Source organism: [Actinomadura] parvosata subsp. kistnae, from assembly GCF_900323885.1.
Taxonomy (GTDB): domain Bacteria; phylum Actinomycetota; class Actinomycetes; order Streptosporangiales; family Streptosporangiaceae; genus Nonomuraea; species Nonomuraea composti.
Window position 1 is genome coordinate 110,655 of record NZ_OOHJ01000013.1, and the last position, 115,343, is coordinate 225,997.

Here is a 115,343-nt window from a genome sequence, read left to right on the forward strand (position 1 = left end):
CGACATCACCCGCCACCCCAACCCGCACGTCGGCTACGGCGGCCCCGGCCCGCACTTCTGCCTCGGCGCCCACCTGGCCCGGCGGGAGATCACGGTGATGTTCCGCGAGCTGCTGCGGCGCGTGCCGGGCATCGAGGCGGGCAAGCCCGACCGGCTGCACTCCAGCTTCATCAACGGGATCAAGCACATGGAGTGCACCTTCTAGGGCGCTACTGGCCGGCCAGGCGGATCTGGTTCATCACCGTACGGATGTCGGGCAGCAGCTGCTTGCTCTCCGCCGGGATCGAGATGTAGACGATGGCCGGCAGCTCGCCGCCGGTGTTGATGGCCATCGTCGCGATCGTGGCCTTCTCGGTGCCCGACGTCAGCGAGTACGCGATCAGCCGCCCCGTCTGGTCGCCCACCTTGATCGGCTGCTGGGCGATCTTCTTGACCTTGTTGTCGTCGGGGAAGAAGCTGCGCCGCGCGCTCAGCACGACCTGCCTGATCACCGGCTCCAGGTCGTCCGGCTTGTAGTACGAGGCCAGCCGCTGCGACAGCGGGCCCGACATGATCGTGGCGTACCGGTCGGGGGCCACCTGCACGTACTGGCGGGTGTTGAACCCGTACGTGCCCTTGACCGTGGCCCGCTGGTCGAGCTGCCAGGTGCCGCCCAGGCGCGGCACGCTGATCCCGGCCCCGGCGTCCGGGACCCGGCCGACGACCGGCGACGCCTTGCCGGTGTAGCGGGGCAGCGGGCCGATCGAGGTGGCGGACTTCGTGGGGGTCGACTTGGGCGGCGCCGTCGCGGACTGCTCGGCGGCCAGGCTCGCGTTCGACGGCGGGTCCTCACCTGCCAGCGGCCCCCACAGGAACGCCCACAGCACCGCGGCGACCAGCGCGATGCCGACCGAGCCGCCCAGCGCGTAGATCCAGATGGGCCTGCCCGAGTCCTCGTCCCCCAGGGCGTCCTGGTCGCCCATCGACTGGTAGTTGTCGCCGAAGACGGTGTTCCACAGCTCCTGCTGGCGCTCCGGCGGCGGGGTGCGGGAGCCGCTGATCTGGCCGGCCGTGACGAAGCGGTTCTCCGGGTCGGAGGGGTCGCGGCTCAGGTTGGAGCCGGGCCGGCCGGGCTGGTCCTCGCCGGGAGGCATGCCAGGAGGGGCGCTGGGGGGCGTCTCGATGTTCGGCTGAGCAGAATCCATGGGGCTGGAGGGGACCGCGCGATCGTTCAGGAGGTTCTCGGTGTGCTGGGCGTAGGTGACCGTGCGCTCGTCGGCCGGGTGCGGCGCGGGCGGCGGCGGGACGGGCGGGCTGCTGTAGATCGCGGTACGCTCGGCCGCCGCGTCGGCGGGAGGCGGTGTCGGCGCCTGTGGTGGCGCCTGTGGTGGCGTCTGTGGCGGTGACGCCGCCCGGTCGGCCGGCGGCCACGGGGCGGGGCTGGACAGGTTGGACCACGCGCCGGGCGACGGCGTGGGCGGCTGCGCCCAGGCGGGCACCGGGTCGGCGGGCTGCGGCGCGGGGGGCGGCGTGCCCTTCGAGGACACCTCGGGCCACGCCCCCGGCCCGGCCGTGCTCTGCGGCGGCGGGGGCGCGTCCTGCCAGGAGGCGCGCACGTCGGGCGAGGAAGCGTTGTCGGGCCAGGACGTGCGCACGTCGGGCGAGGAGGCGTTGTCGGGCCAGGAGGTCCGCAGGTCCGGCGACGAGGCGTTCTCGGGCCAGGAGGTCCGTACGTTCGGCGAGGACGCGTTCTCCGGCCACGGGTTCCGCACGTCGGGCGAGGAGGCGTTCTCGGGCCAGGACGTGCGCACGTCAGGGGAGGAGGCGCCGTCCGGCCACGAGGAGTCCTTGCGGGGCGGCTCGGGCCAGGACGGGTCCTTGCGCGGGGGCTCCGGCCACGACGGGTCGGGCCGGCCCGGCCGCGGGCCTCGGGCCAGGAGGTGGGGACGTCGGCGGGGGAGTCGGCCCACGCGGGCGAGCTGTCGCGGCGGGGCGGCTCCGGCCAGGAGGAGGGCAGATGAGGTCCGGAATTCTCCGTTGCCATTGCTGCCGGCCCTCCCGAGGTTGTGTCCGGATGTCCCGTTATATCCGGATTCGACGTCTCACGCATGATCTCATGGGATTTTCCAGGAGATGCAGGTGGTTCCGCAGCGAAACGAGCGAAGCCATGAGGATCGGTGGGCGGATCCTGCATCGGCAGGTCACCCCCCGGTCGGTCAGGCTCAGCTGGGTATACCACGGCGACAAGGCTATTCTTGTGGGACGAATGAGGTCACAACGGATACATCACCATCAGGTCTCGCCAGACCCGAAGGGTCCATTGTGCCTGCGGACCTCGATCCATAGCCTGCATTCAGCCGAAGAGGTGCGCTAGGCTTGACACATGCGTTCCGCGACCCTGCTTCTTAGCGGGCCGCGACGGCCCTAGAAGATCTTCGCCGTCGCGGCTCCACCCCTCGTTGTGTGCACGAGGGGTTTTCTTATGGGTCCGAATCAAGCCAGAAGGACAGTAGCCGTGAGTGAGTACGATCCGCAGGCGCTGCAGGCCAAGTGGCAGCAGCGATGGGAGGAGCAAGAGACCTACCGGGCGAGCGAGGACCCGGCAGACCCGCGCGAGCGCCGCTACATGCTCGACATGTTCCCCTACCCTTCCGGCGACCTGCACATGGGCCACGGCGAGGTGTTCGCTCTGGGCGACGTCGTCGCGCGCTACTGGATGCAGAAGGGTTACAACGTCCTGCATCCGATCGGCTGGGACTCCTTCGGCCTGCCCGCGGAGAACGCGGCGATCAAGCGCAACGCGCACCCGGCCGAGTGGACCTACGCCAACATCGAGACGCAGGCCAACTCGTTCCGGCGCTACGGCATCTCCTTCGACTGGTCGCGCCGCCTGCACACCAGCGACCCCGACTACTTCCGCTGGAACCAGTGGCTGTTCATCCGCTTCTTCGAGCGCGGGCTGGCCTACCGCAAGGGCGGCCTGGTCAACTGGTGCCCCAACGACCAGACGGTGCTGGCCAACGAGCAGGTCGTGGCCGGCAAGTGCGAGCGCTGCGGCGCCGACGTCATCCGGCGCGAGCTGACGCAGTGGTACTTCAAGATCACTGACTACGCGCAGCGCCTGCTGGACGACATGGAGCAGCTGACCGGCTGGCCCGAGCGGCTGCTGACCATGCAGCGCAACTGGATCGGCCGCTCCGAGGGCGCCGACGTGCTGTTCGAGATCGAGGGCCGCGACGAGCCGGTCCACGTCTACACCACGCGCCCCGACACCCTGTACGGCGCCACGTTCTTCGTCGTCGCCGCCGACGCCGCGCTGGCCGACGAGATCGTCACCGACGAGCAGCGCCCGGCGTTCGAGGCGTACCGCGCCGAGGTCGCGAAGCTGAGCGACATCGAGCGGCTGGCCACCGACAAGGAGAAGACCGGCGTCTTCCTGGGCCGCTACGCGATCAACCCGGTCAACGGCGAGCGCATCCCGGTCTGGGCGGCCGACTACGTGCTGTCCGACTACGGCCACGGCGCCATCATGGCGGTGCCCGCGCACGACCAGCGCGACCTCGACTTCGCCCGCAAGTTCGACCTGCCGGTGAAGGTCGTCGTGCACACCGGCCTGGCCGACCCGGGCGAGACCGGCGAGGCCACGCCCGGCGAGGGCACGCTGGTCAACTCCGGCCCGCTCGACGGCCTGACCAAGACCGAGGCCATCACCAAGATCATCGAGATCCTGGAGACGCAGGGCCGGGGCACCGGCGCGGTCAACTTCCGGCTGCGCGACTGGCTGCTGTCCCGCCAGCGTTACTGGGGCACGCCGATCCCGATCATCCACTGCCCCGACTGCGGCGAGGTGCCCGTCCCCGACGAGCAACTGCCCGTCACGCTGCCCGACCTGCGCGGCGAGGCTCTGGCCCCCAAGGGCGTGTCGCCGCTGGCCAGCGCCACCGAGTGGGTCAACGTCGAGTGCCCCAAGTGCGCCGGCCCGGCCCAGCGCGACACCGACACGATGGACACCTTCGTCGACTCGTCGTGGTACTTCCTGCGCTACTGCTCGCCGGGCTACAACGACGGCCCGTTCGACCCCGAGCAGGTGCGCAAGTGGGGCCCGATCGACCAGTACGTCGGCGGCATCGAGCACGCGGTGCTGCACCTGCTGTACTCGCGCTTCTTCACCAAGGTCCTGCACGACATGGGCATGGTCGACTTCACCGAGCCGTTCCAGCGCATGCTGAACCAGGGCCAGGTCATCAACGGCGGCAAGGCCATGTCGAAGTCGCTGGGCAACGGCGTCGACCTGGGGCAGCAGATCGACGACTTCGGGGTCGACGCCGTCCGCCTGACCATGGTGTTCGCCGGGCCGCCCGAAGACGACATCGACTGGGCCGACGTCTCGCCGGCCGCCTCGCAGAAGTTCCTGGCCCGCGCGCTGCGCGTGATGTCCGAGGTGACCAGCGAGCCCGGCGTCGCGTTCGACGGCGGCGACACCGAGCTGCGCAAGGTGACGCACCACACGATCGACGAGGCCACCAAGCTGATCGAGTCGCAGCGCTTCAACGTCGCGGTGGCCCGCATGATGGAGCTGACCTCCGCCACGCGCAAGGCCATCGACTCCGGCCCCGGCCCCGCCGACCCGGCGGTGCGCGAGGCCGCCGAGACGCTGGCCGTGCTGCTGTCGCTGGTCGCCCCGTACACCGCCGAGGAGGGCTGGGAGCGGCTGGGCCGCACCGGGTCCGTCGCGTTCGCCGGCTGGCCGGTGGCCGACCCCGCGCTGCTGGTGCAGGAGTCGGTCACGTGCGTGGTGCAGGTGGCGGGCAAGGTGCGCGACCGCCTGGAGGTCTCGCCCGACATCAGCGAGGACGAACTGCGCGCGCTGGCGCTGGCCTCGGAGAAGATCGCCCCCTACGTGCAGGGCATGCCCCGCAAGGTGATCGTCCGGGCGCCGAAGCTGGTCAACATCGTCCCGTAGTCACAGGCCGCGCAGGGCCGGCAGCAGCTCCTTCTCCGCCCAGTCGAAGAAGGGCTGCTGCTGGTCGTGCCCGATCTGGACGAGCGCGACGTGCGTGTATCCGGCGTCGACGTACTTCTTGACGCCCTGCACGACGGCGTCCACGTCGTTACCGCACGGCACGCTCTGCGCGACGTCCTCCGGGCGTACCGTGCCGGCCGCGGCGGCGAAGTTCACCGGGCCCGGCAGCTCGGCCATGACCTTCCAGCCGCCGACGCTCGACCAGCGCCACAGCTCGTGCGCGCGCTGCTTGGCGGCCTCGGCGTCGGTGTCGTAGGAGAGGGCGAGCTGGCCGTAGACCGGCTTGCCCGCGCCGCCCGCGGCGTTGAACTGCTGCACCACCTCCGGCATCGGCTCGTTGATGACCAGCACGTCGCCGTACTCGGCGGCCAGCTCGGCCGACTGGCCGCCGGAGGCGGCGATGCCGATGGGCACCGGCTGCTCCGGCAGGTCGTACAGCTTGGCCGAGTCCACGTCGAAGAACTCGCCCTGATGGGTGACGTACTCGCCGGTGAAGAGCTTCCTGATGATCTGGACGGCCTCGGCGAACATCCGGTGCCTGGTGTCCACCGGGGGCCAGCCCTCGCCGATGACGTGCTCGTTCAGGTTCTCGCCCGCGCCCAGGCCGAGGGTGAACCTGCCCTGGCTGAGCACTCCCATGGTGGCCGCCTTCTGTGCCACGACCGCCGGGTGGTAGCGCATGATGGGGCAGGTCACGTACGTCATGAGCGGCAGCCGCTCGGTGACCTGGGCCGCGGCGCCGAGCACCGACCAGCAGTAGGGGGAGTGCCCCATTTCCTCCACCCACGGGAAGTAGTGGTCGGAGATGACGGCGTAGTCGAAGCCGAGCCGTTCGGCCGCGGCGGCGTAGTCGACCAGCTCGCGGGCCGGGGTCTGTTCGGACATCAAGGTGTAGCCGATTTGTACCATGCGCCCCGGCTACCCGACTTTGTCCACCTTAGCGGTCACAGACCGGAGATCAATGTTGGCGGCCGGGCAGCTGCCGGTCCCGCAGTTCCTCCGCTACGAGGCCCAGGCCGATGCCCAGCAGCCAGACGTCCTTGGCCACGCCGAGCCCCTGCGGCGTCGGCCGCAGGCTGCCCTCCTCCCGCATCCCGGGCGTGCGGAGGTACAGCCCGACCAGCCCCGCCGCGAACCCCGTCAGCGCCGCCCCCGCCACCAGCGACGGCACGAACGGCGCCAGCAGGGCCGCGCCCAGCGCCACCTGGCTGCGCGCCAGCAGCCGCGTGAACAGCGCCGGATCCATGCGGCGCAGGAACGGGTACGCGCCCGCCGCCATGCCGTGCGTGGCCGCGGCCCGCTGCTCGTCGGCGTGGATCAGGTCCAGGCCGGAGTTCAGGATGATGGCCGCGGCGCTCACGCGGGGCGGGAGCTGGTGCGGCCGGGCGAAGATCTTCATGCTTCCTCACAGGGCTACGGGACGGACCCCACCCCCCTGCCCCCACGCGTGCCGGCCGTCCACTGGGAGAGGAATTCTTGGGCTGCTCTTGGTGACGCGGTTTAGTGTTCAGGGGTGGCATATGGCGCATACCTGAGATACCCGCACCTGCACGGTGACCTGGTCACCTTCGTCGCCGACGACGACGTCTGGCTCGCCCCCGTCACCGGCGGCAGAGCCTGGCGGTTCACCGCCGACCGGGTGCCCGTGTCCAACCCGCGGTTCTCGCCCGACGGCGGCCGCATCGCGTGGACCAGCACGAAGGAGGGCGCCCCTGAGGCGTTCACGGCCGAGCTCGACGGCCCCGAAGGCGAGCGGCTGACGCACTGGGGCGACCGGGCCACCTCCGTGCGCGGGTGGCTCGGTGACGGCGAGGTCCTCGCCGTCACCGCCGCCGGGCAGGGCTCCGACAACCGGCGCTGGGCGCACGCCGTCCCCCTCGACGGCGGGCCGCCCACCCGGCTGCCCTACGGCTGGGTCGGCGACGCCGCCGTCAGCGACGGCAGGGTCGCCACCGTGTCGGTCATCTGGACCGAGCCCTCCCACTGGAAGCGGTACCGCGGCGGCACCGCCGCCAAGATCTGGGTGGACGCCGACGGCAGCGGCGAGTTCACCAGGCTGTTCGCCGACGACCCCGCGCAGCACTGGGCGGTGAGCTGGGTGGGCGACCGGCTCGTGTTCACGTCCGACACCGACGGGGTCGGCAACGTCTACTCCGCCCTGCCCGACGGCTCCGACCTGCGCAAGCACAGCTCCCACGACGAGTTCTACGCCCGCCACGCCACCAGCGACGGGCAGCGGGTGATCTACAGCCACGCCGGTGACCTGTGGCTGATGGAGAGCCTGGACGCCGAGCCGTACCGGCTGGACGTGCGGCTGGGCGGGCCGCGACCGGGGCGCGCCAGACGCCCGGCGCCCCTGCGGGCCGGCGGGTTCTCGCCCGACGCCACCGGGCGGGCCAGCGCCGTCGAGATCAGGGGCACCGCGCACTGGGTGACCCACCGCGACGGGCCCGCCGGCGTGCTGCGCGCCGAGCCCGGCGTGCGCGTCCGCCTGCCGCAGGTCCTCGACGCCGACGGCAAGGCCGTATGGGTCTCCGACGCCAGCGGCGAGGACGGGCTGGAGATCGGCACCCCCGGCGGCGAGGTCAGGACCCTCGCCGCCGGGCAGCTCGGCCGGGTGCTGGAGCTGGTCGCCGCGCCCGACGGCAAGCACGTCGCCGTCGCCACGCACGACGGGCGGCTCCTCGTCATCGACCTCGACAGCGAGAACGTGCGCGAGCTGGAGCACACCGACCAGGGCGACGTGAGCGGGCTGGCCTTCTCGCCCGACTCCACCTGGCTGGCCTGGGAGCACCCGCACCACCGGCGGCTGACCCAGATCAAGATGGGCCGCGTCGACGGCACGTCCGTCATCGAGGTCACCCCGCCGCGCTTCGTCGACTACGACCCCGCCTTCACCAAGGACGGCAAGCACCTGGCGTTCCTGTCGGTGCGCACCTTCGACCCCGTGTACGACGCGCACGTCTTCGACCTGTCCTTCCCCCAGGGCTGCAAGCCGTACATCGTGCCGCTGAAGGCCGACACGCCGTCCCCGTTCGACCCCTCGCTGCAGGGGCGCGGCTTCAACGGCGAGGACGACAAGCCGTCCAAGGACGACAAGAAGGACGACATGCCGCCCCGCACGGAGGTGGACCCCGACGGGCTGGCCGCCCGCGTGGTGCCCGTACCGGTGCCCGCCGCCAGCTACGGCAACCTCCGCACCGCCAAGGACGCGCTGCTCTGGCTGCGCCACCCGCTCAGCGGGGTGCTCGGCGACGGCAGCGAGCAGACCTCCGAGACCGTGCTCGAACGCTACGACCTCAAGAAGCGCGCCAAGGCCGAGCTGGGCAAGGAGATCCGCGCGTTCGAGGTCAGCGGCGACGGCTCCCGGCTCGTCACCAACGGCAAGAACGGCCTGCAGACCCGCGCCGCCAGCGAGGGCGACGAGGTCGTCACCGTCGACCTCGACCGGATCACCGTGCACATCGACCCGGTCGCCGAGTGGCGGCAGGGCTTCCGCGAGGCCGGCCGCCTCATGCGCGACCACTTCTGGCGCGAGGACATGAACGGCGTCGACTGGCAGGGCGTGCTCGACCGCTACGAGCCGCTGATCTCCCGCATCGGCGCCCACTCCGAGCTGATCGACCTGCTCTGGGAGACGCAGGGCGAGCTCGGCACCTCCCACGCCTACGCGGTGGCCAACGGCTCCGGCACCGACCCCAGGCGCCGCCAGGGCCTGCTCGGCGCCGACCTGGTGCGCGACGACGAGGGGGTGTGGCGGGTCGGGCGCATCCTGCCCGGCGAGTCTTCCGACCACGCCGCCCGCTCGCCGCTGCTCGCGCCCGGCGTCGCCGTCCGCGAGGGCGACGCCATCCTCGCCGTCGGCGGCCGCCCCGTCGATCCGGTACGCGGGCCGCTGCCGCTGCTGGCCGGCACCGCGAACCAGCCCATCGAGCTGACCGTGCGCCACTCCTCCGGCGGCGACGTGCGCCGCGTCGTCGTCACCCCGGTCGCCGACGAGACGCAGCTGCGCTACCACGCCTGGGTGGACGACCGCCGCGCCTACGTCAGGCAGGCGTCCGGCGGCCGGCTGGGCTACCTGCACGTGCCCGACATGGTGGCCTCCGGATGGGCGCAGTTCCACCGCGACCTGCGTACCGAGATGGACCATGACGGGCTGGTCGTGGACGTGCGCGAGAACGGCGGCGGCCACCTGTCGGAGCTGATCCTCGAGAAGCTGTCGCGCAAGGTGACCGGGTGGGCGCGGGCCCGCTGGTACCAGCCGATGCGCTACCCCGACGACTCGCCGCGCGGGCCGGTCGTGACGGTGGCCGACGAGTTCGCCGGCTCCGACGGCGACATCGTCAGCGCGGGCATCAAGGCGCGGGGCATCGGGCCGCTGGTCGGCACGCGCACGTGGGGCGGGGTGATCGGGATCGACTCCCGGTACTCGCTCGTCGACGGCACCCGCGTCACCCAGCCGCGCTACTCCTTCTGGCTCGACGGGCCCGGCTGGGGCGTGGAGAACCACGGCGTCGACCCCGACGTCGAGGTCGTCATCACGCCGCAGGACCGGGTGGCGGGCCGGGATCCGCAGCTCGACAAGGCCATCGAGCTCGCCCTGGCCGCCTTGGACGAGCGGCCCGCCGCCGCCCCGCCCGACCTACCACCGCTGGCGCAGTAGCCGGTCGAGGATCTCCGCCAGGATGGCCTCGGTGGTGGCGAAGTTGAGCCGCACACAGCTCTCACCACCGGGGCCGAAGGCCGCGCCGTCGTTCAGCCGCACCCTCGCCTCGCGCTCGAACACCTCCGCCATGCCCGGCCTGCCCACGTTCAGCCAGGCCAGGTACGTCGCCTCCGGCACGCGGTAGCCGAACGCGGCCGGCAGGCGGTCGGCGATCGTGCGGCGGTTGCGGTCGAGCAGCGCCACGGTCTCCGCCAGCCACGCGTCACCGTGCCGCCAGGCCGCCACCGTCGCCTCGACGCCGAACACGCTGGGCGAGCCGTACACGAACGGCGGCTGCGCCTCCAGGGCCGTGCGCGCGCCCTCGTGCCCGAAATGGGCGACCGAGCAGCGGATGCCGCCCAGGTTGAACGCCTTCGTCGCCGACGTCAGCGTGACCGTGCGCTCGGGCGCGATCGTGGCGAACGGGATGTGCCGGTGCGGCTCGTACACGAGGTCGGCGTGGATCTCGTCCGCGATGACCAGCAGGTCGTGCCGCTCGGCGTGCTCGGCCAGCTCGGTCAGCTCCCGCTCGGTGAACGCGCGGCCGGTCGGGTTGTGCGGGTTGACCAGCAGGAGCACCCGGCAGCCCGCCAGGTCGGGCACCTCGAAACGCCACGTGTCGCCGTCCGGCTCCATCCGGATGGGGCGCAGCGGGCGCTCCATGACGTCCAGCGTGTCCAGGAACGGGTGATACGCCGGGACGTGCACGGCCACGCCGTCGCCCGGCTTCGTCCAGAGGTGGAGGAGTACCTGGAGCGCCTGGTTGAGGTCGTTGAACGGACGCACCAGCCCCGGGTCGGCCTCCCAGCCGAACCTGCCCGCCATCCGCTCGGCGAACGCCTCGGCCAGCGGGCCGGCGTTGCGGTCGAGCAGCCAGGCGGGGTAACCCAGGTCGCCGTCGGCGCGGCGGCGCAGGACGTCGGCGACGGCGGGGGCGGTGGGCAGGTCCATGTCGGCCACCCAGGCGGGGATCACCCCCGGCTCGACCGCCGCCCACTTGAGCCCATCATGCGTGGATTTAAGGGTTAAAGGGGTATATGCGTCATTCACTCGGCCATTCTAGGATTCTGTAATGTGATGAGGCGGTGGCGCGGAGTATGGCAAGCTGGGCGGCCATGACGCCCCACCCGAAGATCGCCGCGATCGTCGAGACCTACCTCAGCTTGGCCGACGCGGAGGCACCCGGGCTCGTCGAGGGGCTCTACCTGGAAGGCTCCGCCGCGCTCGGCGACTACCGGCCGGGCACCAGCGACGTCGACTTCGTCGCCGTCACCTCCGCCCTCCCGCCCGCGGACGTGCTGGAGCGCATCCACACCAAACTCGGCGCCCACCCCTTCGACGGCGTCTACCTCACCTGGGACGACCTCGGCCACGACCCCACCGGCCTGGGAGAGCGCCCCCAGGCCCACGCCGGCCGCCTCAACCGGCGCGGCACCGTCAACCCCGTCACCTGGCACACCCTCGCCCGCCACGGCCTGACCTGCCGCGGACCCAAACCCGAAGACCTCAAGATCTGGAACGATCCCGAAGCCCTCGCCGCCTGGACCGACCGCAACCTCGACCTCTACTGGCGCCGCCTCGTCATCCGCGCCTCCCGCCCCCTCACGCCCTGGGGGCTGGCCTGCCTCGGCCCGTACGGCACCGTCTGGGTCGTCACCGGCGTCGCCCGCCTCCACTACACGCTGGCCACCGGCGAGATCATTTCCAAGTCCGGCGCCGGCCGGCACGCCAGGGAAACGTTCCCCGAGCGCTGGCACCGCGTCATCGACGAGGCACTGCGGCTGCGCGAGGAGGACACCGCCGTGCCGTCGATGGCCGGCGTCATCGCCGGCCTCGGCGACCACTTCGGCACACCCCGCCGCTCCCTGTACGGCTCGCCGTTCGAACGCAAGAGAGACGTCCTGGGCTTCGCCGACGAGGCGATCACGGCGGCACACGAGCTGTACCGCACCCGCTGACGCGTTCGCATGCGGGGAGATCTGTCCGCGCGGGCGGGGATCTTGCGGGCGGGGTCTTATGCGGGCGGCGATCTTATGCGGGGAGACCGTCCACCCGGACGGCGAACTTATGCGGGGAGATCATCCACCCGGGCGGCGAACTTATGCGGGGAGATCATCCACCCGGGCGGCGACCAGCCCGAACAGGTCACCGATCGTGGTCAGGGCGGCGGCGTGCAGTTGCTCCGCCGAGATCGGCTCCCCACCAGGCGCCGCCAGCGGCCTCGTCGCACACGCCTCCGCCACGACGGTGGGCCGGTAACCCAGGTTGAACGCCCCCTGAGCGGTGAACTGCACGCACATGTGGGTCATGAACCCCGCCAGCACCAGATCAGGCCCGGCATCCAGCTTGCGCAGCGTCTCCAGCAGGTCGGTCTCATGGAAGGAGTTCGGGAACCCCTTCACCACCACCGCCTCACCCTCCCGGGCCGCGACCCGCGGCTCGATCTGCCCGATCTCAGCGCGAATGTCGTACGGGGTGCCCTCGCCGCCGTCATTGATGACGTGCACCACCGGCGTCCCTGCCGCGCGGGCCCGCTCCAGGAGCCGGGCGGCCGCGTCCAGAGCCCGATCGGCGCCGGGGAGGGCCATGACGCCCTCGCAGTAGGTGTTCTGGAAGTCGATCAGGACCAGGGTGGCGGTGGAGAGGCGCGGCAGCTCGCGGTCGAGGCCGATCACGTCACGCAGGGTCGTCGAAACACTCATCTTGTCCTCCTTGGACGTTGAGAACACCGGCCCGTGCGGGCCGGAGCTTGAAACGGAGATCCACCACAGGCGGACCGGAGGCGCCGCCACCTGACCCGCCATCCGGTGGCGGTCCGGAAGCGTCACCGCCTTGCCTGCCACCCGGGTGGCGACGGACCACGCCACCGCCCCTCAAACCGATTCGCATGGCCGTGCCATCGCCCGTCCGCCGTTCGCGCGGCCGTGCCATCGCCCGTCCGCCGTTCGCGCGGCCGTGCCATCGCCCGTCCGCCGTTCGCGCGGCCGTGCCATCGCCCGTCCGCCGTTCGCGCGGCCGTGCCATCGCCCGTCCGCCGTTCGCGCGGCCATGCCATCGCCCGTCCGCCGTTCGCGCGGCCATGCCATCGCCCATCCGGCGTTCGCGCGACCACGCCACCGCGCCGCCACCGCCACCCGACCGCCGTCCCCGCGGAGACGCTTCGCTCCCACCGCACGAACCCCACAGGGTCCCTCCGAGTGGAGGACCGACGATCTCGTCGTGTGCCGCCCACCTGGGCGAGCAGGGCCGAGCGGGCGAGGGAGCGCACCGCTTGGCGGGATGTGGTCCGCCCCGGAGGGGGACGGCAGGTCGGGGCGCCACTTCCAGCCCGCCACCGGAAGTGACGTCAGGCGGCGGCGCGGAAGACGGTGGGTCAGGCGGCGGCGCGGAAGATGGCGGGTCAGGCGATGGCGCGGAAGATGGCGGGTCAGGCGGCAGCGCGGAAGATGGCGGGTCAGGCGATGGCGCGGAAGATGGCGGGTCAGGCGGCAGCGCGGAAGACGGCGGGTCAGGCGGTGGTGGGGCAGGCAGCGGGTCAGGCGGCGGCGGTGCGAAAACGTCGCCGATAGGTGGCAGGGGTGGTGCCGAGCCGTCGCCGAAAGGCACGATGCAGGGTCTCCGCCGACCCCAGCCCGCACGCGGCGGCAACCCGATCAAGCGGCTCATCGGTGCCTTCCAGCAACCGCCGCGCCGCCTCGACCCGGGCCGCTTCGACGTACGCGGCCGGAGTGGCCCCGGTCTCTTTGCGAAAGACCCGGGCGAAGTGCCGCTCGCTCAGGCACACCCGCTCGGCCAGCGCCGCCGCGGACAGGTCGGCGGTGAGGTTCGCGGTGATCCACACCCGCAACTCGTCGATGTCGCGCCGCTCGGTAGGCGCCTGCCACAGCGGCACGCTGAACTGGCTCTGCCCACCCTGCCGTTTGAGGTACATCACCAGTTGCCGCGCGACCGCCAGAGCAAGCCGCTCACCATGATCCTCGGCGACGAGGGCGAGCGCGAGATCCATGCAGGAGCTGATCCCCGCCCCCGTCCACACTTTCCCCGACCGTATGTAAATCGGATCAGGATCCACGGTGACATCGGGATGATCGGCAGCCAACCGCTCAGCGGTGGCCCAGTGCGTGGTGGCCGTCCGCCCCGCCAGGAGCCCAGCGGCAGCCAGCAGATGAGCCCCGACACACACGGAGGCAACCCGCCGCGCATGCTCGGAGGTCTCGGCAATCCACCCCACCAACCGGGAATCGATCACCGGCACCCCGGCGGCATCCACCGCCCCAGGCACCACCAACGTATCGACCCGATCACCGACCTCGTCGAAGGTCAGATCCGTAGCAAGCCGAACCCCGGCACTGGTGCGCACCTGCCCACCATCGGGCCCAGCCAGCAGCACCTCGTACGGCACGCGACCGTCCATCTCCCGATTCGCAACCGCGAACACCTCCGCAGGCCCGGTGACATCAAGAAGATCAACGTCGGGGAACACGGCGACTATGACACGGTGTGAAGCGGGCATGCACCTATTGTCGCCAACATCCACCCATGACCGCCATGACGCGGACCTGTCACATTCGGCCACCCCTCACGAGCCCGCGCGCCTGGCTGGAGGTTGCACCCCAAATCCACCCCAGCCGACTGCCGCCCCGTCGTCACCGGCTGGGTCGCCGGGGTGGCGGAACGGACGAACGAGACGGCACAGACCGATCCAACGACCCCACAGGCTGGAACGATCCAATCCCTCCAGGACCAGCACAGGCTACATCCCTCATGCGACGATCAGGCCTCTCCCATGCCCGCCCGGGGTGCCGAGACTCCGCCTGTCAGCGCCTTGCCCAGCCCAGCCCAGCCCGCGCTAGGGCCTGGCCCACACCCAGCCCTGCGCCGTGCCCTCACGCCCACCACGCCTGCGGGCCGGTCGCGCCTCCATCCAGACCGCACTCCCGTCTAGGCCGTGCATCCTCACTAGACCACGCTCGGGCCTGAACCGACCCCTAACGCTGGCGGCGCCCTCACGTCCGTCGCGTCCCGACCCCAGGCGGCGCCTCCGGCTGGCCGTGTGTCCACACCTGGACCGCGTTTCGCCCAGACCGCACTCTCGCCTCGGCCGTGCGCCCTCACCCAGAACCTTCGTCCCGAACGCTTCCTCGCTCGGAGCGCGCTCGCACCCGCAGCGCGCCTCCCCGCCCCTACGGCGCCTCCTCGCCCGGAGCCCGTCCACGCCTGGGCCATGCCTTCACCCGAGCGGCCGTTCGTCGGCAGTGGGTACTCGCGTTCAGCGTGCTCTCGCCCGGTGGCATGCTGATTCGAGCCGTGACCTGGCTTGGCCTCTCCTACCTTGAGGTGCCTCGCCAGGGTCGCGGCTCCGCCTGAGTGTGAGCGTGAGAGGGCATGGGACCCTGGCCCCGGAGCCCGGCTCGGCTAGAGGCGGCGCAGGACCGCTACGACCTTGCCCAGGACGCTGGCCTCGTCACCAGGGATGGGTTCGTAGTTGGGGTTGTGGGGGACAAGCCAGACGTGGCCGTCCTTGCGCTTGAAGGTCTTGACCGTGGCTTCACCCTCGATCATGGCGGCCACGATGTCGCCACTCTCCGCCACGGGCTGCTGACGTACGACCACCCAGTCGCCGTCGGCGATGGCGGCCTCGATCATCGAGTCACCGGCGACTTGCAGGAGGAACAGCGTGCCCTCACCGACGAGCTGCTTGGGCAGGGCGAAGACGTCTTCGACGCTCTCTTCGGCGAGGATCGGGCCACCGGCGGCGATGCGGCCCACGAGCGGGACGTAGGCGGCCGTCGGGCGGTTGACCGTGGGCTCCTCGTCGGTGGCGTCGGGGTCGACCCAGAGCACGGGCTCGCCGGGCAGGCGGACCTCGAGCGCGCGCGGACGGTGCGGGTCACGGCGCAGGTAGCCCTTGCGCTGTAGGGCCGTCAGCTGGTGCGACACGCTGGACGTGCTGGTCAGCTGCACCGCTTCGCCGATCTCGCGCATGGACGGTGGGTATCCGCGCTGTTGTACCGAGTCGCGGATCACTTCGAGGATCTTGCGCTGCCTGGGGGTCAACCCCAGGGAGTCTCGCCGGCGCACCGCGAGGTCGCTGACCCCGTTTGCGTCATCCCGCTCGGTCATGCTCTTCCTCCTCGCCTGGCGGCCCGCCTCACCGGCGAACCTCCCGGTCCGTGGTCCTGATGTCGCACACAGCGACCGTATCGCTGTTGAAGATCATCTTCAAACAATTGTTCGAGTCTTCCTCGAAATTGTCGCCAGCGTGGTGTACAACATCGTACGGGAGTTCGATCGACACCGTGTTCGATTTGCTGATCTTATTTGGCCTTTTCCTCAGGCCACACGGCAGGAGGTCATCCATGCGAACGCCCACAAATACGGACACGACCAGCGAAGACGTCAATCGGCTCACACTGATCGCCGATGCCACGCAGAGTAAGGATCGACGGGCTGACAATACGCGGGTGGGGGCCACTGTCCCGGGGAATTCCAGCAAGAGGTTGGGGCCCCGTTCGAGTGGTGGGGGAAGATCCCATTTGCGGCTCGTCCCGTCACCGCGCGCAGGCGACGAGCCGGATCCCACCGTCCCGCCGCCTCCAGGAAGGGGCAAGGGGCGGCGGGTGCGGGGTGACGGCGATGACACCGTGAGGGGCCGGAGGTCAGGTGCCAAGGAGCCGGGTGCCGGAGGGCCGGAGGTCAAGGGTGGGGGACGAGGGGAGCGCGGCAAGGGCATAAGGGGGAGAAGGGGAGGAGCCGCCGCCGCTACGGACCGTGGCGGCGACGTGGGCGCGCCGCCGACCGACCTTCGGGCCAGAGACGCGGGCCCGCGCCCGACCAGCCTCTCCGGCAGAGGCGCCGACGCGCGGCCGGCCGGTCTCCCGGCCCGGGACGTCGGCCCGCAGCCGACCAGCCTCCGGGGCAGAGGTACCGGCGCGCAGCCGGTCGGCTTCACGGGAAGAGGCAGTGCTTCGGCTCGGCGGGGCGGGGGTTCCGTCCGGAAGGGTGCTGCCTCTGCTCAGGAGGGCCGTTTCGTGCCGAGAGGTCCTGCCTCCGCCTCGCGGGATGGTGGTGGCGGCCGTACGGGCGTCGTGGATCCCGTTCGGCAGGGCCGCAGGTCTGCTCGTGAGGGGCGTTTCGTGCCCGGAGGTCCTGCCTCCGCCTTGCGGGGTGGTGGTGGCCGTATGGGCGTCATTGATCCTGCTCGGCAGGGCCGCCGTAGCTCGGCTGCTCCTGAGGGTGCTGTCCTGGCTCTCCAGGCCGGCGGCGCAGGCTGGCGGGGCACGGCGTCTCGGTGGCGGCGTTTTCTCGGGCGGCGAGATGGCTTGGGGCAGCGAGGTCGCTTTGAGCGACGGGGCGACTTGGAGCAGCGGGGCGGCCTGGAGCAGCGGGGCGGCTCAGGGCGGCGGGGGGCGTTCGGGCGAGGGGGATTGTTCGGGCGGCGGGCCTTCCGGCCTCCGGATGGCGACCGGCGGCGGGATGCTGCCGGGGGTGTCGGGGGGTCGAGGCGTCGGCGTGGTTCGGGGAGGGAGAGCGCTCCGGTGCGGCTGACCCGGCGGGGGCGGGTCGTGCTGGTGATGGCGGTGGCGTTGCTGTCGCTGGGCGGGTTCTGGCTCGGTACGCGGGCCGCCGGGCACGCCGAAGTGCGCGTCGTGGTGGCCAGTCATGCCGGGCTGCCCTGGGTTGAGGTGCACAAGGGGGACACATTGTGGGAGATCGCCGACGCGCTCTCCGAGGGAGATGATCCGGGGGCTCTGGTGGAGGAGATCAAGCGGCTGAATCGGCTGTCCGACTCGCTCATCCGGCCGGGCGCCCGTATCTACGTCCCTAGGGACACCGCCGCCTTACGCTGACCGCCGGGCCGTCTCTCTGCCGGCGTGCCTCCCCTCTCGGTGGTCTTGGCGGCGTCATGAGCGGGTGATGGGGCGGTGGATGCGGCGCTCGCGTGGTGCTGGGGCGGTGGATGCGGCCGCTCGCGTCGTGAGTGCGGCAGGCTGCCGCCGTGTCACACCCGCAGCAGCAGGGTGCTGGGAACGTGCCTGTACGGATCCGGCCCCGCCGGTGCTGGAACGTGCCATGACGTCACTTTCGTCGTCGAGCACGCATTGTGCGCGGACTGCATCCCGAGGCCGCGCGACGGCCGCGACGGAAGCGTGACACCGCGCGCCGCCGTCCAGGGCGGTGGCACGGCGTCGCATGTGGCGTGCGCGCCCGGCCGGGGTGGGCAGAGAGCCCAGGGCTGAGAGGTGCGCGACGGGACGTAACCGACGGCGGGCTGGGCTCCTGAGCGCCACCCTCCTCGTGCGCGTGCATGCTGGAGGCGGGCCCGTGCCAAGAGGGCCGTCACACAGCCTCTCGCCCAAGGCGCACGGTGAGGTCGAGGCGAGCAGCGAGGGGCGAGACGGGGCGCGGGTTCGAGGCGGGTGGTGGAGAGCGAGGCGAGCAGCGGGGGCAAGCAAGGGTTGGGGGAGAGCGAGGCGAGCAGCGGGGGCGAGGGCGGCGTGTCTCGAAGGGGTGCCGCTACCCGCTCCCTGGCGGCGCGCGGCCGGGCCGGGACGGGTGGTGGGTCGGGAGAGGCGGTGTCAAGAGGGTCGCCGCAACCTTGGCCTCGGGAGGCGGGTTGGGAGGGGTGGGAATGGAAGGTGTGTCCTCGGGTACCTTTGTGAGGCTTGTTCACGACCGAGGTCGAAAGCAACCGATGTGACGCTCCGACCTGCGGGAAGATCGCAAAACGGGGGCCGACACGCCCGGGGCGGATGATGATGGTGTGCTGATCAGCGACTTCAGCCGGAGGGGTGCGCTCAACTTGCGTTCATGGTCGCGCGCTTCTACGGTTGGACCACAACATCTAGTAGTTACACCGATGTAGTTCACCACACCTTGTGTTTCTGTGACCGCTCCATGGCCCGCCATGGAGCGTGCGCGAGCGTCCCGTCATGGCGGGTGAGGGCGCGTGTGGTGGCCGCAGGTTCTTGGAGGCGAAAGCGTGCACTGTCCGTTCTGTCGCCACCCTGACACCAGGGTCATCGACAGTCGCTCCACGGATGACGGCGCGGCCATCAGGCGCCGCCGCACCTGTCCCGAGTGCGGGCGCAGGTTCACCACGCAGGAGACCGTACTGCTGATGGTGAGCAAGCGCAGCGGAGTGACGGAGCCGTTCTCGCGGGACAAGGTCGTCGCGGGCGTGCGGCGGGCGTGCCAGGGCAGGCCGGTCAGCGAGGACTCGCTGGCGCAGCTCGGGCAGCGGGTGGAGGAGGCCATCAGGGCGAAGGGCGCGGCCGAGATCCCCTCCAACGAGGTGGGCCTGGCCATCCTGGGCCCGCTGCGGGAGCTGGACGAGGTGGCGTACCTGCGGTTCGCATCGGTATATCGCGGTTTCGAGAGCCTGGCGGACTTCGAGGCCGAGATCAAACAGTTGAAGGCGGAGAAGGGGGAGTCATGACGGAGACGGCGAGCGGTTCAGTGGCGCGCGGGGGTAAGCGTCCGCGTAAGGGGCTGAAGATGAAGCGGATCTTCACCAAGCCCGGCGTGCACCCGTATGACGAGATCCAGTGGGAGCGCCGCGATGTCGTCATGACCAACTGGCGCGACGGATCCATCAACTTTGAGCAGCGGGGCGTCGAGTTCCCCGACTTCTGGTCGGTGAACGCGGCCAACATCGTGACGACCAAGTACTTCCGCGGCGCCGTGGGCACCCCGCAGCGCGAGTGGAGCCTGAAGCAGTTGATCGACCGGGTCGTGGGCGTCTACACCCGGACGGGGCTCGAGCACGGCTACTTCGCCAGCGAAGAGGACGCCGAGATCTTCGACCACGAGCTGAAGCACGCCCTGGCGCACCAGGTGTTCGCGTTCAACTCGCCGGTGTGGTTCAACGTGGGCACGCAGTCGCCACAGCAGGTGAGCGCGTGTTTCATCCTGTCGGTGGACGACACGATGGAGTCGATCCTCGACTGGTACAAGGAAGAGGGTGTGATCTTCAAGGGTGGCTCCGGATCGGGGGTCAACCTGTCGAGGATCCGTTCGTCCAAGGAACTGCTGTCGAGCGGCGGCACCGCCAGCGGTCCCGTCAGCTTCATGCGGGGCGCCGACGCGAGCGCCGGCACCATCAAGTCGGGCGGCGCGACGCGCCGGGCGGCCAAGATGGTCGTGCTCGACGTCGACCACCCCGACATCGAGGAGTTCATCGAGACGAAGGCGCGCGAGGAGGACAAGGTCCGCGCGCTGCGTGACGCCGGCTTCGACATGGACCTGGGCGGCAAGGACATCGTCTCCGTCCAGTACCAGAACGCCAACAACTCCGTGCGCGTCTCCGACGAGTTCATGCGCGCGGTGGAGAAGGGCGCGGACTTCGGCCTGCGGGCCCGCCTGACCGGCGAGGTCATCGAGAAGGTCGACGCGCGGGACCTGTTCCGCAAGATGGCGAAGGCGGCGTGGGAGTGCGCCGACCCCGGCGTGCAGTACGACGACACGATCAACGACTGGCACACCACGCCCGAGACGGGCCGCATCACGGCCAGCAACCCGTGCAGCGAGTACGTCCACCTCGACAACTCCTCCTGCAACCTGGCCAGCATCAACCTGCTGAAGTTCCTGAAGGACGACAACTCCTTCAACGTCGCCGACTTCGTCAAGCTGACCGAGCTGATCATCACCGCGATGGACATCTCGATCACGTTCGCCGACTTCCCCACGGAGAAGATCGGCGAGACGACGCGCGCGTACCGGCAGCTCGGCATCGGCTACGCCAACCTCGGCGCGCTGCTCATGGCGACGGGCCACGCCTACGACTCCGACGGCGGGCGCGCGGTGGCGGCCGCGATCACGTCCCTGATGACGGGTGTGTCCTACCGGCGCAGCGCCGAGCTGGCCGGGGTCGTCGGCCCGTACGACGGCTATGCCAGGAACGCCGAGCCGCACAAGCGCGTCATGCGCAAGCACGCCGCGGCGAACGACGACCTGCGGACCATCGGCACGATGGACGCGAAGATCCACTCCGAGGCGTCGCGCCAGTGGGCGGAGTGCCTCAAGCTGGGCGAGAAGAACGGCTACCGCAACGCGCAGGCCAGCCTCCTCGCGCCTACCGGCACGATCGGCCTCATGATGGACTGCGACACGACCGGCATCGAGCCGGACCTGGCGCTGGTCAAGTTCAAGAAGCTCGTCGGCGGCGGCTCCATGCAGATCGTCAACCAGACGATCCCGCGGGCGCTCAAGCAGCTCGGCTACCAGCAGGAGCAGATCGAGGCCATCGTCGAGTACATCGGCGAGCACAGCCACGTCGTCGACGCCCCCGGCCTGCGCCCCGAGCACTACGAGGTGTTCGACTGCGCGATGGGCGAGCGGGCGATCGCGCCCATGGGCCACGTCCGGATGATGGCGGCCACGCAGCCGTTCCTGTCCGGCGCCATCTCCAAGACGGTCAACCTGCCCGAGTCGGCCACGATCGACGACATCGAGCAGGTCTACATGGAGGGCTGGAAGCTCGGCCTCAAGGCCCTGGCCGTCTACCGCGACAACTGCAAGGTCGGCCAGCCGCTGTCGGCCGGCGACGGCTCCAAGAAGCAGCAGGAGCAGCCGAAGGAGCCCGAGGTCAAGGTCATCGAGGTCAACCGGCCGACCCGGCGGCGCATGCCGAACCAGCGGCCGAGCACCACCACCCGCTTCACGGTGGGCGGCGCCAAGGGCTACATGACCGCCTCGTCCTACCCCGACGACGGGCTCGGCGAGGTCTTCCTCAAGATGTCCAAGCAGGGCTCGACGCTGGCGGGCGTCATGGACGCCTTCTCGGTGGCGATCTCCATCGGGCTCCAGTACGGCGTGCCGCTGGAGACGTACATGAGCAAGTTCGTCAACATGCGTTTCGAGCCGGCCGGCATGACGGACGACCCCGACATCCGCATGGCCACCTCGGTGATGGACTACATCTTCCGCCGCCTGGCCCTCGACCACCTGCCCTATGAGGAGCGGGCGGCGCTGGGCATCTTCTCGGCGGCCGAGCGCGCGGCGCAGCAGCGCGGCGAGGACCCGGCGGCCCTCCAGGAGACGGTCGACCGGGAGGCGCTGGCCCAGTCGGCGCCGATCGAGGCCGCCGCGGCCCAGCCGAAGGAGGAGTCCGCGCAGCCGGCCCAGGAGCTGACGCTGGAGAGCCACCAGCGCTTCACCGCCGACGCGCCGCTGTGCATGACCTGCGGCACCAAGATGCGTCCTGCCGGTAGCTGCTACGTGTGCGAGGGCTGCGGCTCGACCAGCGGCTGCAGCTGAGACGAGGGAAACCGCAGGTAGGCCCGTAGGGTCTGCTTGAGAAGGGGGTCCGGACATCGTTCCGGGCCCCCTTTCCCGTCTCCGGGCCCCTCGCGGTGTGACTCCTCTCCCTCGCGCGGGGGAGCGGCGTCACGCCGGCGGGGAGTCCCGCCGCTCTTCGGCTACTCGATGCTCGACGCTGTCGTGATCGGTGGAGGTCGGGGGATGCCGTGTGGTGGAGCCGGGTGCGCAGAGGGGCGGGTTACGGGGCGGCGGGCAGCATGGGGCTCTACCTGGTCGTCAAGGTCGGGTGGGTCGTCGCGGGGCTGCTCGGGCATCCGCCCGACGGGTTCGGGACCGCTGGCTGGGTGGTGTTGAACGCCGTTACCGTCGTGATGGCGGCGGCGGGGATCGCGCTCGGGCTGGCGCTCGCCCAGCCTTGGGGGCGGCGGTTGCCGGGCGTGCCGGTGGTCCTGGTCTGCTGGGTGGGGGCGGGGTTTCTGGTGCCGATGCTGCCTTACGTCCTGGTCAGCAGTCTGCTGGAGGGCGAGGGGGTCGTGCGGGCGGAGGAGGCTCTCATCGGGGTCGGGTTCGGCGGGATGGGGGTGGGGCTGGCCGTGGCGGTGCCGATCTATCTGTGGGAGAGGTGGCCGCGGGCCTTCGCAGGGGATGGCCCAGCCCGTTCGTCCACGGTGATCACGATGGGCGCGGTGGTGGCCGGTGGGCTGGGGGTGCTCTGGGTGTACTGGGGGATGGGCGGGACGTTGGGGTTGGATCGGGCTTTCCTGGACGGTCATGAGCGGCTGCTCAACGTCAGCTCTGGTCTGTGGGCGTTGCTCGGCGCCTGGAGCGGCTGGGCGCTCACGCGCCGCCGGCCGCCGTGGCTGCGGCGGTGGGTTCCCGTGGTGATCGGCTTCGCGGCGTCGGGGTCGTTGTTCGCGTGGAGCTGCTGGAAGCTGCCCATGGTGCTGCTGCGGCCGGGTGGGTTCGTCAGCGCCGAGTACGCGGGGGTCGCGGTCGCCGAGCACGTCCTGGGCATCGCCGTGGGGGTGACGCTTCTGGCCGCCGTCCTGCCGTCCCACGAAGAGGGCTAGAACATGCCGTTCGGGATCAAATCTGGCTCGGGTACGGGCTGGACGACGTCCCAGTGCTCGGCGATCTGGCCGTCCACCAGTCGCCAGATGTCCACGACGGCCACGCCGCGCTCGTCGCCCGCCGGGATCATGTGGTAGTGGACCATGACGAGGTCGCCCTCGGCGATGATGCGTTTGAGGTCGAGGCGGGCGCCGGCCACGGGCGAGCCGGCGGTGTACTCGATCCACGCGTCGCGTCCGGACGGGTTGCCGGGGCTGTGCTCGACGAAGTCCTCGCGCAGGAGCGTGCGGAGGATGCCGAGGTTGCCGGCGGTGAACTCCTTGAAGCCGTGCAGCACGATGTCCTTGTTGTCGTTCATGGAGGGAACCGTGGCAGGTGTCGTCCCGTGTCGTCGATTACATGACATGTAATGGCGGCGGGCGTCCGCGATCGGCTACAACCGAGCCCATGCGACAGGACCGTCCGGTCGGGGAGCTGCTGCGCGAGTGGCGGCACCGGCGCAAGCTCAGCCAGCTCGACCTGGCCATACAGGCGGATGTGTCCGCCCGGCACGTCAGCTTCGTCGAGACGGGCCGGACCATCCCCAGCCGGTCGATGGTCATCCACCTGGCCGAGCACCTCGGCGTGCCGCTGCGCGAGCGCAACCGGCTGCTCGTCGCCGCCGGGCACGCCCCCGTCTACCGGGAACGGCCGCTGGCCGATCCGGATCTGGCCGCCGCGCGCGAGGCGGTGGAGCAGGTGCTGCGGGGCCATGAGCCGTTCCCCGCGCTGGCGGTGGACAGCCGGTGGAACCTGCTGCTGGCGAACGCGGCGGCCGAGGTGTTCCTGGACGGGGTGGACGCGGCGCTGCTGGAGCCGCCGGTGAACATGATGCGGCTCGGGTTGCATCCGGGCGGGTTCGCGCCACGGGTGCGGAACCTGGCGCAGGTGCGTGGCTTCCTGGTGCCGCGGCTGGCCCGGCAGGTGGCGCGTACCGGCGATCCGGAGCTGAGCGCGCTGCTGGAGGAGGTACGCCAGTACGGCGAGGAGGCCGGCCCCGTCGCGGACGCGCCCACCGACATCGCCCTGCCCATCCGGATCGAGCACCGGGGGCGGGAGTTGTGCTTCTTCAGCACGATCACGACGTTCGGCGCGGCGTTCGACGTCACGCTGGAGGAGATCGCGGTGGAGGCGTACTTTCCGGCCGACGAGCAGACCGCCCGGCACCTGCGCAAGGGTGTCCAGTAGCGGACAGCGGGATGGATCGGGCGCGGGCCCGTCGGTCATGCTGCCGGGTATGAGGCGGATCGCGGTGCTCGCCGTGGTGTTCGGGGCGTTGCTGTACGGGGTGCACAGGCTGGCCATGGTGGCCGTCGCGCGGCTGATCGGCAACCAGGACATGATCGTCGGGCTGGACTGCTGCATCGACTACCACCGCAATGCCCCCGACCCGTGGGGGAACGTGCTGGTCGCCGTGTCCGGGGTGGTCGCCACGCAGGTGGTGGCGTGGGTGGCGATCGCGCTGCTGGCGGCGCGGCGCGGCGGGCCGCCGCGCGTGCCGGCCACGCTGGCCGTCACCGCCTTCGTGATCAGCCCGTTGCTGCAGCTCATCGTGTACGCCGTGTGGCACTGGGCGGAGCGGGACTACGTCGCGGTGATCGACTACCTGATGGACGCCACCGGGCTGCCGGAGATGGCGTTGATGGCGGCGATGCTGGGGTTGTTCGCCGGGTATGCCGTGATCTTCTGGCTGGGGGTGCGGGCGGCGTGGGACCGGGCCACGGCCGTCCCGGCTCCGGTTGCTCCCTCGTCCTAGCGGACCGGAGCGGGGCGGCCGTCCGGGAGGTCAGGAGCCGAGCAGGTCGCTCAGCACGTCGGGGCGGTTGGTGATGATGCCGTCCACCCTGTAGCCGATCATGCGGCGCATGCTGGACGAGCCGTCCACGGTCCATGTGAGGAGCTTCATGCCGAGGGCGTGCACGCGGCGGACGTACGAGGCCGTGAGCGTCGTGTACGGCGGGTTGATCTGGTCGGCGAACTTCGCCAGCCCCGGCAGGTCCCCCGTCGAGGGCATGCCGAGCAGGCCGATCGGCACCTCGGGCAGCAACCGGTCGAACCTGCGCATCGACTCCCAGTCGAACGACTGCACCACGAGCCTGCCAGGAGCCAGCCACGACGGGTGGCGGCGCAGCTCGGCGGCGATGCGGGACTCGATGCCCGCGTACAGCTCCGGCGACTTGACCTCCAGCAGCAGGCCCATGCCCGAGCCGCTCATCTCGCGCAGCACCTCGCCGAGGGTGGGGACGCGCTCACCCTCGTACTTGTCCGACACCCACGAGCCGGCGTCCAGCTCCCGGATCTGGTCGAGCGTGAGGTCGCCGACATTCCAGGGGGACAGGCCGGGGAAGACCTGCTCGGCGTTCGTGGTGCGGGACAGGGTGGTGTCGTGCATCAGGACCAGCTCGTGGTCCTTGGTCTCCTGGACGTCGAGCTCGAACAGGTCGGCGCCCTGCTCGGCGGCCAGGTCGAAGGCGGCGATCGTGTTCTCGGGGGCGTAGGCGGAGGCGCCCCGGTGTGCGACGTTGATGACGGTCGCGGCGTCGGCGGGGGTGGCGGTGGCCAGGGGGAGGAAGGTGAGGGAGGTCGCGATGAGGACGGCGAGTCGCCTGAACATGGGTCTCCTCGAGTGGGGAGGCACTGCGACTCGACGGTGACAAGATCGCATGACTGGGAGTTGAGAGCAGCGTAACTCGGGGGTGCCGCGCGGATGAGCATTCGACACGCGGGTGGGTGGGAGTTGCGGGCGAAGACGGCCGGGGCGGGGTCGCGTGAGGTTGCGTGAGGAGGTGGCCGGGGCGGGTTGCGTGGGGAAGCGGCCGGGGCGGGGGGTCGCGTGCGGAAGAGGCCCGCCCCGGCGCGTCCGAGGGTCAGCGCAGGCCCACGTCGAGGGCGCTGGTCAGGGTGCCGGAATCGCCGGACATCTCCCAGATCATCGCCCCGAGCAGCCCCTTGCTGCGCAGCCAGGCCGTCTTCTTGCCGATCGACCAGGTGTCGTCGAACGTCCACCACTGCCCGCCGTCCCCGGTGAAGCAGTACGTGGCCACTGCCTGCTCGTCGTGCCGAACCGTGCAGCCGGGCACCATGGCCAGCAGGTTCGTGTAGCCGCGGGTGCCGGCCTCCTCCTGGAACTGGCCGGGGGCGGCGCCGCCGGCGGCCTGCCATTCGCCGTACCTGCCGCCGTCGGCGACCCGCTGCCAGCCGCGGCCGTAGTACGCCAGGCCGATCGTGATCTTGCGGGGGTGGACGCCGGCCTGGAGGTAGACGTCCACGGCGCGTTCGACGCTGAAGTCCGGGTTGTACGGGCTGTCGGTGTCGAGGTGGAGGTTGCCCTGGTGGCCGGTGCGGTTGGGCTCCCAGGAGTTGTCGCTGCCGGCGCCGTGGAAGTCGTATCCCTGGACATTAAAGATGTCCAGATATTTCGTGACTTCGGGGAGGTCCCAGCCGGCGGCGATCTTGGCCGGATCGGCTGGCGTGAACGCCGTGAGCTGGTACCGCTTGCCCGTCGTCGCCGTCAGCGCGTCGAGCTGGCGGCGGAACTCGGCGATCAGCAGCGTGTTGTTCGCCTTGTCGGCCGGGCTGACGTGGTTGCCCGCGTGCCCCTCGGCACCAGGCCACTCCCAGTCGAGGTCGATGCCGTCGAAGATGCCCGCCGCCGTGCCGGGACCGCCCGCGCCGTTATAGGCGGGCAGGTTGCCCTTGATGTAGAGGTCGATGCACGACGCCACGAACTTCTTGCGGGACGCGTCCGTGGCCGCCATGTCCGAGAAGTACTTGGAGTACGTTCAGCCGCCGAGCGAGATCAGCACCTTCAGGTGCGGGTGCTTGGCCTTGAGCTTCCTGAGCTGGTTGAAGTTGCCGCGCAGCTTCTCCCAGCCGGTGTCGGCCACGCCGTCCACCGACTGCGCGGCGCTGAACGGCCGGCCGTAGTCGGCCTCCGCGTCGCCCGCGCCGTCGCCCTGGTTCGGGTCCTGCGGGTCGGTGGTGGTGCCCTTCGTGACGCCTTGCAGGCAGGTGAGGTTCTGCGGGTCGATGTTGGCGAACGCGTAGTTGATGTGGGTGAGCTTGGCCGCCGCGCCGGTGGTGTCGAGGTTGCGGACGAAGTACTGGCGGCCGTAGATGCCCCATTGCACGAAATATCCGACGCGGGCGTAGCCGGTCTCGACGATGTCGGCCGTGGCCGCCTTCACCACGGCACTGGCCGGCGAGAGGTTGTCGTACAGGTCGCGGGCCCGCACGGTGAACGCGTACTCGGTCGAAGGCACGAGCCCCGAGACGACGGCCGTGGTGCCGGAGACGGTCATCGCCACCGAAGAGCCGATGAAAACGTCATAGCTGGCGATGCCGGAATTGTCGGAGGAGGCCGACCAGGTCAGCGTGATGCTGGACGACGTCCGTGCCGTGCTGCGCACGTCACCGGGCGCGGTCGGCGGCTGCGTGTCGTCGGCCGGATTGCGGGTGGTGACCGCCAGCGGCGCGGACGCCGGTGACAGCGTGCCCCTACGGTCCTTGGCCTTCACCGTGAACGTGTACGCGGTCGAGGGCGACAGGCCCGGGACGATGGCCGTGGTGCCGGTGACGGAGGCGGCGAGCGAGGAGCCCTGGTAGACCTCGTACCCGGTGATCGGCAGGCTGCCCGGGGTGGCGCCGTCCCAGGCCAGCGTGACCGTCTTTGTCGTCCTGGCGGGCGAGCGCAGGTTCCCGGGCGCGCCCGGCGGCGCGTCCGGGCTGCCGTCGCAGTTCACGTCGTTGATCCGGCAGCTCGTCGGCTCGGCGCCCGCGGTGCTGACGGTGAAGGACGGGCTGTACGGCTCGGTGGTCGCGCCCGCGTTCACGGTCGTGTTGTAGTGCGCGGGCGTCAGCGTCACCGTACGGCCGCTCTGGCTGAGGGAGGCGTGCTGGGCGTTGCTCGCCGTGACCCCGGCCGGCAGGTCGAACACGATCGTCCAACCGCTGAGCGCCGTCGTGCCGTTGTTGGCCACCACGAACTTCGCCGCGCTGCCGCTCACGTCGTACGTGGCGGTGACCGGGGGCTTGGCGGGCGGGTCGCCGCCGCTGCCGTCGCAGTTGGCCCCGTCGATGAGGCAGCTCACCGGCTGGGCGGGGGAGCTGAGCGTGACCTTGGGGCTGTACGGGTCCGTGGTTCTGCCCGGCTGGAGGGTGGCGATGTAGTAGGCCGGGGTGAGGGTCACTTTCGTGCCGCTCTGCCTGATGGTGGCGTGCTGCGGGCTGGACGCGGTGACGCCGGCGGGGAGCTCGAAGACGATCGACCAGCCGGTCACGGCGGTCGTGCCCGGGTTGCTCACCACGAACGTGCCGGTGGTGCCGGACAGCGAGAACGTGGCGACGAGGCGGGTGGCCGCCTGGGCGGGGAGGCCGCACAGGGCGATGATCACGAGGACGGCGATCAGGGGGGTGGCTAATCGGCGCACGTCGGAGACCTCTCATTAAAGAAAGTTTCCTAACAATTAGCCGGATCGTAAGCCCGCACCGCCCACCTGACAAGGGCCTGCGCGAGGGTGGCGGCGTGTGGTGCGACAGCACGACACGCACCTGCGGCCGAAGCCGCGCACCGGGACGGGCCGACCGGCGTGGTGGTGCGGTGCCCACGGGAGCGGTGCGGGGCACAGGGAGGCGGCATCGGCCAGGCCGCCGGAGCGGGCGTGCGGTCGATGGCGGCAGGGCGGCCGGAGGAAGGTGCGGTCGATAGCGGGCGGGGGCGGAGCGAGGCGCCCCGGGAGCCGGCTGGCGGGTGGCACGCGGCTCGCCGAGGGGCGGGGCTGAGTCGGCCGAGCGGCCGCAGCAGCGTGGGTGCGGTGGCTGGTGGCGGCCGGTGCGCCGCACAGGGCAGCGCGGAGGGGGGGTGTGCGCGGCGGGGGCGAGGGGGCGGCGTCGGCCAGGCCGCCGAAGCGGGCGGTCGTAGCGCGGGGTGCGACGGGAGCCGAGCGCTACGGAGCTGGTCCGTGGCGCGCAACCCACAGGGGCCGGGGCGGGCGGAGTTGGCCGGGCGGCCGGAGTGGCGTGCGGGCGGTGCGTCGTGCGGGGGTGGGCGGTTAGGTGATGGGTAGGGATGTTCCGGATAGGCGGGAAACGCGGAGGCGGATCACCAGGCGTCGGTCCTCCACCACCTGCCGCAAGAACGCCATCTCCTCCTCCGCCCCCGCGAACGGCGGTTGCATGGCGAGCAGTTCCAGTCCCACCTCATCCCCAGCCTCCAGGCTGACGGGCGACAGCTCGGCCTCGCCCTCGGCGATGGCGAAGGCGCGGAAGTCGTCGCCCGCCACGTACAGCGAGCACCGGGGATCCTTCTGGAGCTGGCGGACCTTGAGCCGGCCGGCGATGGTGGAGATGCGGGCCACGCGGTGGCGCGCGTCCCAGGCGTATCGGACGGTGGACAGGTGGGGGCGGCCGTTCTCCTTGATCGTGGCGAGCGCGCCGAAGCGCTGCTCGGCCAGCAGGCCGGACAGCTCCTCGTCGCTGAGCGACTGAGGGGCCGGCTCCGCGCCGTAGTTCTCCGCCATGCACCAGCCTCTAAATCGGGAAATATCACCCTATACCGAGCTGGCGGTTGAGTGCCTGGACGTCCGAGATCACCCAGTACTCGGCGAACCTCCCCTCCCGGACCCGCAGGATGTCGTGCCCGCTGAACGCGATCCTGGTGCCGGGAGCGGCCGTCGCCCCGGGCAGCCCGCCCCGGTACGCACCCGCGAACGTCCACCGGGCCGACACCAGGTCCCCGTCCACGATCGGCCCCACGTCGAGTGTGACCTTCACGTCGTCGAACGGCGCGTGCCCCTGACGCAGCGCCTCGGCCAGCCCCTCGGGCCCCGACACCTCCATGCCCGGCCAGTGCCCGGCGAAGTCGGGGGTGACCAGCTCGTACGCCAGCGCGAAGTCGCCGTTCCAGAGCTCCAGCAACCAACGGCGGTAGAGATCTGCGATCATCCGGCCCCCCTACCCACCCGCGATAGGTTACAAGCCATGAATCTTGCGATTACCAGCGGATATGTCGTGCCCGTCGACGGCGACCCCATCGACGGCGGAACCGTCCTCATCCAGGACGGGAAGATCGCCGCGGTCGGCCGGGACGTGGCCGTGCCGGAGGGCACCCGGGTCGTGGACGCCGCCGGCGCGTGGGTGCTGCCGGGCTTCGTGGAGGCCCACGGCCACTTGGGCGTGCACGAGGAGGCGGAGGGCTGGGCCGGCCAGGACACCAATGAGATGACCGACCCGAACGGCGCCCGCCTGCGCGCGCTGGACGCCATCAACCCGGCCGACCTGGCCTTCGGCGACGCGCTGTCCGGCGGCGTCACGACGGCGGTGATCAAGCCGGGCTCCGGCAACCCGATCGGCGGCCAGACCGTCGCGATCAAGTGCTGGGGCCGGTCGGTGGACGAGATGCTGGTCAAGGAGCCGGTGAGCGTGAAGAGCGCGCTCGGCGAGAACCCCAAGCGCGTCTACGGCGACCAGAAGAAGCTGCCCAGCACGAGGCAGGGCGTGGCCGCGGTGATCAGGGACGCGTTCATGAAGGCCCAGGACTACAAGGCGCGCAGGGCCGCCGCCGAGCAGGAGGGCAAGCCGTTCGACCGCGACGGCACGCTGGAGATCCTGGTGCGCGTGCTGGACGGCGAGCTGCCCTGGTGCCAGCACACCCACCGGGCCGACGACATCGCCACCGCGCTGCGGCTGGCCGGCGAGTTCGGCTACCGCCTGGTGATCAACCACGGCACCGAGGGCCACCTGCTGGCCGACACCCTCGCCGAGCGGAACGTGCCGGTCATCATCGGCCCGCTGTTCACCAGCCGCTCGAAGGTCGAGCTGCGCCACCGCTCGCTGCGCAACCCGGGCATCCTCGACCGGGCGGGCGTCGAGCTGGCGATCACCACCGACCACCCGGTGGTGCCCATCCACTTCCTGGTGCACCAGGCCACTCTGGCGGTCAAGGAAGGGCTCGACCCGGCCGCCGCGCTGCGCTCGATCACCGTCAACCCGGCCCGCATCATGGGCCTCGACGACCGGGTGGGCGCGCTGCGGCCGGGCCTCGACGGCGACGTCGTCATCTGGTCGGGCGACCCGCTGGACGTCATGAGCCGCGCCCTGAGGGTGTTCATCTCGGGCCGGGAGGTGTATTCGTACACGGACGGTGAGCCCGTCGTGGCGGATCCGTACTACCGCGAATCAAGTGACCGTTAAGCGCCTGTAGATGCGCGGCGCGCATAGTGGGCGAACCCAACGGGAAGAGAGGCATCACCATGACTGCTCCCCCGCTCGCCCAGCGCCCCAGCAAGGCCCTGCTCATCGGGCTCGTCGTCTCGGGCGTCCTCGCGCTGATCGTGCTGGTCGTCATGCTGCTGTCCGGTGGTCCCATCGGGTTCGGCCTGTCGGCGCTGCTGGCCCTGGCGCCGCTGCCGGTGCTGCTGGCGGCGGTGCTCTCGCTCGACAGGCTGGAGCCCGAGCCGAAGCTGAACCTCGCGTTCGCCTTCGCGTGGGGCGCGGGCGTGGCGATCGTGGCCGGCATCGCGCTGACGCTCGTCGGCCAGGAGTTCTTCGCCCGGGCCGGCTACACCTCCACCGCCGTGGAGAACATCGGCACCGTCGTGATCGCGCCGCTGGTGGAGGAGGCGCTCAAGGGCTCCGCGCTGCTGCTGCTCCTGCGCCGGCGCGCCGAGATCGACGGGCTGACCGACGGCATCGTGTACGCGTCCATGGCCGGCCTGGGCTTCGCCGCCGTGGAGAACGTCGGCTACTACCTGCTGGCGTTCGGCGAGGACGGCGCCGGGGCGGCGGTGCAGCTCTTCGTGCTGCGCGGGCTGATCGACCCGCTGGGCCACCCGATCTACACCTCCATGTTCGGACTGGGCGTCGCCTATGCGCTCACCCGCGGCAACGTCGCCAGGTACGCCGCCGTGCCGCTCGGCTACGTGGCCGCGGTCTTCCTGCACGGGCTCTGGAACGGCGCGGCCACCACGGGCTCGCTGGAGTGGCTGGGTGCGGCGTACCTGGTCATCATGGCGGCGCTGATCCTGATCATCGTGGTGACCGTCGTCGAGCGCCGCCAGCTCGTCGCCAGGATGGGGTACTACCTGCCGGCGTACCAGCAGACGGGTTTGATCAACGACACGGACGTGCGGATGCTCACCACGCTGTCGGCCCGCAAGGCGGCCCGCAAGTGGGCCAGGGGAGTGGGGCTCGGCCGGGCCATGAGCGACTACCAGCAGGCGGCGACGGAGCTGACCCTGCTGCACCTGCGGGCCGAGCGGCAGGGCGTGGAGCCGCGCAGCTTCGTCATGGAGCGCGACGCGCTGCTCGGCGCGATGGCCCGCGCCCGCCGCTGGTGAAGGCTCAAGGGAAGGCTCAAGAGAACGCGATGACCCGCGCCGCCCGCCGCCGGCGGTCTCAGGCGCGGACGAGCAGGGCGGCCAGGGCCGTGACGGCGGTCAGCAGCACGCACGCGCCCACCGCGACCGCCGCCCCCTGGGCGGGCCCGAGGCCGCCGACGACCGCCGCGATCCCGGCCGCCCCCAGGGACGACCCGATGTACCGGGCCGTGTTGTTGGCCCCTGAGCCCATGCTCACCCGGTGCGCGGGCACGCTCTCGATCGCCAGGTGGGTGATCGAGGAGTTGATCAGCCCGGACCCGACCCCGCTCACCGCCAGCCCGCCGACAATCAGCGGCAGCGACAGGGAGGCGCCCACGCCCAGCAGCCCGGCGAACCCGGCCGCGGTCAGCCCGAGTCCGAGCGCCAGCCGTCCCGCGGCCCGCAGGGGGACGAGCCCGCCGAGCAGCGAGGCCACGAACGACAGCCCCGACCAGACGCAGAACAGCAGCGCCGTGTCCAGCGGCGTCAGCCCGTGCGCGGTCTGCAGCACGGTGGGCAGGTAGCCGAGCAGCCCTACGACCGCCGCCCCGACGACCAGCGCCCCGCCGGTCGCCACGAGGAAGACCGGCCGCCGGAACAGCTCCAGGTCCAGCAGCGGCTCGGCCCGCCGCCGCTCGACGGCCACGAACGCTCCCACCAGCACCACGGCCAGCGCGAAGGCCACCAGCACGACCGGCCGCGACCATCCGGCCCGCCCCTCGGTCACGCCGGCGACCAGCGCGGCGACCCCCAGGGTGAGCAGCACCACGCCGGGCACGTCGAACCGGCGCGGCAGCTCGGAGCGCGACTCCTCCAGCGTCCGCGCGGACGCGGCCGCCAGTGCCAGCGCGCCGGCCGCCATCAGCCAGTACGCGGACCGCCAGCTCGCCACCCCGGCCAGCGCTCCGGACAGCAGCGGCCCGACGGCCGTGCCCAGCCCGATCATGGCCCCGTACCGGGCGGTGGCCCGGACCCGGTCGGGCCCGGCCGGGTAGGTGTGCCCGACGATGCCGAGGCTGGCGGCCAGCACGGCCGCGCCGGCCCCGCCCTGCACGAGCCTGGCCAGCACGAACACCGGCACGTTCGGGCTGAGCGCGGAGACCACTTCGGCGGCGGCCATGACCGCGGCGCCCGTCACGAGCACCCGCCGGCGCCCGTAGTCGTCGGCCAGCCCGCCGGCCACCAGCAGCAACGACGACAGGCCCAGCGCGATCGAGCCCAGGATCCACACCGGCCCGGTCGGCCCGGCCCCGAGCGAGGCGGCGGTCTGCGGGAGCGTCGCCATCGGCAGCGTGAAGTTGGTCAGGACGAGCAGCGGCGCCGACGAGGCGACGGCGAGCGTTCCCGGCCGCACAGTCGGTTCGGTCATTGAACTCATGCGGCGCAGACTAACACGGTTCGGTGAATGAACTAACATGGCGGGTATGGCACTCGGCAAGAACTACGACGGCCAGAGCTGCGCCCTGGCCAGCGCGCTGGAGGTGATCGGCGAGCGCTGGACGCTGCTCATCGTCCGCGACGCCCTGTACGGCGTGCGCCGCTTCGGCGACTTCCAGGCCCACCTCGACATCCCGAAGGCGGTGCTGTCCCAGCGGCTGTCCACGCTGGTGGAGGCGGGGGTGCTCGAACGCCGCCGCTACCAGGAGACGCCGCCCCGCGACGAGTACGTGGTGACCCCCGTGGGGCAGGAGCTCTGGCTGCCCGTGCTGGCGCTGGCCCAATGGGGCGAGCGGCACCTGTCCACGCGCGGCCCGCACCGCCTGTTCCACCACGTGACCTGCGGCGGCCGGCTGGAGCCCACGTCGTACTGCCGGACCTGCGGCGGGCTCGTGACGCTCGACGAGGTCGAGATGCGCCCGGGGCCCGGCCTGGCCGGCGACACGCGACAGGACCAGGTCAGTCTCGCCCTCCGGACACCACACCGGATGCTCGACCCGATTCCCTGACAAAATGGGGTGTTACCCCCGAAGGGAGATCACATGAGCTGGGCCGAGATCGGGTCGGAGGCGGAGCTGCGCGAGCTGCTCGGCGAGGTCATGCCGAGGGCCGCGACCAAGGAGAGGCAGCGGCTGCACGAGCGTGACCGCGAGTGGCTGGCGGCCTCGCCGTTCTGTCTGATCGCCACCTCGGACGAGGCCGGAAACTGCGACGTCTCGCCCAAGGGCGACCCGGCCGGGTTCGTGCACGTCATCGACGACACCACGATCGCGATCCCGGACCGCCCGGGGAACCGCCGGGCGGACGGCTTCCTCAATATCCTGAAAAATCCGCACGTGGGGTTGATCTTCTTGATTCCCCGCAGGAACGAGACCCTGCGCATCAACGGCCGGGCCCGGCTCGTCCGCGAGGCGCCGTTCTTTGACGAGATGATCGTGAAGGGCCACCGCCCGCACCTCGCCCTCGTCGTCGAGATCGAGCAGATCTTCTTCCACTGCGCCAAGGCGTTCCTGCGCTCGTCCCTGTGGAAGCCCGACTCGTGGGGCGCCGACACCCTGCCGTCGCACGCCAGGCTCGTCAAGGACGTGCAGAAGGTGGAGGAAAGCCTCGAACAGCTCGAAAGCTACTACGGCGAGACCTACGCCCAGCGCCTGTACGGCTGATCAGGCGGCCGGCGCGGGCCCACCGGGGAAGCGGATGACATTCTTGCCCGTGTAGGCGTGCAGATGGACCACCTTGGGATCAGCGGGGGGCTTGCGGCGGCCGGCCGAGCGGATGTCGCGGACCTTGTGCCTCGCAACGTGTGGCGGCACCACCACAAGCCTCTTCATCGTGAGCCCCCCGTGATGTTCTTGTTACCTCTGTTATCTACCGATACCCCCGTAAGTTCGGTGTAAGGAGCAGGTCAATAGGGGAGCCGTCGGCCCGCCGGCGATCTCAGGTCCAGCTCCGTCGTCCAGGGACGCCGCTTCACAGCGGGTTTGGCGATCCTGACGCGTTTCATGGTCTCCCCCTTCCGAAGCGCGTCCGCTCTCCTTCTCCCGATCGTGCGCCGCGCCGTTTGGCGGCGGCATGACGGATCCTTTCCCCCCGCCATGCGCGCCAACCTAATCCGGGCCGGCCCGCCCGCTCAATGGATTTCTACGGAATGAGCCGGTGCCCGCCGTCACTGACCGGGCGTCGTCCGTGCGATGACGTTGATCCGGTTCCAGGCATTGATCATGGCGAGCGCCACGATGAGCAGGCCGAGCTGCTTGTCGCTGTAGTGCTCGGCCGCCTGCTGCCACACCGCGTCCGGCACGGCCTCGCGGTCCGCCAGCCGGCAGGCCTCCTCCGTCAGGGCCAGCGCGGCCCGCTCCTCGGGGGTGAACACCGTGGCCTCGCGCCACGCCGCCACCATCCAGAGCCGCTCGTCGCTCTCGCCTGCCTTCTTCATGTCGCGGCTGTGCATGTCCACGCAGTAGGCGCAGCCGTTGATCTGGCTGGCCCGCAGCTTGACCAGCTCGAGCGTGCTGGTGGGCAGCTCGCTCTCGTGCAGCAGCTTCTCCACGGCAAGGAAGTGGTGGAAGGCCTGGGGCACCTGCTGGGCGACATTGATCCGCTGGGTCATGAGAACCTCCGTGATTGCGTAGTCATCACCAGGGACGGGACAGCCCGCCCGGATGTGACAGCCACGGCGAAAAAAGGTTCGTCCAGGGGATCCCTACCCCCGATCAGCCGCCGCAGTTGCCGAAGCTCTTGCGCCCGCCCCAGGCCGTGACGCGGTTGTCGGGGTCGCGGGTCCAGCCCGCGTACCGCACGCACTTCCACGCGCCGTCGACGTGGCCGGTCTCGGCGTAGTACTGGTAGCGCTGCTCGTCCTCGCTGCGGCCGCCGCCCTTGACCTCCAGGTAGGCGCCGGTGACCGTGCGCGTGCCCGTGTAGGCGGTCTTGATCGCGGCGACGCAGTTCTTCCCGGCGCGCTTGTTGTACATGAGGTATACGTGTCCGAAAACGGCGCCGTCGCGCGTCGTCATCGCGCGGTAGCCGTCCTTGACGCGGTGGAAGCCCTTGCCGCAGACGCGCTCGGGGCTGTACGCGGCGGTGGCGGCGTACGCGGAGGACGGGACGGCGGCGATTCCTGCGGCTACCAGGCTGGCCGCGATGACCGAACGGATGAGCACGAGCTTCCCTTCGAAGGGGTATTTGGGCAAGGCTGATCTTTACTGTGTCCTGACCGAAATTTCAAGGAGTACTGGTAGATGCCGTTGATCGCGGTCTGTGCGGCCTGGGGCGTTTTCTGGGGGTCGTGGTCGGCCCTGCTGCCCGCCGTCAAGGCGGGGCTCGGCATCACGGCCGGGGACCTCGGGCTGGCGCTCAGCGCCGTACCGGTGGGCGCCCTGCCGGCGATGGCGCTCACCGGGCGGCTGGCCAGAGGGCGCGAGCGGGCCGCGCTGGCGGTGACCATGATCCTGTTCGCGTTCGCCGTGGCCGGCATCGGGCTGGCCAGTGACGCCTGGCAGCTCGCGCTGGCCCTGCTGCTGGTCGGCGCCGCCAGCGGCGCCCTCGACATCGCGCTGAACCTGGCCACCGGCCGCGCCGAACGCGAGACGGGCCGCCGCCTCTTCCAGCCGGTCCACGCCGCCTTCCCGGTCGCGGTCATCGCCGCGGCCCCCCTGACCGGGCTGGCCCGCTCGTACGGGCTCGGCGCGGCCACCGTCCTGCTGATCATCGCCGCGATCGTGGCGGCCACCTCGCTCACCCTGGTGGCGTTGCCCCTGGGCCGCGGCCTGCCGGAGCAGAGCGACGGCGACGACGGGCGGCGGCTGTGGGGCGCGGCGGTCGTGCTGGGCATGCTGGCCGCCTGCGTCCTGATCATCGAGAACTCCGTGGAGCAGTGGTCGGTCCTGCTGCTGGAGGAGCACCGCGACGCCACGCCGCTGGTCGCCAGCGCCGCGCCCGCGATCTACATGGCGGCGCTGACGGCGGGCCGGCTGGTCGCGCAGGCGCTGCCCCGGCTGCCGCTCAAGGCGCTGTACGCGGTGGCCGGGGCGGGCGGCGGCGCCGGCATCGCCCTGGCCGGGCTCGGCGGGGAGCGGCGGCCTCGCTGGCGGGGTTCGGGCTGACCGGGCTGGCGCTCGGGCCGCTGGTGCCGGCGCTGCTCAGCCGGGCCGCCGCCGACGATCCCAGCGGGACGATGGTGTGGGGGGTGTCCACGATCTCGTACACGGGGTTCGTGGTGAGCCCGCTGCTGGTGGCGGGGCTGAGCGGGTGGATCGGTCTGCCCGCTGCCCTGGCGGCGCTGGGCCTGCTGGGGCTTCCCCTGCTCGCCCGCGCCGTCGCCCCGCGCTCGTGACGGGGGCGGGCGGGCTGAATATGGTGGTGCCTTGGGACAAAGACACCACGGAACCGGGTATCCCCCCGGCGGAAAGGGGATCACCATGGCTGTCTGCGAGACCTGTGGCAACGACTACGACATGGCGTTCGAGGTGCACGCGCAGGGAGCGGTGCACACCTTCGACTGCTTCCAGTGCGCGATCGAGGCCATGGCGCCCATCTGCGAGCACTGCGGCACCAAGGTCATCGGGCACGGCGTGCAGTCGGGCGAGCACTGGTACTGCTGCGCCCACTGCGCGCGCGAGAAGGGCAACAAGGGCATCGTCGACCGCGTCATGGCGGGCACCTCGACCTGAGGCGACCGCGTCATGGCGGGCACCTCGACCTAAGGCGACCGCGTCATGGCCGGCGCCTCCACCTGAGGCCCGGCCCGTCAAGAAGCTAGGCGCTGAACGCGTCCAGCAGCTCACGCATGCGCGCCACCGCCCGGTCGAGCGGCGCCTGCGGCACGGAGGCGGCGACGTCGAGCACGACGTCGCCGCCCTTGGCCTCCCAGACCCCGGCGACCCGGCCCTCGTGCACGACCACGGGCGAGATCCAGCCGGCCTGCCGGCTCACCTTGGCCTTGAGCTCGGGCGGCAGCAGCGGGGCGAGGTCGCGCGGCGCGCCCAGGATGTACTGGTCGAAACCGGGCAGCAGGTGCACCTCGGCCGACGGCTCGGCAGCCATCAGGGAGTCGAGGTGCTCGGTCAGCGCGAGCAGCGTGGTGCCGTCGTCGGTCTCCACCTCCGTCAGCTCCGGAGCCAGCTCCCTGAACCAGCCCTTGAGCACCGCCTTGCGCGCCACCCCGCCGAACAGCCACCCGTCGAACATCTCGGGCGTGGCCGGCCCGTGCGCCCCCAGGAACGCCCGCACCAGGCGCACCCCCGCCTCCTCCGGCGGCGGCAGCTCTCCGGGCCAGCCCGGCACCCAGGAGCGCGGCGTGGTGAACGTCACCTTCCCCTCGCGCGGCGGCCCGTAGCACAGCTCCCCCAGCCGGCTCAGCGGCTTGAGCAGCGCGCCCCAGCCGGAGGTCAGCGGCACGCGCAGGTGCTCGTCACCGGTGCCCGCCACCACGGCGTCGACCAGCTCTTCCCTGGTCAGCGCCCGGTCGCCGAGCGCGGCCGGCACCATCTCCATGATCGCCGCGATCTCGGCGGCGGTGACGCCGTGCCCGCGCTGCCACGAGCCCTTCTCCCAGAAACGCAGCGTGCTCAGCGCCGAGCAGTAGTCGGCGAGCTGGTCCGACGGCACCAGATGCAGGGTGCCGCCGCGCATCAGCCACGTCTTGACCAGCGTGCGGCCGGCCCACAGCGCCTCGTCCACCTCGGCCGGGTCGGGCCGGGCGCTCCTGACCGCGACCGCGAGCCGGGCCGACGAGGCGACCTGCGCCTGCACGCCGCACAACCGGCGCGCCACCGCCACCGCGCCGGCACCGTCGGCCGCGCTCACGAACTGCCTGCTCAACCGCCAGGCGAGGATCTGGGACCACGTCACTTTCACGGGCCCCTTTCTACACGCCATCGCGGACAGCTTCAGTCCGTGAAACCGATGTCCTCGTACCGGAGGTCGTCGAAGCCGCGCGCCCCGACGTTCGCCAGCTCCTGCCGCACGGCCACCATCTGCGGCCGCTGGTAGAGCGGCAGCACGTTCACCTCTTCCCAGATGAGCCGGTCGGCGGCGTTGGTGGCGGTGCGGGCCCGCACGGGGTCGAGGCTCTGCGCGGCCCTGCTCATCGCCGCGTCGATGTCCGCCGATCCGGTACGCCCGAAGTTCGCGTTCCAGCTCTGGCCGCCCGCGGCGTTGGCGTAGATGCCGTAGCTGCTGGAGACCGGGAAGGGCGTGCCGATGTAGGCGAACGGGGTGATGTCGAAGTTGCCGGGGATGACGTACTTGGTGAAGAAGTCGTCGCTCGGCACGGCCTTGATCGTGACCTTGACGCCGATCTGGGCGAGCATGCTCTGCGCCAGCTCGCCCTCCGCCTTGCTGATCTGCACCCCCGACGGCACCACGAAGCGCAGGTCGAGAGGCTTGCCGTCCTTGTACCTGACCGACCCGTTCAGCTTCCATCCGGCCGCGTCGAGCAGCTGCTTGGCCTTGGCCGGGTCGTAGGCGCCGAGCGCCCCGGCGTTGTCCTGGTAGCCCTCCTGGGTGTTCATGAAGAAGTGGTTGTTCAGCAGCGCGATCGGCCAGTCGAGCCCCTGGAGGTCCGACTGCGCGATCGCCTGGCGGTTGATGCCGAGCTGGATGGCCTGCCTGACGTTGCGGTCGCGCAGCAGCGGGCTCGCGCCGTTGAAGGTGAAATGCCGGAAGTCGGGGCCGGCCGCCTGACGCACCTGGGCGCCCGCGGTGGCCTTGGCCCGCGCGTAGTTGGGCGCGGAGGTGCCGACGTCGATGAGGTCGAGCTCGCCGTTGCTGAACGCCCCGATCAGGGAGTCCTGCTCCGACGCCCGATAGATGATCTTGTCCAGCTTGGCGCGGGCCCCCCACCACGCGTCGTCCCGCACGATCGTGATGGTCTTGGCCGTCTGGTCGAACCCGCCGAACTTGAACGGCCCCGCCGTCACCGGGATCCGGTTCACCCACGCGTTGTTGAACGCCTGCGCGCTGCGGTTGGTGTCGGCCGGCAGCAGCGGCCCGAACAGCGCCTGCCAGTCACCGAACGGCCGGCGGAAGGTCACCACCACCTCGTGGTCGTCCTTGCCCCGCGCCACCTTCTCGATGTCCTGGTAGCCGGTGGAGGAGACGATGTGGAAGGCCGGGTCGCGCCCGCTCAGCGCCTGCCACTGCGCCTGGTAGTCGGCCCAGGTGATCGGCTTGCCGTCGGACCATCGGGCCTTCGGGTTCAGCGTGTACGTCACCACCTGCTTGGGCCGCTGCTCGGTGACCTTGGCGTCGAGCACGTAGTCGGTGTCGACCGAGATGTCCGCCTTCTCGTCGGAGGTGAACGGCGAGGGCAGCAACGCGTTGCTGATCACGGCGGCCATCGCGAGGTTGCCGTCGACGTGGTTGCGGTTCCACTGGGTGGGGAACTCGTTGATGCCCCAGCGCAGCGTCCCGCCGTCCTTGACCTTCTCGCGCGGCTGCGGGTTGATGTCGGACGCCTTGATCGTCCGCTCGTCCCCGGCGCTGTCCTGGACGCCCGGACCGCCTCCGTGCTCCGTGCCGCAGCCGGACAGCAGCAGCGGGGCCGCCACGGCGACGGTCACGGCCAGACGTGATGGTGCTTTCATCGCGCGAACTTCCTCCTGGTCGAGCGAGGTCTATCCGACTCCGCGTCTGTCTGCGTAATGGCAGGCCGCACCTTGGTCCTCGCCCACCGGCCGCACCTCGGGCTCGACGCCGACGCAGAGCTCGCGCTCCTCGCCGGTGAGCTCCGTGCGGAACTTGGGGCACCTGGTGCGGAATCGACAGCCCGTCGGAGGGTTGGCCGGGCTGGGCAGGTCGCCTTCGAGCAGGATCCGCTCCCGGGAACGCTCGCGTTCGGGATCGGGCAGCGGGATCGCCGACAGCAGCGCCTGGGTGTACGGATGGGCGGGATGGTCGTAGACGGCGTCGACGTGGCCGATCTCGGCGATCCTGCCGAGATACATCACCGCTACCCGGTCGGCGATGTAGCGCACCACGGCCAGGTCGTGCGCCACGAACAGGTAGGACAGCCCGAGCCGCGCCTTGAGCGAGTCGAGCAGGTTGATCACGCCGGCCTGGATCGACACGTCGAGCGCGGAGACCGGCTCGTCGAGCACGAGCAGCCGGGGCTCCAGCGCCAGTGCCCTGGCGATGGCGATGCGCTGCCGCTGGCCGCCCGAGAAGTCTTGCGGGTAGCGGGCGGCGTGCGCGGGGTCGAGGCCGACCAGGGCCAGCAGCTCGCGCACGCGCCGCCCCGAGTCGGGCCGCCCGTGCGTGCGCAGCGGCTCGGCCAGGATGTCGTGCACGGTCATGCGCGGGTCGAGCGAGGCCAGCGGATCCTGGAAGACGACCTGCATGTCGCGCCGGATCTCGGTGCGCTCGGCCCGGCTCAGCCGGGCGGTGTCGTGCCCGAGCACCACGATGCGGCCCTCCTGGGGCGCGGCCAGCTCGAGGATCTGCGTCAGCGCGGTCGTCTTGCCGCTGCCGGACTCGCCGACCAGCCCCAGCGTCTCGCCCTGCCGCAGGTCGAAGCTGACCCGGGCCACGGCGTGCACGGTGCCGATGCGGCGCTTGAACACCGCGCCCTTGAGCAGCGGATAGTCCTTGACGAGCTGGTGCACCTCCAGCACGCTCCGCTCGCCGCGCGCCCGCAGCCGCGGCCCGTCGGACGGCGCCGCGTGCCGGCCCGGCCCGCGCGGATGCACCTCCTGCCACCGGATGCACGCCGCCCGGTGCTCCGGCCCGACCTCGAACAGCGGCGGCTCCTCCTCGTCGCACGCGCTGACGTGCATCGGGCAGCGCGGCGCGAACGGGCAGCCGGGCGGCAGCGCGGCGGGCGAGGGCGGGTTGCCCTCGATGGGCGTCAGCGGCTGCCGCCCGCGCCGGTCGACGCGCGGCACGGAGCCGAGCAGCCCCGCCGTGTACGGCATGCGGCTGCGGTAGTAGATGTCGTCCACGCCGCCCACCTCGACGGGCCGCCCCGCGTACATGACCAGCACCCGGTCGGCGAACCCGGCCACCACCCCGAGATCGTGGGTGATCATGATGATGGCGGCGCCGGTCTTGGCCTGCGCCCGCTTGAGCACCTCGAGGATCTGCGCCTGGATGGTGACGTCGAGCGCCGTGGTGGGCTCGTCGCAGATGATCACGTCGGGGTCGTTGGCGATGGCCATGGCGATGACCACGCGCTGCCGCATGCCGCCGGAGAACTCGTGCGGGAAGGCCAGCGCCCGCTCGGCCGGCCGCGGGATGCCGACGAGCTCCAGCAGCTCGATGGCCTTGACCAGGGCCGTCTCCTTGCCGACCCGCTGGTGCACGCGCACGGCCTCGGCGATCTGGTCGCCCACCCGGTAGACCGGGGTGAGCGCCGACAGCGGGTCCTGGAAGACCATCGAGAGGGACTTGCCGCGGAAGGAGTTGAGAGCTCGTTCGGGGGCGCCGATCAGCTCCTTGCCGCGCAGCCGCACCGAGCCGGTGACGCGCGCGCCGGGCGGCAGCAGCCCCATCACGGCGGCCGAGGTGACGGACTTGCCCGAGCCCGACTCGCCGACGATGCCCAGCACCTCCCCGGGCCGTACGGCGTAGCTCACGCCGCGCACGGCCCGCACGTCGCCGAACGACACGGTGAGGTCGGTGACCTCCAGCACCGGCTCGTCCATCACGCCTTCCCGGAGGACGGGTCGAACGCGTCGCGCAGCGCGTCGCCGACGAGGTTGACCGCCAGCACGGTGACCACCAGCAGCCCGGCCACGAACCAGAACGTCCACGGCGCGTACACGGCGGTCAGGGAGCCGTCGGCGATGAGCGTGCCGAACGACACGTCGGGCGGCTGGATGCCGAACCCGAAGTACGACAGCGACGTCTCGGTCAGGATCGCGCTGCTGACGTTCAGCGTGGCGTCGACGATGAGCAGCGACGACAGGTTGGGGATCACGTGGCGGAAGATGATGCGCACCGGCGGCACGCCCATGTAGCGGGCGGCCTGGACGAACTCGCGCTCCTTCACCGAGATCGCCATCCCGCGCACGATCTTCGAGGTGACCATCCACAGGAACAACGCCAGCATGACGACGAACAGCGGCCACTGGCCCGACCCGAACAGCGGCGACAGGATCGCCAGGATCAGGAACGCGGGCAGCACGAGCAGCAGGTCGGTCACCCAGCTCAGCACCCGGTCGGTCCAGCCCAGGAAGTAGCCGGCGAACGCCCCCACCACCGCCGCCAGCGCCGTGGAGACCAGGGCCGCCAGCAGCCCCACGACCAGCGACTTCTGCATGCCGCGCAACGTCACGGCGAACACGTCGGAGCCTGTTTGGAGCGTTCCGAACCAGTGGCGCGCCGACGGCGGCTGCATGAACGCGGTGAAGTCCTTGTCGGTGTACGTCCAGGGGCTGAACAGCGGCCCCACGAAGGCCAGCAGGAACATCAGCGCCAGCACCGCGAACCCGATCAGCCCCTGCGTGGAGCGGAAGAAGCGCCCGGCCACCATCCGCGCCCTGGACGGCGGCCTGGTCAGCGTGCCGTCGGCGAGCTCCTCCGCCAGCTCCTCCTCGGAGAGCGTCATGCCCGCACCCTGGGGTCGAGCGCGGCGTGCAGGAGGTCGGCGGCCAGCGCGGCGCACAGCACGGACACGGCGGCCAGGAGCGAGATGGCGGCGACCGTGTTGACGTCGTTGCTGAAGATGGAGTTGATCAGCTGCTCGCCCAGCCCGTGCCAGCCGAAGATCTTCTCCGTGAACGTGGCCCCGGTCAGCAGCGCCCCGAACGTGAACGCGAAGTAGGTGACGACCGGGATCATCGCGGTGCGCAGCGCGTGCCGGGTCAGCGCCCGGCGCCTGCTCAGCCCCTTGGCCCTGGCCGTGCGGACGAAGTCGGCGCCGAGCACGTCGAGCATCATGTTGCGCTGGTAGCGGCTGAAGACCGCGATCAGCCCCACCGACAGCGAGATCGTCGGCAGGACCAGATGTTGCAGCCGGTCGACCACCTGGCTCCCCAGGCCCTCGACGCCGGCGCTGTACTCGCCGCTGACCAGCAGCACCTGGCGGCCGAACACGTGCTGGTTGGCCCACGCCCCGGCCAGGATCAGCATGTTGGCCAGCACGACCACCGGCACCGCCAGCACCAGGAACGACAGCCCGGTGGAGAGCCGGTCGAACCAGCCGTACTGCCGCACCGCCGCCAGCGCGCCCACCAGCACGCCCAGCAGGCTCCCGCACACCAGCCCCAGGATGACCAGCCGGAACGTGACGCCCATGCGGCGCTTGATGTCGTCGTTGACCGGCGCGCCCGCGACCGTCTTGCCGAAGTCGCCGCGCAGCACGCCGCCCGCCCAGACGGCGTAGCGCTGCAGCAGCGGGGTCTTGTCGTTGAGGTTGAGCACGGTGAGCTGGGCGTCGACGACGGCGGGCGGCGGCTTCGGGGTGCGGTCGGCGTAGTTGGAGCGCGGGTCGAGGGCGGTGGCGGCCACGAGGTAGGCGAGGCTGGCGGCCACGACCACGAGCACGGCGTAGTTGAGCAGCCTGCGGGCCAGGAACCCCGCCATCGCTCCCCCTCCTACGCGCGCCGCACGCACCCGACGAGCCACTGGACGTGGCTTATCGTAGTCATATTGCTACACCATGCGAGCATCTCGCCGCACGGAAGTTACGAAGACGGGAGTTGCGAAGAAGGTCAGCGTCCGGAGAGTTCGTCCACCGCCGTGCGGACGTCCTCGCTGGTGATCGTGGTCAGGTCGGCGGCGCTGGCGGAGCCGCCGCGCGCGGCGTGGGCGGCCAGCCGCACGTCGCGGCGCATGGCCGCGCGCTCGAACAGGGACCTGGCGAAGCGGCCGTTGCCTAGGCCGTCGATCAGCCGGTCTTCGCAGACCCAGGTGAACACCTCGTCGAGCCGGCGCAGCGCCTCGTCGTCGAAGGAGTCGCCCGACTTCTCCGCCAGCAGCACCGCGATCTGCGACAGCTCGCCCGGCGAGTAGCTGGGGAAGGCCACGCGCTGGTTGAAGCGGCTGGCCAGGCCGGGGTTGGAGGCCAGGAAGGCGTCCATCTCGCGCTCGTAGCCGGCCAGCACGATGACGAGCCGGTCGCGGTCGTCCTCGGCCCGCTTGAGCAGGGTCTGCACGGCCTCGGCGCCGAACGCGTCGCCGCCCTGGTAGCCCGGGTTGACCAGGCTGTAGGCCTCGTCGATGAACAGCACGCCGCCCAGCGCCCGGTCGACCAGCTCGTTGGTCTTGATCGCGGTCGCCCCGAGATGCTGGCCCACGAGGTCGGCCCGGTGCGCCTCGACCACGTCGGGCCTGGCCAGCAGGCCGAGCGCGGCGAAGACGCGGCCCAGCACGCGGGCGACCGTGGTCTTGCCGGTGCCGGGCGGGCCGACGAACACGAAGTGCCGCATCTGCGGCGGCGTGGGCAGGCCGCGCTCCTGGCGCATCCTGGCCACCTGGAGCTGCGCGGCGATCGCGTGCACCTGCCGCTTGACCGGGGCCAGCCCGGCCATCCTGTCGAGGTCGGCCAGCGCCTCCTCCAGCGTGGGCGTGGCCACGTAGCCGCGGAAGCGGGCGGTCAGCTCGTCGAACGCCTTGGTCACGTCGGGCGTGGTCGTGGTGACGAGGTCTTGCGTGGTCGGCGTGCCGCCGGCGCCCACCACCCGCACGTCGCGGGCCTGCGCGGCGGCCTCCACCAGGCTGCGCGCGAAGCGGGCGTTGCCCAGCTCGTCGAGCAGGCCGCGGCGGTGCACGTCGTCGTAGAGGCCGAGCAGCACCCGCTTGGTGGCGTCGTCCATCTGGTCGCCCCGGTGCCGCTGCAGCAGCTCGGTGACCTCGACCAGCTCGGCGGGGGAGTAGCCGGGAAAGCGCACCCGCGTGGCGAACCTGCTGGCCAGCCCCGGGTTGCTGGTCAGGAACGAGCCCATCTCCTGCTCGTAGCCGGCCAGGATGATGATCAGCCGGTCGCGGTCGTCTTCCGCCCGCTTGAGCAGCGTCTGCACGGCCTCGGCGCCGAACCGGTCGGGCTGCCCGTCGGAGGAGTTGACCAGCCCGTACGCCTCGTCGATGAACAGCACGCCGCCCAGCGCCCGGTCGACCAGCTCGTTGGTCTTGATCGCGGTCGCGCCCAGGAACTCGCCCACCAGGTCGGCCCGCTGCGCCTCCACCACGTAAGGGGTCTCCAGCAGGCCGAACGCGTAGAAGATCTTGGCCAGCGCGCGGGCGACCGTGGTCTTGCCGGTGCCGGGCGGGCCGACGAACACGAAGTGCCGGGTGGGCCGTTCGGCGGTGTAGCCCGCCTCGGCGCGCAGGCGGGACGCCTCGATGGAGGCGGCGATCGAGCGCACCTGCTCCTTGACCGGGGCCAGCCCGATCATGCTCTCCAGCTCGGCCAGCGCCTGCTCGACGGAGATCTGCGGCGGCGCGCCGGCCTTGTCGTGGGGCGCCTCGGGCCTGCCCTCGCGGACCCGGACGCGTACCTGCTGCTCCTCGGCGGCCAGGCTCGCCGCGCGGGCCTGCCTGGCCAGCACGAACCGGTAGGCGAGGACGGCCACGGCGGCGGCGCAGGCCGCCCACACGGCGACCGCGTCGGAGACGGGGGAGAGCGCGGCGGCGAGCAGGCCGGCGGGGACGAGCGCCATCAGCGTCGTCACCCACGGCGTCACCCAGCGGATGAGGTGGGCCGCCCCGGCGACGGGCAGGGCGAGGAAGACCATGACGTGCACGGTGGCGGCGCCGTCGGGGAACAGCCGCCCGAACGCCTGCACCGCCAGCGCCATCCAGCCCGCCACGACCAGCGCGGTGGCGGCGGCCCTCGGGTAGCGCATGGTCAGCGCGACGAACGCGAGCAGCAGGAGCACGAGGGGGAAGGTCTGGAGCAGGTCCCATCCCAGTGCCGCGCCCACGCCCATCGTGCCCACGAGGACGACCACGTAGAGCACCCGGCGCACGGCCGGGGGAATCTGGAAATAACGCAGCCGAACCTTCTCGAACAGATCCCGCGCCGCGGCCCGCCCCGCGGCCTGGGCCCTGTCGGACTCACGCATCACGCCTCCCCGGTCCGCCCCCGGTTATACCGCACCGCACCGACTATTGGGCGGTCCTGACACGCTAGGTGGAGGTCACGAAAAGGGCTATCTGACGGCCGAGCTCGGGCCCCGCGTCCTCCTGGAGGAAGTGCCCGGCGCCCTTGATCACGGGATGTCGCAGGCCGGCGGCGCCGCGCAGCGATTCGCGCAAGATGGGAGCCATGCCCCCGGTGATCGGGTCGCCGTCGGAGAACGCCACCAGGACGGGCCGGTCGAGTGCGGTGAGGATCCGCCAGGCGGCGCGGTTCGCGGGCGCGGCGGGGTCGTCGGGGGTGATCGGCACCAGCCCCGGCATGGCGCGCGGCCCCGCCTTGTACGACTCGTCGGGAAAGGGCGCGTCGTAGGCCGCCCGCACGTCCTTGGACAGCTCGGTGCGGCAGCCCGCCTGCACCAGCCGGGCGATGTCCAGGACGGGCGCCTTCAGCACGGCGTCCCTGAACCGGTGCCACACCTCGGGCATGGGAATGTCACCCGTCGGCAAGCCCGTGTTGGCGGCCACGATCCTGGCCACCCGCTCCGGGTGCTCGGCGGCCACCCGCAGCCCGATCAGCCCGCCCCAGTCCTGGCCGACGACCGTCATGCCGGTCAGGCCGAGCGCGTCGAGCAGCAGGGCGCGCGTCCACTCGACGTGCCGGGCGTAGGAGTGGTCGGCCAGGTCGGCGGGCTTGTCGGAGCGGCCGAAACCGATCAGATCCACCGCGATCGCCCGCAGCCCCGCCGCGGCCAGCTCGGGCATGACGTGCCGGTAGAGGAAGGACCAGCTCGGCTCGCCGTGCAGCAGCACGACCGGCTCGCCGTCCTCGGGGCCGTCCTCGACGTACGCCATGCGCAGGCCGTCACCGACCTCGGCGTAGCGGGGCTCGTAGGGGAAGCCGGGCAGGTCCGCGAAGCGATCGCCGGGCGTGCGGAGGATGCGCATAGAACAAGGTTCTACCCCGTGCGCGCGGTGGGCGCCAGCAGTGCTTGCGCCGCCCAGGGCGCCACTGGACGCTAGCGGCGCTGGTGGCGGCCGGGGAACTCGCCGACCAGCACCTCCTTGGGCGTCACCCGCAGCACGTCGGAGTCGGCCCTGGCGATCCCGCGCACCTCCACCCAGAACCGGCGCTGCAACGGGTCGGTGGCGAACACCGCCACCCGGGGATCGGCCTCGATCGCCTCCCACGCCGCCGTCTCGGCGATCAGGCGCAGCTCGCCCGAGGACGTCACCGACGCCACCGCCCCGGCGACCCGGGGGCCGAGGGCGTCGCCGTAGGACAGGACGATGCTGCGGGCGTACGAGAAGGTCTGGCGCACCTCGGGCTCCAGCGCGACCGACGGTCCGGCGCCCACGGGCAGGTCGCACATGAGCAGGGACGAGCGCGACGGGCCCGGCCCGCCCCGCCACCAGGCGCGCAGCCCGCGCACCGCGAACACGAGCGCCACCGCCCCCAGCGCCCCGAGCCCGGCCCGCCACGCCCAGGCCCCGCCCGGCGTCCCTGCGAGGAGACCGCCCGCCGCGCAGGCCACCGCCGCCGCCACGACCAGCCAGGTCGCGCCGGCCAGCCACGGGTCGCCCCGGTGGCGGGCGCGCAGGTAGCCGCGCACCATCGGGAACGGCACCGCCACCGCGGCCACCGCCGCCCTCGGCTCCACCGCCAGCGCCCCCGCCGCCAGCGTCATCAGCACCGACCACGTCCGGCCGAGCACGATCCAGAGCGTCACGCCGACGTTGCGCCGCGCGGCCCGCTCGCTCTCCCGCGCCGGAGCCGTGACGGCCAGTGCCCGCAGCGGGCGCCCCCGCCACGACTCGGCCAGCGCCCGGACGCCGGCCAGCGCCGGCCGGCCGAGCACCACGATGCCCGCGAGCCCGGCCCACACGGGGTCGAGCAGGGACGGCACCCGTACCGCGCCGAGCACCAGCCACGCCGCGAACGCGATCACAGACAGGACCGCCGACACCACCGACACGCCGAGCCAGGGGTCGCGGCGGAGCATCGCCGCCACGTACGTCCATAGGCCGACCCGCCGCGCCTGCCGCAGGGTGAGCGGGACGAGCAGCAGGAGCACGCCCCAGCCGGCCAGCCGCGCCTCGGTGCCTCGCCCGAGCAGCAGCGCGCACGCGGCGATCGCCGGGGTGGCCACGGCGAGCAGCAGCCGCACCTGGCGCGCCCAGATCTCCAAAGCGCGCCTGGCCCGGCCGCTCTCGCGCGGGTCGATCGGCCAGGCGGGGTCGTGGTGGCGGCGCGGCGGCTCCCAGCGCAGCAGGGCCAGGCCGAGGTTCACGCGGGCCTGCCGATCGTCGGGGTCGGCGGCGAGCGCGGCCAGATAGGAGCGCTCGGCGCGGGCGTGCTCGCCGCGCAGCAGGGCGAGGTCGCCCAGCATCACCTCGGGCCCGGGCTGCTCGGGCGCGAACTTCCTGGCCAGCCCGGCCTGCTCGACCGCCTCGGCCCAGCGTCCCGGCGTGCGGCGCAGCACCGCGGCCAGCCGCAGCCGGGCCTGCCAGGAGCCGCGGGCCAGCTCCACGGCACGCTCGGCGGCGGGCAGGGCCTCGGCGTCGCGGCCCAGCCGCTCGTGGGCCAGGCTGATCAGCCGGTGCGCCCACTCGGAGCCGGGGTCGAGGTCGGCGGCGTGCCGGGCGGCGTCCAGAGCGGATTCGGGACGGCCGGCGTCCAGCCTGGTCAGGGCCTCCTCGCACCATTCGCGTGAGGACCGGTCGGAGGGGGTGCGTTTCCTGCCACTTTCGTCGGTCCCCACGAGTCCCATGATCGGCGGGCAGCTGATTAATGGATAGATCCCGACATATGGCTGTATCTCTCTAGAGAGGTGTGCGGTGACCGTGGATCGGCCGATACCGCTATCACAACCCCCCGGCATGGCCTAAGCTGCCACGCAAGCCGGGAGCGCCGGAACCACTCCGCGCAGCTCGAAAGGAGACGAGCCGCGGTTCCGCCGCCGCCGACCACCAGTAAGTAGCGGGCCCTGTGACGCGGATCGGCCTGCGAGGAGGCCCATGACCGTCACACAGGCCACGTCCTTCGTCCGCACTGCCGACCGCGACCCCCAGGATCGACGCTGGTCCATCCTGGTGCTGCTCTGCCTGAGCCTGCTGCTGATCACGGTCGACGCCACGGTGCTGCACATCGCGGTGCCCGCGCTCACGGCCGCGCTCGAACCCTCCGCGGTGCAACTGCTGTGGATCATCGACATCTACTCGCTGGTCGTCGCGCCGCTGCTGATCGTGTTCGGCACGCTCGGCGACAAGTACGGCCGCAAGCGGCTGGTCCTGTGGGGCTACGTATTGTTCGGCCTGGCCTCGGCGGCTGCCGCGTGCGCCCAGACCCCGCTGGCCCTGGTGCTGGCCAGGGCGCTGCTCGGCGTCGGCGGCGCGATGATCATGCCGGCCACGCTCTCGCTGATCCGCCAGGTCTTCACCGACCGGCGCGAGCGCGCCATCGCCCTCGGCGTCTGGAGCGCCGTCGCGGCGGCCGGCGCCGCGGTCGGGCCGCTCGTCGGCGGCGTGCTCGTCGGCATCTGGTGGGGCGCGGTCTTCCTCATCAACGTGCCCATCCTGCTGGTGCTGCTGCCCGCCGCGATCCGCCTGCTGCCCGACTCGCGCGGGCGCCGCGACCGGCCCTGGGACGCGGTCAGCGCCGTCCTGTCCGTGGCCGGCATCCTGGCGCTGGCCTTCGGGCTCAAGGAGGCGGGGTCGGGCAGCCTGATGCCGTTCTGGGCGTCGATCGCGGTGTTCCTGGCCGGGGTGGCGCTGCTGGTGGCGTTCGTCCGCCGGCAGACCCGGCTGCCCGCCCCGTTCCTGGAGATCGGCCTGTTCCGGCGGCGCGAGTTCACCACCGGGGTCGCGGGCGTGCTGCTCGGCGTGTTCGCGCTGGTCGGCCTGCAGCTCATGCTCGCCCAGTACCTGCAGCTCGTCCTCGGCGACAGCCCCGTGCGCGCGGCCCTGCGGATGCTGCCGCTCGTGCTGTCGGCCGTCACCGGCGGGCTGGCCGCCGCCCACATCCTGCCCAGGGTCGGCATGCGGGCCACCATGAGCGGCGGGCTGGCCCTCGTCGCGCTCGCCCTGACCCCCACCCTGACCTGGGGCGTCGAGGGTCATCCTGTGATGCTCGCGGTGTGCTTCGTGGGCATCGGGTTCGGGGTGCAGGTGGCGCTGCTCGCCGCCTCCGACACGATCATGGCCGCCGCCCCCGAGTCGCAGGCGGGCGGGGCCGCGGCCATCGAGGAGACCGCGTACGAGCTGGGCGCCGGCCTGGGCGTGGCCGTGCTCGGCACGATCACCACGATCGTGTACGCCCCCGGCCTGCCGTCCGTGCCCGGCGTGTCCGACGGCGGCATGGATCAGGCCAGGCAGTCGCTGGCCGCCGCCGCCCACGTCGCCCACGAGGTGGGCGGCCCGGCCGGGGGCGCGCTGCTCGACGCCGCCCGCTGGGCCTTCGTCAACGCCCTGCACACGACCGTGGTCGTGAGCGTCGTCCTGCTCAGCCTGACCGCCGTCGTGGTGGCCATGCTGCTCAGCCGTGATTGAGGTGTGCCATGTCCCGATTAGGGCAGACAACTACCGTGAAACAGGTCCTCCGTGATCTTGCCGCTTTAGTCGCCCGCCTCGCGGTGGGCGGTATCTTCTTCGCCAACGGCTGGGCCAAGCTGGAGGACGGCCTCAAGATCACCGGGGCCAAGTTCCTGGAGCAGGGCGCGCCCGCGCCCGGCGCGTGGGCCACGGTGACCATGCTCGCCGAGCTCATCGGCGGCGCGCTGCTCATCGCCGGCCTCGCGGTCTCCACCACCGGGCTCATTCTCTTCGCCGAGGCGCTGGCGGTCTTCCTCGTGGCCCCGCCGCTCAACCCCATCACCATGAACGAGCTCATCCTGCTCGGCTCCGCCTCCCTCCTGCTCGCCGTGGTCGGCGCGGGACGCATCTCGGTGGACCACATGGTGGTGATCCGGCGCAGGGAGTCGGAGGCGGCCGACGAGTTCGCCGCCGACACCGAGGCCGACCGCGTCATCGCCGCCCTCCGGGACCCGGACGACCGGCCCGCCCCGCCTCCGGAGCCCGCTGTCACGGACGACACGGTGCCGCAGCCCCGGGTCCGCACGCAGGCGTCCGCTCGCGGCCGGGCGGGCGCCGAGACGCCGGCGTCCGCTCGTGATCAGGCGGGCGCAGAGACGCAGGCGTCCACTCGTGATCAGGCGGGCGGCGAGACGCGGGCGGGCGAGCCGGAACGCCCCCAGCAGAGGGATCCCGAGCCCGCCAAGCCCAAGCGCACCGAGGAGACCTCGGCCGCGCCCGTGCCGGGTGACACGCTGGTCGCGGGCCGCAAGAAGCCGGCTCCCCGCAGCCGCCGCACCACCACCGACTGAACGCCGGCTGAATATCCTGGCGGCACGGGCCGAGCGAGGAGCGGCGATGGCGGGCAGGGTGCGGGCGAGGAGCGGCGATGGCGGGCAGGGTGCGGGCGACGGTGCGTGACGTCGCGGCCGAGACGGGCCTTTCCATCGCCACCGTCTCCCGCGTGCTCAACGGCCAGCCCAACGTCGCCCCCCACACCCGCGAGCTGGTGCTGCAGGCGGTCGGCCGGCTCGGCGCCCAGGCGCCCAGGCCGCGCGCCACGCCCGACGCGCCCGCGGGTGCGGTGTACGTGCGCTGCCCGTACGTGCTGACCGACTACTTCGGCCTGATCGTCTCCTCGGTGGGGGAGACGATCGAGCTGCACGGCCGGCAGATGATCCTCGGGGCGGGGGAGTCGGCGCAGCGCACGGCGGTGCTGCCGGGCCTGCCCGACCGGCCGGGGGTCGCGGGCGCGATCCTCGTGCTGCCTCCGGAGCCGGGCGAGGAGCTGGTACGCCTGCGCGACCGCGGCTTCCCGTTCGTGGTGATCGACCCGCGCACCCCGCCGCCGAAGGACATCGTGGCGGTGTCGGCCGCGCACTTCGCGAGCGGGCGCAAGCTGATGGCGCACGTGGTGGAGCTGGGCCACCGGCGGGTCGGGATCATCGGCGGCCCGGTGAAGTGGCTGCCCAGCGAGGCGCGGCTGGCCGGCTACACCGCCTCGCTGGCCGACGCGGGCGTGCTGCCGGCCCCCGAGCTGCTGCGGCACGTCCCCGAGCCGAACATCGAGCACGGCTACCTGGCCGCCCGCGAGCTGCTGGACCTGCCGGAGCGGCCGACGGCGCTGGTGGCGTTCAACGACAAGATGGCGGTGGGGGCGCTGCGCGCGGCGGCCGAGCGCGGCCTGAGCGTGCCCCGCGACCTGTCGGTGGCGGGCTTCGACGACATCGACATCAGCAGGGCGGCCTCGCCCGCCCTCACCACCGTGCGCCAGCCGTTGCAGGAGATGGGCCGGATGGCGGTCACGCTGCTGATGCGGCTGCTCAGCAGGCACACCCTGGAGGCGCTGCACGTCTCCCTCGGCACGGAGCTGGTCGTGCGCGGCTCCACGGGCCCGGCGCCGCGCTGACTGTTTCATTTGTTACATCGGTTGACGAGGCAGTCAGCCCATGTTTCGCTGCTCGGAGCAAGCGGTGTTTCGGCACTGTTTCATTTGTTTCAAGGGCATCACCCCCCGGCCCTGAGAGGACTCCGCCGTGCCCAGAATCCTCCTGGCGCTCGCCTGCGCCCTCGCGCTGGTGGCCGCCGCGCCCCTGCCGGCGCTGGCCGCCGGCGAGAGCGTGAACGTCTGGCTCACCACCACCTCCGACGCGGGCGGGCGCACCGTCACCCGCGGCCTGGCCCAGCAGGCCCCCATCGCCTTCGGCCCCGCGGGCGGCAGCGCCGACCGTACCGTGACCGTCAACGAGGGCGTCACCTACCAGCAGTTCGAGGGCGGCGGCGCGTCGATCACCGACACGACCGCGTACCTGCTGCGCGGCGGCCCCGTCAGCGCGGCCACGCGTGACGCGGTCATGCGCAAGCTGTTCCACCCCACGGACGGGATCGGCCTGTCGTTCGTCCGCAACCCGATCGGCGCCTCCGACCTGTCGCGGCCCGGCATGGTCTCGCTCGACGACACCTGCTGCGACCTGAGCGACTTCGGCGCCAACGGCTACGACACGAACGTCCGCCTCCTGACCGTCCAGGCCAAGCAGCTCAACCCGGCCCTGCGGGTCAAGGCCGTGCCGTGGAGCGCGCCCGGCTGGATGAAGGACAACGGCCGCATGGACCAGATGGGCTGGCTGAAGTGGGAGCACTACGGCACCTACGCCCAGTACCTCGTCAAGTACGTCCAGAGCTACCAGGCCGCCGGCGTGCCCATCGACTACCTGTCCGTCCAGAACGAGCCCAACTGCTGCCAGGCGGGCAACCCGACCGCCATGAACTACCCCGGCATGTCGTGGAACGCCTCCGGCCTCGTCGAGCTGACCAAGAACTTCGTCTACCCGGCCTTCCGCGCCGCCGGCATCGGCACGAAGGTGCTCGTCCACGACTGGAACTACGGCGACTACGGCCAAATCGGCGGCCCCATCCTGGCCGACGCGGCGCTGCGGAACGACCCGCTGTTCGGCGGCATCGCCTGGCACGGCTACTACGGTGACCCGGCGGTCGGCAGCCAGGTGCACGACCAGTACCCGTCGGTCAAGCAGTTCAGCACCGAGCACTCCGGCGGCACCTGGATCACCAACCAGCACAACGAGGACATGGCCGACATCGTCACCTATGCCCGCAACTGGAGCAGCAGCCTGGTCAAGTGGAGCCTCGCGCTCAACCAGAACATGGGCCCGCACAACGGCGGCTGCGGCACCTGCACCGGCCTGATCACCGTCCAGGAGGGCGGCTCCCGCGCCGGCCAGGTGGACTACACGATCGAGTACTACACGACCGGGCACCTGACCAAGTTCGTCAAGCCGGGCGCCCGCCGCATCGACTCCACGGCCGACGCGACGATCCAGAACGTCGCCTACCGCAACCCCGACGGCTCGAAGGCGCTGATCGCCCACAACGGCGGCACCTCCGCCCGCTCCCTCAGGGTGAACTGGGGCGGCCAGTCCTTCGTCTACACCCTGCCCGCCCGCACCACCGCCACCTTCACCTGGTCCGGCACCCCGTCCTCAGGCGGCGGCCCGATCACCGGGCTGGCCGGCAAGTGCGTGGACGTCGCCGGCGGCAGCAGCGCCGACGGCACCGCCGTCCAGCTCCACACCTGCAACGGCACCGCCGCCCAGCAGTGGACCCGCCCCGGCGACGGCACGCTGCGCGCCCTCGGCAAGTGCCTCGACGTCCGCGACCGCGCCACCGCCGACGGCAGCCGGCTCCAGCTCTGGTCCTGTACGGGCGGCGCCAACCAGCAGTGGACCCACACCCCAGGCCGCGACCTGGTGAACCCGGCGGCGGACAAGTGCGCCGACGTCACCGGCAACACCAGCGCCGACGGCACCCCCTTGCAGCTGTGGACCTGCACGGGCGCCGCCAACCAGAAGTGGAACCTCTCGTGAGGAGAGGCCCGGCTCACATCTCCGCGGTGAGCCGGGCCACCGTCCGCATCTTGTTCATCGCGTCCAGCGCCGCCACCTTGTACGACTCCGCCAGCGTCGGATAGTTGAACACCGCGTTGACCAGGTAGTCGATCGTGCCGCCGCACCCCATGACCGTCTGTCCGATGTGCACCAGCTCCGTCGCCTGCGTGCCGAACACGTGCACGCCCAGCAGCCGCCGGTCCTCCGACGACACCAGCAGCTTCAGCATCCCGTACGAGTCGCCGATGATCTGCCCCCTGGCCAGCTCCCGGTAGCGCGAGATGCCCACCTCGAACGGCACCTTCTCCCGGGTCAGCTCGTCCTCCGACTTCCCGACGAAGCTGATCTCGGGGATGGTGTAGATCCCGATCGGCGGCAGCTCGTGCAGGTCTCCCGCCGGCTCGCCGCAGGCGTGCTGCGCGGCCAGCCGCCCCTGCTCCATCGACGTGGCCGCCAGCGCGGGGAAGCCGATCACGTCGCCCACGGCGTAGATGTGCGGCACCTCCGTGGCGTAGTTCTCATCCACCTTGATCCGGCCCCGGTCGTCGGCGGCCAGGCCGGCGGCCTCCAGGTTCAGCTCGGCCGTCTTGCCCTGGCGGCCCGCCGAGTACATGACGCAGTCGGCCGGGATCTTCTTGCCGCTCTCCAGCAGGGTCAGCGCGCCGCGCGGGCGCCGCTCCACGGCCGCCACCGTCTCCCCGAACCGGAACGTCACCGCCAGGTCGCGCAGGTGGTACTTGAGCGCCTCGATGATCTCCAGGTCGCAGAACTCCAGCATGCGCTCGCGCCGCTCCACCACCGTCACCTTGGTGCCGAGCGCGGCGAACATGGAGGCGTACTCGATGCCGATCACCCCGGCCCCCACCACGACCAGCGTCTCCGGCACCTTGTCGAGGTGCAGGATCGCGTCGGAGTCGATCACCGTCCGGTCGTCGAACTCGACGCTGGACGGGCGCGCGGGCGAGGTGCCCGTGGCGATCACGATCTTGTCGGCGGTGACCTTCTTCTCCTCCTCGCCCGTGATGCCGATCGTGTGCTCGTCGAGGAAACGGCCGGTGCCCTGCAACACCGTCACGTGGTTGCGGGCGAGCTGGCTGCGGATCACCTGGATCTCGCGGCCGATCACGTGCTGGGTGCGCATCCCCAGGTCGGCGACCGTGATCTCGTCCTTGACGCGGTAGCTGGCGCCGTACAGCTCCCGCTGGTTGAGCCCCGTCAGGTAGAGGACCGCCTCGCGCAGGGTCTTGGACGGGATCGTGCCCGTGTTGATGCAGACGCCGCCGATCATGTGCCGTTTCTCGACCACCGCGACGCGCCTGCCGAGTTTCGCCGCCGCTATCGCGGCCTTCTGCCCACCGGGCCCCGAGCCGAGGACCACCACATCAAAGTCCGCCACACCGTCCAGTCTGCGGGCGGCATGTTAACGAGGAAAGACCCGTCTGGGAGACTCCGGAGTATGTTGCGCAGATTCACGCAAGTCGACGTGTTCGCCTCAGGCCCGTACACCGGGAACCCGCTCGCGGTCGTGCTCGACGGCGAGGGGCTGAGCACCGAGGAGATGCAGCGGTTCGCCCGGTGGACGAACCTGTCGGAGACCACCTTCCTGCTGCCGCCGACCACGCCGCAGGCCGACTACCGGGTCCGGATCTTCACCCCGGACGCCGAGCTGCCGTTCGCCGGGCACCCGACGCTCGGCTCCTGCCACGCCTGGCTGGAGGCCGGGGGCGAGCCGCGCGAGAAGGACGAGCTGGTGCAGGAGTGCGGGGTCGGGCTGGTCCGCCTGTCCGCCACCGGCGGCGGGCTGTCCTTCCAGGCGCCGCCCCTGCTCCGCTCCGGCCCCGTCGACGACGAGCTCCTCGACCGGATCATCGCCTCCCTCGGCATCACCCGGGACGACGTCGTCGCCGCCGAATGGGCCGACAACGGCCCCGGCTGGGTCGGGCTGCTGCTCGCCGACGCCGAGGCGGTGCTCGCGCTGCGCCCCGGCACGGTGCCGCACGACGTCGGCGTGGTGGGGCTCTACCCGGAGGGGGCGCCGTGCGCGTACGAGGTGCGGGCGTTCTTCCCCTCGCAGGGCGCCACCGTGGAGGACCCGGTCACGGGCAGCCTGAACGGCTCCCTGGCCCAGTGGCTGCTGCGCACGGGCCGCGTCAAGGCCCCGTACGTGGCCGCGCAGGGCACGGCGATCGGCCGCGCGGGCCGCATCCGCATCACCACGGGCCCGGAGGAGGACGTCTGGGTCGGCGGCGACGTGATCACCAGCATCACCGGGCAGGTGGAGCTGTAGCCCCCCGGGTGGTGAAGCGGACCTCGTCGCCCGGCCTGAGCTGGGCGAGCACCGGCAGATCCGCCTCGCGGACGACGCCGATCACCGGATAGCCGCCGGTGGGCGGGTGGTCGGCGAGGAACACGATCGGCTGCCCGCTCGGCGGCACCTGCACCGCCCCGGTCACCATGCCCTCGCTGGGCAGCTCGCCCTCCTTGGCCCGCTCCAGCCGCGCCCCGCGCAGGCGCACGCCGACGCGGTTGCTGTCCTGTGTCACCGTGTACGGCCGCGCGCACAGCTCCGCCAGCGCCTCCGGCACGAACCAGTCGTCCCGCGGCCCCGGCACCACACCCACCACGGCCGGCCGCGGCCCGGGCAGCGGCGCGAGGTCCACGGAGATCTCGCCCTCGGGCGGCCCGACCGGTAGCAGCGTGCCGGCCCGTAGCGGCTCGGGCCCCAGCCCGGACAGCGAGTCGGTGGAGCGGCTGCCGAGCACGGGCTCGACCGCGATCCCGCCGCGCACCGCCAGATACGTGCGCAACCCCCACAGGGGCGCCCCCAGCCGCAGCTCGCCGCCCGCCGGCACCCAGAACGGCACCCCCATGCCGGCGGCACGCCTGCCGGCCGCCGCCTCCGTCGGCAGCCCGGTCGCCGTCGCGATCGACACCTGGGCCGGCGGCGCCCCGGTCAGCGCCGCCCACGCGCCGTCGAGGAAGCGCAGCCGCGCCCCGCCGAACGTCAGCTCGATCCCGGCCAGCGTCTCGGCGTTGCCGACGAGCCGGTTGGCCAGCCGCAGGCTCGGCGCGTCGGCCGCGCCGGAGCGGGGCACGCCGAGGTGGGCGTACCCGGGCCGCCCGAGGTCCTGGACCGTCGCGTAGGGGCCGGGGTGCTGTACCTCGATCATGCCGCCTCGAACCGCACGCGCGTGCCGGGCCGGAACAACGACGGCGGATCGCTCGCCACGTCCCACACCCGCACCGGCGTGCGCCCGATCAGCCGCCAGCCGCCCGGCGACGCCGACGGGTACACCGCCGAGTAAGGCCCCGCCACGGCCACGGACCCGGCGGGCACCGACGTGCGCGGCGTGTCCAGCCTGGGCAGGTGCAGCACCGGATCCAGCCCGGTCAGGTAGGCGAACCCGGGCGCGAACCCGAGCCACCCCACCACCAGCTCCCGCCCGGTGTGCCGGGCGACCACCTCGCTGACGGAGATCCCGGCCAGCGCCGCCACGGAATCGAGATCGGCCCCGTCATAGACCACGGGAATCGTCACGAGCGGATGCCCGTCGGCGGCCCCCGCGACGGCCTGGTCCCGCTCGGCGCGGGCGACCTCCTCCAGCCGCGCCCGCAACCGCCGCTGGTCGGCGCCGGGAGCCACGACGAGCACCGTCTCGGGCCCCGGCACGACCTCCACGACCCCCTCGGGCGGCGCCGCCCGCAGCGCCGCGTCGACCCGGTGCGACAGCTCCAGCGACCCCGTCTCCACGAGCAGCCCGTGCTCCCCGGCCGTGCGGATCACGTGAACGCCTGCAGGACCACTCCGGCCGCCAGCAGCTCGTCACGCACCCCCTGCGCGAGCCTGACGGCGTCAGGCGTGTCACCGTGGACGCAGATGGAACGCGCCGATATGGGCACCGAACTCCCGTCAGCGGCCGTCACAGAGCCTTCCACGGCCATCTGGCGGGCACGGGCGGGCACCGCGTCGGGGTCGTGGATCACGGCGCCGGGCTCCCGGCGCGGCACCAGGGTGCCCTGCGGGGTGTAGGCGCGGTCGGCGAAGGCCTCGCTCACGGTCGGCACGCCCTCGGCCGCCGCCACCTTGTGCACGACGGAGCCGGGCAGCGTGAGCACCGGCAGCGACGGGTCGTAGTCGGCCACCGCCTCGATGACCGCCGTCGCCTGGGCCTCGTCGCGGCAGATCCGGTTGTAGAGGGCGCCGTGCGGCTTGACGTAGGAGACCCGCCCGCCCATCGCCCTGGCGATGCCGTCGACGGCGGCGAGCTGGTAGAGCACCTCGGCGCACAGCTCCTCCGGCTCGACGTCCATCTCCCTGCGCCCGAAGTGGGCCAGGTCACGGTAGGACACCTGGGCGCCGATCGCCACGCCCCGGTCGACGGCCGCCGCGCACGTGCGCCGGATCGTCACCGGGTCGCCCGCGTGGAAGCCGCACGCCACGTTGGCGCTCGTCACGATGTCGAGCAGGGCGAGGTCGTCGCCCAGCCGCCAGATGCCGAAACCCTCGCCCAGGTCCGCGTTGAGGTCGATCACCATGCGTCCATCATGGCGGGTGGGGCGGCCCCGGCGCGACGCACAACGTCGCAAGCCGCCGCCGTGAGCTAGAACTCGTCGGGAATGTCCGCGATGTCGTCGAGGGCGGCCGCCAGCTCCTCCGGGTCGCCGCCGATCCGCTCGGCGATCTCGATCAGTACGTGCAGGACGTCGTGGCGGTCGTGCCCGAGGTCGAGCAGGCGCTGCGCCGCCTCCCAGAGCTGCGGCGGGTCGCCGTCCCACAGGCGGGTCGCGATCTCCTCGTGCCAGGCCAGGTGCTCCTGGTCGATCGCGCCGCCGTGGTCGATCTCGAGTAACGTGCGCCGGTCGGCCTGGTCGGCCGGGTCGAGCTGGTCGAGCTCGATGCCGTTGTGCGTGCCCTGCAAGTAGGGGAACGCGAAGGCCCGCCTGGCCAGCGCCGACAGGTCGCCGTCGGGCAGCAGCCGCTCCAGCAGCGGCCGGTCGAGCCCGAACGACGTCGGGTCGCGATAGGCCTCGGGGAACTTCCCGGTCGCCTCCCACACCGCGTCGAGCGTGGCCTTCAGCCCCTGCTCGGGCAGCCCCGTGCGGTGCGCGGCGAAGCGCACCCACGCCGACAGCACGTGCGGCATCGCCTCCTGCTCGGCGACGCTCAGCATCACCTTGCGCGGCAGCCAGTCGAGCAGGAACGTCTCGCACTTGGTCGGGCTCACCCGCAGCGGCCGGTTGAAGTCCTGCTCGCAGCCGTAGTCGATGATGTGGTCGGCGCAGCGCGAGGCCGCCGACGGGTCGGACAGATGCTCGGCCGCGTCGGAGGCCAGGAACTCGGCCGCCAGCATGGCCCGCCGCTCCCTGCTGTAGGGGGCCTCGATGTGCAGCGGCGCCGGCCGCTTGCGCCCCGGCGGCAGCGCCTTGAGCCGGGCGCGGGCGAAGGCGTGGTAGGCGCTGTAGCTCTCGCTGACGGGCGGCGGCGTCTTCGGCTCCCTCGTGGCCTTCATCGCCGACTCCAGCAGCGCCCTGGCCTGCTCGGGCTGGATCTCCTCGAACAGCAGCAGCGGGTTGCCCGCCGCCTCGGCCCTGGCCTGCTCCAGCAGCTTGTCGACGTGCGAGGAGACCCAGGCGTCGCGGGCCATGCCGCTCATGTTGTAGTCGACCACCATGACCAGCGCGTGGCGGTCGATCGGCTGCTCGCCGTCGTTCCAGCGGTAGGCGAAGGTGCAGATCACGGTGTCCTGGTCGCCGTAGGCGTCGCGCGAGACGTAGCAGCCGGCCGGCTTGACCGCGCCGACCCGGTCGGCCCAGCCGGGCCTGGCCACGCCCGACTCCATCATGGCCAGCGCGGCGCCCTCGGCCTTGGCGCCCTGGCGGGCCGTGCCGAGGTAGGCCAGGCAGATCAGCAGCGTCAGCGAGGCCGGCGTGCCAGCCTTGGCCGCGTAGTCGACCAGCCCCTCACCGAGCACCTGCTCGACGTCACCGCCCCTGACACGCCTGCCCCACCAGGCTCCGATCATGTCGGAGACCATCAGCTCCGCGTCGAGAGGAGTGCGTACGGCCAGCAGCTCGCGAGCCGCCTGGACCATCTCCTTGAACACGTCGTCTGGCGGGGTGCTCTCCCGGGGATCTCGTCGGTGTCGGCGCACACCCTCACTCTCTCGTATTCCAGGCGTAAACGCTGCGGAGAACACGGCCCGGTGACCCCGATGTTATCGGGGAAGGCGCTTTCACCGGGCACGCCGGCGCGGGCGCCCCGTCTCCAGGCTCCCGGTCGCCGCCCTAGCGGAGGCTCCGGGGAGGAGGGGCCGAGTTCACGATCGCGAGCAGGTGCTCGCGCGCGATCCGTTCCACGATCTCGGGCGTGGCGGAGATGCCCAGATGCTGTGCGCACGCGCACACGTCGGCCACGCAGCGGTCGATCGTGTCCACGGGTACGGTCAGGAACTCTTCGGCCAGCCTGAGACTGACCGGCTCCCGCAGGAACCGTGTGGCCAGAGCGAGCATAGGAGTGAGATTCCTCTGGAGGCCCAGGGGCAAACCCCCAGGAATGTCTGCAGGGCGACTTGCGCTCTCATTTCACCTTTTCTCGGGCGGGTGTCAAGGCTCCACGGCGTCTGTGTTCACTTCACCCGGCGAGCTTTCGTGCGAAGCTGTCTCCATGCGCATCCAGCTCGCCCAGCGGAGCGAGGCAGACGAGCTCCTCGGCCGCAGCCCGCTCGCCCTGCTCGTCGGCATGCTGCTCGACCAGCAGATCCCCATGGAATGGGCGTTCACGGGGCCCTACACGATCTCCCAGCGGCTCGGGCACGACCTCACGGCGGAGGAGATCGCCTCCTACGACCCCGAGGCGTTCGTCGCCCTGCTGGCGGAGAAGCCGGCCGTGCACCGCTATCCCAAGTCGATGGCGGCCAGGGTCCAGCAGCTCGCGGCCTACCTCGTCGAGCACTACGACGGGCAGCCGGAGAAGATCTGGGCCGACGCCACCGACGGCAAAGAGTTGCTGAAACGACTCATGGCCCTGCCGGGATACGGCAAGCAGAAGGCCCAGATTTTTTTGGCATTGCTGGGCAAGCAGCTGGGGGTCCGGCCGTCAGGCTGGCGTGAGGCGGCCGGGCTCTACGGCGAGGAGGGGTCGCACCGGTCGGTCGCCGACGTGGTCGACGCCGACAGCCTGAGCCGCGTGCGGGCCGCCAAGCAGGAGGCCAAGCAGGCGGCGAAGGCTCAGCCGGGCCAGTAGCCTGACGGGATCCGAGACGGCGATCCGGCCCCGGCAATCCGACGCTGTAACCTGATCTTGCTGCGCAACGTGGAGCGACTTTGACAGGATGCGTAGACCCGAGAGGCGACCGGGCCGCGGCGGGGGCTTCCGTCCGTACCTGCCCATCGTCGATGATGTACTGCAGGATCCGGTCGCCCGGAGCTGCGCTACGCCGATACACAGTTATGGAGATGTGCCGCGTGGGAGACCCTGGCACGCGACGGAGGTGCGGACCATGAGCGCCGAGACCTCCGTTCCCCGTCCCCGGGAGTCGGATGTGGACATCTCAGACTCCGCCCTCTTCAAGGGCATGTTGTCGGAGGCGGAGTTCGCCTTCGCGTTCTTCGACGCCGACAGCCGCATCCAGCGGGTCAACGACGTGTTCAGCGACGTCGTCAACGTGCCCGCGGAGCGCATGGTGGGCCGCCAGCCCGTCGAGGTGCTGGCCGCCGACCTCAGCCAGATCATCACGCACGCCGTGCAGGCCGTCATCGAGACCGACGCCCCGGTGACCGAGGGCCGCGTGCGGGTGCGCTCCGCGGAGGGCGACACCCGGCACTGGTCGCTGTCGTTCTCGCCGGTCCACGACGACGCCGGCGAGCTGCGCGCGATCGCGCTGGTCGGCCTCGACGTCACCGAGAGCCGCCAGACCGAGGAGGCGCTGCGGCGCAGCGAGGAGCGCTACCGCTCGCTGGTCGAGGCGCAGTCCCAGCTCGTCTGGATCACCTCGCCCACCGGCGCGGTGGTCGAGGACGCCCCGCAGTGGCGCGCCATCACCGGCCAGGGCCTGGAGGAGTACCTCGCCAACGGCTGGCTGGAGGTCGTGCACCCCGAGGAGCGCCAGCAGACCGAGGAGGCGTGGCGCGAGGCGCTGCGCGGCCGCACCATGTTCGAGTGGAACTACCGCGTGCGCACCCGCGCCAGCGGTTACCGCCACTTCGAGGTGCGCGCCGTGCCGATCATCCGGCACGGCCGGGTGGTCGAGTGGGTCGGCGCCAACACCGACGTCACGCCGCAGCGCGAGGCCGAGGAGATGCGCGGCCGGCTGACCGACCAGCTCGGCGCCGCCGCCCTGCGCACCGCCCGGCTCCAGGGCGCCACCGCCATGCTCGCGGAGGCCCTCACGGTCGAGCAGGTGGTGCAGGTCATCATCGACGTCGGCCGCACCGCCCTGGCCGCCGACCGCTCGGCGGTCGCGCTGCTCGACACCGACCGCGCCGCGCTCAAGCTGATCAACGGCGAGGGCATCCTGGAGGCTTCCGGGGCGACGGGCGACGAGATCCCGCTGTCCCACTCCAACGTGATGACCATGGCGGTCAACAGCCGCCGGCCGGTCTTCGCCGAGTCGCCCGAGTCGCTGAAGGCGCAGCTGCTGGAGGCGGGCGGCGACGAGGAGGTGCTGGCGGGCTTCCTCGCGCACGGCGACGAGCGGGCCTGGGTGGGCCTGCCGCTGCTCGCCGCGGGGCGGGCCTTGGGAGCGCTCCGATTCTCCTTCACCAGGCCGCAGAAGATCTCCCAGGAGGACGGCGTCTTCCTGGAGGCGCTGGCCGGCCAGTGCGCGCTGGCGGTGGAGCGGGCCACGCTGTTCGAGCGCGAGCACCGCACCGCCGAGACGCTGCAGCGCAGCCTCCTGCCCGACCGCCTGCCGGTGGTCAAGGGCCTGGTGCTGGCGCAGCGCTTCCGCTCGGGCAGCCGCCACGTCCAGGTCGGCGGCGACTGGTACGACGCGTTCGTGCTCCAGGACGGTCGCGTGGCGGCCGTCGTCGGCGACGTCATGGGCAAGGGCGTCAAGGCGGCCGCGGGGATGGGCCGCATCCGCAACGCCATGCGCGCCCTGGCGCTGACCAACCCGCCGCCCGCCGCCGTGCTCACCGGCCTCGACCGGGTCTTCGAGGCCACGGAGGAGGAAGAGCAGGTCACGACGCTGGCGTACATGGTGGTCGAGCCCGTCACCGGCGAGGGCACGCTGGCGCTGGCCGGTCACCCGCCACCCGTCCTCGTCTCGCCGCAGGGCACGGCGATCCTGTGCGACGCCGAGCCGGGCACTCCGCTAGGCTGGCCGACCAGCCGCAGGCAGTTCCGGTTCGTGGTGCCGCCCGGCCATACCGCCGTGCTCTACTCCGACGGCCTCGTCGAGAACAGGAAACGCGGGCTGGACGCCGGTCTCGCAGAGCTTTGCAGTGTTGTGACCGAAGCGCCGCCTGAGGTGGTGAGTAGTCCACACATGCTGCTGGACTTCCTGGTTGACCGGATGTTGTCTGGATATGAACAGGATGATGACGTTACCGCGCTCGCAATTCACGTCCCACCAGCCACGAAGAGTGACTGAATGAAACAGTCATAACGGTTGCTTTCGGGTATCAGTGCCCCGCTTACGTACGCACTACTGTCTCGGTCGGCCTAGGGTGGAGGTCAACCGCCGGGAGGTGGCCGTATGGAGTGCGGGGTCGTGCCACAATGCTGTGCAGGTCCGTCGCGGTCCGCACGGCCTCACCGATCTCCGAGAGAGGCAACAGCCCCCCAGCGGGCATCTGGGTCCATTGTCGCCACGCGTTCGTTCGAGAGGTGTTCGTGTCGCCTGCAAGTTCGACTCGCTCGAAGCCACAAGAGCTGAACGAGCCCGTCATTCAGCGACTGCTCGAGCGTGGGCGCTCGCAGGGTTTCCTCGAGTCTGAGGATGTCCGTCAGGCCTTCGAGGAGGCGGACATCCCCATGTCGCACGCCGCCGCGTTCTTGCGGAACCTCAGCAAAGAGGGCGTGACCGTGGTGGTGACCGCCGCGGATTCGGCTGCGCCGAAGAAGTCTCGTGGTCCAGCAAAGCGCCGCACCGCCGCCCCCGTCAAGACCAAGACGGCGGCGGCCGCCAAAGAGCAGCAGCCCGAGACCGTGACCGCGGTCGTGGGCACCGCTGAAGCCGAGCCGGCCGCCAAGAAGGCGGCCCCTGCCAAGAAGGCCGCTCCGGCGGCGAAGAAGGCCGCGGCACCCGCCGCCGCCAAGAAGGCCGAGCAGAAGAACGCTGGGCCTGCCGAGACCAAGCCCAAGGCGCCCGAGGCCCCGCGGGGCGAGACGGACGACGACGAGGACATCGAGCTCGACGGCGACGTGGAGCTGGAGGACCTCGAGGACATCGACGTCGACGACGAGATCGTCGCCGAGGACGACGCCGAGTCCGAGGGTGACTCCGACGACGACTCCGACTCCGACGACGAGCCCAAGGCCGCAGACGTCGCCGCCCAGAAGAACGAGGACGAGGTCCTCATCCTCTCCGACGACGACGATGACGCTCCGGTGGCCCAGGTGGCCGCCGCCGGCGCCACCGCCGACCCGGTGAAGGACTACCTCAAGCAGATCGGCAAGGTCCCCCTGCTCAACGCCGAGCAGGAGGTCGAGCTGGCCAAGCGCATCGAGGCGGGCCTGTTCGCCGAGGAGCAGCTGGGCAGCGGCGAGGCCGACAACCTGCCGGTCGACGTCAAGGCCGAGCTGGAGTGGATCGCCGAAGACGGCCGCCGCGCCAAGAACCACCTGCTGGAGGCCAACCTCCGGCTCGTGGTCTCGCTGGCCAAGCGCTACACCGGCCGCGGCATGCTGTTCCTCGACCTGATCCAGGAAGGCAACCTGGGCCTGATCAGGGCCGTGGAGAAGTTCGACTACACCAAGGGTTACAAGTTCTCCACCTACGCCACGTGGTGGATCCGGCAGGCGATCACGCGTGCCATGGCCGACCAGGCGCGGACCATCCGCATCCCGGTCCACATGGTCGAAGTGATCAACAAGCTGGCCCGCGTCCAGCGGCAGATGCTGCAGGACCTCGGCCGCGAGCCCACGCCGGAAGAGCTGGCCCGCGAGCTGGACATGACGCCCGAGAAGGTCGTCGAGGTCCAGAAGTACGGCCGCGAGCCCATCTCCCTGCACACCCCGCTGGGTGAGGAGGGCGACAGCGAGTTCGGTGACCTCATCGAGGACTCCGAGGCCATCGTGCCGGCCGACGCCGTCAGCTTCACGCTGCTGCAGGAGCAGCTGCACTCCGTTCTCGACACGTTGTCGGAGCGCGAGGCGGGCGTCGTGTCGATGCGGTTCGGCCTCACCGACGGCCAGCCGAAGACGCTCGACGAGATCGGCAAGGTTTACGGGGTCACCCGTGAGCGCATCCGCCAGATCGAGTCGAAGACCATGTCCAAGCTGCGTCACCCGTCGCGCTCCCAGGTGCTGCGCGACTACCTCGACTGATCGAGCCTGTCCCGACGCCCCGCCGGAAGCCTTTCCGGCGGGGCGTCGGCGTTTTCGGCGCCGCTACAGGTGCACGTCGAGGGTCCAGGGGCGGCCGGACCGGGCGGGCTCGGCCAGGTCGACGCTGTGGCCCAGGCCGGCGAGGGTCTTGGCCAGCTCGTCCGGGCTCTCGGGGGCCGACTCCTGGCGGACGAGGGCGCGGGCGATCTCCCCGCGGGTGGCCTTGGCCATGTGGCTGACCACCTTGCCGTCGCGGAAGACCCGCACCGTCACCGAGCGCTCGCCCGGCTGCCAGGCCCCCGCGTACGTGGCCGAGCGCAGATCCACCACCAGCCCCCCGATCCGGTCCAGCTCCTTGGTCACCTTCGGCCGCCAGAACGCCGCCAGCCCGCCGAGCGGCGGCAGATTCACGCCCATCGACAGCCGGTACGGCGGGATCCAGTCTGTGATCTTCACCACACCCCAGAGCCCTGAGAAGATCAGCAACGACTCCTCGGCCCGCTCGCGTGACTCCTCGTCCAGCGAGTCGAGGCCGAGATTGTCGTAGAGCACGCCGGTGTAGAGGGCGGCGGCGGGCAGCGTCGGGGCCGTCTTCAGTGCCGCGTTCTTGGCCAGCTCGCCCGCCAGGCCCGGCGTCAGCCCGAGCACGTCGAGCGCGTCGCGGCGCTTGGAGGCGCGCACGAGCGCGTTCAGCACCCGCGTGCGGTGCCTGGCCAGGGCCGGGAACGACAGCTCGCCCACCGGCGGCCCGCTGCCTTCCGCGGCCTTCCCCTCGGACGGCGGCAACAGAATCAACACAGCCCCCTACCCTATTGGCCCAGGCCAGCGCCCTGCCCGCCGGACCCGTCCCGTTCCGGGTGCGGCTAGTCTGCGCGGATGGATGCCGACCGCCTTGTCCATGAAGCCTGGCCCGCGTACGAGCAGCAGCCCCACGACGGGTGGATCTTCCGTTGCGCCGGCGGGGTGACGAAACGCGCCAACTCCGTCCTCCCCGTCGGGCTGCCCGCCGACCTACCGGGCGCGATCGCCGCCGCCGAGGCGTTCTACGCGGAGCGCGGGCTGCCGTGCGTCTTCTCCATGGGCCCCGGCGCGCCCGCCGGGCTGGACGAGGAGCTGGAACGGCGCGGCTACGCGCTGGTCGACCCCACCCTCGTGATGGCCGGCACGCCCAAGGGCGAGCCCGTGCCCGGGGTGCGGATCGAGGAGCGGCCGTGGCCGGAGTGGCTGGAGACCTGGTGGGCGGTGGACGGCCGGTACGGCAGCGGGCTGGAGGAGGCCGCGCGCATCTGCGCCGGGGTGCCCGCCTGGTACGCGGCGTACGAGGAGGACGGGGTGCCCCTGGCCGTGGGGCGGGGTGTCCCGCAGGGGGACACGCTCGGGATCTACTGCATGGCCACCCTTCCCTCCGCCCGCCGGCGGGGTCTGGGGCGGGCGGTGCTGCGGGGGCTCGTGGCGCGTGCCGGGGGCGGGCCGGCGTACCTGGTGGTGACGGCGGGGAACGCCGGGGCGCAGGCGTTGTACCGGAGCGAGGGGTTCGAGATCGCGGGCCGGTACCACTACCGGGTGCGGTGACCCGCGACACGCCCGGTCGGGAAACCGATCCGAACAGGACCGCTCACGCAGAACGGCGACCCCGGGGTGGCCCGGGGTCGCCGTTCTGATCATGCAATATGTGGTTATCTCATCACGACCAGCGCTGGGTCAGCGCTCGTCGTTGGGGGCAATGGTTGGGGTTTCGCTGAGTCGAGCCGACTCGTCCAGGATGTCGGCACCCTTTTCGCGCAACGCTGCAATGTGCTGACGCCCATGGTGGGCGCAGAAGAGCAGCTCCCCACCCACAGGCAGGGTCGCGCGAATGTAGGCCTGGGCACCGCAGCGGTCGCAGCGGTCGAGGGCCGTCAGCGGCTTAACGGGGGCGAGAGCTCCAGTCACGTATCGCCTTTCGGGTCACCCCCGCCGAAGCGAGGATCTGGCGTCAGTCACTTGGAACAACATCTAACCGGACCTGGACGTTCCCAACCGCCCCCTCTCTACGCCCAGAGCGGAATGTGTCCCAAAGTAATGACGATCAGCCGGTTGGTAACGGCAAACGTGACGCCATGGCAAGCTTGTACGCGCGCGTAGGGGAAGAACGGTAGGCTACGCACACGTGTTCGATGCCTAGACCAGGGGAGCTGGAGTGACGCTTGTGGAGGCGGGTTACACGGCTCGTCACCTCTCGGTGCTTGAGGGCCTGGAGGCCGTGCGGAAACGCCCGGGCATGTACATCGGGTCCACCGACAGCCGCGGGCTCATGCACTGCCTCTGGGAGATCGTGGACAACGGCGTCGACGAGGCCCTGGCGGGTTTCTGCGACCGGATCGAGGTCGAGCTCTACCCCGACGGCTCCATAGAGGTGCGCGACAACGGCCGGGGCATCCCGGTCGACATCCATCCGAAGACCGGCCTGACCGGTGTGGAGCTCGTCTACACCAAGCTGCACGCGGGCGGGAAGTTCGGCGGCGGCTCCTACGGCGCCTCCGGCGGCCTGCACGGCGTCGGCGCCTCCGTGGTCAACGCGCTGTCCTCGCGCCTCGACGTCCAGGTCGACCACGACGGGCGGGTGCACGAGATCAGCTTCCGCCGCGGCGTCACCGGCGTCTTCGACGGCGAGGGCCCGACGGCCAAGTTCAAGAAGAAGTCCGGCCTGCGCCTCGGCGCCGAGATCCCCAAGGGCGTCTCCGGCACCCGCGTGCGTTTCTGGGCCGACAAGCAGATCTTCCTGCCCGACGCCGAGGTCTCGCTCGACGAGATCCACGTGCGGCTGCGGCAGACCGCGTTCCTGGTCCCCGGCCTGACCCTCGCCGTCTACGACAGCAGGCACGAGGAGCGCATCGAGGAGGAGTTCCGCTTCGAGGGCGGCATCTCCGAGTTCGCCGAGTTCCTGGCCCGCGACGAGGCCGTCTGCGACGTGCTGCGCCTGCAAGGGGTGGGCCACTTCCACGAGACCGTGCCCGTCCTCGACGACCAGGGCCACATGACGCCCACCGAGGTGCAGCGCGAGCTCACCGTCGACGTCGCGATCCGCTGGGGCAAGGGCTACGAGTCCACGGTCCGCTCGTTCGTCAACGTGATCGCCACGCCCAAGGGCGGCACCCACCTGACGGGCTTCGAGCGCGGCCTCGTCCGCACGATCAACGAGCTGCTGCGCGAGACCCGCCTGCTGAAGAACGGCGACGACCCCGTCACGAAGGACGACATCTCCGAGGGCCTGACCGGCGTCGTGACCGTCCGGGTGCCCGAGCCGCAGTTCGAGGGCCAGACCAAGGAGGTGCTCGGCACCTCCGCGGCCACCCGCATCGTCTCCCACGTGGTCTCGCGCGAGCTCAAGGAGCTGTTCACCAACCCGCCGCGCGGCTACAAGCAGCCGCTGCGGGCGGTGCTGGAGAAGATCGTGGCCGCCGCGAAGGCCCGCATCGCGGCCCGCGAGCACCGCGACAACCAGCGCCGCAAGACCGCGCTGGAAAACTCCGCGCTGCCCGCCAAGCTGGTCGACTGCCGCAGCGACGACCTCGACCGCAGCGAGCTGTTCATCGTCGAGGGCGACTCCGCGCTCGGCACGGCGAAGCTGGCCCGCGACTCCGAGTTCCAGGCGCTGCTGCCGATCCGGGGCAAGATCCTCAACGTCCAGAAGGCGTCCGTGAGCGACATGCTCAAGAACGCCGAGTGCGCCGCGATCATCCAGGTCGTCGGCGCCGGCTCCGGGCGCTCGTTCGACATCGACTCCGCCCGTTACGGCAAGGTCATCCTCATGGCCGACGCCGACGTCGACGGCGCGCACATCCGCTGCCTGCTGCTGACCCTCTTCCACCGCTACATGCGGCCGATGGTGGAGGCCGGGCGCGTGTTCGCCGCCGTGCCGCCGCTGCACCGCATCGAGCTGACGAATCCGGGGCGCGGCAAGGAGAAGTACATCTATTGCTACTCCGACGCCGAGCTGCAGAAGGTGCTGCGCGACCTGGAGCGGCGCGGCAAGCGGTGGAAGGACCCGGTGCAGCGTTACAAGGGTCTGGGCGAGATGGACGCCGACCAACTCGCGGAGACCACGATGGACCCGCGCCACCGCATCCTGCGCCGCGTGCGCATCGAGGACGCCGAGGCGGCCGAGGGCATCTTCAACCTGCTGATGGGCAGCGAGGTCGCGCCCCGGCGGGAGTTCATCGTCAGCAGCGCGGCCGAGGTCGATCGCGACCACATCGACGCCTGACCGGCTCTCCCGGCTGCCTCCTGTGATGTTCTGGGGCCTCTGCGGGGCTGTGGTGCCCCGTGGAGGCTCGTGCGCTTCTTCAGGCCCTCTGGGGCTTGCTGAGCCTTCTCGTACGCGCTGGGGGCTCTGAGGGCTTCACAAGGTGTCCGTACGCGAGCATGCCGATGCCCCGGCACCCAGCGAGGGGCCGGGGCATCGCGTCGGTCAGTGGTCGGAGGGGGTCAGCCGGCCCGTGTGCACGTCGTAGATCGCCCCGCCCACCGGCATCTCCTTCGGCAGGAACGGGAACGTCCTGATCCGGGTCAGGTCGTGCTTGAGCGCCTCGTTCTGGTCCGGCACCGTGTGGAAGTCGATGCTGCGGGTGTCGATGCCGCGCTCGCCGGCCAGCCGGTGCACGTCCGCGTCCGTCACCTTGGCCATCCCGCAGTCGGTGTGCGGCATGACCAGCACCCGCTCCACCCCGAGCAGGACGACGGCCAGCACCAGCGTGCGCAGCACGTCGTCGGTGACGCGGGCCCCGGCGTTGCGCAGGATCTTGGCGTCGCCGGGCTTCAGCCCGAGCAGGCCCAGCGGGTCGATCCGGGAGTCCATGCAGGTCACAACGGCAAGGCCGCGTGCCGCACGGCCGGTGAGGCCGGAGCTGCCGAAGCTCGCGGCGAACTTCTCGTTGGCGGCATACAAGTCGTCGAACGCGCTCATGCCACAAATAATCTCTCATGCCCCAGAACGCGCGCGGGCGGGGTGGCGACAGGCCGGAGTTGGCAAACCTCCCACGAAAACAGCTCACCTTGAGTGATGATGTCGTAGCCGTACGTACGTGATCCAAGAAGGTTGTCGTGAGTAGGTCAGAATCGCTCGCCGTGTACCTCCGCGCCCAGGCCCGGCGCCGTCTCGATCGTGTGGAGACCAGGGACGACGGTCGCAACGCCAGGTGCGCCCTGGCCCTGCTCGACGCGGCCGCCTACGCCGGCAGCCTGCCCGAGGACGATCCGCTCATCCTCATGCTGGACCAGGCCGGGTGCTTCGGGCCGCTGGGATGCGAGGGGTTCGATCCGGGGGAGGCGGGCACCAAGCTGATCCGGCAGTGGGAGGGCGGGGAGCCGCACGAGCTGCTGCTGGCCCTGCCCGCCGCGATCGCCGCCGCCGCGACCTGAGCTCCCGGACGCGGGGTCAGGGCTTGCGGGCGACGCCGACGTACCACCACTCGCCGCCCGCGAGCGCGGACTCCCACGGCTCGTCGGGCCGCCAGTCGCCCACGTGCGTCACCCCGGGCTCCAGCACGTCGAAGCCGTCGAACAGGCGGGCCACCGCGGCGCGGTCGCGGTGCACCAGGGGCGTGTCCGCCGCGTCGTACACCTCCCGCGCCGCCTTGCCCACCTCGGGATGCGCGTCGTCGGTGAGGTGGGAGACGACGAGCGCGCTCCCGGACGCCATCCGCTCGCGGAAGGCGGCCACCACGCCCCACGGGTCGTCCGCGTCGGTCAGGTTGTGCAGCACGCCCAGGAACAGCACGCCCACCGGCCGGCTGAAGTCGATCAGCTTCGCGGTCTCGGGGGCGTCGAGAATCGCGGCGGGCTCGCGCACGTCGGCGTGCACGATCGCGATGCGCGCGTCGGTGCCCGCCAGCAGGGCGCGGGCGTGGACGACCACCACCGGGTCGTAGTCGACGTAGACGACGTGCGCGCCGGGGCGGACCCGGCGGGCCACCTCGTGCACGTTGTCCTGGCTGGGCAGGCCGGTGCCGAGGTCGATGAACTGGTCGATGCCCAGGTCGGCGACGTGGCGCACGGCCCTGCCCAGGAACCGCCGGTTCGCCAGGCAGATGTCGCGGCTCGGGCCCAAAGCCATGATCTTCTCGGCGGCCTCGCGGTCGGCCGCGAAGTTGTCCTTGCCGCCGAGGTAGTAGTCGTACATGCGCGCGTCGTTGGGGACGCGGGGATTGATGCCCTTCGGTACGCGCGGGGGATTGCTCATCGGGGCCCTTCGGGATGCGCGGGGAGATGAGCTGATCGTAACGCCATCGTGACAAGTTTGTGGATCTTTCCAGTCAAACCCGTGGATCCCTGAGCGCGCGATCAGCGTCCCCCCGCCCGCTCACGCGACGGGTTCGTTGCCCGGCTTCCACTTGATGCCGCAGCCGAGCGACGGGTTCTGCCGCTCGGGCACCTGCCCGCCGTCGAGGAGGGCGTCGATGGCCGGCCGCAGGGACGAGCCGGTCACCGGCACGCCGTTGCCCGGCCGCGACCCGTCGAACTCGCCCCGGTAGACGAGCCGGAACTGCTCGTCGTACAGGAAGAAGTCGGGCGTGCAGGCGGCGCGGTACGCCTTCGCGACCTCCTGCGTGTCGTCCAGCAGGTACGGGAACGTGAACCCGGCCCGCGCGGCCTGCTCCGCGAGGTGTGTCGGGTCGTCGTCGGGGTAATTGACGCTGTCGTTGCTGCAGATGGCGACGATCGACAATCTCGCGCCGTAGTCCTTGGCCAGGGCGCCGAGACCGGATTCGATGTGCCGCACGTACGGGCAGTGGTTCGAGAGGAAGACCACCAGGGACGCGGGAGAGCCCTTGAGGTCTTCGAGCGAGACGCTGCCGCCGTCGATGGCGGTCAGGTCGAAGGCGGGCGCGGGAGTGCCGAGTGGAACCATGAACGAGTTGGCAGCCATGGCAGCCATTGTCTCGTGAGAGGAGCTGACAGGCATGGGCGGCATCGCCGAGTTCAGGACCGTCGTGCTGGACTGCCCTGATCCCCGTGGGCTGGCGGAGTTCTACTCCCGGTTGCTGGGCTGGCCGGTCACCTCCGTCGAGGACGACTGGGTGGTGGTCAGCGACGGTGGCCCGCCCAAGCGGCTGGCCTTCCAGCTCGCGCCCGACCACCGGCCGCCCGTGTGGCCCAGTGCCGAGCGGCCGCAGCAGTTCCATCTGGACGTCACGGTGACCGACCTGGACGAGGCCGAGCGGGAGGTGCTGAAGATCGGCGCCACCAAGCACGAGCACCAGCCCAGCGAGGACGACGAGTTCCGGGTGTTCCTCGACCCGGCGGGGCACCCGTTCTGCCTCTGCCGGGACGTGTGAGGCGGGGCGGAAAGGCTCCGCTGCGGCGGCTCGGGCCGGGCGATAGGGGACTGCTCCCGGGCGAGCCGCCGCAGCGGGCACCAAGGCCATCGGCTTAACGGGCGGCCTGGGCCAGGAGGTCCACCGCCCTGGTCAGGTCGCCGGAGGCCAGCTCGTGATCGGCCGCCGCCTGAAGGCCGAACCGCTTGCCGGCGCGCTGCGCGACGTCCCTGGCCACCGAGACGACGGCGTCGTCCACCGCGTACGAGTCGCTCTTCGAGCGTTCGAGCAGCGCCGCCGCCGCGCCCAGCGCGCCCAGGACCGCCCGCGCGTCGCGCACCGACCCGCCGGCGTCCCAGTTGCGCCCGGACAGGGCGAGCGTCAGCGTCGCGGCGGCGGCCCTGGCGGGCGCGTCGCCGCGGGCCAGCTCGTCGCGCGCCGCCTTGAGCCGGTCCCGGGCCCGGTCGGTACGCAGCCCCCACCCGTACGGGAACAGCGGATCGTAGGAGGCGTCACCGACGTTGATCGGCACCTGCTCCATGGAGCGGAACCACGTGAACGGCAGCCGCCCCGTGTACGGCACGGCCCCGAACAGCGGATCGGCCACCCCGTCCCCTTCGGTCCCCGGCAGCCAGGACGCCACCACGGCCGCCACACCCGACAGGTCGCCCAGCAGCATCGGCCGCCCGGACACGACCAGGACGACGCACTTCATCGCCCCGCACACCCGGTCCACGGCCGCCCGGTCCGCGGCCGACAGCTCCAGCGTGCGCCCGGCGCGGCCCACGTCGCCCTGCCCCTCGGCGTACGGCGTCTCGCCCACCACCACGACGCCCACGTCGTGCCCGGCCAGGCCGGCCGAGGCATCGCGCGAGTAGGTGACGGACGCGGCACGGGAACGGATGGCGTCCAGGATCGTGGTGCCAGGGGTGATCGGGCCCGACGAGCCCTGCCAGGTGATCGTCCAGCCGCCGGACTGGTTGCCGATGTCGTCGGCGTTCGACCCGGCCACGTACACCTTGGCGTCACGGCGCAGCGGCAGCAGCCCGCCGTCGTTCTTCAGCAGCACCTGCGACTTGGCGGCGGCGGCGCGGGCGACCGCGCGGTGCGCGGCCGAGCCGACGCGGTCGATGCCGGAGCGGTCGGCGTACGGGCGCTCGAACAGGCCCAGCCGGAACTTCTGCGTCAGGATCCTCGCCACCGCGTCGTCGATCCGCGCCATCGGCACCCGCCCGGCCTCGACCTCGGCCTTGAGCGTGCCGGTGAACTGCGGGTACGCGTACGGCACCATGATCATGTCGAGGCCCGCGTTGACGGACGTGCGCACGTCGCTCGGGTAGTCACCGGGGATCTGGTCGATGGCCTGCCAGTCGCTGATCACGAACCCCTTGAACCCGAGCCGGCCCTTCAGCGTCCCGTTGATCAGCTCGTCGTGGGCGTGCATCTTCAGCGGCCCCTCACCGAAGTCCACGCTGGAGAACGACGGCATCACCGTGGCCACGCCGCGCCGGACCGCCTCCTTGAACGGCGCCAGGTGGACGCGCTCCAGCTCGTCCCTGCTCACCCGGGTGACGCCCTGGTCGATGGTGTAGTCGCCGCTCGTGGACGAGCCGTAGGCGGTGCCGCCGTCGCCGACGTAGTGCTTGGCGGTGGCCAGCACCCCGTGGTCCTGCAGCCCGTCGATGACCGTGGCCATGCGGCTCACCAGCGCCGGGTCCTCCCCGAACGACTCGTAGGCCCGGCCCCAGCGGTCGTCGCGCGACACGCACAGGCAGGGCGCGAAGTCCCATGGGATTCCGGTGGCCCTGACCTCGTCGGCCGTGACCCTGCCCGCCCGCTCGACCAGCTCGGGGTCGCGGGCGGCGCCGAGGCCGACGTTGTGCGGGAAGATCGTCGCGCCGACCACGTTGTTGTGGCCGTGCACCGCGTCCACGCCGTAGATCAGCGGGACCTGGAGGCGGGTCCGCCGGGTCTGGAGCTGGAAGCCGTCGATCATGTCGGCCCACGCCTCCGGGGTGTTCCGCGCGGGCGTGGAGCCGCCGCCGGACAGCAGGGAGCCCAGCAGGTAGCCGGCGATGTCGCTCTGCTTGGCCAGCGCGCCGCGCTCGGCCTGCGTCATCTGCCCGACCTTCTCCGCCAGCGTCATGCGGCCCAGCAGGTCGGCGACGCGTTCCTTGACGGGCTTGCGGGCGTTCAGGTACGGCAGGCCGTGCGCGTTGATCACGACCACCGGGGGCTCGGCCGGCGGCCGGGTGCCCGCGCCGGACAGCTCGACCGGGATCGTCTCGGCCACCTCGTCCTGGCCGTCCCGCAGCGTCCTGACCGTGATCCGCTGAGTCGCCCCTGAGGCCGTGCCCGCCGGGAACGTCAGCATCCCCTGGACGGCGGTGTAGTCGGCGCCGGGGGTCGCGGTGCCGGTGCCGGTCCGGTAGTCCACGGCCAGGTCGGCGGGCAGCGGCGCGCCGTCGGACGTGGTGATCGTGACCCCGATCTCGGCCTGGCCCTTCTCGTCCACCGGGTACACGGGCCTGGCCGTCGAGAGCCGCACCGGGCGGGGCGGCGCGGTGCCGTAGAGCTCCACCTGGTCCCACAGCAGCGTGCCCTGGGCGGCGGGCAGGCGCATGCTGTACCCCCACATCGCCACCAGGTCCAGCTCGCCGTCCGTGGGGGCGCCGCCGGGCTGGTAGTCGGTGCGGCGGGTGAAGTCCGCGAACGGCACCTTGACCTGCCGCCAGCCGGCCGCGTCGTCGGTGAACGACGACTCGAACAGCTCCGAGGCGCCGGCGCTGCCGCCGCCGTCCTTGATCTCGAAGAAGATCTTCTGGCCGGACGCGGTGCCCTTCACCCAGAAGGAGAAGCCCTCGTACGGGGACCAGTCCTGCGTCGCCGTCAGGTCGTGGGACCAGCCGCCCCACTGGCTGATGGCGTAGACGGACCTGAGCACCCGGTTCGTCGCGGGGGCTTCCGGACGGTCGGCGCCGGGCTCGATCGTGAGCGCCGGGGTCGAGGCGGCGTCATTGCCCCAGGCCGACACGCCGGCGGGCACTCCGTCCGACTCGAAGTCGGTGATCGTCAGCGGCGCGGCCGCCGCGGGGGCGGGCTGGGTCGTGAGCAGCGGCGTCAGCAGGGCGAGTGCCGCCGCCCATAACGCGCGTCTGGATCGGAACACGGTACCTCCAGGGGGAGAGCGCTCTCGCAGGAGAGATCGCCGGAGGGCCATGTTTCATAACAGGACAAGCCTGACCGAAGCGAGACAACCAGCCACCCGCGCCGACATGTGCGGACCTGGCGAGCGCACCGCGCCCGCAAGCGCCGCGCCCCGTATGTGTCGCGCCGCCACATGTGCGGTGCCCGCAAGCGCCGCCGCCGGCATGCACTGCGCCCGTATGTATCGCGCTGGCACGGGCGTCGTGGCGGTCGGTGTGCGTGTGTCGGCCGGGCGCCGCGCGTGGGGGAGTGCGCGGCGCCTGGCCGGTGCGTGGTTATTCGTCCCCGGAGTCCTCGGACGACCGAGCGTCGTCGCCGCGCTGGGGCGCGGGGCCCGAGCCCAGGGCGCCGCCGATGGCGCCGATCGTGTGCGTGAGGCGCACGCCCGACCCGTCCCTGCGCCCGATCTCCTCCGGCAGCGGCACCGGCTTGCCGACCGCCGAGACGGCCTTGGCGGGCGCCGGGCCGGCCCAGGCGAGCAGCAGTTCGTCCTCGCCCTTGAGGAAGCGCTGGGCCCGCACCCCGCCGGTCGCGCGCCCCTTGGCGGGGAACTCGGCGTAGTCGGAGACCTTGCCGCCGCCCACCTGCGTGCCGGGCAGCGCCGTGGAGGAGCCGGCGACGGTGACCACCTGCGCGGGACGCTCGGGATCGACCGCCCCGAACCAGATCACCCGGGCGCCGTCGTCGAGCCGGATGCCGGCCATGCCGCCCGCCGGCCGGCCCTGCGGGCGGACGAGCGAGGCGGAGTAACGCAGGAGCTGCGCGTCGGAGGAGATGAACACCAGGTCGTGGGACTCGGACTCCAGCTCGACCGCGCCCACCACGGTGTCGCCGTCCTTCAGGGTGATCACTTCGAAGTCGTCGCGGTTGGCGGGGTAGTCGGGCACCACCCGCTTGACCACGCCCTGCGCGGTGCCGAGGGCCAGGCCGGGGCCGTCGGGGTCGAGGGAGCCGAGGCCGACGACCTTCTCGTCGGGCTGCAGGGAGACGTACTCGGAGACCGGGTGCCCGCCCGACAGCGACGGCGGGTTGTTCGACGGCGGCAGCGTGGGCAGGTCGACGACCTGGACGCGGATGAGCCGGCCCAGCGAGGTGACCACGCCGACCTCGCCGCGTACGGAGGTGCGTACGACGCTGAGCAGCACGTCGTGGGCGGTGCGATCGCCCTCGCCTGGCAGCGGCGAGGCGTCGGGGGTGCGGGCGAGCAGGCCGGTGGAGGAGAGCATGGCCAGGCACGGGTCGTCGGCGACCTGGAGGTCCACCACGGGGGTGCGGGTGATGCCGGGCGCCTCCAGCAGGACGGTGCGGCGCGGCGTGCCGTACTTCTTGGCGACGTCGGCCAGCTCGCCGGAGACCACCTGGCGCAGCTTCGTCTCGGAGGAGAGGATCTCGGTGAGCTTGGCGATCTCGTCGCTCAGCGTCTCCTTCTCGCGGTCGAGCTCGAGCTTGTCGTAGCGGGTCAGGCGGCGCAGCGGCGTGTCGAGGATGTAGGCGGCCTGGATGTCGGTCAGGTCGAAGACCTCCATCAGGCGGGTGCGCGCCTGGGCGGAGTCGTCGGAGGAGCGGATGACCTGGATGACCTCGTCGATGTTGAGCAGCGCGATGATGAGGCCGTCGACGAGGTGCAGGCGCTCCTCGCGCTTGCGCCGCCTGAACTCGGATCTGCGGCGCACGACCTCGAGCCGGTGGTCGACGTAGACCTGCAGCATCTCGCGCAGCCCGAGGGTGCGCGGCTCGCCGTCGACGAGGGCGACGTTGTTGATGCCGAAGGTCTCCTCCATCGGCGTCAGCCGGTAGAGCTCCTCCAGCACGGCCTCGGGGATGAAGCCGTTCTTGATCTCGATGACCAGCCGCAGGCCCTTGTGCCGGTCGGTGAGGTCTTTGAGGTCGGCGATGCCCTGGAGCTTCTTGCTGGTCACCAGCTCTTTGATCTTGGTGACCACGCGCTCGGGGCCGACGTTGTAGGGCAGCTCGGTGACGATGATGCCCTTGCGGCGCGGCGTGATCTGCTCGACCGCGCACTTGGCGCGCATGCGGAACGTGCCGCGCCCCGTCTCGTACGCGTCGCGCACGCCCTGCAGCCCGATGATGGAGCCGCCGGTCGGCAGGTCGGGCCCGGGGACGAACTTCATCAGCTCGTCGAGCGTCGCGTCGGGCTTCTTGATCAGGTGCCGGGCGGCGGAGACGACCTCCACGAGGTTGTGCGGCGCCATGTTGGTGGCCATGCCGACCGCGATGCCGCTGGTGCCGTTCACCAGGAGGTTGGGGAAGGCCGACGGCATGACCGTGGGCTCGGTCTCCTGGCCGTCGTAGTTGGGCTTGAAGTCGACGGTGTCCTCGTCGAGCGACTCGACCATGAGCATCGCCGCCGGGGCGAGCCTCGCCTCGGTGTACCGCATGGCGGCGGGCAGGTCGTCGGGCGAGCCGAAGTTGCCGTGCCCGTCGACCAGCGGCAGCCGCATGGAGAACGGCTGCGCCAGGCGGACCAGCGCGTCGTAGATGGCGCTGTCGCCGTGGGGGTGCAGCTTGCCCATGACGTCGCCGACCACGCGGGACGACTTGACGTGCCCCCGGTCGGGGCGCAGCCCCATCTCGCTCATCGAGTAGAGGATGCGCCGCTGCACGGGCTTGAGACCGTCGCGCGCGTCGGGCAGGGCGCGCTGGTAGATCACTGAGTATGCGTATTCGAGGTAGCTCGCGCGCATCTCGGCGGAGACGTCGATGTCGACGATCCGCTCCTCGAAGTCCTCAGGCGGGGGTGCAGTCGTGCGTCGGGCCATCTTGTGCTGCGCGGCTGCCTCGGCCGTCGCGCCGAGGGGAAGCGCATCCTCCTTCTGTTCTCGTGCTGTAACCGTAGCCGTCAGCTCGCTTGCGAAGCGTCAGATCGGCGTGCGAGGCGTCGACGTAACCTGCCCCCGTCGCGGGGATCCGACGTGTGTGCCCCTGGAGATGATGGCACGAGCCGGGTCTTGCATGGCATATCAAGAGCAACGCTCACGCCACGGTAACGATCTTTCCGCGTGCGGTCGACAGGCGCGATGAGAACATCATCACCGGCATCCTACTCGATTTATCGCAGATGTGTTCGAGCAACGAGTGGCCATCTCCGAGCCGTCTTGACCAAGCAGTTGCTTGGGTCGTACGTTTCGACGAGGGCATCCCACCTGTTCACCGGAGGCGTCATGATCGAGTTCCATCCCGTGACCAAGCACATCGGCGCCGAGGTCACCGGGGTCGATCTGCGCAAGCCGCTGTCGGAGGAAGAGGTCGCGACCCTGCGGGCGGGGTGGCTCGAACACCTCGTGCTGTTCTTCCGCGACCAGCACATCGACGACGAGCAGCACCTGCAGTTCGCCCTGAACTTCGGCACGCTCAACCACCCCGCGTTCAAGAAGGACTCCACCAGCCCCATCCACGTCCTCGACCAGACCTCACCCAAGGGCGAGGGCGGCGACGAGTGGCACAGCGACAACACCTTCGAGCCGACCCGCCCATGGGCTCGCTGCTGCGCTGCGTGCAACTGCCCAGCGTGGGCGGCGACACCTGCTGGGCGAACACGTACCTGGCCTACGAGACGCTGTCCAAGCCGATCCAGCGGCTGTGCGACGAGCTGACCGCCGAGCACGACATCACCATGTCCATGAAGAAGGCCATCTCCAAGGGGCACCCGTTCGACCTCGCCGAGATCCAGGCCAAGTGGCCGCCCGTGACGCGGCCCGTGGTGCGCGTGCACGCCGAGACCGGCCGCAAGGCGCTGTTCGTCAACCGGGCCTCCACGACGCGGCTCGTGGAGCTGAGCGACCGGGAGAACGAGGCGCTGCTGCCGTACCTGATCGACCACATCCGCTCCCCGGAGTTCCAGCTCCGCCTGCGCTGGCGGCCCGGCACCCTCGCCTTCTGGGACAACCGCCCGACCCAGCACTACGCCGTCGCCGACTACACCGAACGCCGCCGCATGCACCGCGTCACCATCAACGCCTTCCCCGAGCACGCCGACAAGTGACGGACGGGGACCGTCCCCGCCGACCCGTGCGGCGGGCGGGGTCGCGCGCGGCGGTGGTCTGGTAACAAGGAGGCATGATTGATGCCCCCGACTCCGCGATGCTCCGCGAAGAGGCCGAGGAGCGCCTGCGGGCGCTGGCCGGAGAGCACGCCGTGCTGCGCGACGACCAGTGGGCCGCGATCGAGGCGCTGGTCGTCGGCCGGCGCCGCGTCCTCGTCGTGCAGCGCACCGGATGGGGCAAGTCGGCCGTCTACTTCGTGGCCACCGCCCTGCTGCGCGAGCTCGGCGAGGGCCCCACCGTCATCGTCTCGCCGCTGCTGGCGCTCATGCGCAACCAGATCGCCGCCGCCGAGCGGGCCGGCATCAGGGCCGTCACGATCAACTCCGCCAACCCCGAGGCGTGGGAGGAGATCTACGGCCAGGTCGCCGAGGGCCTGGTCGACGTGCTGCTGGTCAGCCCCGAGCGGCTCAACAACCCCGACTTCCGCGACAACGTCCTGCCCGAGCTGGCCGAGAGCGCCGGGCTCGTGGTGGTCGACGAGGCCCACTGCATCTCCGACTGGGGCCACGACTTCAGGCCCGACTACCGCAGGCTGTCCACGCTGTTCGCGGACCTGCCGCCGGGCATCCCCGTGCTGGCCACCACCGCCACCGCCAACGCGCGCGTCACCCGCGACGTGGCCGAGCAGCTGCGCCTGCCGCCCGAGCTGCGCACGGAGGGGGACGACACGCTGGTCCTGCGCGGCCCGCTGGAGCGCGAGAGCCTGCACCTGAGCGTCGTCCGGCTGCCGAGCGCCGAGCAGCGCCTGGCCTGGCTGGCGCAGACCCTGCGCGAGCTGCCCGGCTCCGGCATCGTCTACACCCTCACCGTGGCCGCCGCCCACGAGATCGCCGGTTACCTGCGCGAGCAGGGCCTGGAGGTGGCCGCCTACTCCGGGCAGACCGAGCCGGCCGAGCGGCTGGCCGCCGAGGAGGCGCTGCTCAACAACAAGATCAAGGCGCTGGTGGCGACGAGCGCGCTGGGCATGGGGTTCGACAAGCCCGATCTGGGGTTCGTGGTGCACGTGGGGGCGCCGCAGTCGCCGGTCGCCTACTACCAGCAGGTCGGACGGGCGGGGCGCGGCGTCGAGCGGGCCGAGGTCATCCTGCTGCCCGGCACCGAGGATCGCGACATCTGGGCGTACTTCGCCTCGCTGGCCTTCCCTCCTGAGACCGTCGTCCGCACCACGCTCCAGACGCTGGAGGAGCGGGGCGTCATGTCCACGCCCGCCCTGGAGACGGCCGTCGACCTGAGCCGCAGCCGGCTGGAGATGATGCTCAAGGTCCTCGACGTCGACGGGGCCGTCCGCCGGGTCAAGGGCGGCTGGGAGGCCACGGGGGAGCCGTGGGCGTACGACACGGAGCGCTACCAGCGCATCGCCGCCGAGCGGCGGGCCGAGCAGGAGGCCATGCTCGCCTACCTGACCACCACCGAGTGCCGCGAGCAGTTCCTGCGCCGGCACCTCGACGACGACACCGCCACGCCCTGCGGGCGCTGCGACAACTGCACCGGGCGGCACCGCTCGCCCGAGATCGGCGCGCAGGCCGTCGAGAGCGCCCGCGAGCGGCTGAGCAGGCCCGGCGTCGAGATCGAGGCCCGCAAGCAGTGGCCGACCGGCATGCCCGACCTGTCCGGGCGGATCAAGCCTGAGCTGGGCGCCGAGCCGGGCCGGGCGCTCGGGCGGCTGACCGACATCGGCTGGGGCAACCGGCTGCGGGAGCTGTTCGCCGGGCCGGACGGGCCGGTTCCTGACGACGTGTTCGCGGCCGTGATCAAGGTGCTGGCGGCGTGGGACTGGCGGGAGCGGCCGGTCGCCGTGGTCAACGTGCCGTCCGCGTCGCGGCCGGCGCTGGTGCGCGGGTTCGCCGAGCGGCTGGCCCAGGTCGGCCGGCTCACGTATCTGGGGGAGCTGGGCTACCGCGCCGGTACGCCGGGCAAGCAGTTCAACAGCGCCAAGCGGGTGCAGGCCATCAGGGGCACCCTGGCCATGCCGAAGGAGCTGGGCGCCGCGATCGCCCAGTGCGGCGGCCCCGTGCTGCTGGTGGACGACCGCGTCGACACCGGCTGGACGATGACGCTCGCCGCCGCCCAGGTCCGCCACGCGGGCGCCCCGGCCGTCCTGCCCCTGGCCCTGGCCGTCACGAGCTGACCGCTTCCGGACGCCGTCACGAGCGGGCGGCGTCCACCCCCATGGTGACCAGGTCGTAGTCGCCGAACACCGGGCTCACGTGCAGGTTGGTCGCCGTGGCGCCGCGCAGCAGCAGCGTGCGCCGCCACGTCGTCGGCACCAGCACCGCCTCCTCGGCCACCCGCCGCTCCACCCGTTCCCACAGCCCGGACCTGATGGTCGGGTCGGGCTCCGCGGTGGCCCGGTCGATGAGCTCGTCCACGTCGGGCAGGCGGACGGTGAGGTTGACCGACGGCTCCTTCTCGCTCAGCTCCCTGCTGTCCACCAGGGCAGGCAGGTACGTGGAGGGGTCGGGCCAGTCGGGGGCCCACGACCTGGCGATGAGCCCCACGCCGTCCCGCTTCAGGTTCGCGGGGACGCCGCCGAACTCCTTGTGGAACTTCTCCACCGGCGCGTGGTCCAGCGTGACGTGGATGCCGACCTTGGCCAGGCTGTCCCGTACGGTCTCCGCGGCCTCCTTCTCGCCGGGCAGCTCGCGGTAGATGTACTTGGTGGTGAAGCCGTCCGGCCGCCCGCACCGCTCCAGGGCCTCGCGGGCGCCCTCCTTGTCGCCGCGCGGCGACAGGGCGGGGTCGGCGTAGCGCACGCCCGCGACGTCCGGCGGCACCAGGGACGTCGGCACCTGATCCGGCACCGCCCGCGACGCCTTGGAGACGGCCTCCAGCTCCAGCGCGCGCACCACGGCCCGGCGGCAGTCCACCTTGTCGAGCGGCGGCACCTGCGGGTTGATCGCCAGGGTGCGGACGGCCGTCACCGGGGCGTCCGCCCGCGCCTTGAGCGCGGGGTCGGCCAGGATCGGCGCGTACTCCTCGTCCGGCAGGAACCCGCCCATCTCGGTCTCACCCGCCTTGAGCAGGGTGCTCACCTCGTCGCCCTTCATGCCGTAGGTGAACACGAAGCGGTCGGGCAGCGCCGTGCGGTTGGGGTCGCTCGCCGGATCCCAGTGCGGGTTGCGGACGAGCGCGACGTAGTCCTCCCGGGTGCTCTCGATCTGGTACGGCCCGGAGGAGACGACGGCCGACTTGTAGTCCGCCCGCGTGTCGCGCGCCTTCGGCACCGGGATCGTCTCGGGAAGCTGCACGACCTGGTCGAACGTGGCCAGCGGCTTGCGCAGATGGAAGACGATCGTCTCGTCGTCCGGGGTCTCGATCGCCCGGTCCGTGTCGGCGCCCGGTGACTTGTACGGGCCCTCGTAGCCGGCGGGCAGGTCGAGCAGGGTGTCGAAGAACAGCCCGCCCTGGGCGAAGCCGGGGTCCATGCTGCGCAGCACCGCGTACTTCACGTCCTTGGAGGTGATCGCCGTGCCGTCCTGATATCTCACGCCCTGCCGGAGCTTGTAGGTCCAGGTCCGGCCGCCGTCGCTCGACCGGCCGAGGCTGCGCGCCAGGTCGGGGACGATCTCCGCGCCCGCCGGGCCGGGTGCGGGCTTGAACATCGTCAGCGAGCGGCCGTACAGGCGGACCATGTTCCGCGAGTACATGGTGAACATGTCGGCCGGGTCGGTGGACTCCAGGAGGTTCTGCGAGGACACGCGTACGGTGCCGCCCTTGCGGGCGGACGGGCGTACGACGGAGGTGAGCCCGCTGCCGTAGCCGCCGGGGGCGCGGCTCGGCGCGGGGCTGTCCGCGAGGTTCGTCGTGGGCGTGCGGCCGCCGCCGTCGCTGAGCCGCACGACCGCCCAGGCCGCCACGCCGACGACCAGCGCCGTCGCCGCCGCGCTGACCGAGACGAGCAACCTCCGCCCGCCCTTCCTCGCGGTGGTCACCGCGCCCGCCCCCGGCCCGGTGCCGAGCCCGGCCCCGCTCGATCCCGCCCCCGGCGGGTGGCTGTGTCCGGGAGAGACCCACCCGGCTCCCGGCCCGCTCGCGCCATCACCGGGCCGCGGCACAGAAGGCTGCGGCACGGAAGGCTGCGGCACGGAAGGCTGTGGCACGGGAGGTGGCGGCGCCGTCATGGGCGCCGAGCCGCGGATGAGCTCCTGCAGCAGCCGGTCCGCCGTGGGCCGCTGGTGCGGGTCCTTGGAGAGCGAGGCCCGCAGCAAGGGCACCAGGGATTCGGGCACCCCCGACAGATCGGGCTCCCCGTTCATGATCCGGTGCATCACCACCGGCAACGCCCCGAACCCGAACGGCCCCCGCCCCGTGGCCGCGAACACGATGGTCCCCGCCCACGCGAACACGTCGCTGGCGGGCTGCGCCTCCCCGAGGAACTGCTCGGGCGCCATGTAGGCGGGCGTCCCGACCACGCTGGTGCTCACGCTCTGGCTGACGTCGAGCGCCCGCGCGATCCCGAAGTCGATCACCCGCGGCCCGTCGGGCCCGAGCAGCACGTTGCCCGGCTTGAAGTCCCGGTGGATCACCCCGGCCTTGTGGATGGCGGCCAGCGCGGTGGCGGTGGCCACGGCCAGCCGCACCAGCGCCGCCCCGCGCAGGGGCCCCTCGGTGCTCACCTGCCGTTGCAGGGAGGGCCCGTCGACGTACTCGCCGACGATGTACGGCCGCCCGTCGGCCTCGCCCACGTCCAGCACCCGGGCCGTGCAGAACTCGGCCACCCGCCGCGCGGAGTCGGCCTCGCGCAGGAAGCGGCGCACGGCCCGCTCGTCCTCGGCGTACCTGGTGTGCAGCAGCTTGACGGCGACCTGCTCACCGGACGGCGACTGCCCGAGGTAGACGCTGCCCTGCCCGCCTTCGCCGAGGAAGCCGGACAGCACGTAGGAGCCGAGGGAGGTCGGATCTCCGGAACGCAACGGGCGCACGCCGGCCATCGGGCTCCTCATTCACACGCTGTCAGGGATGATCCACCCTAACGTGAACGAATCACCCTAGAAGGGCGGCCGGGCACCCAGATGCATGATCGCCTTGGCCGCCAGCCGGCACCCGGAGGCCAGCGCCTCGGCCGGCGGCTTGCCCTCCAGCCACGCGGGCAGGAACCCGGCGCAGAACGCGTCACCCGCGCCCGTGCCATCGACGATCTTGTCGACGGGATCGGCGGCCACGTGCACCGGATCGGGGCGCCCGTTGCTGAACCACAGCGCGCCCTCGGCGTTCATCTTGATCACGACCTGCGGGAACCACGCGGTCAGCACCTTGGCGGCGGCCTCGGGGTCGTCGCGGCCGGTCAGCACCTTCGCCTGGTCGGTGTTGGCGAACAACAGCTTGGCGCCGTTGGTCCACTCGAGGAACGGCTCGGCGCCCGTGCGCTCCAGCGGCGCGGAGGACGCGCAGTCGACCGAGATCGACATGCCCGCGCGCCTGGCCATGTCGAGCGCCGCGAGGCCGGCGTCGCGCGAGCCCTCGTTGATCAGCGTGTAACCCGACAGGTGCAGGTGCGCGCCCTGCGCGAACAGGTCGCGCGGCAGGTCTTCGGGCGACAGCGCCGCGTTGGCGCCCGGGTCGGACAACATCGTGCGCTCGCCCTTGTGCGTCACCAGCACCACGCACGTGCCGGTCGGACGCTCGGGGTCCATGACGAGCCGGGCGTCGACGCCGTAGCCCATCAGCTCCATGTCGCGGTTGCGGCCCGTGATGTCGGCGCCCCTGCGGCCGATGAAGGCCACCTCGGCACCCTCGACGGCGAGCCAGGACGAGATGTTCGCCCCCGAACCGCCGCCGTGCATGGTCACGATCGCCGGGGTGTCGCTCGCACGGGCGAGCGCATAACGGGCGCGAGCGACCGCGTCGGTCATGAGATCGCCCACCACGACGACCCGCGTCATGATGTCACCACCTTGCTGCCTTCAGATCGAGCCTGGCCACGGCTGAAAACGCCACCGCAAAAGTAACAGCTTCCGGGCGACCCGTGGGGCGTACCCCGGAGACCGGGCGGCAGTCGATGCACAAGCGTTGCCCAACAGGGCCCCTGGTCTTGGCATATGGGATGCGGGTTTACAGTCGAGACTGTGGAGGCACAATATCCGGCTCACTGGGAGGCCGATGTCGTCCTGGCCGACGGCGGCACCGCGCACGTCCGCCCGATCAGGCCCGCCGACGCCGACCGCCTCCGTTCCTTCTACTCGCGGCTGTCCGACGAGTCGATCTACTTCCGCTTCTTCGGGCCGCGGCCCCGCCTGTCCGACAGGGAAGTCGAGCGGTTCACCAACGTCGACTACGTCAACCGCGTCGCGCTGATCGCCACCATCGGCGCCGAGATGGTGGCCGTCATCCGCTACGACCGCACCGGGCCCGGCGAGGCCGAGGTCGCCTTCCTCGTCGAGGACGCCCACCAGGGCAGGGGAGTGGCCTCCGTGCTGCTGGAGCACCTGGCGGCCACGGCGCGCGAGCGCGGCATCGAGCGGTTCGTCGCCGACGTGCTGCCGGCCAACATGCGCATGACGGGGCTGCTGCGGCAGGCCGGTTACACGGCGCAGAGCCAGTTCGAGGACGGCGTCGTCCGTATGACGCTCGACCTCACCCCGACCGACACCTCCACCGAGGTCACGATCGCCCGCGAGCACCGCGCCGAGTCCCGCTCCATCGCCCGGCTCCTCACCCCGGGCTCCGTCGCGGTCATCGGCGCCTCCCGCGAGCCGGGCGGCGTCGGCCAGACCGTGCTGCGCAACCTCCTGGCCGCCGACTTCACCGGCCCCGTCTACCCCGTGCACCGCGAGGTGCGGGCGGTGGCGGGCGTGCGGGCCTACCCGAGCGTGGGCGAGATCGACGGCGACGTCGACCTCGCCGTGGTCGCCGTGCCCGCCGAAGGCGTGCTCGACGTCGTCAAGGAGTGCGCGGAGAAGGGCGTGCACGGCCTGGTCGTGGTCTCCTCCGGGTTCGGCGAGACGGGCGAGGAGGGCCGGGCCAGGCAGGACGAGCTGGCCCGCATCGCCCGCTCCTACGGCCTGCGCGTCGTCGGCCCCAACTGCCTCGGCATCGCCAACACCGACCCGGCCGTCAAGCTCAACGCCACCCTCGCCGCCACCGTGCCCGGCAGGGGCAAGGTGGGCTTCTTCAGCCAGTCGGGCGCGCTCGGCACCGCGCTGCTGCAGCGGGTGGCGCAGCGCGGCATGGGCATCTCGTCGTTCGTCTCGGCGGGCAACAGGGCCGACGTGTCGGGCAACGACCTGCTCCAATACTGGGAGGAGGACGACTCCACCGAGGTCATCCTGCTCTACCTGGAGTCGCTCGGAAACCCGCGCAAGTTCACCCGGCTGGCCAGGCGCATCGCCCGCAGCAAGCCCGTCGTCGTGGTCAAGAGCGGCGGCACCCCCTCAGGCCACTCGGCCGAGGAGCTGGGGCTGCCCGACTCGGCGATCAGCTCCCTGTTCGAGCAGGCGGGCCTCATCAGGGTCGACGACCTCATCCAGCTCTTCGACGTGGGCCAGCTCCTCGCCTACCAGCCGCTGCCCGCCGGCCCGCGGGTCGCGCTGGTCACCAACTCCGACGCGCTCGGCCTGCTCGCCGCGCACGCCTGCCGCGCCGTCGGCCTCGAGCCGCGCGCCCCGGTCAACCTCGGCCCCGCCGCCGGCGCCGCCGAGTACGGCCCCGCCCTCGCCGGCGAGCTGGCCTCCCCCGACGTGGACGCCGCCGTCGTGATCTACATGCCGCCCATCCCCGGCCGCACCGAGGAGGTGGCCGGCGAGCTGCTGCGGGTCTCGAAAGACTCCGGCAAGCCGGTGCTGGCCACGTTCCGCGGGCACCTGGGCATGCACCCGGCCCTGCGCGTGCCCGGCCCGTCGGCGCCCTCGCGCGGCTCCATCCCGTCGTACGCGGCGCCGGAGGAGGCCGTGCGGGCCCTGGCCCACGTCGTCCGCTACGCCACGTGGCGGGCCCAGCCGGCCACGCCGCCGCACGAGCTCGACGACATCGACACCGTGCGCGCGAGAGAGCTCGTCCGCGCGGCGCTGCCCGACGCGGAGGCCACGCCGGGCGGGTTCGCGCAGGCCGGGCCGCCGGTCGAGATCGACGCCGCCGAGCTGCTGTCCTGCTACGGGCTGACCGTCTGGCCCGCCGAGGTCGTCCGCTCCGCCGACGAGGCCGTGGCCGCCGCCGGGCGCCTCGGCTGGCCCGTCGTGGTCAAGGTGGCCGACCCCGGCGCCTCGCGCCGCGCCGGCACCGTACGCCTCGGGCTCACCGGGCCCGAGGTGGTACGGCACGCCTACACCGAGTTCGCCGAGCAGTTCGGCGAGGGGGTCGAGCTGGCCGTGCAGCGGATGGCGCCGCAGCCGGCCGTCCCCACGGTCGTCGGGGTGATCGAGGATCCCGCGTTCGGGCCGGTCGTGTCGTTCGGGCTGGGCGAGGTGACCGCGCGCCTGCTCCAGGACCAGGGCTTCCGCCTCGCGCCGCTGACCCGCGACGACGCCTCCGCCCTCGTGCGGTCCGTACGCGCGGCGCCCCTGCTGTTCGGCGAGTACGGCTACCCGCCCGTGGCCGTCGACGCCCTGGAGGAGCTGCTCGTACGCGTCGGCCGCCTGGCCCACGACCTGCCCGAGGTGGCCCGGCTCGACCTCGACCAGGTGCTCGTGGGGGAGTCCGACGCCATGATCCTCGGCGCCCGCGCCATCCTCCGCACCCCTGCGGGTCCCCGGCTCGACGTCGGCCCGCGCAGATTGTCGTGAGCGGGGCGGATGCCGGCCCGGGGCGGCCTCCCTGCTTTGGCGCTCAGCCCTCAGCGAATGAAGTGACCCAAGTGCCCGCAGTTGCCCAGACAAAAGACGTTATAGAGCGTTATGTCCGCCGGGTGAGTGCACCGCCCGGTCCTGGCAGGATGGAGCCATGAGGGAAACCCGAGTCTCAGCCGCGGGCCTGCGTGAAGCGATCGAGCGCAGCGGCTACTACCCCGACCTCGTCACCGATGCGGTCGAATCCGCGCTGGGCAAGGAGGCCGTGACCGCGTTCGTGGTCCACCACGAGGCGACCTTCGATCCCGCGATGGAGGTCCGCCGGCACGTCACCGTCCTGGTGCTGTCGGCGACGCGGCTGCTGGTCTGCCACACCGACGAGCACCCGGCGGTCGAGGGCGTCTCGGCGTCCCACGCCTCCACCACCACCGAGGCGGTGCGGCTGAGCCGCGTCCAGTCGGTGGCCGTCACCCGCGTCGTGCCCGATCCCGCCTCCTACGTCCCCGGCGTCCCTCCCACGGAGGTGACGCTCACGATCGGGTGGGGCGCCATCTCCCACGTGGACCTCGAGCCGGCCACGTGCGGCGACGAGAACTGCGAGGCCGACCACGGCTACACGGGCGCCATCACGGCCGACGACCTGTCGCTGAGGGTCAGCGAGGCCGCCGACGGGCCCGAGGCGGTCACCCACGTCCTCGCCTTCGCCAAGGCCCTGTCCGAGGCCACCGCCCGCGCCACCTCCTGACCCCGCCCCGTGCCGCGCCCGCCCGTCGGGTGGTGGCGGCGCTCCGGGCAAGGGATCGCCCTGCTCAGGGGCGACCGGCTGATCGGTCAGCATCGCCGGCCGGTCGATCGCCTGCTGCCTCGGCAGGTCGGCGCCCCCGGGGCCGTCCTCCTGGGTGACCAGCCTGCCCAGCCACTCGCGCACGCCGGCCGGCTGCCTGGGGTCGCCCCACACCGCCCCGGGCGCAGCTCGCGCGGTCGCACGCTCGGCAAGCAGCGACATCCGCTCGCCTGATGGCGGTCACCGCTGACACGGCTTCGACGCGCCGCAGACACGACACCGAGGACGGCACTGCCGAGCAGCCCCTGCCCGTGCGGCGGGATCAGCAGCAGTGTGAGCGGTGGCATCGGCGTCTGGCATCGGCGGCGGGATAGCAGCAGCGTCAGCGGCGGCACCAGCAGCCCCTGCCCGTGCGGAGGGATCAGCGGCGGCACCAGCGGCAGCGTCAGCGGCGGCATCAGCGTCTGGCATCGGCGGCGGGATAAGCGGTGGGTCAAAGCGGCGGGATCCGCAGCGGGATCAGGCGAAAGATCATCGCGAGCCGAGATCACCCTGGGTCTAGACTGAGGCCCATGCTGCTGCCGGGATACGGCGGTGCGTCGCTGGCGGAGGTGCCGCGATCGCTGCTGGCCGCCCTGGGCCTGCGCGAGCCGAACGCGCTGGCCCTCGAACAGGCCGACCGCGTGTGCCTGTTCCTGGTCGACGGCCTCGGCGCCGAGCTGCTGCGGGCCCACCCCGAGGCGGCGCCGTTCCTGACGTCCGGCATGACCGCCCGTACGCTCACCGCCGGGTTCCCTGCCACCACCGTCACGAGCCTGTGCACGCTGGGCACCGGCCTGACGCCCGGCGAGCACGGCATGGTCGGGCTGATGCTGGCCGTCCCCGGCACCGGCCACCTGCTCAACTGCCTGCGGTGGACGCACCCCGACGGCATGACCGTCGATCCCGACGAGTGGCAGCCCGCGACCACCGTCTACCAGCGTGCCGCCGCGGCCGGGGTCGAGCCGGTCTACGTGGGCCCCGCCCAGTTCGAGGGCACCGGCCTGACCAGGGCCGTCTACCGGGGCGTCCGCTACGTTCCGGCCGACTCGGTCGACGACCGGGTGGCCCGCGTGCACGAGGCGCTGCGCGAGCGGCGGCCCGCGTACGTGACCGTCTACTACGGCGACCTCGACGCCGCCGGCCACATGACGGGCTGGGGCAGCGAGGAGTGGCTGCGCCAGCTCGCCCTCGTCGACGACATGGCGCGGCGGCTGGCCGAGGGCCTGCCGCCAGGCTCCGCCCTCTACGTCACCGCCGACCACGGCATGGTCAACGCCACCGAGAAGATCGACGCCGAGAGCGTCCCCGAGCTGACGGACGGGGTGGCGCTGCTCGGCGGCGAGGCCAGGGCCAGGCACGTGTACGCCCGCCCGGGGGCCGCCGGCCAGGTGCTCGACGCGTGGCGCGAGACCCTGCGCGGCAAGGCGTGGGTGGTGTCCAGGCAGGAGGCGGTCGAGTCGGGCTGGTTCGGGCCGCACGTACGCGACGCGTGGCTGTCCCGCATCGGCGACGTCGTGGCCGTCCCGCACACCGACCTGGCCATCACCGCCCCGACGCGGCACCGCATCGAGGCGCTCTTCACCGGCTACCACGGCTCGCTCACGGCGGCCGAACAGCACGTCCCGCTCCTGGAGGTACGGCCTTGACCAGCCCCTTGATCACCGCAACCGACCTGGCCGCCCTCACGGAGCCCGCGGGGGCGGTGACGGTGCTCGATGTCCGGTGGCGGCTCGGCGGGCCGCCCGGGCTCGACTTCTACCGTGAGGGCCACATCGAGGGCGCCGTCTACTGCGACCTCGACACCGACCTCGCCGCCCCGACCAGCGCTGGTGGGCGGGGCGGGCGGCACCCGCTGCCGGACGCGGCGGCGTTCGAGAGCGCCATGCGCCGGCTCGGCGTCTCCGGCGGGCGCCCGGTGGTCGTCTACGACGACGCCGGCGCCACGGTCGCCGCCCGCGCGTGGTGGGCGCTGCGTTACTTCGGCCACCAGGACGTCCGCGTGCTCGACGGCGGCCTGCAAGCCTGGATCGAGGCCGGCCTGCCGGTCACCAAGGACGTCCCGCAGCCCGTCCCGGGCGACTTCACTGCGCGGCCGGGCGGAATGCCCGCCCTGACGGCCGACGAGGCCGCCACGCTGGCCGGCCAGGGCATCCTCCTCGACGCCCGCGCGGCGGAGCGTTACCGGGGCGAGGTGGAGCCGATCGACCCGGTGGCCGGGCACGTGCCCGGAGCGGTCAGCGCCCCCACGACCGCCAACCTCGGCCCCGACGGCCGCTTCCTCGCCCCCTCGGAGCTCCGTGCCCGCTTCGGAGGGCTGGGCGTGCGGGAAGGCGAGGCGGTGGGCGCGTACTGCGGCTCGGGGGTGACGGCCGCCCACGAGGTGCTGGCCCTGGAGGTGGCGGGCCTGCCCGCGTCCCTGTACGTCGGCTCCTGGTCCGACTGGGTCTCCGACCCGTCCCGCCCCGTCGCCACCGGCGACCGGTAAGCCACGACGGGCCGCCCGCACCATGGTCACAGGCCCGCCAGGACCCGGGCCAAGAGGTCCTACGACCCTGGTCGCACACCGGCCGTAGAGGGTCATACCGGGGTGGCGCACAGCTCTCCGCATTGAGGCCGTTGTCCGGCTGAGATCACTCCGACACCGTGATCAACATGACTGTGACCCTGTTCTTCGGCCTGTCCCTGGCAGAGCTCTCGGCGTTGGCGGCCGCCGTCGTGCTGGTGCTGGCCCGCTGGCTGCCGCCCGGCGCGCGCCGCCCCTCGACGTGGGCCGGCGCGGTGGTGCTCGTGGTGTCCGCGATCGTGCTGGCCGTGCTCGGCCTGCGCTGGCAGCTCGTCCCCGTCCTGGTGGGTGGTGCCATCGCGCTGGCGTTCGCCGTTCCCATCCTGCTGCGCAGGCCCGTGCGGCGGGCCAGGTGGTGGCTGGCCCTGCCGGGGTCGGCGGCGTGTCTGGCGCTGGTTCTGGCGGGCGCGGTGGCGGCGTGGGCGTTGCCCCTGCCCGTGTTCCCCGAGCCGTCGGGCGCGCACGCCACGGGCACCACCGTGGTGCAGTGGACCGACCCTGATCGGGCGGAAACCGCCACCTCCCGCACCGACGACAAGCGCACGGTCGTCGTCCAGCTCTGGTACCCCGCACAAGGCGATCCCGCCGCCCGGCGGGCCTGGTACCTGGGCCGCACCGAGCGGGAGGCCCGGCTCGTCGCCCGCGGCCAGGCCGGCTACCTCGGCCTGCCGGGCTTCATCCTCGACGAGGCGGCCCGCGCCCGCTCCCGCTCGGTGCCCGACATCCCCGCAGCGGCGGGCCGGTTCCCGGTGGTGCTGTTCTCGCCCGGTCTCGGCGGCGTGCGCACCCAGAACACCGCCTGGGCCGAGGAACTGGCCAGCCGCGGTTACGTCGTGGCGGCCATCGACCACCCGTACGACTCCGCCGTCGTCACCCTCGACGACGGCCGCGCCATCCGCACCCGGGTCACCGCCACCGGCGACGATGCCGAGGACAACAGGCGCGCGGCCGGCTGGACCGCGGTGCGGGCCGCCGACCTCAGCTTCGTCCTCACCCAGCTCGACCGCCTGGACCGCGGCGAGATCAAGGGCCCGCTGACCGGACGGCTCGACATCGACCGGGCCGCCGCCACCGGCCACTCCCTGGGCGGCGCCGCCGCGCTGCAGGCCGCCCGCCAGGACCCCCGCTTCGCCGCCGTCATCGACATCGACGGCTACCCCCGGGACCCCGCCCCCCGGCCGTTCGACCAGCCTGTGCTCGCGCTCACCCACGACGTGCGGCAGGGCGAGGAGCAGGACTACATCTCTCGCCTCACGCAGGTGCTCCAGCTCAGCACCGCGACCGGCTACCGGCTCACCGTCCCCGGCTCGGCCCACCTCACCTTCACCGACGCCCCGCTCTTCCTGCCCCCGCTGCCCACCCTCGTCGGCTCCCTCGGCCGGACCGCCGGACCTCACATCACCGCGGCGACCACCGCTGCCTTCCTCGACGCCACCCTCCGCGGCGAACCCGGCGACCTGGCCACCACCCTGTCCAAGTACGGCCGCCTGACAGTCCTGTAGCCCAACTGTTGGCCGGACCCACGATTCCGTGTAATGTTGGTAGCGCCAACATTGGTCTTGCCAATAATGAAAGGCGACCCCCTGACATGTCCGAGAAGACTTTGCTCACCTCCGTCCACGGCCGCACCCTCTACCCGGGCGACCCCGGCTTCGAGGAGGCCTGCTCCGGCTGGTTGCTGACCGTCGAGCACCGCCCCGCCGTGATCGTGGTGGCCGCCGACGCGGCCGACGTCGTCACCGCCGTCCGGTTCGCCGCACGCACGGGCCGCCCGATCGCCGTCCAATCGACCGGCCACGGCAAGTCCGTGCCCGCGGACGGAGCCGTCTTCATCGCCACCAATGAGCTGCGCGAGCTGCGCGTGGACGCGGCGGCACGCACCGCCAGGATCGGCGCGGGCCTGCGGTGGGGCGAGGTGCTGGCCGGGACGGCCGAGCACGGGCTGGTGCCCCTGTGCGGCTCCTCCGGCGAGGTCGGCGTGATGGGCTTCCTGACCGGTGGCGGGTTGCCGCTGGCCGCCCGTACGTACGGATTCGCCGCCGACCACGTCCGCTCGCTCGACCTCGTCACCGCCGACGGCCGGCTGCGCACCGTCTCGCCGGCTCAGGAGCCGGACCTGTTCTGGGCCGTCCGGGGCGGCAAGAGCAACTTCGGGGTCGTGGTGGCCGCCGAGATCGAGCTGCTCCCGCTGCGCACCATCTACGGCGGCACGCTCACGTACGGGGCCGAGGACCCGGCGCGCGCGGCCCACGTGCTGCGCTCCTACCTGGCCTGGACGAAGGACCAGCCGGACGAGATGTCCTCGTCGGTGACGCTGATGCGCCTGCCCGACGTGCCGCAACTGCCCGAGGAGTTCCGGGGGCGTTCGCTCATGCAGATCCGCGTCGTCCTCATGGGGGACGACGCGAGCGCCGTGGAGCCGTTGCGCGCGCTGGAGCCGGAGCGGGACACCTGCGCCGCCATGCCGTACACGGAGATCACGGGGATCTACCAGGACCCCAAGAACCCGGTGTCGGCGCACCTGCGCAGCGCGTTGCTGCACGAGCTGGACGACGAGGCGGTGGCGGAGCTGGTCTCGCTCATCGACCCGTCGGCGCCGGGCGGGTCGTCCCCCGGCATCGAGCTGCGGCAGCTCGGCGGGGCGCTGAACCGGGCGCCCCGCCGGCCGCACGCGGTCAGCACCCAGGGCGCCGCCTTCCACCTGTGGCTGCGCGTCCCGGCGCCCCCGGGGCAGGCCGTGGCAGCGCGCGAGACCGCGGACGAGGTGCTGGAGCGGCTGCGGCCCTGGGACACCGGCGCGATGCTCCCGGGCTTCCTGTTCGACCCCGACGCGGCTCCCGATCGGGTCAGGCGCGCCTACACCGAGGCGGACCACCGCCGGCTGGCCGCGCTCAAGGCCGTCCACGACCCGGACGACCTCTTCCGCATCAACCACCACATCCCGCCACTCGGTGACGATGAGGCAGCCAAGTGACGGAAGGTCAGCAGAAGGGCTGGTCGCCCGCGCCGAAGCAGACGAACCCCGTCTCGTCCGCCTTCGCCGCCGCCATGGCCAGCGCCACGTCCGGCGACCGCCCCGCCGCCAGCAGCTCGTGGAACGTGCTCATCACGGCCCGCGCCGTCTCGTCCTCCACCGGCACCATGCCGGCGACCACGCACGCCGACCCCTTGGCCAGGAACGTCCCGGGCAGCCCCAGCGGCGCCCCCTCCACGGGCGCGCGGGACATCCCGGCGTTGCACGCCGACAGCACCACCAGAGCGGCCGAGCGGGAGACGTCCAGCAGGTCGTACGCCATGAGCTGCCCGTCCTCCAGCGTGATCCCGGACACCAGCGGGCTGCGCGCGTGAAAGGCCCCGTGGGCGGCCAGGTGCACGATGTCGGCCGTGCCCAGCGCCTCCAGCACGGGCCCGACCCGCCCGGCCACCTGCCGCCCGCCGGGATGGCAGGCCAGCACGTGCTCCACCTCCGACTGGGCGTGCCTCAGCGAGGGCCCGGCCGCCGCCACCACCCGCGGCGGGCCGCCGCAGCGCGCGGTGCGGGCGGTGCGGGCCCGCATCCAGGCGGCCGCACCGGCCGCGACGCTGACCGGCCGCTCCCTCAGGGACGGCAGCGCACCCCAGGGCACCGTGTGCAGCGCCCCGACCGGCACCACGACCAGCGGCCGGTCGGCCAGCTCGGCGGCGAAGGGCCGCAGCACCAGCCGTTCGAGCTCGGTGGCCGCCTCCTCGACGTCGGCCCGGCCGCTGTTGCGGCGCAGCGCGTGACGCAGCCGCACGATGGTGTCCATGACCGGCCGCAGCGGGCCCAGCCGCCGCAGCACCAGCCGGTCCTCGCTCAGCAGGACGGCCAGCAGCGCGTCACCGTCGGCGACGTACTCGACCAGGGCCGCCCGGCCCAGCTCCGCGCGGACGCGTTCGGGATCCACCAGCGCGCAGGCGTGCGCGGGAGCGGCCACGGCCCGCCACCGCTCCGCCCACTCGAACACCTCCCTGGGACACCCGTCGCGCACCGCCAGCTCCAGACCGTAGGCCGCCAGCCGCTCCCCGGCCCTGGCCGCGTGGGCGCGCAGCGACGGGTCCTCGAACGCCTCGACCCGCCCGCTCACCTCGGCCAGCCCGTCGCGTACCGCGCGGAAGGCGCCCGCGACGTCCTCCTGCAGCGCCGCCTGGAGGGCCAGCGCGTGCTGGCGCACCGGCACGGGGATCTCCGACGCCTGCGCGAGCTGCCTGGCCTGCGGCTCGGAGGCCAGCGAGGTCAGCCGGGTGCCCGCGGGCACCCACCGATCGCGCCGCTCGGCGTGCCGGGTGAGCCGGGCGAGCTGGGCGGAGGCGGTCGGGTGGTCGTCCACGCTGAGCGCCGCCTCGGCCGCCGCCAGCCGCAGCGCCGCGCCCGCCCGGTGGGCGAAGGCGTCCTCCAGCTCGTCGGCGCACGTGATCAGCTCGGCGACCAGCTCGGGCGTGACGGGTTCGAGGACCAGCCGCGAGCGCAGGACGACCTCCTTGGCCAGCGGCAGCCACGACACTCTGTCCTGGGCGGCCAGCTCGGCCGCCGCCTGCTCGGCCACCTGCCTGGCCCGGTGCGCGTCGCCGGTCAGCAGCTCCACCTGGGCCAGCTTCAGCCGCGCGTCGGCCAGCGCGGTGAGCGCCGCCGCCGCCTCCAGGTCGGGTACGGCCATCCGCAGCATGGTGCCCGCCTCGCCCGGCAGGTGCGCCGCCAGGAGGGCGCCGGCGAAGTCGGCCCGCATCGAGGCCAGCCGCTCGGGGTAGCCGAACAGGGTCTCCTCGGCCTCCCGGTAGTGCCGGAAAGCGCCGGCGATGTCCCCCCGGCGTACCGCGAGGAAGGGCAGGTTGGCGGCGGCCAGGCGGGCCAGGTGCCAGAGGCCGGCGAACTGGGAGATCTGCAGGCAGGCGGTGAGGTCGCGCATGGAGGCGTCCCAGTCGCCGCGGTAGGCGTGCACGAGACCGCGGTTGAGCAGCCCGCCGGCCAGGAACCGGCGGTCGTCGATGGTGCCCGGCGCGGTCACCAGCGCCATCAGCGCCCGGTCACAGGAGGCGATGGCCTCCTGGTAACGGCCGAGGCGGGCCAGGGCGACCGCGCGCTGGGTGTCGAGCTTGGCACGGTCGAGCGGACCCAGGTACGCCCAGGCCAGGGCGGCCAGGCGGAGGGCCTGGAGGGGGTGGCCGCGTTCGGTGCGCACGCTGACGAGGGACAGCCGCGCCTGGGCGATCCGGTGCGGCGGGGCGTCGCGGACGGCCAGGGCCTCGCGGAGGTACTGCTCGGCCTTCTCCAGGTCGCCCAGCTCGCGGGCGGCCAGCGCCATCGTCCGCAGGCCCATGGCCTCGGCCTCGGGGCAGCGGTGGCGGCGGGCGGACTCGATGATCACCCGACCGGCGCGCAGCGCCTGGTCGGGATCGACCAGGGCACGCATCAGCGCGGCCTCGGCCGCTCTGACGAGCGGGTCGAGGTCGTCGGGCGAGTCTGGTGCGTGCGGTTTTGCGCTCATGGCCGGCCTCGATCCAAGACGGCCGGGAGTGGCGCGAGCCTCCCGGCCGGGTCAGCGGTGGCGGGTCAGGGGCGGATCCGCACCCATGTGGTCTGGACGGGCAGGTGCCCGGGCCGATGGCACACCACGCTGAGCCAGCCGGGTGGCAGGCCCGTGACGGCGAAATGACCGTTGGGCGTGATGCGCCTGGTCAGGGTCAGGTGCGGGGATCTCACATCGACGAGGGCACCCTCTCCTGGATAGGGGGAGATGTGGCCCGCGACGTCGATGAGCCCGTCGCCCTCGGTCACCTCCAGGTCGAAGGTGAGGCCGGTCGCGACGAAGCGCACCAGGTGGGAGCTGTCGTCGGCGCGCACGCTCCGGATCGTGGTGGCCTCCTGGGTGGCGGTCACCGCGTGGGGCAGCCGCAGCCGCCAGACGTCGCGCGAGGAGGAGGACACCCGGAGGGGGATCGGATCGGTGCCGGCCTCCAGCCGGAGTGCCGCCAGGAAATACTCGTCGTTGATCATTGCGCTGTCTCCTGTAGCGAGATCAGAGTGCGCAGTTTCTCCAGGCAGCGCGCCTTGGTGGGGCCCACGCTGCCCGCGGGCATCCCGAGCCGCGACGCCACCTGCCGGTTGCCGAGATCGAGGGCGACCAGCTGGAGCAGCGAACGGCAGGGCTCGTTGAGGGTGGAGACCGTCTTCCAGAGCAGCTGCCGGTCGTCGGCCTCCAGGACGACGGCCGCCGGATCGACCTCGGTGACCGCCTCGCTGGAGGAGACCACCGGCAGGTCCTTGCGCAGGAGCAGGAAGGCCTCGCGGCGCACGGTCGTCACCAGCCAGCCTCCCACCGCCCCCGGATCCCTGATGTTCCGCAGATGCTGCAGCAGGCGCAGCCAGGTGCCCTGGACGGCGTCGGCCGCGTCGGCGGGGCTCAGACCGCACGCGCGGGCCACAGCCCACATGCGCGGCCCGAACCTCGATTCGAGCTCGTCCCAGGCCGACCGGTCACCGTCGGCGGCGGCGGTCAGCAGCTCCGCCGAATCGCGCATACGGCCCTCCTTTCGCCGGCACGAGGAGGAGATCATTCCTCCACGTGATTGTCCGGGGACTGAGCGTAAACTCTACAGACTCGTGGGGAAGAGAACCCCCAGATCGGGAATTTGCGGGGTCTCCTCGGAGTCAAGGAGGTTCCTGATCCATTCCTTGGCCGGCTCGTGCCTGGCCGCGTCCGCGATCGCGCCCGCCACCAGCGCCGTGGCGAACGACGTTCCGCTCCACGCCGCGTACCCGCCGTACTCGCCCGCGTCGAGATAGCTGCTCGTCAGCCAGTCGCCCCGCGCGCACGCGTCGACCCACGTGCCGTGACCCGAGTAGGGCGCCCGGCGCTGCTGCGTCGCGTCCACCGCCGCCACCCCCACCACGCACGGCAGCGCCGCGGGCCAGAACGGGCGGTCGGAGCCGGTGTTGCCGGCGCAGGCCACGGTCACGGTCGCGGACAGCGCGCCGATGGCGTCCGACAGCAGGGGCGGCGGCCGGTCGTCGAACGTGTGGCAGCCGAAGGACAGGTTGAGCACCTGCGGCGGCCGCTCCCGCATGCGGTACAGGGCGCGCACCACCGTGGCCTCGTCCGTCAGGCCGTCGCCGTCGAGCACCCGCCCCACGCGCAGCCGCACGCCGGGCGCCCGCCGCGTCAGCAGGCCCGCGATGAACGTCCCGTGCCCCGCCTGCGCCCCCTCGTACGCGTCGGCCTCCTCAGGCCCGACCCCCGCGTACCAGTCGCTGCCGGCCCACCAGGGATGCTTGGTGACGCCGGTGTCGAGCAGGCCCACCACCACGTGCGAGCGGGACCTGCCCGCCTTGTACGGGATGGGCGGGGTGGGGAACGGCCTGGACGCGGGGCCGCCGAAGAACAGCGGCTGGCCGCGCAGCACATGGTTGGGGGAGGCCCGCAGACCCTGGCCGCGAAGCTCGGCGGTGAGCTCGCAGGGGTCGACGCCGGACGACAGGTGCACGACGCAGACGCCGTCGGCCTCCGAGACCGCCTGGGTCCAGCGCGACACGGCGGCGAGCGCGGTCCGGTCGGTCAGGAGCTGACCTGGCCGGATGAACGCCTCGCCGACAGATTGGATTTCCATGGGCGGGTATGTTTCCTGCGTGAGACCGCTGTCACCCGCCACTCCCGCACCAACTTGGTATGGCCCCCCTCTGGTGTCGAGTAGCGACCGACGGTAGTCTCTCCCTAGTCACTTGTGATCATCCCGGGGCGAGGCCGTTGGGGAAGGCGCACCTCGTACCGAAACGGGAGGTCCGGTGTCTGCTCGTGGCGTCCTTTACGTCCACTCGGCTCAGCCCGCGCTGTGCCCACACATCGAATGGGCAGTCGCGGGTGTCCTTGGCGTGCCCGTAGACCTGACGTGGACTCCGCAGCCCGCCGCACCCAACGTCGTGCGCGCGCAGGCGGAGTGGGAGGGCCGCCCCGGCATCGCCGCGGCCATCGCCTCCTCCCTCATGGGCTGGCAGCGCCTCAGGTTCGAGATCACCGAGGACGCCTCACCCGGCGTGGACGGCTCCCGCCATGCCTACACGCCGACACTCGGCGCCTTCACGGCGGTCATCGGCGCCGCCGGCGACATCATGATCCCCGAAGACCGGCTGCGCGCCGCGATGATGATGGCCGCCCAGGGGCGGTGCGTGCTTGAGGAAGAGCTGGACAAGATGCTCGGCAAGCCATGGGACGAGGAGCTGGAGCCGTTCCGGTACGCCGGCGACGGCGCCCCCGTCCGCTGGCTGCACGCGGCCGTTTAGCGGTGAAAGACGCCCATAAGAGGAGAGATGGCGTCAATCTGAAAGAGTGAGAGCAGACACCTGCCGCCCGGCGGCGCGGCCGCCGTACTGGTGGACGACGGGGCGCTGATGACCGAGCGGCGGGTCGCACGGGCGAGCGCGTGGTGCGGGTGCTGGGCGAGCCCACCAGCCCGTGAACGCGAGCAGCCGCCGGCTCGACAAGCCGGCGACTGAAGATGGGCGGACACTGGCGTGCGGCGACTCGACGTCTTTGGCGAGTCGCGCACCACCGGAGTGCCGGATGACCGGCACCCGCTCACAGACAGGCCACGTCACCCGCGGATGACGCGGCCCATGGCGGCGGCTGACAGGGCAGGCCGCCGGGTGCCCCGGAGGGCGTTCAGGCTCCCGTGAAGACGACCGTCACGTTGTGGCCGCCGAAGCCGAACGAGTTGTTGACGGCGGCGATGTCGCCCGCGGGCAGCGTGCGGTTCTCGCCGTGGACGAGGTCGACCTCGATGCCGTCGTCGATGTTGTCGAGGTTGATGGTGCGGGGGACGATCCGCTCCTGGAGGGCCTTGATGGTGAAGACCGACTCGATGCCGCCCGCGCCGCCGAGCAGGTGCCCGGTCATGGACTTGGTCGAGGTGACCAGCGGGTGGGTGCCGATGGCCTTGGCCACCGCCTGCACCTCGCCGACGTCGCCGGCCGGGGTGGAGGTGGCGTGCGCGTTGACGTGCTTGACGTCGAGGCCGGTGATGCCGGCGTCGGTCAGGGCCTGCGTCATGGCCATGATGATGCCGCGCCCCTCGGGCTCGGGCTGCGTGATGTGGTGCGCGTCGGCGGAGTAGCCGACGCCCGCGCAGTAGGCGTAGATCCGCGCGCCGCGCGTCTTGGCGTGCTCCTCGGACTCCAGCACCACGATGCCGGCGCCCTCGCCGAGCACGAACCCGTCGCGGTCGCGGTCCCACGGGCGGGAGGCGCCCTGCGGGTCGTCGTTGCGCTGGGACATGGCCCGCGCGGCGGCGAAGGCCGCCATGTTGAGGCCGTGGATGGCGGCCTCGGTGCCGCCGGCGACGACGACGTCGGCGCGGCCGGCCCTGATCATGTCCATCGCGCTGCCGATGGCCTCGGCGCCGGACGCGCAGGCCGACACCGTGGCGTGCACGCCCGCCTGCGCGCCCAGGTCGAGGCCGATCCAGGCGGCGGGGCCGTTGGGCATGAGCATCGGCACGGTGAAGGGCGACAGCCGGTTCCAGCCGCGCTCCTTCCACGTGTCGTACGCGCTGAGCGTGGTCGAGATGCCGCCGATGCCGCTGGATACCACCACGCCGAGCCGTTCGGGCGCCACGTCGGGCGCGCCCGCGTCCTGCCAGGCCTCCCTGGCGGCGACGAGGGCGAACTGCTCGCTGCGGTCGAGGCGGCGGGCCTCGGGCCGGGGCAGGACCTCGGTGGGATCGACCGCCGCCGTCCCCGCGAACTTCACGGGAACGGCGTCGATCCAGTCCGTGGTGAGGGTCTCGACGCCCGACTGACCGGCGAGGAGCGCCGTCCAGGTCGAGGTGACGTCTCCACCGACGGGCGTCGTCGCGCCAAGCCCGGTGACGACGACACGTACCCGGTTCGCACTCACGTTTCGCGCTCCTTACTGATCAGTCGGATGTTCAGCCCTGGATGAAGTTGAGGACGTCCTTGACCGTCTTCAGGTTCTTGAGCTGGTCGTCGGGGATCTCGACGCCGAACTCGTCCTGGGCGGCCACGGCGATCTCGACCATGGACAGGGAGTCGATGTCGAGGTCGTCCACGAAGCTCTTCTCAGGGGTGACCTCGGAGGCCGGAATGCCGGTGATCTCGTTGATGATCTTGCCGAGGCCCTGGAGGATGTCCTGCTCGGTGGCAGCCATGTCGCTAGTTCTCCTTCTGATCTTCCGGGTTTCTGTGCGAACGGTGCCGCACAAGCTGGTAGGACGATCGGATCCTACGGGGCGCCCCGGACGGGACCACCATCAGGACCGATCGAAGCACTTAGGGGATCTCGATCACTTGGCCCGCGTACGTGAGGCCCGCGCCGAAGCCGAGCACCAGCGCCAGCCCGCCCGACTGGACCTCGCCGCGCTCCAGCATGCGCGACAGCGCCAGCGGGATGGAGGCGGCCGAGGTGTTGCCGGCGTTGACGATGTCGCGGCCGATGACGGCCTTGTCGGCACCCAGTTTACGGGCGATGGCCTCGATGATGCGCAGGTTGGCCTGGTGCGGCACGAACGCGGCCAGCTCGGAGGGGTCGACGCCGGCACGCGCGCAGGCTTCGAGCGCCACCGGGGCGAGCGCGGTGGTGGCCCAGCGGAACACCGTCTGGCCCTCCTGGTGGAGGGAGTCGTGGCGGTCCTTGATGAAGATCGCGTCGGACTTGTCGCCGGCGCTGCCCCACACCACGGGGCCGATGCCGGGCGTCTCGGAGCGGCCGACGACGGCCGCGCCGGCCCCGTCCGCGAAGATCACGGCGGTGGACCGGTCGGTCCAGTCGACCCACTGCGACAGCTTCTCCGCGCCGATGACCAGCACGTTGCGGGCCGTGCCGGCGCGGACGGCGGCGTCGGCGGTGCCGAGCGCGTAGCAGAAGCCGGCGCAGGCGGCGTTGACGTCGAACGCGCCGGGCGAGGTGATGCCGAGGCGGTGCGCCACGACGGCGGAGGCGTTGGGGATCTGGGTCTCGAGCGTGCAGGTGGCCACGATGACCAGGTCGACGTCGTCGGGGGACAGGCCGCTGGCGGCCAGCGCCTTGCCGCCGGCGATGGTGGCCATGTCCTCGACGGACTCGCCGTCGGGGGCGACCCTGCGCTCCTTGATGCCGACCCGGGACTGGATCCACTCGTCGTTGGTGTCCATGGTCTTGGCCAGGTCGTCGTTGGTGACGACGTGCGACGGCTGGTAGTGGCCGAGGGCCAGCACCTTGCCGCCTGGGGCGATGTCGGGGATCCTCACTTGATCAGCTCCCTGGCCGCGTCGAGGTCGTCTGGGGTCTTCAGCGCCACGGTCTGCACGCCGCGCAGCCCGCGCCTGGCGAGCCCGGTGAGCGTGCCGCCGGGCAGCAACTCGATCATCTTGGTGACGCCGAGCCCGGCCATGGTCTCCATGCAGGCGTCCCACCTGACGGGGTTGCTGACCTGGTTGACCAGTCTCTGGAGGAACTCGGCGCCGGTGGCGACCGCCTGCCCGTCGGAGTTCGACAGCAGGGTGATGCCGGGGTCGGACGGCACGACGTTCCAGGCGGCTTCGCGCAGGCTCTCGACGGCCGGGGCCATGTGGTGGGTGTGGAAGGCCCCCGCGACGGAGAGGGGGATCAGGCGGGCGCGGGCCGGCGCGTCTTCCTTGAACGCGGCCAGCTGCTCCAGGGTGCCGCCGGCCACGATCTGGCCGGCGCCGTTGATGTTGGCGGGGGTCAGCCCGTGCTTCTCGATGCCGGCCAGCACCTCTTCCTCGACGCCGCCGAGCACGGCGGTCATGCCGGTCTCGGTGACGGCGGCGGCCTTGGCCATGGCCTGGGCCCGCTCGCGGACCAGGCGCAGCGACTGCTCGGGGGTGAGCACCCCGGCCAGCGCGGCGGCGGCGAACTCGCCGACGCTGTGCCCGGCCAGCACGTCGGGCTTGACGCCGAGGGCCTCGGCGGAGGCCAGCGCGGCGGCCACGAGCAGGGGCTGCGCGACGGCGGTGTCGCGGATCTCGTCGGCGCCGGCGGTGGTGCCGTAGGCGACCAGGTCGATCCCGGCGACCTCCGACCAGGCGCCCAGCCGGTCGGCCAGACCAGGCAGCTCGAGCCATGGAGTCAGGAAGCCTGGCGTTTGGGCACCTTGGCCCGGAGCGACGAGTACAAGCACAAAAACCACCTTGCCCTGTAGAACTTCGACACGCGGATGGAGATCCGTACGAACTTTGTCCTGGGTGATTTGTAGGATCCCTACAGTGGGGATTTCGGCTTCGTTACGTTAGAGCCGGCCACGTAACGGCGCTTTCCGACAATCTGCCCAGGATCAGACCCACCTGGAGCGTGAACGCCGACCTGCCCTCGGTGGGCTGGTAACCCGTCAGCTCGGTGATCTTCTTCAGGCGGTAGCGCACGGTGTTGGGGTGCACGAACAGCAGCCGCGCCGTCGCCTCCAGCGACGTGCCCTGCTCCAGGTACGTCGCGAGCGTGTCGAGCAGCGGGGTGCCCGCGAGCGGCTGGTACACGTTCTCGATGAGCTGCTCCCTGGCGTCGGCGTCGCCGTCGAGCGCCCGCTCGGCCAGCAGGTCCTCGGCGTGCACGGGCCGGGGCGCGTCGGGCCAGCCGCAGGACGCCTTCAGCCCGGCCAGGGCGGCCCTGGCGGACCTGGCGGCGGCGTGCAGGTCGGGGACCTCGGGGCCGATGACGATCGGCCCGACGCCGAAGCGGGCCACGACCTGCTTGGCCGCGTCGTCGACGCTGCCGGCGCCGCCGACGATCACGATCAGCCGGTCGGCCTGCACGCCGGCCAGCAGGTCCATGCCGATGCGGCGGCCCTTCTCGCGCAGCCCGTCGATGACCGCGCGCGGGTCGTCGTCGGGGGCGTGACCGGCGATGACGACCACGGGGGAGGACGTCCAGCCGAGCGCGGCGGCCCACGAGTGCAGGCCGTCGTCCACCTCGCCGCGCACGAGCGCGTCGACGATCAGCGCCTCCAGCCGGGCGTCCCACGAGCCCCTGGCCTCGGCCTCGCGGGCGTACACGTGCGCGGCGGCGAACGCCACGTCGCGCGTGTAGCGCAGCATGGCCTGCTGGAGCTGGTCCTCGCCGCCGGGCGCGGCCAGCTCGTGGGTCTGCGCCTCGACCACCTCGACCACGACCCGGACGATGTCGACGGTCTGCTGGAGCGAGATGGAGCGCTTGAGCTCGCGCGGCGCCGTGCCGAAGAACTCGATGCTGGGTGTCGGCCGGTCTTCGCCCGCGTGCTGGAACCACTCGACGAACGCGGCGATGCCCGCCTGCGCGACGAGCCCCACCCACGACCGGTCCTCGGCGCTGAGCGCGCGGAACCACGGCAACTGGTCGTCCATGCGCGCCATGGCCGCGGTGCCGAGCGAGCCCATGGCTCGCTCGAGCCTGCGTGTGGTGTCCTCCCGGGTCCGGTCTGTCACGCCTCCTAGAGTGCCAGGTCCCTCCGGATGACCGGAACGGTGGTTCGGGCGTGTGCTAGATCACCGCGACGGCGGTGATCAGGCCGATCGCCACGTGGGTGACCGCGAGCAGCCGCGCGCCCGGCTGCAGGTCGGGCTCCTTGACCAGGTCACGTACGGAGATCCCGACGATCCGGTCGAAGACCAGCATCGCCACCGTCTGCACCACGATGCCGACCAGGCCGAAAACCGCCGTGCCCGCCAGCCCTTCGGCGAGCCGGCCGCCGGAGGCCCAGATGGAGGCGGCCACGATCAGGCCGACGGCGGCCAGGGCGGAGGTGGCCAGCAGGGTGGCGTTCGGGTTCCGCTCGCTGCGGATGATCTCGCTCAGCTTGCCGGGGGTGGCCCAGTCGATCACGTAGAAGCCGACGATCATCAGGATCACGCCGACGGCGGCGTAGGCGGCGATGGCACCCGCGCCGCGCGCGAGGGTTTCGAGAAGGGTCACGTCAGTTCCATTCGTGCAAGAGCGTGAGTGTGGGGATCAAAGCGCGATGCGGTGGGGGACGAACGAGGAGGTGTCGTCGGTGATGAGGCCCGTGGTCTCCCGGATGCCCAGACCGGCCGCCTCGGCGGCGACCATCCAGGCGCCGAGCACCGGCCGCTGCCCCTCGAAGACGGGCAGGGCCTCGAAGCCCTGGTAGACGTAGCCCTCCTGGCCGTAGGCCCCCGGCGTCTCCTGGGTGCCCTCGGGGGTGACGATCCGCATGGAGGCGCCCTCCCTGCCGAGCAGCGGCTTGGCGATGTAGGAGGTCAGGTCGCGGGGGCCGTCGAGGTAGGCGGGCAGCAGGTTGGGGTGGCCGGGGTTGAGCTCCCACAGCACCGCCAGCAGCGCCTTGTTCGACAGCAGCGTCTTCCACAGCGGCTCGAACCAGGTGGCGTGCCGGACGGCGTGCCTGCCGAACTCGTCGGCCAGCATCCACTCCCACGGGTACAGCTTGAACACCGAGCGGATCACGCGTTCCTCGACGTCCACGAAGCGGCGGTTGAGGGAGTCCCAGCCGATGTCCTCCATGGCGACGGCGACGGTCTGCAGGCCCGCCTGCTCGGCGGTCTCCTGGAGGTAGGCCACGGTCATGGCCTCCTCGCCCGTCTCGTCGGCGTTGGTGAACGCGAAGTGCGTGGGGCCGGGCGGCAGGCGCAGCTCCCGCCAGCGCTCGATGAGCCGCTCGTGGACGGAGTTCCACTGGTCGTCGCCGGGGAAGACGTCCTGGAGCCAGAACCACTGCACCACCGACGACTCCACCAGCGACGTGGGCGTGTCGGCGTTGTACTCCAGCAGCTTGGCCGGGCCCGTGCCGTCGTAGCGCAGGTCGAAGCGGGCGTAGACGTAGGCGTCGCGGCGCTCCCACGAGCGCGCGACCTCCTCCCAGGCCCACTCGGGGATGGCGAAGTCGGCGAAGCGGCCGGCCTCGACCACGTGGTCGACGGCCCGCAGGCACATCTGGTGCAGCTCCTCGACCTGCCGCTCCAGCTCCTCGACCTCGTCGAGGGAGAAGACGTAGTGGACGGACTCGTCCCAATAGGGCCTGCTCAGCCCGGACAGGTGGGCGGCGCGGTGGTAGGCCAGCCCATGGCTCTCGATCTTCTTCTCCCAGCCGTCCCTGGGAGCGGCGTGCTCGCGGCGCATCGGTCAGCCCCCGCTGGTCCAGCTCCGGCCGAAGCCGCCGCGCTGGATCTCCTTGCCGCTGCGGCTGGTGATGGTCACGTCGGACGGCTTCAGCGTGGTGCCGCCCTCGACGCGGTTGCCCACCCGGCGCCCTCCGTAGTACCACAGGTACGCCCCGCGCGAGCCCCCGTAGTAGTAGCTGCTGCCGCCGCCTCCGTCGTCGTCGCAGTAGTCGTCGTCGACCACCTCGTACGTGCCGTCCTCCAGCTGGACGACGCAGTCGGCGGTGACCTCGTCGTCGTCGACCACGGCGGCACAGTAACCGACGACTATCACGGACAGGACGCCGAGCACCACCAGCGGGACGACCTTGGACGATTTGCGCGGCGGCTCGGTGGGCGCCTGCGGTTTTGCCATCAAACTCCTGCTTTCCTGGGCCGATCAGCCTAGCGGCGGCCCTTGTCCCCGTTCAATGTGTAGAGCCCTGTGCTTGTCGTTCACTTGGGTATGAATGAACGCATGGATCCGGTCGAGGCCCTGCGCGAGATCGCCTTTCTGCTGGAGCGCGCGGGCGAGCCCACGTACCGCGTGCGTGCCTTCCGCCGCGCCGCGGCGGTCGTGGCCGAGCTGTCCCCCGACGAGCTCGCCCACCTGGCCCACAGCGGCGCGCTCGGCGACCTGCCCGGGATCGGGAAGGTCACCGCCCTCGTGATAAACGAAAGCCTCGATGGGCAGGTTCCGACCTACTTGCGCAGGATGCGGGCGACCGAGGGCGTGGAGCTCGACGCCGAGACGGCGGAGCTGCGGGCGGCGCTCAAGGGCGACCTGCACAGCCACTCCGACTGGTCCGACGGTGGCTCGCCGATCGAGGAGATGGCCGAGGCGGCCGTCGCGCTCGGGCACGAGTATTGGGCGCTGACCGACCACTCGCCGCGCCTGACCGTGGCCAAGGGGCTGTCGGCCGAGCGGCTGGAGCGCCAGCTCGACGTGGTGGCCAAGCTGAACGAGCGGATGGCGCCGTTCAGGATCCTGACCGGCATCGAGGTGGACGTGAACCTCGACGGCTCCCTCGACCAGGAGCCCGAGCTGCTGGAACGCCTCGACGTGGTGGTCGCCAGCGTGCACTCCAAGCTGCGCATGGGCGGCGAGGAGATGACCCGCCGCATGGTCACCGCCATCGCCAACCCCCTCGTGGACGTGCTGGGTCACTGCACCGGGCGGGTGGTGCAGGCCGGCGGGAAGCGCGGAGTGAAGCGCCCGGAGTCGGAGTTCGAGGCCGAGCTGGTCTTCGAAGCGTGCCGCCGGTTCGGGGTGGCGGTCGAGATCAACTCCAGGCCCGACCGGCTCGACCCGCCGAAGCGGCTGATGCGGCTGGCGTACGAGATGGGGTGCGTGTTCTCGATCGACTCCGACGCGCACGCGCCCGGGCAGCTCGACTGGCAGCGGTACGGGTGCGAGCGCGCGGCCCGGTGCGGCATCGAGGCGGAGCGGATCGTCAACACCTGGCCGCTCGACCGGCTGCTCGGCTGGACCCGCCAGAACTAGAAAAATGGCCCGTCGTTGCGTGGCGGGAAAGCCGGTTCGGGCGTACTCTCTGCCGAGAGCAAGCCGTTTCCGGCGGGCTTTCGCCGAGAGGGCCCTGAGGCACTGGCCCAGACGTGAGACCCTTGTGGCCCGGCGGTTACGAGAGTGTGCCCGTGGCTGCCGAGCGGCCCGCGATTGTCGGTGGCGGGGCGTAGCGTTCCGGCTGTGAACCGTACCGACCGGCTCTACGCGCTCGTCGAAGACCTGCGCGCCATCGCCCCCCGTTGCCGCTCCGCCCGCGAGCTGTCCAAGCGGTTCGAGGTGAGCGTGCGCACGATCGAGCGCGACATCCAGGCGTTGCAGGAGTCGGGTGTGCCCATCTACGCCGAGCCGGGCCGCAAGGGCGGTTACGCCATCGACAAGAAGATGTCGCTGCCCCCGCTCAACTTCACCCCGGCCGAGGCCGTGGCCATCGCCGTGGCGCTCAGCCAGGCCGGCGACCAGCCGTTCGGGCGGCAGGCCCGCAGCGCCTTACGCAAGGTGGTGGCCGCGATGCCGGGCCGCGAGGGCGACCTGGCCAGAGAGCTGGCGCGGCGCGTGCAGCTCGTCCAGCTGCCGCCCGAGCAGGGCAGCGAGATCCGGCCGCTCGGCGCCGAGGGCATTTCGCGCGCGATCGAGGAGGCGCTGCTGCGCCGGCGCGTGCTCAGGCTCGACTACGCCGACGCCAAGGGCGCCCTCACCTCGCGTGACGTGGAGCCGGGGGTGTTCCTGGGCGGGCGCGGCGGGTTCTGGTATCTCGTGGCGTGGTGCCGGCTGCGCGACGACGTACGCGTCTTCCGCCTCGACCGCATCGCGGCCGCCACCGTCACCGGCGAGCGGTGCCCCGACCGGCCGCTCGAAGGCTTCGCCACCGAGGTGCCCGAGATGGCCGTGCACGGCACACTTCTCGATTAATCATTCGAAAACACCGACATAGGGTTGTCGCCATCGCGGCGAATCGTTGACTTGTTCGAGAAATGAGGAGTTGGCGATGGAGAGCTTCCCTCGCACGGGGTCTTCCACCGCAGGTGATCATTCGCTCGTCCGCCGGACTGCGCCTTCCCCGCGACAAACCGGCGGCGCGAGCGGGCCGCGTCCCCGTCCGGGGCGGGCGATCACCCCTCGCCCTGGGCACGCCGCCGATCGCCGAGCGGCGGCGCGTCCAGGGCCCTTCCCTGTCGGCCAGGGCCTTTCCGGTCAGGGCCTTTCCGGTCAGAAGGCGGCGGCCGACAGCCAGCGTTCCAGGAGCGCAGCGTCGCCGTGCACGGTGAGCGCGGCGGGGGAGCGGCGGCCGTAGAGGAGGAGCAGCAGGTCGCTCACCGGGCCGCGCACGGCGGCGCCGCCCTTGGCGTGCCCGCGCGCCCACGAGATCGTCCCTGCGGGGCCCTGCGTGATGGTCCATTCGCCGTCGGCGTCGCTCGCGTGGAGGTGGATCGTGGCCCCCTCCGCCCCGAGCGCGGCCAAGGACTTGGTGACCCACGCGGCCGACGGCAGGTTGTGGAGAAACTCCTCGACCCCGTCGATCGCGGTCCCCGCCGGGATCTCCGGGTCGGCGCCGAGCGCGAGCTCGGCGTCGGCCCGGTGCACCACCAGCTCGAAGAGCATGCGGCGCGGCCACCACGAGGCCCGCCGCTCCGGCCCCCACGTCCACACCTCCATCGACGGGTCGGTCTCGCGCAGCACCTTCACCAGCTCCGCCGCCCCCGCCCGCAGCCAGCCGGCGTCACCGCTCTGCCCCTCGGCCAGCCCGCTGGGCACCTGCCGCGACCAGATGCGCTCCTGCACCCGGTTGCGCAGCACGTGCGCGGCCCAGCGGTGGGTCTGGCCGACGTGCGTGACCAGCTCGGCGAGCGTCCATCCGGGGCAGGTCGGCACCGGCACCGACAGGTCGCCGGCCAGGGCCGCCAGGCGGGCGGCCTCCGTCTCGATTTGGGAGTGGTAGTCCATCACCCGGCCAAGACTAGGCCGCCAGGCATCGTGGCCAGGCGGCCGGGCATCGTGGCTACGCGGCCGGGCAGGTCGCGCCCTTGGCGGGCACCTTGCCGTCGATCAGATACGCGTCCACGAGCCCCTGGATGCACTTGCTGCCCGACAGGTACGCCCCGTGCCCCTCGCCCTCGTACGTCACCAGCGTCGCGGTCTTGAGCTGCGCGGTCAGTTTGGGCGCCCACTCGTACGGCGTGGCCGGGTCGCCCTTGCCGCCCACGACCACGATCGGCGCGGACCCGGTGGCGTTCACGTGCCGCGCCTCGTCGCTGCCCTTGGCCGGCCACACCCGGCACAGCCCGCCCGAGCCCTCGCTGCCGAACAGCGGCGAGATCTTCAGCGCGGCCGCCTCGGTGCGCCGCAGCGTCGCCTCGTCGGGCCGCTCGGCGGTGTCCACGCAGGTGATCGCGGGGAAGCTGGTCATCTGGGTGGAGTAGGAGCCGTCGGGGCTGCGCCCGGTGTAAGAGTCGGCCAGGTAGAGCAGCGCCTCGCCGTCACCCTTGAGCGCCGCGCCCAGCGCCTCCTCCAGGAACGGCCAGGTCAGCTCCGAGTAGAGCGCGGCGGCCACGCCGGTGGAGGCCAGGCCCTGGGTGAGCTGGCGGTTGCCCACCTTGATGGGCTGGGCGGTGAGCTGGTTGAGCAGGTTCTCGACGTTCGTGTGGGCGGTGGCCTCGTCCTTGCCGAGCGCGCAGGTCTCCTTCACGCACTTGCGCAGGAAGCTCTCGTACGCCTGCTGGAAGCCGCGCGTCTGCGCGAGCGTGCGCTGCTCGAACGTGACCGTCGGGTCGAGCGGCGCGTCGAGCACCATGCGGCCCACGTTCTTCGGGAACAGGGTGGCGTAGACGGCGCCGAGCTGCGTCCCGTACGACATGCCGACGTAGTTGAGCTTGGGGTCGCCGACGGCGTCGCGGATGCGGTCCATGTCGCGGGCGGCGTTCACGGTGCCGACGTGCGGCAGGATCTTGCCGGAGTTCTGCTGGCAGAGGGCGGCGAAGCGCTTGTTGGCCGCCGCGACCTGCTTGTCCGTCTCGTCGTCGGGTGGCAGCGTGTCGAGGGCGACGAAGGTGTCCATCTCGGCGCCGCTGCCGCAGCGCACGCCGGAGCTGCGCTCGACGCCGCGCGGGTCGAAGCTGACCAGGTCGTAGCGGGCGCGCAGCGCGGTGAGCGCCTTGGCGGCCTGGTCGAGCGTGTCGACACCGGACGCGCCGGGGCCGCCGAAGTTGAACACCATCGAGCCCAGCGGCTTGCCCTTGCCCGTGGCCGGCAGCTTGATCAGCGCCAGCTCCAGCTTCTCGCCGTCGGGCTGCGCGTAGTCGAGGGGCACGGTGAGCTTGCCGCAGCGGATCGAGGCGTCCTGGCGGGCCGGTGGCTCGCCGTCTGGGCGCTTGATGTCCGTACAGGCACCCCAGGAGATCTTGTCGGAAGCGGCTGTGGAGTCCGCTGAAGGCCCGGACGCGGGCTCCGCGGGAACCGCGGAGCAACCGGTGGCGGCCGCCAGGAGCAGGGCGGCGGCTGTAACGCGACGCATGACGAACTTCCCCTCACATCTCTCAGGGGGAAGTAGTGCCCACAATACGTGACCGTGCACCAAACCAGGGTGAGGCGGCACGTACCCCTCCTGAACGTGCCGCCTCACTAGGCCAAACGGCGCGGACGGCCGAATATGACGGCGCTCCCGCGAAGGAAATTCGCGGGAGCGCCCTTCTTGGATGACTGACTCAGACGCCCATCGACTGGGTGTCGTTGCTCTCCGCGCCACCGGCCTCGGTGACGCCGTTCTTCAGGTGGTACTTGGCGATGGCCTCGCGCAGCACCTCGCCGTCGAGCTCGCCCCGCTTGACCAGGCTGGTCAGCACGGCCAGCGTGATCGAGGCGGCGTCCACGTGGAAGTGGCGGCGCAGCGCCGAGCGGGTGTCGGACAGGCCGAACCCGTCGGTGCCCAGCGAGGACCAGTCACCCGGCACCCACTGCGCGATCTGGTCCTGCACCGCCTTCATGTAGTCGCTGACGCCCACGAACGGCCCCTGCGCCTGCGAGAGCACCTGGGTGACGTACGGGACGCGCTTCTCCGCGTCGGGGTTGAGGAGGTTGTGCTCCTCGCAGGCCAGCGCGTCGCGGCGCAGCTCCGACCACGACGTCGCCGACCACACGTCGGCCGACACGCCCCAGTCTTCGGCCAGCAGCCGCTGCGCCTCCATCGCCCACGGGCCGGCCACGCCGGAGGCCAGGATGTTGGCCTTCGGGCCCTGCGTCTGCGGGCCGTCGGCGAACTTGTACAGGCCCCTGAGCAGGCCCTGCACGTCGATGTTCGCCGGCTGCGCCGGCTGCAGGTAGGGCTCGTTGTAGACGGTCAGGTAGTAGAAGATGTCCTCCGGCTGGTCGCCGTACATCCTCCTGAGGCCGTCCTTGACGATGTGCGCCACCTCGAACGCCCACGACGGGTCGTAGGAGACGGCGGCCGGGTTCGTCGAGGCGATGAGCGGCGTGTGGCCGTCCTCGTGCTGCAGGCCCTCGCCGTTGAGCGTGGTGCGGCCCGCGGTGGCGCCCAGCAGGAAGCCGCGGCCCATCTGGTCGCCCATCTGCCACATCTGGTCGCCGGTGCGCTGCCACCCGAACATCGAGTAGAAGATGTAGATCGGGATCATGTGCTCGCCGTGCGTGGCGTAGGCGGTGCCGGCCGCGATCGCCGAGGCCATC

The 115,343-nt window shown here is 71.8% G+C and carries 91 protein-coding genes and 2 pseudogenes (2 of these 93 cut by a window edge); 40 read left to right on the forward strand and 53 right to left on the reverse strand.

What is annotated here, in order from left to right; genetic code table 11:
* Positions 1–205, forward strand: the final stretch of a protein-coding gene (locus KIS93_RS13870; RefSeq protein ID WP_080046257.1) for a cytochrome P450. The gene continues 1,037 nt to the left of window position 1, outside the view; the window shows 205 of its 1,242 coding nt (coding positions 1,038–1,242); the start codon falls outside the window, past its left edge; the stop codon is at positions 203–205.
* Positions 206–209: 4 nt separating this feature from the next.
* Here KIS93_RS13870 and KIS93_RS13875 read toward each other — a convergent pair whose 3' ends face one another.
* A complete protein-coding gene (locus KIS93_RS13875) occupies positions 210–1,949 on the reverse strand; it encodes a hypothetical protein (protein ID WP_186404216.1) in 1,740 nt (579 codons plus the stop codon).
* Between the two features lie 512 nt (positions 1,950–2,461).
* Between KIS93_RS13875 and leuS the strand changes: the two genes are divergently transcribed.
* Positions 2,462–4,942 (forward strand): leucine--tRNA ligase, encoded by a 2,481-nt coding sequence (gene leuS / locus KIS93_RS13880; protein WP_080046260.1) that lies wholly within the window; start codon positions 2,462–2,464, stop codon positions 4,940–4,942.
* Here leuS and KIS93_RS13885 read toward each other — a convergent pair whose 3' ends face one another.
* Entirely contained in the window at positions 4,943–5,911 is a 969-nt protein-coding gene (locus tag KIS93_RS13885) for a TIGR03557 family F420-dependent LLM class oxidoreductase (RefSeq protein WP_080046261.1), read from the reverse strand. It lies immediately after the preceding gene.
* 49 nt (positions 5,912–5,960) lie between these two features.
* On the reverse strand, positions 5,961–6,401 hold the full coding sequence (locus tag KIS93_RS13890; RefSeq protein WP_080046262.1) for a hypothetical protein: 441 nt from the start codon (positions 6,399–6,401) through the stop codon (positions 5,961–5,963).
* Positions 6,402–6,515: 114 nt separating this feature from the next.
* Between KIS93_RS13890 and KIS93_RS13895 the strand changes: the two genes are divergently transcribed.
* Positions 6,516–9,665 carry a S41 family peptidase gene (locus tag KIS93_RS13895; protein ID WP_080046263.1) on the forward strand — a complete coding sequence of 1,050 codons (3,150 nt, stop codon included), beginning with the start codon at positions 6,516–6,518 and terminating at the stop codon, positions 9,663–9,665.
* Here KIS93_RS13895 and KIS93_RS13900 read toward each other — a convergent pair.
* The gene (locus KIS93_RS13900) at positions 9,645–10,757 is read right to left on the reverse strand and encodes a MalY/PatB family protein (RefSeq protein ID WP_246005280.1); all 1,113 of its coding nucleotides are present in this window, start codon (positions 10,755–10,757) and stop codon (positions 9,645–9,647) included. The genes KIS93_RS13895 and KIS93_RS13900 overlap by 21 nt on opposite strands.
* Positions 10,758–10,822: 65 nt before the next feature.
* Between KIS93_RS13900 and KIS93_RS13905 the strand changes: the two genes are divergently transcribed.
* The gene (locus tag KIS93_RS13905) at positions 10,823–11,665 is read left to right on the forward strand and encodes a nucleotidyltransferase domain-containing protein (protein WP_080046264.1); all 843 of its coding nucleotides are present in this window, start codon (positions 10,823–10,825) and stop codon (positions 11,663–11,665) included.
* Positions 11,666–11,806: 141 nt separating this feature from the next.
* Here KIS93_RS13905 and KIS93_RS13910 read toward each other — a convergent pair whose 3' ends face one another.
* The 3 genes from KIS93_RS13910 to lexA form a co-directional block, all read right to left on the reverse strand.
* Entirely contained in the window at positions 11,807–12,409 is a 603-nt protein-coding gene (locus KIS93_RS13910; protein ID WP_080047636.1) for a cysteine hydrolase family protein, read from the reverse strand.
* An 833-nt stretch (positions 12,410–13,242) separates the two neighbouring features.
* Positions 13,243–14,220: a GlxA family transcriptional regulator gene (locus KIS93_RS13915; RefSeq protein WP_080046265.1), complete on the reverse strand. Its 978-nt coding sequence runs from the start codon at positions 14,218–14,220 to the stop codon at positions 13,243–13,245.
* A 902-nt stretch (positions 14,221–15,122) separates the two neighbouring features.
* Entirely contained in the window at positions 15,123–15,830 is a 708-nt protein-coding gene (lexA, locus tag KIS93_RS13920; protein WP_080046266.1) for a transcriptional repressor LexA, read from the reverse strand.
* Between the two features lie 1,415 nt (positions 15,831–17,245).
* Here lexA and KIS93_RS13925 point away from each other — a divergent pair.
* From KIS93_RS13925 to KIS93_RS13940, 4 genes are all read left to right on the forward strand, one after another.
* On the forward strand, positions 17,246–17,557 hold the full coding sequence (locus tag KIS93_RS13925; RefSeq protein WP_080046268.1) for a LysM peptidoglycan-binding domain-containing protein: 312 nt from the start codon (positions 17,246–17,248) through the stop codon (positions 17,555–17,557).
* Positions 17,558–18,690: 1,133 nt separating this feature from the next.
* Complete coding sequence (gene nrdR / locus KIS93_RS13930; protein ID WP_043614619.1) at positions 18,691–19,146, forward strand: transcriptional regulator NrdR; 456 nt, start codon at positions 18,691–18,693, stop codon at positions 19,144–19,146.
* Positions 19,143–21,965: a vitamin B12-dependent ribonucleotide reductase gene (locus KIS93_RS13935; protein ID WP_080046269.1), complete on the forward strand. Its 2,823-nt coding sequence runs from the start codon at positions 19,143–19,145 to the stop codon at positions 21,963–21,965. Before nrdR ends, KIS93_RS13935 begins: the two co-directional genes overlap by 4 nt.
* Positions 21,966–22,189: 224 nt before the next feature.
* A complete protein-coding gene (locus tag KIS93_RS13940) occupies positions 22,190–23,038 on the forward strand; it encodes a hypothetical protein (protein ID WP_155129400.1) in 849 nt (282 codons plus the stop codon).
* On the opposite strand, the gene KIS93_RS13945 is transcribed toward KIS93_RS13940, so the two are convergent.
* Positions 23,035–23,397, reverse strand: a complete 363-nt coding sequence (locus KIS93_RS13945; protein ID WP_080046271.1) for a nuclear transport factor 2 family protein — start codon at positions 23,395–23,397, stop codon at positions 23,035–23,037. The two genes, KIS93_RS13940 and KIS93_RS13945, sit on opposite strands and share 4 nt — an antisense overlap.
* Before the next feature lie 89 nt (positions 23,398–23,486).
* Between KIS93_RS13945 and KIS93_RS13950 the strand changes: the two genes are divergently transcribed.
* Positions 23,487–24,266, forward strand: coding sequence for a helix-turn-helix domain-containing protein (locus KIS93_RS13950; RefSeq protein ID WP_080046272.1), 780 nt, complete (start codon positions 23,487–23,489; stop codon positions 24,264–24,266).
* Between the two features lie 49 nt (positions 24,267–24,315).
* Complete coding sequence (locus tag KIS93_RS13955; protein WP_080046273.1) at positions 24,316–24,834, forward strand: hypothetical protein; 519 nt, start codon at positions 24,316–24,318, stop codon at positions 24,832–24,834.
* 30 nt (positions 24,835–24,864) lie between these two features.
* Here the strand turns inward: KIS93_RS13955 and KIS93_RS13960 are convergent, their stop codons facing one another.
* From KIS93_RS13960 to KIS93_RS13975, 4 genes and pseudogenes are all read right to left on the reverse strand, one after another.
* On the reverse strand, positions 24,865–25,692 hold the full coding sequence (locus KIS93_RS13960; protein WP_080046274.1) for a glycerophosphodiester phosphodiesterase: 828 nt from the start codon (positions 25,690–25,692) through the stop codon (positions 24,865–24,867).
* Between the two features lie 253 nt (positions 25,693–25,945).
* Positions 25,946–28,507 (reverse strand): annotated as a pseudogene (locus KIS93_RS65125) (glycosyl hydrolase family 18 protein).
* 621 nt (positions 28,508–29,128) lie between these two features.
* Positions 29,129–29,596: a TIGR03618 family F420-dependent PPOX class oxidoreductase gene (locus tag KIS93_RS13970; RefSeq protein WP_080046275.1), complete on the reverse strand. Its 468-nt coding sequence runs from the start codon at positions 29,594–29,596 to the stop codon at positions 29,129–29,131.
* 25 nt (positions 29,597–29,621) lie between these two features.
* A complete protein-coding gene (locus tag KIS93_RS13975; protein WP_080046276.1) occupies positions 29,622–30,020 on the reverse strand; it encodes an ester cyclase in 399 nt (132 codons plus the stop codon).
* Between the two features lie 36 nt (positions 30,021–30,056).
* Here KIS93_RS13975 and KIS93_RS13980 point away from each other — a divergent pair, with 36 nt between their 5' ends.
* Both KIS93_RS13980 and KIS93_RS13985 read left to right on the forward strand, forming a co-directional pair.
* Positions 30,057–31,268: an amidohydrolase gene (locus KIS93_RS13980; RefSeq protein WP_080046277.1), complete on the forward strand. Its 1,212-nt coding sequence runs from the start codon at positions 30,057–30,059 to the stop codon at positions 31,266–31,268.
* 59 nt (positions 31,269–31,327) lie between these two features.
* On the forward strand, positions 31,328–32,413 hold the full coding sequence (locus KIS93_RS13985) for a PrsW family intramembrane metalloprotease (RefSeq protein WP_080046278.1): 1,086 nt from the start codon (positions 31,328–31,330) through the stop codon (positions 32,411–32,413).
* Between the two features lie 58 nt (positions 32,414–32,471).
* Here KIS93_RS13985 and KIS93_RS13990 read toward each other — a convergent pair whose 3' ends face one another.
* Positions 32,472–33,803, reverse strand: a complete 1,332-nt coding sequence (locus tag KIS93_RS13990; protein WP_186404217.1) for an MFS transporter — start codon at positions 33,801–33,803, stop codon at positions 32,472–32,474.
* A gap of 55 nt (positions 33,804–33,858) precedes the next feature.
* Between KIS93_RS13990 and KIS93_RS13995 the strand changes: the two genes are divergently transcribed.
* Together KIS93_RS13995 and KIS93_RS14000 are read left to right on the forward strand one after the other, a co-directional pair.
* Positions 33,859–34,380, forward strand: a complete 522-nt coding sequence (locus KIS93_RS13995; RefSeq protein ID WP_080046280.1) for a winged helix-turn-helix transcriptional regulator — start codon at positions 33,859–33,861, stop codon at positions 34,378–34,380.
* A gap of 33 nt (positions 34,381–34,413) precedes the next feature.
* A complete protein-coding gene (locus tag KIS93_RS14000; RefSeq protein ID WP_080046281.1) occupies positions 34,414–35,034 on the forward strand; it encodes a pyridoxamine 5'-phosphate oxidase family protein in 621 nt (206 codons plus the stop codon).
* A gap of 503 nt (positions 35,035–35,537) precedes the next feature.
* Here the strand turns inward: KIS93_RS14000 and KIS93_RS14005 are convergent.
* A complete protein-coding gene (locus tag KIS93_RS14005; RefSeq protein ID WP_080046282.1) occupies positions 35,538–35,981 on the reverse strand; it encodes a carboxymuconolactone decarboxylase family protein in 444 nt (147 codons plus the stop codon).
* A gap of 103 nt (positions 35,982–36,084) precedes the next feature.
* Positions 36,085–36,534: a hypothetical protein gene (locus KIS93_RS14010; protein ID WP_155129405.1), complete on the reverse strand. Its 450-nt coding sequence runs from the start codon at positions 36,532–36,534 to the stop codon at positions 36,085–36,087.
* 78 nt (positions 36,535–36,612) lie between these two features.
* Here KIS93_RS14010 and KIS93_RS14015 point away from each other — a divergent pair, with 78 nt between their 5' ends.
* From KIS93_RS14015 to KIS93_RS14025, 3 genes are all read left to right on the forward strand, one after another.
* A complete protein-coding gene (locus KIS93_RS14015) occupies positions 36,613–37,476 on the forward strand; it encodes an MFS transporter (RefSeq protein WP_186404218.1) in 864 nt (287 codons plus the stop codon).
* 23 nt (positions 37,477–37,499) lie between these two features.
* Positions 37,500–37,706 carry a hypothetical protein gene (locus tag KIS93_RS14020; protein ID WP_186404219.1) on the forward strand — a complete coding sequence of 69 codons (207 nt, stop codon included), beginning with the start codon at positions 37,500–37,502 and terminating at the stop codon, positions 37,704–37,706.
* An 85-nt stretch (positions 37,707–37,791) separates the two neighbouring features.
* On the forward strand, positions 37,792–38,043 hold the full coding sequence (locus KIS93_RS14025) for a hypothetical protein (protein ID WP_080046285.1): 252 nt from the start codon (positions 37,792–37,794) through the stop codon (positions 38,041–38,043).
* 85 nt (positions 38,044–38,128) lie between these two features.
* Here the strand turns inward: KIS93_RS14025 and KIS93_RS14030 are convergent, their stop codons facing one another.
* From KIS93_RS14030 to KIS93_RS14065, 8 genes are all read right to left on the reverse strand, one after another.
* Positions 38,129–39,229, reverse strand: coding sequence for a winged helix DNA-binding domain-containing protein (locus tag KIS93_RS14030; protein WP_230465901.1), 1,101 nt, complete (start codon positions 39,227–39,229; stop codon positions 38,129–38,131).
* A gap of 32 nt (positions 39,230–39,261) precedes the next feature.
* A complete protein-coding gene (locus KIS93_RS14035; protein WP_186404220.1) occupies positions 39,262–40,959 on the reverse strand; it encodes an ABC transporter family substrate-binding protein in 1,698 nt (565 codons plus the stop codon).
* A 30-nt stretch (positions 40,960–40,989) separates the two neighbouring features.
* The gene (locus KIS93_RS14040; RefSeq protein ID WP_080046287.1) at positions 40,990–43,014 is read right to left on the reverse strand and encodes a dipeptide ABC transporter ATP-binding protein; all 2,025 of its coding nucleotides are present in this window, start codon (positions 43,012–43,014) and stop codon (positions 40,990–40,992) included.
* Positions 43,014–43,919, reverse strand: coding sequence for an ABC transporter permease (locus KIS93_RS14045; protein ID WP_080046288.1), 906 nt, complete (start codon positions 43,917–43,919; stop codon positions 43,014–43,016). Before KIS93_RS14045 ends, KIS93_RS14040 begins: the two co-directional genes overlap by 1 nt.
* The gene (locus tag KIS93_RS14050) at positions 43,916–44,896 is read right to left on the reverse strand and encodes an ABC transporter permease (protein WP_080046289.1); all 981 of its coding nucleotides are present in this window, start codon (positions 44,894–44,896) and stop codon (positions 43,916–43,918) included. Before KIS93_RS14050 ends, KIS93_RS14045 begins: the two co-directional genes overlap by 4 nt.
* A gap of 128 nt (positions 44,897–45,024) precedes the next feature.
* Positions 45,025–47,376, reverse strand: coding sequence for an AAA family ATPase (locus tag KIS93_RS14055; RefSeq protein WP_155129408.1), 2,352 nt, complete (start codon positions 47,374–47,376; stop codon positions 45,025–45,027).
* A gap of 64 nt (positions 47,377–47,440) precedes the next feature.
* Positions 47,441–48,337, reverse strand: a complete 897-nt coding sequence (locus tag KIS93_RS14060; RefSeq protein ID WP_080046290.1) for a haloalkane dehalogenase — start codon at positions 48,335–48,337, stop codon at positions 47,441–47,443.
* Between the two features lie 71 nt (positions 48,338–48,408).
* On the reverse strand, positions 48,409–50,160 hold the full coding sequence (locus KIS93_RS14065) for a hypothetical protein (RefSeq protein WP_155129411.1): 1,752 nt from the start codon (positions 50,158–50,160) through the stop codon (positions 48,409–48,411).
* A 247-nt stretch (positions 50,161–50,407) separates the two neighbouring features.
* On the opposite strand from KIS93_RS14065, the gene KIS93_RS14070 reads away from it, so the two are divergent.
* From KIS93_RS14070 to KIS93_RS14085, 4 genes are all read left to right on the forward strand, one after another.
* A complete protein-coding gene (locus KIS93_RS14070; protein ID WP_080046291.1) occupies positions 50,408–51,937 on the forward strand; it encodes an MFS transporter in 1,530 nt (509 codons plus the stop codon).
* A gap of 8 nt (positions 51,938–51,945) precedes the next feature.
* Positions 51,946–52,770 (forward strand): DoxX family protein, encoded by an 825-nt coding sequence (locus tag KIS93_RS14075; RefSeq protein ID WP_080046292.1) that lies wholly within the window; start codon positions 51,946–51,948, stop codon positions 52,768–52,770.
* A 77-nt stretch (positions 52,771–52,847) separates the two neighbouring features.
* Positions 52,848–53,867: a LacI family DNA-binding transcriptional regulator gene (locus KIS93_RS14080; RefSeq protein ID WP_080046293.1), complete on the forward strand. Its 1,020-nt coding sequence runs from the start codon at positions 52,848–52,850 to the stop codon at positions 53,865–53,867.
* A 127-nt stretch (positions 53,868–53,994) separates the two neighbouring features.
* Positions 53,995–55,839 (forward strand): ricin-type beta-trefoil lectin domain protein, encoded by a 1,845-nt coding sequence (locus tag KIS93_RS14085; RefSeq protein WP_080046294.1) that lies wholly within the window; start codon positions 53,995–53,997, stop codon positions 55,837–55,839.
* A 13-nt stretch (positions 55,840–55,852) separates the two neighbouring features.
* Here the strand turns inward: KIS93_RS14085 and sthA are convergent, their stop codons facing one another.
* On the reverse strand, positions 55,853–57,256 hold the full coding sequence (gene sthA / locus KIS93_RS14090; protein WP_080046295.1) for a Si-specific NAD(P)(+) transhydrogenase: 1,404 nt from the start codon (positions 57,254–57,256) through the stop codon (positions 55,853–55,855).
* Between the two features lie 60 nt (positions 57,257–57,316).
* Here sthA and KIS93_RS14095 point away from each other — a divergent pair, with 60 nt between their 5' ends.
* Positions 57,317–58,147: a PhzF family phenazine biosynthesis protein gene (locus tag KIS93_RS14095; protein WP_080046296.1), complete on the forward strand. Its 831-nt coding sequence runs from the start codon at positions 57,317–57,319 to the stop codon at positions 58,145–58,147.
* On the opposite strand, the gene KIS93_RS14100 is transcribed toward KIS93_RS14095, so the two are convergent.
* The 5 genes from KIS93_RS14100 to KIS93_RS14120 all read right to left on the reverse strand — a co-directional run bounded on the left by KIS93_RS14100 (position 58,125) and on the right by KIS93_RS14120 (position 62,370).
* Positions 58,125–59,030 (reverse strand): 5-oxoprolinase subunit C family protein, encoded by a 906-nt coding sequence (locus tag KIS93_RS14100; protein ID WP_080046297.1) that lies wholly within the window; start codon positions 59,028–59,030, stop codon positions 58,125–58,127. The genes KIS93_RS14095 and KIS93_RS14100 overlap by 23 nt on opposite strands.
* On the reverse strand, positions 59,027–59,644 hold the full coding sequence (locus tag KIS93_RS14105) for a 5-oxoprolinase subunit B family protein (protein WP_080046298.1): 618 nt from the start codon (positions 59,642–59,644) through the stop codon (positions 59,027–59,029). Before KIS93_RS14105 ends, KIS93_RS14100 begins: the two co-directional genes overlap by 4 nt.
* Positions 59,641–60,396: a LamB/YcsF family protein gene (locus KIS93_RS14110; protein WP_080046299.1), complete on the reverse strand. Its 756-nt coding sequence runs from the start codon at positions 60,394–60,396 to the stop codon at positions 59,641–59,643. Before KIS93_RS14110 ends, KIS93_RS14105 begins: the two co-directional genes overlap by 4 nt.
* Before the next feature lie 65 nt (positions 60,397–60,461).
* A complete protein-coding gene (locus KIS93_RS14115) occupies positions 60,462–61,952 on the reverse strand; it encodes a hypothetical protein (RefSeq protein ID WP_230465902.1) in 1,491 nt (496 codons plus the stop codon).
* A gap of 193 nt (positions 61,953–62,145) precedes the next feature.
* Complete coding sequence (locus KIS93_RS14120) at positions 62,146–62,370, reverse strand: hypothetical protein (RefSeq protein ID WP_080046301.1); 225 nt, start codon at positions 62,368–62,370, stop codon at positions 62,146–62,148.
* Between the two features lie 154 nt (positions 62,371–62,524).
* Between KIS93_RS14120 and KIS93_RS14125 the strand changes: the two genes are divergently transcribed.
* The 3 genes from KIS93_RS14125 (at position 62,525) to KIS93_RS14135 (ending at position 67,351) form a co-directional block, all read left to right on the forward strand.
* On the forward strand, positions 62,525–63,103 hold the full coding sequence (locus KIS93_RS14125) for an HhH-GPD-type base excision DNA repair protein (RefSeq protein ID WP_080046302.1): 579 nt from the start codon (positions 62,525–62,527) through the stop codon (positions 63,101–63,103).
* A 256-nt stretch (positions 63,104–63,359) separates the two neighbouring features.
* Entirely contained in the window at positions 63,360–65,453 is a 2,094-nt protein-coding gene (locus KIS93_RS14130) for a SpoIIE family protein phosphatase (protein WP_168016779.1), read from the forward strand.
* 242 nt (positions 65,454–65,695) lie between these two features.
* Entirely contained in the window at positions 65,696–67,351 is a 1,656-nt protein-coding gene (locus KIS93_RS14135; RefSeq protein ID WP_080047639.1) for an RNA polymerase sigma factor, read from the forward strand.
* A 63-nt stretch (positions 67,352–67,414) separates the two neighbouring features.
* Here KIS93_RS14135 and KIS93_RS14140 read toward each other — a convergent pair whose 3' ends face one another.
* Entirely contained in the window at positions 67,415–68,149 is a 735-nt protein-coding gene (locus KIS93_RS14140; RefSeq protein WP_080046304.1) for a YaaA family protein, read from the reverse strand.
* A gap of 78 nt (positions 68,150–68,227) precedes the next feature.
* On the opposite strand from KIS93_RS14140, the gene KIS93_RS14145 reads away from it, so the two are divergent.
* On the forward strand, positions 68,228–68,923 hold the full coding sequence (locus KIS93_RS14145) for a GNAT family N-acetyltransferase (RefSeq protein ID WP_080046305.1): 696 nt from the start codon (positions 68,228–68,230) through the stop codon (positions 68,921–68,923).
* 129 nt (positions 68,924–69,052) lie between these two features.
* Here the strand turns inward: KIS93_RS14145 and KIS93_RS65130 are convergent, their stop codons facing one another.
* On the reverse strand, positions 69,053–69,283 hold the full coding sequence (locus KIS93_RS65130; protein WP_080046306.1) for a DUF7455 domain-containing protein: 231 nt from the start codon (positions 69,281–69,283) through the stop codon (positions 69,053–69,055).
* Between the two features lie 247 nt (positions 69,284–69,530).
* Here KIS93_RS65130 and KIS93_RS14150 point away from each other — a divergent pair, with 247 nt between their 5' ends.
* On the forward strand, positions 69,531–71,597 hold the full coding sequence (locus KIS93_RS14150; RefSeq protein WP_080046307.1) for a DNA gyrase/topoisomerase IV subunit B: 2,067 nt from the start codon (positions 69,531–69,533) through the stop codon (positions 71,595–71,597).
* Between the two features lie 204 nt (positions 71,598–71,801).
* Here KIS93_RS14150 and KIS93_RS14155 read toward each other — a convergent pair whose 3' ends face one another.
* Entirely contained in the window at positions 71,802–72,296 is a 495-nt protein-coding gene (locus tag KIS93_RS14155; protein ID WP_080046308.1) for a beta-class carbonic anhydrase, read from the reverse strand.
* Between the two features lie 137 nt (positions 72,297–72,433).
* On the opposite strand from KIS93_RS14155, the gene KIS93_RS14160 reads away from it, so the two are divergent.
* Positions 72,434–72,751 (forward strand): hypothetical protein, encoded by a 318-nt coding sequence (locus KIS93_RS14160; RefSeq protein ID WP_080046309.1) that lies wholly within the window; start codon positions 72,434–72,436, stop codon positions 72,749–72,751.
* A gap of 16 nt (positions 72,752–72,767) precedes the next feature.
* Here KIS93_RS14160 and KIS93_RS14165 read toward each other — a convergent pair whose 3' ends face one another.
* Positions 72,768–73,571 (reverse strand): SAM-dependent methyltransferase, encoded by an 804-nt coding sequence (locus KIS93_RS14165; RefSeq protein WP_080046310.1) that lies wholly within the window; start codon positions 73,569–73,571, stop codon positions 72,768–72,770.
* A 120-nt stretch (positions 73,572–73,691) separates the two neighbouring features.
* Entirely contained in the window at positions 73,692–74,258 is a 567-nt protein-coding gene (locus tag KIS93_RS14170) for a thioredoxin family protein (protein ID WP_080046311.1), read from the reverse strand.
* Between the two features lie 34 nt (positions 74,259–74,292).
* Between KIS93_RS14170 and KIS93_RS14175 the strand changes: the two genes are divergently transcribed.
* Positions 74,293–74,667 carry a VOC family protein gene (locus KIS93_RS14175; RefSeq protein ID WP_080046312.1) on the forward strand — a complete coding sequence of 125 codons (375 nt, stop codon included), beginning with the start codon at positions 74,293–74,295 and terminating at the stop codon, positions 74,665–74,667.
* A 94-nt stretch (positions 74,668–74,761) separates the two neighbouring features.
* Here KIS93_RS14175 and KIS93_RS14180 read toward each other — a convergent pair whose 3' ends face one another.
* Together KIS93_RS14180 and KIS93_RS14185 are read right to left on the reverse strand one after the other, a co-directional pair.
* Complete coding sequence (locus KIS93_RS14180) at positions 74,762–77,815, reverse strand: glycoside hydrolase family 3 N-terminal domain-containing protein (RefSeq protein WP_230465903.1); 3,054 nt, start codon at positions 77,813–77,815, stop codon at positions 74,762–74,764.
* A 313-nt stretch (positions 77,816–78,128) separates the two neighbouring features.
* Positions 78,129–80,633 (reverse strand): DNA gyrase/topoisomerase IV subunit A, encoded by a 2,505-nt coding sequence (locus KIS93_RS14185; RefSeq protein WP_080046314.1) that lies wholly within the window; start codon positions 80,631–80,633, stop codon positions 78,129–78,131.
* A 402-nt stretch (positions 80,634–81,035) separates the two neighbouring features.
* On the opposite strand from KIS93_RS14185, the pseudogene KIS93_RS14190 reads away from it, so the two are divergent.
* Together KIS93_RS14190 and KIS93_RS14195 are read left to right on the forward strand one after the other, a co-directional pair.
* Positions 81,036–81,856, forward strand: a pseudogene (locus KIS93_RS14190) (TauD/TfdA dioxygenase family protein).
* A 74-nt stretch (positions 81,857–81,930) separates the two neighbouring features.
* Complete coding sequence (locus tag KIS93_RS14195) at positions 81,931–84,045, forward strand: RecQ family ATP-dependent DNA helicase (RefSeq protein WP_230465904.1); 2,115 nt, start codon at positions 81,931–81,933, stop codon at positions 84,043–84,045.
* A gap of 16 nt (positions 84,046–84,061) precedes the next feature.
* On the opposite strand, the gene KIS93_RS14200 is transcribed toward KIS93_RS14195, so the two are convergent.
* Both KIS93_RS14200 and KIS93_RS14205 read right to left on the reverse strand, forming a co-directional pair.
* Complete coding sequence (locus KIS93_RS14200; protein ID WP_186404222.1) at positions 84,062–86,848, reverse strand: ABC transporter substrate-binding protein; 2,787 nt, start codon at positions 86,846–86,848, stop codon at positions 84,062–84,064.
* A 57-nt stretch (positions 86,849–86,905) separates the two neighbouring features.
* Positions 86,906–87,799, reverse strand: coding sequence for a carbohydrate kinase family protein (locus tag KIS93_RS14205; RefSeq protein ID WP_080046318.1), 894 nt, complete (start codon positions 87,797–87,799; stop codon positions 86,906–86,908).
* A 156-nt stretch (positions 87,800–87,955) separates the two neighbouring features.
* Here KIS93_RS14205 and KIS93_RS14210 point away from each other — a divergent pair, with 156 nt between their 5' ends.
* The 6 genes from KIS93_RS14210 (at position 87,956) to KIS93_RS14235 (ending at position 97,000) form a co-directional block, all read left to right on the forward strand.
* Complete coding sequence (locus tag KIS93_RS14210; protein ID WP_080046319.1) at positions 87,956–90,634, forward strand: bifunctional acetate--CoA ligase family protein/GNAT family N-acetyltransferase; 2,679 nt, start codon at positions 87,956–87,958, stop codon at positions 90,632–90,634.
* Between the two features lie 157 nt (positions 90,635–90,791).
* Positions 90,792–91,382, forward strand: a complete 591-nt coding sequence (locus KIS93_RS14215) for a DUF5998 family protein (protein WP_080046320.1) — start codon at positions 90,792–90,794, stop codon at positions 91,380–91,382.
* A gap of 611 nt (positions 91,383–91,993) precedes the next feature.
* Entirely contained in the window at positions 91,994–93,109 is a 1,116-nt protein-coding gene (locus KIS93_RS14220; protein WP_080046321.1) for an alkaline phosphatase family protein, read from the forward strand.
* Positions 93,106–93,948 (forward strand): sulfurtransferase, encoded by an 843-nt coding sequence (locus KIS93_RS14225; protein ID WP_080046322.1) that lies wholly within the window; start codon positions 93,106–93,108, stop codon positions 93,946–93,948. Before KIS93_RS14220 ends, KIS93_RS14225 begins: the two co-directional genes overlap by 4 nt.
* Positions 93,949–94,115: 167 nt before the next feature.
* A complete protein-coding gene (locus KIS93_RS14230) occupies positions 94,116–95,528 on the forward strand; it encodes an alpha/beta hydrolase family protein (RefSeq protein WP_080047640.1) in 1,413 nt (470 codons plus the stop codon).
* Between the two features lie 86 nt (positions 95,529–95,614).
* Positions 95,615–97,000 carry an FAD-binding oxidoreductase gene (locus KIS93_RS14235; protein WP_080046323.1) on the forward strand — a complete coding sequence of 462 codons (1,386 nt, stop codon included), beginning with the start codon at positions 95,615–95,617 and terminating at the stop codon, positions 96,998–97,000.
* Positions 97,001–97,007: 7 nt separating this feature from the next.
* Here KIS93_RS14235 and KIS93_RS14240 read toward each other — a convergent pair whose 3' ends face one another.
* The 4 genes from KIS93_RS14240 to KIS93_RS14255 all read right to left on the reverse strand — a co-directional run bounded on the left by KIS93_RS14240 (position 97,008) and on the right by KIS93_RS14255 (position 101,649).
* Entirely contained in the window at positions 97,008–99,530 is a 2,523-nt protein-coding gene (locus KIS93_RS14240; RefSeq protein ID WP_080046324.1) for a CHAT domain-containing protein, read from the reverse strand.
* A 65-nt stretch (positions 99,531–99,595) separates the two neighbouring features.
* Complete coding sequence (locus KIS93_RS14245; protein WP_080046325.1) at positions 99,596–100,039, reverse strand: peptidase associated/transthyretin-like domain-containing protein; 444 nt, start codon at positions 100,037–100,039, stop codon at positions 99,596–99,598.
* Positions 100,036–100,563, reverse strand: coding sequence for an RNA polymerase sigma factor (locus tag KIS93_RS14250; protein WP_080046326.1), 528 nt, complete (start codon positions 100,561–100,563; stop codon positions 100,036–100,038). The genes KIS93_RS14245 and KIS93_RS14250 overlap by 4 nt, the downstream gene beginning before the upstream one ends.
* A gap of 72 nt (positions 100,564–100,635) precedes the next feature.
* Positions 100,636–101,649 (reverse strand): S8 family peptidase, encoded by a 1,014-nt coding sequence (locus KIS93_RS14255; RefSeq protein ID WP_080046327.1) that lies wholly within the window; start codon positions 101,647–101,649, stop codon positions 100,636–100,638.
* 175 nt (positions 101,650–101,824) lie between these two features.
* On the opposite strand from KIS93_RS14255, the gene KIS93_RS14260 reads away from it, so the two are divergent.
* On the forward strand, positions 101,825–102,319 hold the full coding sequence (locus KIS93_RS14260) for a DUF3145 domain-containing protein (RefSeq protein ID WP_080046328.1): 495 nt from the start codon (positions 101,825–101,827) through the stop codon (positions 102,317–102,319).
* 379 nt (positions 102,320–102,698) lie between these two features.
* On the opposite strand, the gene fabF is transcribed toward KIS93_RS14260, so the two are convergent.
* From fabF to KIS93_RS14300, 8 genes are all read right to left on the reverse strand, one after another.
* Positions 102,699–103,931 carry a beta-ketoacyl-ACP synthase II gene (fabF, locus tag KIS93_RS14265; RefSeq protein WP_080046329.1) on the reverse strand — a complete coding sequence of 411 codons (1,233 nt, stop codon included), beginning with the start codon at positions 103,929–103,931 and terminating at the stop codon, positions 102,699–102,701.
* Between the two features lie 31 nt (positions 103,932–103,962).
* Entirely contained in the window at positions 103,963–104,202 is a 240-nt protein-coding gene (locus KIS93_RS14270; RefSeq protein ID WP_080046330.1) for an acyl carrier protein, read from the reverse strand.
* Between the two features lie 121 nt (positions 104,203–104,323).
* Entirely contained in the window at positions 104,324–105,280 is a 957-nt protein-coding gene (locus KIS93_RS14275) for a beta-ketoacyl-ACP synthase III (protein ID WP_080046331.1), read from the reverse strand.
* The gene (locus KIS93_RS14280) at positions 105,277–106,173 is read right to left on the reverse strand and encodes an ACP S-malonyltransferase (RefSeq protein ID WP_080046332.1); all 897 of its coding nucleotides are present in this window, start codon (positions 106,171–106,173) and stop codon (positions 105,277–105,279) included. Before KIS93_RS14280 ends, KIS93_RS14275 begins: the two co-directional genes overlap by 4 nt.
* A 103-nt stretch (positions 106,174–106,276) precedes the next feature.
* A complete protein-coding gene (locus KIS93_RS14285; protein WP_080046333.1) occupies positions 106,277–107,401 on the reverse strand; it encodes a PucR family transcriptional regulator in 1,125 nt (374 codons plus the stop codon).
* A 103-nt stretch (positions 107,402–107,504) separates the two neighbouring features.
* Complete coding sequence (locus KIS93_RS14290) at positions 107,505–107,936, reverse strand: DUF350 domain-containing protein (RefSeq protein ID WP_080046334.1); 432 nt, start codon at positions 107,934–107,936, stop codon at positions 107,505–107,507.
* A 36-nt stretch (positions 107,937–107,972) separates the two neighbouring features.
* The gene (locus KIS93_RS14295; protein ID WP_080046335.1) at positions 107,973–109,118 is read right to left on the reverse strand and encodes a glutathionylspermidine synthase family protein; all 1,146 of its coding nucleotides are present in this window, start codon (positions 109,116–109,118) and stop codon (positions 107,973–107,975) included.
* A gap of 3 nt (positions 109,119–109,121) precedes the next feature.
* A complete protein-coding gene (locus tag KIS93_RS14300) occupies positions 109,122–109,514 on the reverse strand; it encodes a hypothetical protein (RefSeq protein ID WP_080046336.1) in 393 nt (130 codons plus the stop codon).
* Positions 109,515–109,616: 102 nt separating this feature from the next.
* On the opposite strand from KIS93_RS14300, the gene KIS93_RS14305 reads away from it, so the two are divergent.
* Both KIS93_RS14305 and KIS93_RS14310 read left to right on the forward strand, forming a co-directional pair.
* Positions 109,617–110,642, forward strand: coding sequence for a PHP domain-containing protein (locus tag KIS93_RS14305; RefSeq protein WP_080046337.1), 1,026 nt, complete (start codon positions 109,617–109,619; stop codon positions 110,640–110,642).
* A gap of 204 nt (positions 110,643–110,846) precedes the next feature.
* Positions 110,847–111,575: a helix-turn-helix transcriptional regulator gene (locus tag KIS93_RS14310; protein ID WP_080046338.1), complete on the forward strand. Its 729-nt coding sequence runs from the start codon at positions 110,847–110,849 to the stop codon at positions 111,573–111,575.
* 297 nt (positions 111,576–111,872) lie between these two features.
* On the opposite strand, the gene KIS93_RS14315 is transcribed toward KIS93_RS14310, so the two are convergent.
* From KIS93_RS14315 to aceE, 3 genes are all read right to left on the reverse strand, one after another.
* On the reverse strand, positions 111,873–112,607 hold the full coding sequence (locus KIS93_RS14315; protein WP_080046339.1) for a maleylpyruvate isomerase family mycothiol-dependent enzyme: 735 nt from the start codon (positions 112,605–112,607) through the stop codon (positions 111,873–111,875).
* A gap of 55 nt (positions 112,608–112,662) precedes the next feature.
* On the reverse strand, positions 112,663–114,174 hold the full coding sequence (locus tag KIS93_RS14320) for an alpha/beta hydrolase (protein ID WP_080046340.1): 1,512 nt from the start codon (positions 114,172–114,174) through the stop codon (positions 112,663–112,665).
* A 190-nt stretch (positions 114,175–114,364) separates the two neighbouring features.
* Positions 114,365–115,343, reverse strand: partial view of a pyruvate dehydrogenase (acetyl-transferring), homodimeric type gene (gene aceE, locus KIS93_RS14325; RefSeq protein WP_080046341.1) — the 3' end only. It continues 1,769 nt past the right edge of the window; only the last 979 of its 2,748 coding nucleotides appear in the window; its start codon lies beyond the right edge, outside the window; it ends in the stop codon at positions 114,365–114,367.

Bases quoted from the DNA above. Each gene is read 5' to 3' on its own strand.
- leuS (WP_080046260.1), top strand. From the start codon at position 2,462: ATGGGTCCGAATCAAGCCAGAAGGACAGTAGCCGTGAGTGAGTACGAT.
- KIS93_RS13885 (WP_080046261.1), bottom strand. From the start codon at position 5,911: ATGGTACAAATCGGCTACACCTTGATGTCCGAACAGACCCCGGCCCGC.
- KIS93_RS13890 (WP_080046262.1), bottom strand. From the start codon at position 6,401: ATGAAGATCTTCGCCCGGCCGCACCAGCTCCCGCCCCGCGTGAGCGCC.
- KIS93_RS13905 (WP_080046264.1), top strand. From the start codon at position 10,823: ATGACGCCCCACCCGAAGATCGCCGCGATCGTCGAGACCTACCTCAGC.
- KIS93_RS13910 (WP_080047636.1), bottom strand. From the start codon at position 12,409: ATGAGTGTTTCGACGACCCTGCGTGACGTGATCGGCCTCGACCGCGAG.
- KIS93_RS13915 (WP_080046265.1), bottom strand. From the start codon at position 14,220: ATGCCCGCTTCACACCGTGTCATAGTCGCCGTGTTCCCCGACGTTGAT.
- lexA (WP_080046266.1), bottom strand. From the start codon at position 15,830: ATGACCGAGCGGGATGACGCAAACGGGGTCAGCGACCTCGCGGTGCGC.
- KIS93_RS13935 (WP_080046269.1), top strand. From the start codon at position 19,143: ATGACGGAGACGGCGAGCGGTTCAGTGGCGCGCGGGGGTAAGCGTCCG.
- KIS93_RS13945 (WP_080046271.1), bottom strand. From the start codon at position 23,397: ATGAACGACAACAAGGACATCGTGCTGCACGGCTTCAAGGAGTTCACC.
- KIS93_RS13950 (WP_080046272.1), top strand. From the start codon at position 23,487: ATGCGACAGGACCGTCCGGTCGGGGAGCTGCTGCGCGAGTGGCGGCAC.
- KIS93_RS13955 (WP_080046273.1), top strand. From the start codon at position 24,316: ATGAGGCGGATCGCGGTGCTCGCCGTGGTGTTCGGGGCGTTGCTGTAC.
- KIS93_RS13960 (WP_080046274.1), bottom strand. From the start codon at position 25,692: ATGTTCAGGCGACTCGCCGTCCTCATCGCGACCTCCCTCACCTTCCTC.
- KIS93_RS13970 (WP_080046275.1), bottom strand. From the start codon at position 29,596: ATGGCGGAGAACTACGGCGCGGAGCCGGCCCCTCAGTCGCTCAGCGAC.
- KIS93_RS13975 (WP_080046276.1), bottom strand. From the start codon at position 30,020: ATGATCGCAGATCTCTACCGCCGTTGGTTGCTGGAGCTCTGGAACGGC.
- KIS93_RS13980 (WP_080046277.1), top strand. From the start codon at position 30,057: ATGAATCTTGCGATTACCAGCGGATATGTCGTGCCCGTCGACGGCGAC.
- KIS93_RS13985 (WP_080046278.1), top strand. From the start codon at position 31,328: ATGACTGCTCCCCCGCTCGCCCAGCGCCCCAGCAAGGCCCTGCTCATC.
- KIS93_RS13990 (WP_186404217.1), bottom strand. From the start codon at position 33,803: ATGACCGAACCGACTGTGCGGCCGGGAACGCTCGCCGTCGCCTCGTCG.
- KIS93_RS13995 (WP_080046280.1), top strand. From the start codon at position 33,859: ATGGCACTCGGCAAGAACTACGACGGCCAGAGCTGCGCCCTGGCCAGC.
- KIS93_RS14000 (WP_080046281.1), top strand. From the start codon at position 34,414: ATGAGCTGGGCCGAGATCGGGTCGGAGGCGGAGCTGCGCGAGCTGCTC.
- KIS93_RS14005 (WP_080046282.1), bottom strand. From the start codon at position 35,981: ATGACCCAGCGGATCAATGTCGCCCAGCAGGTGCCCCAGGCCTTCCAC.
- KIS93_RS14015 (WP_186404218.1), top strand. From the start codon at position 36,613: ATGCCGTTGATCGCGGTCTGTGCGGCCTGGGGCGTTTTCTGGGGGTCG.
- KIS93_RS14025 (WP_080046285.1), top strand. From the start codon at position 37,792: ATGGCTGTCTGCGAGACCTGTGGCAACGACTACGACATGGCGTTCGAG.
- KIS93_RS14035 (WP_186404220.1), bottom strand. From the start codon at position 40,959: ATGAAAGCACCATCACGTCTGGCCGTGACCGTCGCCGTGGCGGCCCCG.
- KIS93_RS14040 (WP_080046287.1), bottom strand. From the start codon at position 43,014: ATGGACGAGCCGGTGCTGGAGGTCACCGACCTCACCGTGTCGTTCGGC.
- KIS93_RS14045 (WP_080046288.1), bottom strand. From the start codon at position 43,919: ATGACGCTCTCCGAGGAGGAGCTGGCGGAGGAGCTCGCCGACGGCACG.
- KIS93_RS14050 (WP_080046289.1), bottom strand. From the start codon at position 44,896: ATGGCGGGGTTCCTGGCCCGCAGGCTGCTCAACTACGCCGTGCTCGTG.
- KIS93_RS14055 (WP_155129408.1), bottom strand. From the start codon at position 47,376: ATGCGTGAGTCCGACAGGGCCCAGGCCGCGGGGCGGGCCGCGGCGCGG.
- KIS93_RS14060 (WP_080046290.1), bottom strand. From the start codon at position 48,337: ATGCGCATCCTCCGCACGCCCGGCGATCGCTTCGCGGACCTGCCCGGC.
- KIS93_RS14065 (WP_155129411.1), bottom strand. From the start codon at position 50,160: ATGGGACTCGTGGGGACCGACGAAAGTGGCAGGAAACGCACCCCCTCC.
- KIS93_RS14070 (WP_080046291.1), top strand. From the start codon at position 50,408: ATGACCGTCACACAGGCCACGTCCTTCGTCCGCACTGCCGACCGCGAC.
- KIS93_RS14075 (WP_080046292.1), top strand. From the start codon at position 51,946: ATGTCCCGATTAGGGCAGACAACTACCGTGAAACAGGTCCTCCGTGAT.
- KIS93_RS14080 (WP_080046293.1), top strand. From the start codon at position 52,848: ATGGCGGGCAGGGTGCGGGCGACGGTGCGTGACGTCGCGGCCGAGACG.
- KIS93_RS14095 (WP_080046296.1), top strand. From the start codon at position 57,317: ATGTTGCGCAGATTCACGCAAGTCGACGTGTTCGCCTCAGGCCCGTAC.
- KIS93_RS14100 (WP_080046297.1), bottom strand. From the start codon at position 59,030: ATGATCGAGGTACAGCACCCCGGCCCCTACGCGACGGTCCAGGACCTC.
- KIS93_RS14110 (WP_080046299.1), bottom strand. From the start codon at position 60,396: ATGGTGATCGACCTCAACGCGGACCTGGGCGAGGGTTTCGGCATCTGG.
- KIS93_RS14115 (WP_230465902.1), bottom strand. From the start codon at position 61,952: ATGGTCCAGGCGGCTCGCGAGCTGCTGGCCGTACGCACTCCTCTCGAC.
- KIS93_RS14120 (WP_080046301.1), bottom strand. From the start codon at position 62,370: ATGCTCGCTCTGGCCACACGGTTCCTGCGGGAGCCGGTCAGTCTCAGG.
- KIS93_RS14125 (WP_080046302.1), top strand. From the start codon at position 62,525: ATGCGCATCCAGCTCGCCCAGCGGAGCGAGGCAGACGAGCTCCTCGGC.
- KIS93_RS14130 (WP_168016779.1), top strand. From the start codon at position 63,360: ATGAGCGCCGAGACCTCCGTTCCCCGTCCCCGGGAGTCGGATGTGGAC.
- KIS93_RS14145 (WP_080046305.1), top strand. From the start codon at position 68,228: ATGGATGCCGACCGCCTTGTCCATGAAGCCTGGCCCGCGTACGAGCAG.
- KIS93_RS14155 (WP_080046308.1), bottom strand. From the start codon at position 72,296: ATGAGCGCGTTCGACGACTTGTATGCCGCCAACGAGAAGTTCGCCGCG.
- KIS93_RS14165 (WP_080046310.1), bottom strand. From the start codon at position 73,571: ATGAGCAATCCCCCGCGCGTACCGAAGGGCATCAATCCCCGCGTCCCC.
- KIS93_RS14170 (WP_080046311.1), bottom strand. From the start codon at position 74,258: ATGGCTGCCAACTCGTTCATGGTTCCACTCGGCACTCCCGCGCCCGCC.
- KIS93_RS14175 (WP_080046312.1), top strand. From the start codon at position 74,293: ATGGGCGGCATCGCCGAGTTCAGGACCGTCGTGCTGGACTGCCCTGAT.
- KIS93_RS14185 (WP_080046314.1), bottom strand. From the start codon at position 80,633: ATGGCCCGACGCACGACTGCACCCCCGCCTGAGGACTTCGAGGAGCGG.
- KIS93_RS14195 (WP_230465904.1), top strand. From the start codon at position 81,931: ATGATTGATGCCCCCGACTCCGCGATGCTCCGCGAAGAGGCCGAGGAG.
- KIS93_RS14200 (WP_186404222.1), bottom strand. From the start codon at position 86,848: ATGGCCGGCGTGCGCCCGTTGCGTTCCGGAGATCCGACCTCCCTCGGC.
- KIS93_RS14205 (WP_080046318.1), bottom strand. From the start codon at position 87,799: ATGACGCGGGTCGTCGTGGTGGGCGATCTCATGACCGACGCGGTCGCT.
- KIS93_RS14210 (WP_080046319.1), top strand. From the start codon at position 87,956: ATGGGATGCGGGTTTACAGTCGAGACTGTGGAGGCACAATATCCGGCT.
- KIS93_RS14215 (WP_080046320.1), top strand. From the start codon at position 90,792: ATGAGGGAAACCCGAGTCTCAGCCGCGGGCCTGCGTGAAGCGATCGAG.
- KIS93_RS14220 (WP_080046321.1), top strand. From the start codon at position 91,994: ATGCTGCTGCCGGGATACGGCGGTGCGTCGCTGGCGGAGGTGCCGCGA.
- KIS93_RS14230 (WP_080047640.1), top strand. From the start codon at position 94,116: ATGACTGTGACCCTGTTCTTCGGCCTGTCCCTGGCAGAGCTCTCGGCG.
- KIS93_RS14235 (WP_080046323.1), top strand. From the start codon at position 95,615: ATGTCCGAGAAGACTTTGCTCACCTCCGTCCACGGCCGCACCCTCTAC.
- KIS93_RS14240 (WP_080046324.1), bottom strand. From the start codon at position 99,530: ATGAGCGCAAAACCGCACGCACCAGACTCGCCCGACGACCTCGACCCG.
- KIS93_RS14245 (WP_080046325.1), bottom strand. From the start codon at position 100,039: ATGATCAACGACGAGTATTTCCTGGCGGCACTCCGGCTGGAGGCCGGC.
- KIS93_RS14250 (WP_080046326.1), bottom strand. From the start codon at position 100,563: ATGCGCGATTCGGCGGAGCTGCTGACCGCCGCCGCCGACGGTGACCGG.
- KIS93_RS14255 (WP_080046327.1), bottom strand. From the start codon at position 101,649: ATGGAAATCCAATCTGTCGGCGAGGCGTTCATCCGGCCAGGTCAGCTC.
- KIS93_RS14270 (WP_080046330.1), bottom strand. From the start codon at position 104,202: ATGGCTGCCACCGAGCAGGACATCCTCCAGGGCCTCGGCAAGATCATC.
- KIS93_RS14285 (WP_080046333.1), bottom strand. From the start codon at position 107,401: ATGGGCTCGCTCGGCACCGCGGCCATGGCGCGCATGGACGACCAGTTG.
- KIS93_RS14295 (WP_080046335.1), bottom strand. From the start codon at position 109,118: ATGCGCCGCGAGCACGCCGCTCCCAGGGACGGCTGGGAGAAGAAGATC.
- KIS93_RS14300 (WP_080046336.1), bottom strand. From the start codon at position 109,514: ATGGCAAAACCGCAGGCGCCCACCGAGCCGCCGCGCAAATCGTCCAAG.
- KIS93_RS14305 (WP_080046337.1), top strand. From the start codon at position 109,617: ATGGATCCGGTCGAGGCCCTGCGCGAGATCGCCTTTCTGCTGGAGCGC.
- KIS93_RS14315 (WP_080046339.1), bottom strand. From the start codon at position 112,607: ATGGACTACCACTCCCAAATCGAGACGGAGGCCGCCCGCCTGGCGGCC.
- KIS93_RS14320 (WP_080046340.1), bottom strand. From the start codon at position 114,174: ATGCGTCGCGTTACAGCCGCCGCCCTGCTCCTGGCGGCCGCCACCGGT.